Here is a 114,237-nt window from a genome sequence, read left to right as displayed (position 1 = left end):
TTGTTCGAAGTCGTACAACAGGAAAGCAATATCTTGCATTTATGGAAGATAAGACTTGGTTGAATCTATATCAAACTGGACAACTGCCTGTAATAACAGCAAAATATTGCATGATCGCAATTATAAGAATTGATGCTTTTAAAACAAAAAGAAAAACAGAAATAAAAAGAGCTGAAATCTTAAGAGTGATAAGCGTAATTTCAAGTGATGAGGTACAGAATGAGTTATTCTAAACATTTGAAAAGTCTTTTAGCTGCATACGCGTTCGTCATTGTTCCATTTTCACTTATGATTATAATTAAAGCATCTGAAAAAAAATGGCACGATATAATTTTAGCTAGTGACTGGTCGATTGCAAGTTTCATTATATTTGGACAATCTTTAACGTTTTTATCTTCGGCATTGATATCCACATCAAAAAATAAAAAGAGAGAGGGCTGGGAATGGTACATTGCAAAGGTTTTTCTGACAGGTATAGGTCCTAGCCTTGTCTTTTACACATTACTATTAGTAAAACCGTCTATTACTATTGGTATCGGGCAAATAGTTTTATTTATTTACGCATCATATAGGTTCTTTGTCGATGGTTTGGCAGCCAAAAAATTAGAACAAGATAGTTCCCCATGAATTTCAATTAACTATCTTTTTTTAGCCGCTCTAAACACGCCTCTTTCACCCACTTACTAAAATTCCCTTTCCCCGCAACTTTCTCGATCTGTTCCAATAGTTCATCATCGAAACGGATGTTCTTCATCGTGCTTTTGGTGCGGTCAAAATTTGGTTTCTTTTTTTCTTGCATGGTAGGTACCACTTAGGTTAGTTTATCTGCATGTGGTACCTACCACACGGATTTGGAATTCAAGCAACGCCCAGCAGTGTTGGAGCACTAAAGGGCGTCTAACCTCACCAACTATCAAGGAGTTGATTATGGCTGATTCGCATTCTACCCCAGACACCACCGACACCGGAACTGAGCGCACGATAATTGTGGGATATCGTCCAAATGTTCACGACAAAACCACGCCGAACATCATGCTTTCCGGCAAGTGGCTCCGTGCAGCAGGATTTGAAACCGGGCAACAGGTGACGGTGAAAGTCATGGACGGGTGCATTGTTCTGGTGGCGTACAGCGAGCAGGAGCAGAGGTTGCTGGACGAATTAAAGCAGGCGCAGGCGAAGTTGAAAGAGATTGAAGGGGCGTTGGCGATTACGCATTGAGATAAAGCAAAAAGAGCAACTTGTCAGTCTCGCTTACAAGTTCATCGCGCAAAATGTATTCCAGTTCAAGTGACTTAAAACAGGCTTACCGATCATTCAGTTGTTCGACTAAACCGAACAACTGGTCGCAACTTAGTTGCCGATGTCTCTGAATGTTCCCCCTCACCCTAACCCTCTCCCTCAAGGGAGAGGGGACCGATCGAGCCATTTCTTCAGCGATTTCACCGCTGAACAGGCTGAAAGGGCTCGCCGAATGAAATATCTCTGAAAGCTGCTCGCAGTATCGCCATTGCCTTATCAGGCTGGTTGCCAATTTTTGTCATACTTTTCATCGGGGATGCAATGGCCGTCACAGGCAGTCATTGCAATTATAAACCACAGCTTATATCCTTCGTTTTATAAGCTACAGCTTATCATGGACGAACGAATGTGGACGGTACTTCTCGGAAACGTATTTAAGCAATGGCTGCATGAGCAAGATGAAAGACTACAGGAAAAGGTGTTTGCTGACCTGCTCAATCTGCAAAACTACGGACCGCATCTTACCCGCCCATGGGCCGATTCGGTAAAAGGGTCCCGGCATAAGAATATGAAGGAGTTACGTATTCAATATTCAGGCCGTCCGATTCGCGCGTTATTTGCGTTCGATCCCGTCCGCCGGGCGATAGTGCTTTGTGCTGGCGATAAGCGTGGCGATAAACTCTTTTATGAACGACTGATCCGTATCGCGGATGATGAATTTTCAATTCACCTGGCAACCCTGGAGGCAACAAAATGAAGACCTTAAATGAAGTGATTGCTTCTCGCTCACCGGAAAGCCAAAAACGAATCAAAGAAATGGCCGACGAGATGATTCTGGAAACCGGTCTGCAAATGATGCGCGAAGAATTAAAGCTTTCTCAGAAGGCTGTCGCAGAAATAATGGGAATCAGCCAACCCGCAGTCACACAGCTTGAACAACGCGGTAATGAACTGAAAATTGCCACGCTTAAACGCTACATCGAAGCGATGGGTGGAAAACTGAGTCTGGATGTTGAGCTTCCAACCGGAAAGCGTGTGGCGTTTCATATTTAGATTTTTTCGTGCATCAACGCCGCATATTCCTCCCTCACCCTAACCCTCTCCCAAAGGAGAGGGAATCAAACAATCAAACCCTAATCTCCATCACCGCATACACCCCATCTTTCGGCACAATCACCGTCACATTCTCAACCGGAATTCCTGCCGCCAGATGGATATCCTGCAACTGCTGCAACGAGCGCGGGAAGATGTGCGCCCAGCCGATGCAGCGAAGAATGAAGTCGATTTGCGGGCTGGTTGTGAGCATATTCGACACAATCACCGCCCCGCCGGGCTTCACCAGCCGCAGGGCGCGTTGCAGGAAAATCACCGCGTCCACGTCGTTGAAATATTCAAAAATTCCCAGCGCGTCGACCAGTTCAGCCTGATGTTCGCCCAGCTCCAGCACTAAATCGTCGCTGCGGATCAGGGTATGCACCAAATGGCGCTTGAGCAGCGTCAGCTGTTCTCCGACGTTCAACCCCTCCTGTGCCGCCATCGTTTCTGCCCAACGCAGGGCGACGGGGTCGTCGTCCACCAGCGAGAGATGCACTTTCTGCCCGTCCAGCTTCGCGGTGCGCAGGGCCTCCAGCACCGGGATCGCCGCGCCGCTCGCCAGGCTTATCCAGTCGCTTTCAATCTCATTGCGGATGTATTTGTCCACCAACGCGCCCAGCACCTGCGCGCGGGATCGCACGCCGATGGCATCGTTGGCGTGGATAAACCACTGGCGGCTTTCGCTGTCCATCCGCGTACCTTCGGGCAGGCGCTCTTCCAGCGGATTTTGCACCACAAACAGCGCCAGCGCGGAGGGCACCAGCCGCGCACGCCAGGCCGCCATTGCAGGCCGCGTGCGGTATGCCTGGTCGGAATGGAGATGCTGCGGGATCAATCTCGGCAGGCCGTTTCCGCCCTCTTCGAGCAGGGGGGGCAGCAGTTCAGGGTTGGCTTTGATGGCCTGATTGAGGGCATTGATCTCTCGCGTGACATCGTCTTTCATCGGCCATTGGTCGCTAATATCGGGGAACGATGCGCTATAAATCGTCATATCATCCGGTGCATCACCGCGAAAAGATTGCCATTTCATCTCGTCATCCCCCCGTTCGACCCTAAACGGAAGTCTATGCAAACGGGACGGCATTGCCCTACGAAAAATGCACGATATGCCTTAATTTTCTGCTCACCTGTGCCGCTTTGAAAAGGTATACGAAAGGGAGCGTTCAGGATGATGAAAAAGGTTTGGCAGCTGCTGTTGCCATTGCTGTTGACGGGTTGTGCCAGCCTTGTCGGCAGCAGCGAAGAGACGGTGTATATCGACAGCAACCCGGTTGCGTACTATGCGATTATCGACCGCGACGGCAATATGATCGCCACCGGTCAGACGCCGCAATCCGTGGTGCTAAAGAAATCGGACGGCAGCTATTTCGGCAAACGGGAGTACACGCTGACGCTCAAACAGGAGGGCTACTACTCGACGATGATGCCGCTGGAGTACCGCTTCAGCCACTGGTACACCTTTGGCAATATCATCTTCTTCGGCGTGCCGGGCTGGTTCATCGTCGACCCGTTCTCCGGCGGCATGTATACGTTCAAAGAGGAGCGCATCCACACCATCCTGCGCCCCTGCCCGCCGGGACCGTTCAATCACATGTGCTCCTGACAGTCAAAATTCGTAGTATATTGAGAGTCATCTTGTTCAGCAGGCGCACTCCATGTCTTACTCCATCGGCGAATTCGCCCGACTTTGCGGCATCACCGCCACCACGCTGCGGGCGTGGCAGCGCCGCTATGGCTTGCTGAAACCCCTTCGCACCGACGGCGGACATCGTCTTTACAGCGATGCCGACGTGCAGGAAGCGCTGAAAATCCTCGACTGGGTGAAAAAAGGCGTTCCCGTCAGCCAGGTTAAACCGCTGCTGGCACGGCCCGGCGCGCGCCGCACCAATAACTGGCTCACTCTGCAAGAGAGCATGTTACAGCGCCTCAAAGAGGGCAAAATCGAATCTCTGCGTCAGCTGATATACGATTCAGGCCGTGAATCACCACGCCCGGAATTAGTCACCGAAGTATTGCGCCCGCTACGAAGTCAGGTGTCGGCGAATATTCCAGCAATAATGACTCTGCGTGAAATCCTCGACGGAATTATTATTTCCTATACCTCATTTTGCCTCGAAGGGGATAAACGCGCACCGGGCGATAATTATCTGTTAACCGGCTGGCATCTAAACGACCCGTGTGAAATCTGGCTCGAAGCGCTCAAACGCACCGGGCAAGGTCATCGCATTGACGTGCTCCCTATACCGCCTGCTACGCTGGCACCGGAGATTTTCCCGGATCGGAAATGGCTACTTGTCACTACCGGTAAATTAACTGCTGCGCGTAAAAAACAGGTCGAGCAGTGGCAGCAGCAGGTTATTTCTCTGGAAATGATTACCCTGTAATCAATATTCCCTACGCGAGTTATCACGAAAGATTGAATATTTTCCTGCCGCCAGAATGCTAACGTTTCCTGTATTCACCATTAAACAGGAAAACAACATGAATAAATTCTCCGGCCTGCTGCTTTTATCCTCCATCGCCTTTGCACCTTTCGCCTTTAGCGCGCCGATGGGGACCCTGAGCGTGCATATTCTCAACCAGCAAACGGGCACCCCACCGCCAGATGTCACAGTCACACTGGAAAAACAGCAGCAGGGCAACTGGGCCATGCTAGCGAGCGGCAAAACTGACCACGACGGGCGCATTAAGTCGCTGTATCCAGAGGATCAGGATATGCAGCCCGGCGTGTATAAAGTGACCTTTAAAACCGGCGACTACTTCCAGAGCCAGAAAATGGCCACGTTTTTCCCGGAGGTCCCGGTGCTGTTCACCGTCACCAAAACCAACGAAAAACTGCACATCCCACTCCTGCTGAGCCAGTACGGCTACTCCACCTACAAGGGTAGCTGACCCGTCTTGCGCTCCCGCCCCGCTATCGGGAGCGCATTTTTCCGCACAAAAACACTCAATCTATCCATCTGAAATAAATCATAAATAAAAAAAAACTCGAATCAAACTTGGACAAACACGCACGTTTGTGCAAGTTTTAGTTATGGGTTTTACATCAGGATCGTCCACTGCAAGGGTGAAACAATGAGCGCCGTCATCGATCGGTTTATGAGTTACTACGCCGGGCTGGAAAACCAGCCGCCATCGGCGCTGCCTGCGCTCTATCACCCTGAAGCGGTGCTGATTGATCCCTTCGGTGAGCATCGGGGGTTGTTCGCGATCCAGCGCTACTTCACCCATCTGCTGGCCAACGTCGACAAATGCCATTTCTCGATCGATAAGCCGTTCATCGACGGCGACCGTTTCGCCCTCACCTGGACCATGCACTGGTCGCATCCGCGTTTGACAGACGGCGAGACGCTGGCGCTGCCGGGCTGTTCCGTGGTGGAAATTCAGGACGGCACGGTGAAACGTCAGCGGGATTATTACGATGCCGGAGAGATGATTTACGAACACCTGCCCGTCCTCGGCTGGGCGGTGCGCGGTGTGAAAAGGAGGGTGCGCCCATGATGACTGTCCTCATCACCGGCGCCAGCTCAGGGATTGGCGAGGGACTGGCGAAGTCCTGGGCGGATGACGGCTGCCGCGTCATTGCCTGCGGCAGGGATGCTGCCCGCCTTGAGGCCCTGCGCCAGTACAGCCCGCTGATCTCTCTGCGTCAGTTTGACATGACCGACGCGCAGGCCTGTCGCGAGGCGCTGGCCGATTGCCGCGTGGATCTCGCCGTGTTGTGCGCCGGAACCTGCGAATATCTCGATCATGGGGTGATCGACGTCGATCTGATCTCGCGGGTGATGAGCGCCAATTTTGCCGGACCAATAAATTGTCTGGCTGCGTTGCAGAACATACTCGCGCCCGGCAGCCGCGTGGTGCTGGTCAGTTCTATGGCCCACTGGCTGCACTTCCCGCGCGCGGAGGCATACGGCGCGTCCAAAGCGGCGCTGACGTGGTTCGCCAACTGCCTGCGTCTGGACTGGGAGCCAAAAGGCGTGGCCGTGACGGTCGTCTCCCCAGGCTTTGTCGACACGCCCCTGACGCGCAAAAATGATTTCCCGATGCCCGCGAAAGTGAGCGTCGAGCAGGCCGTTGCCGCCATCCGCCAAGGCGTGGCGAAAGGCCGAGCGCACATCGCCTTCCCCAGCGGATTCAGCCTGGTTTTGCGCCTGCTGGCGTCACTGCCTCAGTTTATGCAGAACGCGCTGCTGCGCCGGATGGTGCGCTCATGAACATCGCCATCATCGGCAGCGGCATCGCCGGGCTGACCTGCGCCTGGCGTCTGGCCGGGCATCATCCGGTGACGCTGTTCGAGGCGGCCCCTACCGTCGGCGGCCATACCGCCACGGTCGATGTCACCACGCCGTCGGGGGAGTATTCCATCGACACCGGGTTCATCGTCTATAACGACCGCACCTATCCGCGCTTTATGGGTTTGCTGAGCGAACTGGGCATTCACGGGCAAAAAACGCAGATGAGCTTTTCCGTGCACAACCCGGCAAGCGGGCTGGAGTACAACGGCCACACGCTCTCGACCCTGTTTGCCCAGCGCCGCAATCTGCTGAACCCGACGTTCTGGCGGCTGCTCAGATCGATCGTGCGTTTTAACAAACTGGCGAAGCAGGCGCTGCGCGAGGGCTCCAGCAACAACCACACGTTGCAAACCTTCCTCGATCAGCACCGTTTTAGCCCGTTCTTCGCCCGGCACTACATCCTGCCGATGGGCGCGGCGATCTGGTCCTCGTCGTTGCAGGAGATGCGCCGTTTTCCGCTGGCGCTGTTTTTACGCTTTTTTGAGAATCACGGGCTGCTGGACATCACCCATCGTCCCCAGTGGTACGTGGTGCCCGGCGGATCGCGCGAATATGTCCGCGCCCTCGTCACGCAACTGGGCGATCGCCTGACGCTGCACACGAATGCGCCGGTGCAGAAGGTGATCCGCCATCCCCACCGCGTGGACATTGAGCTTGCCGACGGAACACACAGCTTCGATCAGGTCATTTTCGCCTGTCACTCCGGGCAGGCGCTGGCGCTGCTGAATAACCCAAGCCTTGCGGAAAAACAGATCCTCGGCGACATCGGCTGGCAGCGTAACGAGGTGGTGCTGCACAGCGACCGCCGCTGGCTGCCGGTGCGCGAGCGCGCCTGGGCGAGCTGGAACTATCGCCTGAGCGACCAGGAGCAAAACAGCGCCTGCGTCACCTACAGCATGAATATTTTGCAGGGCCTGCCAGAGGGCGCGCCGCTGTTCTGCGTCACCCTCAATCCGGATGCGCCCATCGACGAGCGCGATGTCTGGCAGCGCTTTGTGTATGAACATCCGCTGTTTAATCCCAAAAGTTGGCGCGCCCAGTCGCGTCGCGCCGAGATCAACGGCCAGCAGCGAAGCTGGTTCTGCGGCGCTTACTGGTACAACGGTTTTCACGAAGATGGCGTGCGCAGCGCGCTCGACGTGGTGGCGGGGATCGCGAGGGCGGGAACATGAACAGTTGCCTCTATCAGGGCGTGCTGCGTCATCGCCGCCTGCTGCCCCGGCCACACCATTTCCGCTACAGCCTGTTTATGGCGTGGCTCGATCTCGACGAACTGGAACGCCTGCCATCAGTGGGTATTCGCCGCAATCGCTTTGCCGCAGCGTCGTTTTACGACCGCGACTATCCGCTGGGCGAGCCGCTCAAAGCGCAGGCTCTCGCCAGGCTGGAGACGCTGACCGGCGAACGCCACGACGGGCGGGTGATGCTCCTGACCCAGCTGCGCTATTTCGGCATCCATTTTAATCCGGTCAATTTTTACTACTGCTTCGACCGCCAGGACGTGCTGCGCTGGGTGCTCGCCGAAGTGCGCAACACGCCGTGGAACGAGCGGCATTACTACGCGGTGAACGGCCAGGAGGCGCGCCCGATGGCGAAAACCTTCCACGTTTCACCGTTTAATCCGATGGATATGGTCTACCACTGGCGCTTCAACTGCCCGGCAAAAACCCTGCACATGCGCATTGAAACGCATCAGGAAACCAAAGTGTTTGATGCCACGCTGATGCTGACCCGTCAGCCGCTGACCCGCTCCGCGCTGCGTTCGCTGCTGTGGCGCATCCCGCTGATGACGCTCAAAACCGTCCTCGCGATTTACTGGCAGGCGCTGCGCCTGTGGCTCAAACGCGTGCCTATTCACAACCATCCTGCCAGCAGGAGTGAACGCTCATGACCGATCCTGTTTATGCACTTGAGCCAGAATGCCCGCGCCACGCACGTCTGGCCCGTTGGCTACTGTTCCGCCTGCTGGGAGATTTGCAACAGGGGTCGCTGACCGTGCGCGAGGGTAACCAAACGTTCCATTTTGGCGATACCAGTGCGGCCCTGCACGCCGAGGTGGACGTCCTCTCCTCGACGCTTTACCGACGCCTGCTGACCGGCGGGAGTCTTGCCGCCGCCGAAGCCTGGATGGACGGTGAATGGGAGACAACTCAGCTCACCACACTACTGCACATTCTGGCCCTCAACGGCAAAACGCTGGGACGGCTGGAGAGCGGATTTCGGCTGCTGGGCAGGCCTGTCGAACGGCTCCGCCACTGGGCGCGGCGCAACCACCGCCAGCAGGCGCGGGAAAACATCGCCGCCCATTACGATCTGGGCAACACCTTTTACGCCCAGTTCCTCGACGAGGAGCTGCTCTACTCCAGCGCCCTGTTTACCTCGCCGGATCAGGATCTGACCGCCGCGCAGCAGGCCAAGATGGCGCGGCTCTGCGAACAGCTGGCGCTGACGCCGGACGATCATCTGCTGGAAATTGGCACCGGCTGGGGCGCGATGGCCGAGTTCGCCGCCCGCCATTACGGCTGCCGGGTGACAACCACCACGCTGTCCTACGAGCAGTTTTGCTGGGCGCAGGAAAGAATTGCCCGCGCCGGGTTGCAGGACAAGGTTCAGGTTTTGCTCTGCGATTACCGCGACTTAACCGGGGAATACGACAAGCTGGTGTCGGTGGAGATGATCGAAGCGGTCGGCAAAACCTTCTTGCCGGAATTCTTTCGCACCTGCCAGGCGCGGCTGCGCCCCGGCGGCAAAATGGCGATTCAGGCGATCACCATTCAGGACCAGCGCTACCGCAGCTACAGCAAAAGCGTCGATTTTATCCAGCGCTACATCTTCCCCGGCGGCTTTTTGCCGAGCATCACGGCGATGAGCGATCTCATGACGCGCCACACGGATTTCGTGGTGCGCAACCTGTTCGACATGGGCCCGGACTACGCGCGCACCCTGACGCACTGGCGCACGCGCTTTCTCCACGCCTGGCAGGATATTGAAAAACTCGGCTTCGATGAACGCTTCCGCCGCATGTGGCTCTACTACCTGGGCTACTGCGAAGCAGGGTTCAACGCCCGCACCATCAGCGTGGTGCAGCTGACGGCAGAGCGCGTATGAACCGCCACGTGCAGGTCTTCGTCCTCGCCATCGCGTTCGATTTTTACTGGACGATGGTGGTTTTCTTTCGCGAACGCGGGGTGATGGTGTGGCTCGCGCTGGCGCTGCTGGCCTGCCTGATGTTGAAACCGATCCAGCGACTGTACGCCATTCTGCTGGCGGTTGCGGGGAGTTCTCTGGATACGCTCTGGTCGCTAACCGGGCTCCTGCGTTTTAACGGCGAAGGGATTTTGCCACTGTGGATGATGGCCCTGTGGCTGATGTTTGCCTGCGTCTGGACCCAGCTCACCACCACTACCGCTCTGCCGCGCTGGCTGCTGGTGCTGATGGGTACCGCAGGTGGCCCGGTGGCCTATTTTCTCGGCGAGCGTCTGGATGCAATCGTCTTTCAGGCCCCGGCCTTCATCGTCCTGAGCTGGATGGCGATGGGATGGCTGGTGCTGATCCTCTTTTTCCACCTGCTGGTCGGGAGGCAACCATGAAACGTTTTCTGGCGGTAAGTCTGGCGGCGCTGATGCTGCTGGCGGGCTGCAGCACAAATATCAGCGAGTATCAGGGCAAAACGCCAAAACTCGATATCTTCCGTTATTTTCAGGGCCAGACCGAAGCCTTCGGCATGGTGCAGGACCGCAGCGGGAAGCAGATCCGTCGCTTCCACGTGGCGTTAAACGGCGAAGTGCAGGCCGACACCCTGACCCTGAGCGAGCAGTTTGTGTATGACGATGGCGAGAAACAGCAGCGCGTGTGGCACATCCGGCGCGTCAGCGCCGATCGCTATGAAGGTCGTGCGGGAGATATCGAGGGCGTGGCGACCGGCCAGGCGGCAGGAAACGCCTTCAACTGGCGCTACAGCATGAACGTCAAAGCCGACGGCAAAACCTGGCTGTTGCACTTCGACGACTGGATGTATTTGCAGGACGACACGCATCTTTTCAATAAAACCGCGATGACGAAGTTTGGTTTCAACGTCGGCACCGTCACGCTTTTCTTCACCCGGAAAGACAGTAAGGGGGCAACACCATGAACACCAAACCCACGCTCGGTATTAGCGGATGTCTGACGGGCTCAGCCGTGCGGTTTGACGGTGGGCATAAACGGATGGGCTTTTTAATGGATGCCCTGGCGCAGTGGGTGACGTTCAAACCCGTCTGCCCGGAAATGGCGATTGGTTTGCCCGTTCCGCGCCCGGCGCTGCGTCTGGTGAAAGCGCCCGACGGCGACATGCGCGTGCGCTTTACCTTCGCGCCGCACGAAGACGTGAGCGATAAAATGGCCGATTTCGCTGCGGGCTATTTGCCGGGGATCGCCGGTTACGACGGCTTTATCGTCTGCGCCAAATCCCCGAGCTGCGGCATGGAACGCGTGCGGATTTACGACGAAGTAGGCAATCCCGGCCAGAAGGAGGGAAGCGGGGCGTTCACTGCCGCGATGCAGGAAAAATACCCGTGGCTGCCGGTGGAGGAAGACGGTCGGCTGCACGACCCGGTCCTGCGCGAGAACTTCATCGCGCGGATTTTTGCCCTGCACGAGCTGAACGCGATCCGCGCCAAAGGCCTGACGCGCCGCGCCCTGCTGGCGTATCACAGCCGCTACAAACTGCAGCTGCTGGCCCATAACCAGGCGGCGTACCGCGAAATCGGCCCGTTCGTGGCGTCGATGCACGAGTGGGACGATCTGGAGGCGTTTTTTGTCGCCTACCGCGACAAGCTGATGGCGATCATGAAGCAGCCCGCCTCACGTAAAAACCACACCAACGTGCTGATGCATATTCAGGGCTATTTCCGCGAACAGCTCAACGCCCGCCAGCGCCTGGAGCTGCGCGAAGTGATACTTAACTACCGCGCCGGACAGCTGCCGATCCTCGCCCCGCTCACGCTGCTCAAGCATTATCTGGCCGAGCATCCTGACAACTATCTTCTGACGCAAAACTACTTCGACCCGTACCCGCAGGATTTGGGGCTGCGGCTGGCGATTACCTGATTTTCAAAACGAGAGACCTTTAGCCCAAAAGGTCCTTACACGCACCCCGTTTTAGACGACAAACCTCACTGTCGTCTTTTTTTTGTTTATTCGAGGGCGAGGCCTGCTTAGCCACGCACTTTACCAGCCCGGCACCGCCCCGCCGTTAAAGATTTTTTCCGCCGCTTTCGCCACTTCCGGCGACTGGTACGACTGAATAAACTCTTTCACATTTTCCGCGTCTTTGTTGTCTTCACGCGTCACTACGATATTCACGTAAGGCGAGTTTTTATCTTCGATAAACACGCCGTCATGCACCGGTGACAGCCCGGTTTGCTGCAAATAGGTGGTGCTGATAATCGCCACGTCCACTTTAGGGTCGTCCAGCACGCGTGGCAGTTGCGCGCCTTCCAGCTCCATGATGTTCAGTTTTTTGGGGTTAGCGGTAATGTCGAGCGCCGTTGGCAGCAGGCCGACGTCCGGTTTAAGCGTAATCAGCTTCTCTTTTTGCAACAGCAACAGCGCGCGCCCGAGGTTGGTCGGATCGTTAGGAATGGCAATGGTTGCGCCATCCTTCAGTTCGGAAACGGCTTTGACCTTGCGCGAATATCCCGCCATCGGGAAAACAAAGGTGTTAGCGACCGCCACTAATTTATAGCCATGCGCTTTGTTATCTTCCGCCAGGAACGGGCGATGCTGGAACACATTTGCATCCAGTTCGCCGTGGTTGGTCGCATCGTTAGGCAGCAGCGAGCCGCTAAAACCGACCAGTTCGACATCCAGACCGTATTTCTCTTTCGCCACTTTTTTGGCGACTTCCGCCACATCCTGTTCAGCGCCGTTAATCACGCCGACTTTAATGTGTTTGGCATCGCTGCCGCCCTGGTCACAGCCCGCCAGCAGCAGGCCCGTAAGAACTAATGCACCAAATCGAGGTAAAGAAAGTTTCACGAGACAGATCCTTTTGATAAACGTTTAAACGACTATATCGACAACGAAGCGGTACGCTAAAAACCGAAAAAGAATCAACCAGAAGGAAAAGTTATATGTGCGTGCTGACGACATTGTAGGCTCGGTAAGCGCAGCGCCACCGGGCGTCAGGCGTTACTGCTCTGCAGTCCAGTCTTCCACGTTCAATCCCTGCACCATAGCGAAGGCGCGATCGTTAGTGACAAACGTAGCACCGCGACTCACCGCATGGGCGGCAAGCAGCTGATCGAGCGCCCCCATAACCTTTCCTTCTTTTTCCATTGAGGCTCGAAGTATGCCGTAGCTTTCCGCTGCTTCACGATCCCAGTTACATACGGTAACCGTATTCAGAAACTCCAGTATTTTTGCGGTTAATGAACTGCTTTGCTTTTTGGCCACGCCGTAAAGCAGTTCCGCTTCAGTGACGCTGGAAATACAAATATCTTCGAGCGCCGTATATGAATATTTATTAAGCACATCTGGATGCTTTCTGACGATATAGCTCACAATATTAGTATCAAGCATATGCCGCATTTCTACATTCCTTCGAAAGGGTCCCTGTCTGCGAACCCTTGATTGCGCTCCTCTTTACTCAGGAATGATTCCGGGACATCCGTTAGCTTTAACAGGTTTAAAAATATATCTCTGTGGTACTCACGATGAGTTTTTACAGATAGCACCACGTTCCCATACTCATCTCTGCGGATGTAGACACTATCCGTATCAAATTCAAAATCTGCGGGTAATCTGACGGCCTGACGGCGGCCCTTTTTGAAGATTTTTACTGTGCGTTCCATTGCCACCTCTGCGGGTTTATTGACCAGGCCAAAGAATGAGCCATCGAGGGACAGGAAGACAAGCATCATGACTCAAATTAGGAAAGCGGCTCGCATCTTATAGTAGGCCCGGTAAGCGCAGCGCCACCGGGCATCAGGGGTTACAGTTTTTTCGCCAGATAATGCCGCTGCATACCTTTGAGGGGAAAATCCTCCAGCGTCATTTGCAGCTGATAGCCCTGCTTTTCATAAAAGGGCCGCGCCTGGAAACTGAACGTATCCACCAGCGCGTGCAGGCACCCTTGCTGTCTGGCCTGTTTTTCGGCGGCGCTCATCAGCTTGCCGCCCAATCCGCAACCCCGCACATCGCTATTCACCCACAAATAGTCGATGTTCAGCCATTCCCCTTTGCGGTTGCCGATCAACCCGCCCGTCATCACGCCATTGTCGTCACGTGCATAAACAGCGATATCGCCACCGACCGTGGAAAAATCAATAAACTGTCGATTATGGGATCTCAGCCCATTCAAAAGCTCTGCTTTATCTTCTTCGGTGATGTTATTAGTGACGCTCAATTGCATTTTGTTCTCCTTATTTTCAGCGCGATTTGACTATCTCACAGCTTTATCTTCATAAAAACTCCTTATTCTCTCCTTTATTTCGTTGTGGAAATATCCTTTCAAGATGTTAATAAAAAAAGCGCTTTCCAATACCTTCCTGAAACGTATAATGACTAAAAATGAGAACGATCATTCTCACTCTCAGCGCGGCGGGAAAACGATGAGCACAAAGCTTGAAGAACGTCAGAAACAGCGGCAGGACGAGATTATCACTGCGGCGCGGCGCTGTTTCCGCGCGAGCGGGTTTCACGGTGCCAGCATGTCGCAAATCGCCAGCGAGGCGAAGCTTAGCGTCGGCCAAATCTACCGCTATTTCAGCAACAAAGACGCCATCATCGAAGAGATGATCCGCCGCATCATCGACTACCGTATCGCGGAGATGGAAGGCAAAACCCAGACCGACCGTATGCCGCAGATCCTCGCCTGGCGCCAGACCCTGAGCGAAGACGACGATGCGCTGATGCTGGAAATGTCCGCCGAAGCCACCCGCAACCCGCTGGTGGCAGGGATGCTGGTCGAAGCCGACGCGCGCATGTTTGCCAACGCCTGCGAGCACCTGAAAAAACAGTGCCCGCACCTGAGCGAAGAACGCATCCGCTGCTGCGTAGAAATTACCGCCGTGATGATGGAAGGCTCCATCTATCGTCGGTTAACCCCACAAAAAGTGTCAGCATCTGAATTAGAGAAAATTTATCGGGAAATACTCAATATGCTTCTCATTGTGAATTAATTAAATCTGAATTAAACATCGGGAAATAGCCATTTCCCGTTTTTTCATTTCCGCGAGTCGCGGAGATGCGGCATCCCTGTGCCTTAAAAAAATTTCATCTCGTTAAGCGATTAACGGGACAGGCATCGTTCACCCTGGAAAAAGTATGAAAATCAGAACAACCCCCATCGCGGCATTATTTCTCCTGACCGGTTGTGATAATGCACAAATATCCGCACCAGCAGGCCCACTCCCGGAAGTGGGGATCGTCACGCTCATGAGCCAGCCCGTTCCGGTGGTCAGTGAGTTAACCGGGCGCACCAGCGCTGCGTTGAGTGCGGAAGTGCGTCCGCAAGTCGGCGGCATCATTCAAAAACGGCTGTTTAACGAAGGCGATACGGTCAAAGCCGGACAGGCGCTGTATCAGATCGATCCGTCCAGCTTTAAGGCCAGCTACGACGAAGCCGCCGCCGCGCTGAAACAGGCCCAGTCGCTGGTGCAGGCCGACTGCCAGAAGGCCCAGCGCTATGCTCAACTGGTGAAGGACGACGGCGTATCGCGTCAGGATGCGGAAGATGCGCAGGCCACCTGTGCGCAGGACAAAGCCAGCGTCGAGTCCAAAAAAGCCGCTCTGGAGAGCGCGCGTATCAGCCTGAACTGGACCACCGTCACCGCGCCGATTAGCGGTCGCATCGGGATATCGTCCGTCACCCCGGGTGCGCTGGTCACCGCTCAGCAGGATACGGCGCTGGCGACCATTCGCGGGTTAGACACTATGTACGTCGATCTCACCCGTTCCAGCGCCGATCTGCTGCGATTACGCAAGCAAACTTTGTCGACTAACAGCGATACCCTGAGCGTGTCACTGATCCTCGAAGACGGCAGTACCTACAGTGAAAAGGGCCGTCTGGCGCTGACGGAAGTCGCTGTGGATGAGTCCACCGGCTCCGTGACCCTGCGCGCGGTGTTCCCCAATCCAAAACAGCAGCTCCTGCCCGGCATGTTCGTTCGCGCCAAAGTGGATGAGGGCATCATGGACGATGCGATTCTGGCGCCGCAGCAGGGCATCACCCGCGACGCCAAAGGCAACGCCACCGCGCTGGTGGTGAACACCAGTAACAAAGTCGAGCAGCGCACGCTGCAAACGGGCGACACCTACGGCGACAAATGGCTGGTGCTGAGCGGGCTGAACGCGGGCGATAAGCTGATCGTCGAGGGCTCAGGGAAAGTGACCACCGGCCAGGAAGTGAAAGCCGAAGCGGTCAAAACCGACGGAGGAGACGCCTGATGTTTTCCCGTTTCTTCGTGCGTCGCCCGGTGTTTGCGTGGGTGATCGCCATTCTGATTATGCTCGCCGGGATGCTGGCGATCCGCACCCTGCCGGTGGCGCAGTATCCGGACGTGGCACCGCCGTCGGTCAAAATCTCCGCCACCTATACGGGCGCGTCCGCCCAGACGCTGGAAAACAGCGTCACTCAGGTGATCGAACAGCAGCTGACCGGCCTGGATAACCTGCTCTATTTCACCTCCACCAGCAGCTCCGACGGCACTGTGAGCATCAACGTTACCTTCGAACAGGGCACTGATCCGGATACCGCTCAGGTGCAGGTGCAGAACAAAGTGCAGCAGGCCGAATCGCGCCTGCCGAGCGAAGTGCAGCAGTCGGGCATTACGGTGGTGAAATCCCAGAGCAACTTCCTGCTGATCATGGGCGTGTACGACAAAACCGACAAAGCCAGCAGCTCGGATATCGCCGACTGGCTGGTGAGTAACGTTCAGGACCCACTGGCGCGCGTCGAAGGCGTGGGCAGTTTGCAGGTGTTTGGCGCGGAGTACGCGATGCGCATCTGGCTCGATCCGGCGAAGCTGGCTTCGTATTCGCTGATGCCGTCCGACGTGCAGAGCGCGATTGAAGCGCAGAACGTGCAGGTCTCTGCCGGGAAAATTGGCGCACTGCCGTCGTCAAATGCGCAGCAGCTGACGGCCACCGTGCGCGCCCAGTCGCGTCTGCAAACCGTCGATCAGTTTAAAAATATCATCATCAAGAGCCAGTCTAACGGCTCGGTGGTGCGCATGAGTGACATCGCGCGCGTCGAGATGGGCAGCGAAGATTACACGGCAACAGCCAAACTGAACGGCCATCCGGCGGCGGGCGTGGCGGTGATGCTCTCGCCAGGGGCCAACGCGCTCAGCACGGCGACGGCGGTGAAAGATAAAATCGCTGAATTTAAGCGCGCGATGCCGGAAGGCTATGACGTTGCCTACCCGAAAGACAGCACCGAGTTCATCAAAATCTCCGTCGAGGATGTGATTCAGACTCTGTTCGAAGCCATCATTCTGGTGGTGGTGGTGATGTATCTGTTCCTGCAAAACGTCCGCGCCACGCTGATCCCCGCCCTGGCGGTGCCAGTGGTGCTGCTCGGCACCTTTGGCGTGCTGGCCCTGTTCGGCTATTCCATCAACACCCTGACGCTGTTCGCGATGGTGCTGGCGATCGGCCTGCTGGTGGATGACGCCATCGTGGTGGTGGAAAACGTCGAGCGCATCATGCGCGACGAAGGGCTGCCCGCCCGCGAAGCGACCGAAAAATCGATGGGCGAGATCTCCGGCGCACTGGTGGCGATTGCCCTGGTACTGTCAGCGGTGTTCCTGCCGATGGCATTTTTCGGCGGCTCGACAGGGGTGATTTACCGCCAGTTCTCCGTGACCATTATCTCGGCGATGATCCTCTCGGTAGTCGTCGCCCTGACCCTCACCCCGGCTCTGTGCGGGACGGTACTGAGCCACACGCCGCCGCACAAGAAAGGCTTTTTCGGTGCGTTTAACCGCTTTTACAGCAAAACGGAAAAGGGCTACCAACACAAAGTCCTGCGGGTGTTACGCCGCTCCGGCAGCGTGATGGCGATCTTCGCGGTCCTGTGCGGCGCGATGACCCTGACGATGTGGAAACTGCCGGGCAGCTTCCTGCCGACGGAAGATCAGGGCGAAATCATGGTGCAGTACACCCTGCCCGCCGGTGCCACCGCCGTGCGCACCGCCGAGGTGAGCCGTCAGGTCACCGACTGGTTCCTCAGCAAAGAGAAAGACAACACCAACGTCATCTTCACCGTCGAAGGCTTTAGCTTCAGCGGCAGCGGCCAGAACGCCGGGATGGCGTTTGTGTCGCTGAAAAACTGGTCCGAGCGTAAGGGGAGCGAAAACACCGCTCAGGCGATCGCCCTGCGCGCCAGCAAAGAGTTGGGCGGCATTCGCGATGCCACCGTGTTCGCCATGACCCCGCCGTCCGTCGACGGTCTTGGTCAGAGCAACGGCTTTACCTTTGAGCTGATGGCGACCGGCAATACGGATCGCGACACCTTGCTGGCAATGCGTAACCAGCTGATTGGCGAAGCGAATAAAAACGCCTCCCTGCAGGCGGTACGTGCCAACGATCTGCCGCAAATGCCGCAGTTACAGGTCGATATCGACAACAACAAAGCCGTCTCGTTGGGCCTCGCCCTGAGCGACGTCACCAGCACCCTCTCCAGCGCCTGGGGCGGAACTTACGTGAACGACTTTATCGATCGCGGTCGCGTCAAAAAAGTCTACATCCAGGGCGATAGCGATTACCGCGCCGCGCCGTCGGATCTCAACAAATGGTTCGTGCGCGGGAGCGACGACAGCATGACGCCGTTCTCCGCCTTCGCTACCACCCGCTGGGAATACGGCCCGGAAAGCCTGGTGCGTTACAACGGCTCGGCGACATACGAGATTCAGGGTGAGAACGCCAGCGGGTCCAGTTCAGGCAGCGCGATGACCACGATGGAACAGCTGGCAAATAAACTCCCGGCGGGTACTACCTGGGCGTGGAGCGGTCTGTCATTGCAGGAAAAACTGGCCAGCGGCCAGGCGATGAGCTTGTACGCCCTGTCGATTCTGGTGGTGTTCTTGTGCCTGGCAGCGCTATACGAGAGCTGGTCGGTGCCGATTTCAGTGATCATGGTTATCCCGCTCGGCGTGCTGGGCGCGGCGCTGGCCGCGACGATGCGTGGTCTGAACAACGACGTCTATTTCCAGGTGGCGCTTCTGACCACCATCGGCCTGTCATCGAAAAACGCCATTCTGATCGTTGAGTTTGCCGAAGCCAAAGTAGCGGAAGGGTACTCCCTTACACGCGCCGCCCTGCGCGCCGCCCAGACCCGTTTGCGCCCGATCATCATGACCTCGCTGGCCTTTATCGCCGGTGTGACGCCGCTGGCGGTCGCCACCGGGGCCGGCGCCAATAGTCGCGTCGCGATCGGCACCGGCATCATCGGCGGAACCCTTGCCGCCACGCTGCTGGCGATTTTCTTTGTTCCCTTATTCTTTGTACTGGTGAAGCGGTTGTTCTCCGGTCAGCACGCAAACCGGAGGTAATCATGTTTCGTGTGTCTGTTTTAGTGTTAGCCCTGATGAGCGCAGGCTGTGTGTCGCTGGACCCCAGCTACCAGCGCCCCGATTCCCCCATCCCGGCGACGCTGCCGGGCAGCCACGGCGAAGCCAGCGCGGTCGTGAGCCAGTGGCAGAATGTGATGAACGACGCCCGGCTGAAAGGGGTGGTGACGATGGCGCTTTCCAGCAACCGCGACGTGCAAAAAGCGATTGCCGATATCGACGCCGCCCGCGCCCTGTATGGTGAAACGCGCTCGTCCCTGTTTCCGACGGTCAATGCCGAACTGAGCCACACCCGCAGCCGCACGCTGGCGAGCGGGGTCGCCACCAGCGACGAGGCCAACGGCGCGGTATCGAGCTTTGAGTTGGATCTGTTTGGCCGCAATCAAAGCCTGTCGCGCGCGGCGCGTGAAACCTGGCTTGCCAGCGAGTTCACCGCCCAGAATACGCGCCTGACGATGATCGGCGAGCTGACCAGCGCATGGCTAACGCTGGCAGCGGATAACAGCAATCTTGCGCTGGCGAAATCCACCCTGGAAAGCGCAGCGAACTCGCTGAAAATCGTCAAACGTCAGCAGGAGGTGGGCGTGGCAGCGGCAACGGACGTCAGCGCGGCGATGGCGGTGTATCAGCAGGCACGGGCCAGCGTGGCGAGTTATCAGACGCTGGTGATGCAGGACAAAAATGCGCTGAATCTGCTGGCGGGCGGCACGGTGCCGGATAATTTACTGCCCGGCACACTGGAAAGCCTGAGCGACAACGCCATCACCCTGATTCCGGCGGGCGTTAGCTCCAGCGCACTGTTGCGCCGCCCGGATATTCAGGAAGCCGAGCACAATCTGCTGAGCGCCAATGCCAGTATCGGCGCGGCACGGGCGAATTTCTTCCCGACGATTTCCCTGACCGCCAGCGCCGGAGTCGGGAGCGACTCCCTGTCGTCCCTGTTCAGCCACGGCCTGAAAGTGTGGTCGTTTGCCCCGTCGATCACCCTGCCTCTGTTCAGCGGCGGTAACAATCTGGCGCAGCTGCGCTATGCCGAAGCGGAGAAAAAGGGGCTGATCGCCACCTACGAAAAAACCATTCAGAGCGCGTTTAAAGATGTCGCTGATGCGCTGGCGCGTCGGGAAACGCTCAATGAGCAGCTGGATGCCCAGCGAGAATACGTGGCGGCGGAACAAAAAACGCTGGATGTGGCCACGCGCAGCTATCAGGCCGGTGCGGGTGATTATCTGACGGTACTGACCGCGCAGCGGTCGCTGTGGTCGGCACAAGAATCGCTGATTGCCCTGCAACAAACCGACTTCACCAACCGCGTCACGCTGTGGCAATCGCTCGGCGGCGGCATTCAATAAATCTTTTTGCCGGGCGCTGATGTCCGGCAAAAACTCCAGCTACGCTTAAAACGTCTCATACCTGTGTCTGCTCAGAATCATACTTTCGGCTTGAATCGCTTTGATGAATGTAACGATATATTTCAAAAGACAATGCGTGTTTTTTTCCGGGGGTTTCTATGAAAGCTGCTCATCTTTTTTGTCTGGTTATCTGTTTGCTTTTCGCCGCCTTCGTCCACGCGAAGGAGACACAGGATCCGGTTAAAACGGAAAAAATCCGCCAGTCGGTGATGAAAGATATCAAGAAAGTGTGTTCACCTCAGGGCAAACAATCCGACAAAGAGTGGCAGGCAATGATCATGTCTTCAGAGGCCAATAAATTGCTGATAAAAAACGCGATACTGGCGACGGAGCGCGATAACCTGGACAACTACTGGGAAGCGGTGGGTAAAGTGGATTGCATGGAAGATTACTGAGCGTGAAGCGAGCTTCACGCTTTTTTATTAGCGTTTGCGCATATCCGGGATAATCAAATCGCCGCGCAACACGTAAGAACCGAGCATCTGCGTTTTTTCATTCAGCCACGCCACAATCCGCGCCGCCATCGCATCCATTGAATATTCGATAGCCGGAATGGTCGGAATCCCCGGAAGATGCAGCGATCCGGCGAGACTAAAGACCATGATGTCTTCCGGCACCGATTTGTTAAACGCCTGCAGCTGCGGGATCACGCGCTGCGCTTCTTGCTCATCCGCCACCAGCAACGCATTGAAATTCAAGGTGGTCGCGTTGTTCAGCAGTTCCTGCAATGCCACGGACGACGAGGTGGCATCCATAAACACCAGATTACGGTTAAATGGCAGGAAGTTTTTCTCCAGCGCGTGTTTGTAGCCAAGCAGTACCTGATCGGCGAATCCGCTGCCTTGCGGCTGAATTAAGGCAATCTGCCGACGGCCCTGGCTGGTGAGATAATTACAGGCGGTTTCGGCAGCAAAGGCGTGGTCAAACTGGATGCTGTTGGGATTATCGGACTCCATGCAGTCCACCAGGATGACGTTTTCCTGATCGATATGCAGCGGGAAACGCGCCCCGATAATCAGGATGTCGTCGCAGAGTCCGCAGGAGAGTTCATCGAGTGCGTTGAGCACTTCACTTTTGGTATTGGCGAAGCGCAGCAGCAGGTGTTTTTGATGCTGGCTGAGCTGTTTTTCCAGCGCGTAAAGATATCCGGTGGTCTGGTTGATATTATCCTGCGCGCAAATCACGCCGATACACCCCGTAGACTGACTCAGCAGCGACTGCGCAATGACGTTGGGCCGATAATTCAGCTCATCCACCGCTTTCAGTACGGCCTCACGGCTGGCTTCCTTCACGCCGCGCGACCCGCTCAACACCCGTGACACCGTGGCTTTGGACACCCCGGCCAGACGTGATACATCGTTGATTGTAGACATCATATTCCCCTGACAGGACTCACGCAGCCCTGTAATTCCCATTACCGCTTCGGCTCACATTATAGCCAATCCGCAGTATATCCGTTTCCGTTTTCTATGGAAACCGATTTTCCGTTTCCACTCCATTTGATGTCCAAAACGCCAAATTTCGTGACCCACATCGTGATAATTAGCCGCGTAACTACTGGATCTTGATGGGTGTCACACTTCTGTCTTTTATAAATGGAAACCGGTTTCCATATGATATCCAATCATCCCCGCAATAACTTTTTACACTTTGAGGATGGTTGTCGATGTTCAAGATTATGCTGTGCTGCTCTGCCGGGATGTCCACCAGCCTGCTGGTGAGGAAAATGGTTGAAGTGGCAGAAGAACGCGGTTTGCCGGTGACGATAGATGCGTACGGTGTTTCCGAATTTGATACGCAGTTTCCGCAATACCAGGTCGTTCTTCTCGGACCGCAAGTGAAATACATGTTAAAGACACTGGCAGACAAGGCTGCTACGCAGGGCATTCCGGTACAAGCCATCGACATGATGGATTACGGGATGCAGCGTGGTGATAAGGTACTGGACTATGCTCTGTCGCTCATCGACGCGGCACACTAAGAAGGTGTTCTCATGAGTTCGTTATATCAATCAATGGTTGCCGTTATTGAGCAGTCCATTACCCCGCTGGCGGCCAAGCTCGGACAGCAAAAGTACGTGATTGCGATCCGTGACGGTTTTACTGCAGCGCTGCCGTTTATGATCATCGGCTCCTTCATGCTGGTGTTCATTTTCCCGCCGTTCTCGGCGGATACCACCAACAGTTTTGCCCGCGGCTGGCTGGATTTCTCCCAGACTTACCGCGAACAGCTGATGCTGCCGTTTAACCTCAGCATGGGCGTGATGACCTTCTTTATCTCGGTGGGTATCGGTGCGAGCCTGGGCCGCCAGTTTAATCTCGATCCGGTGATGTCCGGCCTGCTGGCGTTTATGGCGTTTCTGCTGGTGGCCGCCCCTTATGCCGACGGCAAAATCTCCACCCAATATCTGTCGGGCCAGGGGATTTTCACCGCGCTGATTACCGCCATCTACTCCACCCGCGTTTACGCGTGGCTGAAGGAGAAAAAAGTCACCATTCGCCTGCCGAAAGAAGTGCCGACTGGCGTGGCGCGTTCCTTTGAGATTTTGATTCCGGTGCTAGTGGTGATTGGCACGCTGCATCCGTTGAACCTGTTTATTGAAGCGCAAACCGGGATGATTCTTCCGCAGGCGATTATGCACCTGCTGGAGCCGCTGGTTTCCGCCTCTGACTCCCTGCCGGCGATTCTGCTCTCCGTGCTGCTGTGCCAGATCTTCTGGTTCGCGGGCATCCACGGTTCGCTGATTGTCACCGGCATCATGAACCCGTTCTGGATGGCGAACCTGTCGGCAAACCAGGCGGCCCTGGCCGCTGGCGCGGCGCTCCCACACGTCTATCTGCAAGGTTTTTGGGATCACTACCTGCTGATCGGCGGCGTTGGCTCAACCTTACCGCTGGCCTTCCTGCTGCTGCGTAGCCGCGTGGCGCATCTGCGTACCATCGGCAAGATGGGCGTGGTGCCGAGCTTCTTTAACATCAACGAACCCATTCTGTTCGGCGCGCCGATCATCATGAACCCGATGCTGTTTATCCCGTTTGTGTTCGTGCCGCTGGTAAATGCCTGCCTGGCCTACGCTGCAACCCGACTCGGCTGGCTGGCGCAGGTGGTTTCCCTGACACCGTGGACCACTCCGGCTCCGATTGGCGCGTCATGGGCGGCGAACTGGGCGTTCAGCCCGGTGGTGATGTGCGTGATTTGTATGGTGATGTCGGCAGTCATGTATTTGCCGTTCCTGCGTGCCTATGAGCGCTCGTTAATGAAAACCGAAGAGCAAAAAGCTCAGGCAACCGTCGGTTCTGCTGAAGCTGTACGTTAATAACGTCAAAGAGGACGCATTATGAAATATTCATTTCCCGAACACTTTTGGTGGGGCAGCGCCAGCTCCGCGCTGCAAACCGAAGGGGAAAGCCTGGGCGGCGGCAAAGGATTGACCACCTGGGATCACTGGTTCGCCAATCAGCCAAACCGTTTCCATCAGGGCGTGGGGCCGCAGGATACCTCAACCTTTTATCACAACTGGAAAGCGGACATTCAGCTGCTGAAACAGCTGAACCATAACAGCTTTCGTACCTCGATTAGCTGGGCGCGCCTGATCCCCGACGGTGTCGGTGAAGTGAATCCGCAGGCGGTGGAGTTTTACAATCAGGTGTTCGACGAACTGCTTGAGCAGGGGATTACGCCGTTTATCACCCTGTTCCACTTCGACATGCCGATGGCAATGCAGGAGATCGGCGGCTGGGAAAACCGTGACGTCTTGGCTGCGTACAGCCGCTACGCGCAGATCTGCTTTGAGCTGTTTGGCGATCGCGTCCTGCACTGGTTTACCTTTAACGAGCCGATCGTCCCGGTGGAGGGCGGGTATTTGTATGACTTCCATTATCCGAACGTGGTGGATTTCCGTCGTGCAGCGACCGTGGCGTATCACACCGTGCTGGCCCATGCGCAGGCAGTTCGTGCCTTCCGCGCCGGGCATTATGCGGGTGAGATAGGCATCGTGCTGAACCTGACGCCGTCCTATCCGCGCTCGCAAAATCCGCTGGATGTGAGAGCCGCGCATTATGCAGACCTGATGTTTAACCGCAGCTTCCTCGACCCGGTTCTGCGCGGGGAGTATCCGGCGGATCTGGTGGCGCTCCTGAAGGCCTACGATCAGCTGCCTGCCTGTCAGCCCGAAGACAGTGCGCTGATTGCCGAAGGGACCATCGACCTGCTGGGCATCAACTACTATCAGCCGCGTCGCGTGAAGTGTCGTGACAGCGCGGTGAATCCTCAGGCGCCGTTTATGCCGGAGTGGTTCTTCGATAACTATGAAATGCCAGGCCGCAAAATGAATCCGTACCGTGGCTGGGAAATCTACGAGCCGGGTATTTACGATATTCTGGTTAATCTGCGAGAAAATTACGGCAACCCGCGCTGTTTTATTTCTGAAAACGGCATGGGCGTCGAAAACGAGCAGCGTTTTATTGAAAACGGCCAAATTCACGATCAATACCGTATCGATTTTATTTCCGAGCACCTTAAATGGGTCCACAAAGGCATTAGCGAAGGCGCAAATTGTCTTGGCTACCATATGTGGACATTTATCGATAACTGGTCATGGTGTAATGCGTATAAAAACCGCTACGGATTTATCCAGCTTGATTTAAATACGCAACAGCGCACCATTAAGAAAAGCGGGGAGTGGTTCGCCGCCACCTCGTTAAATAACAGCTTTGATAAAGAGTAATGAATGATGATTGCATTAGAAGACGCCGTAATGGAAATTATCGTCAACGCCGGTCAGTCGCGCAGTCTGTGCTTTGAAGCACTGCACGCTGCGCGGCAGGGCAACCTCGACGAAGCCAAAAGCCTGCTGCGCGAAGCCGATGGCTACGCGCGCCAGGCGCACCATATGCAAACTAAACTCATCGAACAGGACGCGGGCGAAGCCCGCCAGCCGATGACCTTAATTATGGTGCACGCCCAGGATCATTTAATGAATTCACTGTTAGCCCGTGAATTGTCCGAAGAGATTATTCATCTCTACCAGAGATAATTAAGGGAGATATTATTACGTTAAAGTAAACCCTCTGTACCACTAAAAATATAAATCAACTTGTTCTGATGATAGCGACATATTCTGTCAGATCGGAGCTGGGTGGTTATTGTCTGAATAAAATTTAAATAACTATTGAGATAACCATGAACATGATTAAAAAACTTCCATTAACAATGGCGGTCGTCGCCGCGCTTTGCCCAATTTCTGTCCTCGCACAAGATTTTACGCAGGAGCAAATTGACGCCATTGTGGCCAAAGCGGTGGATAAAGCCCTGGCAGATCGTCAGGCAAAAATGGACGCCGCGGTGGCGAAAAAAGTGGATGTGGTCACCGAACCACAGAGCGCCGCGCAGTCTCCGGATCTGGCCATTCCGTTTGGCATTAAATTTACCGGTTATGCCCGCTACGGCGCGCACTTCCAGGCCGCCGATCAGAAATACGTCGCGGTCGATGGGTCCTATAACGGCGGCTCGGCAATTGGTCGTCTGGGTAACGAAGGCAACGGCGGGGAATTCCAGCTCTCCAAAGCTTTCAAGGGCGAGAACGGCGCCATCTGGGACGTCAACGTAATGATCGACCACTGGGGCGACGAAGTTAACCTGAAAAAAGCCTACGCCGGGGTGACCAACATTATGTCATCCAACCCGAACGCCTATTTCTGGGCCGGACGCGACTTCCACCAGCGTCCACAGCAGGGCATCAACGACTACTTCTGGATGAACCACGACGGCCAGGGTGCGGGGGTGAAAAACTTCGACATCGGCGGCGTGCAATTTGATGTGGCGACCGTCGCGGCGGTTGAATCCTGTAACCCAGAAGTGGAAAACGACGGCTCTAACCCGTCGCGCATCTCCTGTACCGGCGGCTCCGGCACCGGCGATAAGGGCAACTACGCGGCGACCTCTAAAATCCACGGCATGAAAGTTGGTCCGCTGGATCTGGAAATCTACGCCAACTACGGCTTTGATTCGAAAGCCATCGAAAGCGATGATCGTCTGAATGCCTGGCAGGGCGGCGTGGTCCTGAGCCACACCAACGACAGCGGTGTGAACAAAGTTATCGCCCGCTACTCGGATAACTCAGACAACAGTGTGTTCAACAAAACCGAAGATCTGACCACGGTTTACGCCAGCTTCGAAGGGTTGCATAAGTTCACCCAGCAGACGCAGGTGGAGTACATCCTCGCCTTCCATGACTATGACAACAGCCGCGACAGCACCGACAACCGCAAAAACTACAACGCGATTGTGCGTCCGATGCACTGGTGGAACGACGTTCACTCGACCTGGCTGGAAGCGGGCTGGCAGCATGTTGACTATGACAACGGCGGCGATAACAAAGGCTGGAAGCTGACCCTGTCGCAGAACATGTCTATCGCGATGGGCCCGGAATTCCGTCCGATGCTGCGCTTCTACGTGACCGGCGGCAAAGTGGATAACCAACGTACTGCACGCGTGAATGGCACCGACGACCAGACGCTCGACGATTTCAACGTTGGAGCGATGTGGGAAGCCTGGTTCTAAAACCGTGCTGTCATTTGCCGGGTGGCGCTGCGCTTACCCTGCCTACTATTTTCGTAGGCCCGTGCAAGCGCAGCGCCGCCGGGCAATGCTCCCATGATATGCTAGAAAAAAAAACGAGCATGCAGGGGAGAACATGGGTTCCACAAAAAGAGGGATGCTGAATGTCCTGATCGCCGCCGTGTTATGGGGCAGTTCAGGCGTTTGCGCGCAGTACATCATGGAGAAGAGTCAGATTTCCTCGCCTTATCTGACCATGATCCGTCTGCTGTTTACCGGCGTGATTTTACTGACGCTCTCGTTCGTCCACGGCGACAAGATTTTCTCGGTCATCAAACATCGCAAAGATGCCATCAGCCTGCTAATTTTCTCGCTGGTGGGCGCGCTTACAGTGCAGCTCACCTTCCTGCTGACGATTGAAAAATCCAACGCCGCCACCGCGACGGTCCTGCAATTTCTCTCCCCGACCATTATCGTGGCCTGGTTCGCGCTGGCGCGAAAAAAACGGCCTGGGATGTTTGTCCTCGCGGCGATTCTGACATCGCTGATTGGTACGTTTTTACTGGTGACGCACGGCGATCCAACGTCGCTGTCGATCTCTCCGGAGGCTTTATTCTTCGGTATCGCCTCGGCCTTCGCCGCCGCGTTTTACACCACCTATCCGTCGACGCTGATCGCCCGCTACGGCACACTGCCGATTGTCGGCTGGAGTATGTTGATTGCAGGACTGATGCTGACGCCGTTCTATGCCGGGCGCGGCACCACCTTCGTGATTGACGGCAGCCTGCTGCTGGCCTTTTTCTATCTGGTGGTGATTGGCACCGCACTGACATTCAGCTTGTATCTGAAGGGCGCGCAGATGATTGGTGGACCGAAGGCGAGCATTCTAAGCTGCGCCGAACCGCTGAGCAGCGCCTTGCTGTCGGTGCTGCTGCTGGGCGTGGCGTTTACCCTGCCGGACTGGCTGGGGACACTGCTGATTGTCTCGTCGGTAGTACTGATTTCGATGGATTCACGCAGACGCGTTCAGGCTCACTGAGACTTCACTTTCCCCGCCACCAGCAAGGCAGTCAACAGCATCAGCGTGCCGGATAAGACCAGCGGCGACAGCAGCCCCAGATTATCCAGCGCGTAGCCACCGATCGCCGCCCCGCAGGTGTTCGCCAGCTGAATCACCGCCACCTGAATGGACCCCGCTTTTTCCGCCTGATCGGCCAGAGAGCGGGTGATCCACGTTGACCAGCCTACTGGCACCAGCGCAAACGCAAAGCCCCAGATAATCGCAATCGTCGACGCCACCCACTTATCGCTGCCCCAGAAAATCAACACAGCGGCACTTACGGCCAGCACCAGCGGTGCACCCGCGAGCGCAATCTTGAGCGAACGTTTCAGGAACTGCGCCGAGAGCGATGTGCCGACAAAACTGGCAATCCCGAAACTCAGCAGCACCAACGTCAGGCCATCCACGTCAAAACCGGCCATAGTCATAAACACCGGACGAATGTAGGTGAAGAAGGCGAACTGGCCCGCAAACGCCATAAAGATAGCGGTCATCCCCGCCATTACGCCGGGGCGTTTGAGCAGGCTAAACATGTTCTGTTTATGATGCGCCGCTTCCCCCGGCAGGGACGGCAGCGCTTTCCACACCCAGAAAATACACAGAATGCCCATGATCGCTGCGCCATTGAAAACGTTGCGCCAGCCAATAATCCCGCCCAAAAAACTGCCCAGCGGCGCGGCGATCACCAGCGCAATCGACACCGCTCCAAAGATCACCGACAGCGCTTTCGGCACTTTGCGCGCAGGCACCAGACGCATAGTCAGCGAGGCCGACATCGCCCAGAATCCACCTAACCCCAGCCCCAGACAGGCGCGACCCAGCAGCAATAGCGTGAAGTTATTGGCAAAAGAGACCAGTACGCAGGAGAGGGTGAGCAGCACCGCGAACAGGATCACCACCTTGCGGCGGTCAATGGTCCCGATAATCTGGGTGATAAACAGGCTGGAGAACATGGCGACAAACGCCGTGACGGTGACGGACTGGCCCGCCACGCCTTCGGAAATCCCCAGATCCTGGGCCATTGGCGTCAGCAGACTCACCGGCAGAAACTCCACGGTAATCAGGCAGGCGACGCAAAACGCCACGGCGAAAACTGCCGACCAGTTTGGTCGCAGCACCTCACTGGTGTGAGTCGTGGGCGTGGAGTGGATCTGTTCTGTCATGGCGTCACCTGAGGATAAAAACGTGCGGGAAAGTCGCGCAGTTTATCATCAAAAGTGTGACGAATTTAACGTTTTGACAACTTTTGTGGGTTTTTGTGCCCGGTGGCGCTGCGCTTACCGGGCCTACAGGACTTGTAGGCCGGTGCAAGCGTAGCGCCGCCCGGCAGAAAGCCGCAGCGAAATAACTCAGTGCAAAAAGAACACGCCCCCTTCCGGCAGGAACAACTGGTTATAGCGCAGCTGGAAGGCGTTGAACTCCTGCGGGTCCGGCTCCATCTCACGCATAAAACCCAGCGTCAGGCGGATCTGCGCGTCGGTGATGGGGGCCGCCAGGCGCGCTTTGCGCAAAATCCGGTGCCAGGCGTGCAGGTTCTCTTCGCTGCCATCGACGATGCAGACCTGCCAGATGAGCAGCACCTGCGCTGCGTTTTGCAGATGGGCCTCGTCCGGTCGCTCCAGATAGCGGATAAACTCATTGCCTGCGGTTTTGCCAAACTGGTCAATCATCGACTCCAGCGGCACCGGCGTAATCCCTAAGCGTTCGCTCAGTCGCTTGATCGCGCGGCGCGAATCGGACGTCAGAATGCGAAACCCGACAACAAACACCACAACCAGGGTGGCCAGCATTATCCAGACCATGCGCTCTCCTTAATGTAAGCCGCTCATGATATCGGGAAACGCGTGGGGCTGACAGGAACAGACATAAAAAAGCCCGGCTCAAAGCCGGGCAAAAAGTTACCTGCACAATCAATCAAGCAGCTTTCAATTTCTGAATTCGTTTTTCACGACGGATTTTGCGCTCTTCCATCACTGCGACCATCGCCATCAGGCAGATACAGGCGATAGCGGCGGCGTCCAGCGCGGCGAAGGTGCCCGCCCAGCCGGTCAGGCCGAAGACTGGCGTGCCGTCGGCGATCATCCCGAGACCCAGTTTGGCGAAGCTGTCACCGATCAGATAGGCGAAGGTGCCTTTGATCCCATCGGCAGCGCCGATCGCTTTTTTCGGCACAAATCCAACCGCCGCAACACCGATCAGCAGCTGTGGGCCAAACACCAGGAAACCAAGTGCGAACAGGGACGCGAGGTAAATGTACTGATTGCTGGCGTGCTGATACACCCCTAACGTCGCGATGATCAGCGCCAGCGCCACGCAGGCCACTAGCGCACGACGTCCATTCGCCAGATCCGAGAGCCAGCCCCACAGCAGCGTGCCGACCAGCGCACCGACTTCAAACAGGGTAAAGCCCTGAATCGCCACCTCTTTGGAGAGTTTCAGCTCCTGGAAGGCATACACGGTGGACCACTGGTCGATACCGATACGCACCACGTACAGGAAGATATTGGAGAAGCACAGCAGCCAGATGACTTTGTTTTTCAGCACGTACTCAACAAAGATCTGCCATTTGGTCATCGACTCGTCTTCGGCCTCTTTGTCCTCTTCGCTCAGCTCTTCGCCAAACAGCTCTTCCGCTTTGCCCAGACCGTAGGATTCCGGGGAGTCGCTGCCGTAGCGCAGGCCGATAAAGCCGACAATCAGGGCGATAATCGACGGGAAGATAAACATGCCGATGACGTGACCGTCGAACAGGAAGTTGGCGCCGAACAGCGCCACGCCTGCCGCACCCGCCCCGCCGAGGTTGTGGGAAATGTTCCACATACCGAGGTAGGTTCCGCGCTTGCGGCGCGGCGTCCATTTGGTGATCGTCGAGTAGCTGCACGACCCGCCGGTACTCTGGAAGAAACCGCTCAGGGCGTAGAAAGCGATCATCATAAACAGGCTGACGGAGCCCGCGCCCATGCTGGCGCTAAAGCCGAGCATACAGATGGCGGAGAGGATCAGCATAAACGGCAGGAACTGCTTGGTGTTTTTACCGTCGGCGTAATAGGAGACCAGGGTTTTGCCAACACCGTAAGTGATCGAGAAACCGAGGCCAATCATCCCCAGCTGCGTCATGCTCAGCCCGTAGGTGGAGATCATGTCGTTCTGGGCGATGTTGAAGTTTTTGCGGATCAGGTACATGGTCAGGTAGCCGATGAAGACCACCAGGTAGGACTGCATGAACGGCTTGAACCACATTTTGCGCCGCATCTCGAGCGGCAGATCCAGGGTCGGCTTGCGCACCTGGTTGAGAAAGGCCAGCATCAAAAACTCCTGATATGAATACCTGCGAATGGCAGGCATTGTAAAAATCAGCAGTCGCGTTGGCCTGAGACAGCGTCCAGGCGAAACCGAGAAAATTTCCTAGTTTTGCCCCACTCGGGGCAAAAAGGTGAGGCGTATCACGCTTCGTGAGTCTCGCGCGGAGCCTGAGCGTTCAAAAACGGCAGCAACAGCAGGGCAGAAATCCCCGCCGCGATGGCGATCACTGCGAAAAAACCGCTCCAGTGCCAGATGTCGATCACTCGCGCCAGCGGCCAGCCGGAAAGGGACGCGCCGAGATAGGCAAACAGGCCGACAAACCCGGTCGCCGCACCCGCGGCCTCTTTGTGCGAACACTCCGCCGCCGCCATGCCGATTAGCATCTGCGGGCCGAAGACGAAGAATCCGGTGGTGAAAAAGCACGCCGCCTGCATCACGTAGCTGGCGAATGGCATCAGCCACAGCGAGCCGACGGAGAGTAAAATCCCGGCGGCAAAAATTAGGTTCATCGGGCCGCGGTTGCCATTAAACAGTTTGTCCGATCCCCAGCCCGCCACCAGCGCGCCGATAAATCCGCCCAGCTCAAACATCGTCACCGCCGAGTTGGCGGTCACCAGATCGACGCCCAGCGTCTCGGACATGTACAGATTGCCCCAGTCGTTGATCGCCGCGCGCACCACGTAGACCAGCACGTAGCACAGAGAAAGCAGCCAGATATACGGGTTCAGGAGCACGTATTTGGTGAGGATCTCCTTGCGCGTCAGGCCCGCGCCCTCCTGTTGCTGGGCGATCTCCATCTCGTCATGACGCCAGTCGCCAACCGGCGGCAGGCCGACGGTTTCAGGCCGGTCGCGCAGGCGCCAGCACAGGAACAGCCCGGCGAAAATCGCCAGCGTTCCGGCAATCATCATCCCGGCGCGCCAGCCGTAGTGCAGCGCTGCCGCACCCACCACGATAGGGATCAGCGCCCCGCCGACGTTATGGGCGGTGTTCCAGATCGCCCACCAACCGCCGCGCTCGTTGCGGGAGTACCAGGCGGTGAGCAGACGCGCGCAGACGGGCGCGCCCCAGCCCTGGAAAAAGGCGTTCAGCGCCCACAGCAGAGCGAAGGCCCACAGCGAGGTGGAAAAACCAAACAGGATATTCACCACCCCGGTGGTGATCAGCCCTAATCCCATGAAATACCGGGCGTTGGAGCGGTCGCTGACGATCCCGGAGAAAAATTTCGACAGGCCGTAGGTGATGTAAAACAGCGTCGCCAGCAGGCCGATGTCTGTGCGCGTCATTACACCGCTGGCGAGAATTTCCGGCGCGGCGGCGTTGAAACTTTTACGGGTGAAGTAGAACAGGGCGTAACCCAGCCAGATGGTGGTCAGGATATGGCGTCGCCAGTAGCGGTAGCGCGCATCGATCTCCTGTTTGTCGCCAATCGGTGCGGCGCTGGCGGGCGTTTTCAGAAAGGTAAACATCGTCGGTCCTTACGAGTAACGCAGCGGCAAATTCACGCTGACGCGAGTGCCGTGGGTGCAGGAGATCGTCAGCGTTCCGCCGAGCGCTGTGACGCGCTCACGCATTCCCGCCAGGCCAAAACCCTGCTGGCCAGAGCCGGGCGGCAGGCCGCAGCCGTCATCTTCAAGAACCAGCATCAGGCGGTCGTCCTGCTGCCAGCCCTGAAGCGTTACTGCGCTGGCGCTGGCGTGTTTGACGATATTGTTCAGCCCCTCCTGGCAGACGCGGAACAGGGTCACGCGCTGGCTTTCGCTTAGCCCCGATTCGTCAATCGCCCAGTCGATGTGGCTGACGATGCCCCTTCCTTCCAGCTCCATCTCGCGCATCAGAGAACGCACCGCCTGCTCAAGGGAGAGATCGTCCAGCTGGCGCGGGCGCAGTCGACCCAGCAGACGACGCACGGAATCATACACGCCGAGCGAGAGCTGTTCGATATGCGCCCCGCCCTGGCGGACGCCGATATTTTCCGGGGCCAGCCGCTGAACAATCCCCGCCTGAGTGCGAATGGCGGTGATGGTTTGGCCGATATCGTCGTGCAGTTCGCGCGCCACTTCCTGGCGCACGCTCTCTTCGGTTTCCAGTAACCGCTCCGCCAGACGGCGGTTGCGGGCCAGCTCGTTTTGCAGGGACTGGTTCAACTCACGCAGGCGCTGAATCCCCGCACCCAGCAGCAGCCCGGTCAGGCTTTGCGCCAGCAGCGAGAGGAGTAAATCGACGGGATGATCGTGCCACGTCTGGCTGGCAATCAGGGCGATGGCGTTCATCAGGGTGGCGATCAGCGCCCCCTGCCAGCCGTAGTGCCAGGCCAGGGCGATAATCGGCAGCGCCAGGCAGAACGGCGTAAAACGGGAGAGTTCCGCCGGCAGGCCCAGCTGTAACCACAGGCTGACCACGAACAGTAGCAGATACCAGATGAGGTGCCGCGCGCGCCAGTTCACCGGCTGGGAGACCAGCGCCGGGCCGAGCGGTTGCCAGACGGTGCTGGTGAGATAGTGCCAGATAACCAGGCAGGTCGGGGCCAGCGTCAGCCCGCCGGTGAGGGTCAGCAGCAGGGCCGTGAGAGTGTCGGGTTTGCCGATCCACGGCAGAGACTGCAACAGCGCAGCGGCGATCAGCGCCCCGCCCTGACGCAGCAGCGTGCGCCAGTCGCGCTGATGGCGATAGCGGGAAATCAGCGCCACCGGGAGCAGCGTTAGCACGCCCCCGATCATCAATAATGGGAGATGCGCCAGCGCCACTTCCTGCGCCAGCCACACCAGCATGATCCACTCGGCGCCGAGCAAAACGGGCCAGTAGCCGCGCGGACATTGCAGCATCAGCCCCAGACGCAGGCCAAACGGAAACAGCAGCACCGCCAGCTCCGGGCGCTCGACCAGATGCAGGCTGATGCTCCACAGGCAAAACCAGGCGGCGGAGAAGATAAAAAAGCTGGCGACCACAGAGACCAGCCGCGAGAAGTAAGGACTCATTGCCAGCCGTCAAACATGCGGCGGGCCAGCTCGACGTCATTGCTGACGCCGAGTTTTTCCATAAGATTGGCGCGATGGACATGAACGGTTTTCGGTGACAGGCCCAGCTCGACGGCGATCTCTTTTACCGCCATCCCCTGCGCCAGTTTTTCCGCCACCTGTCGTTCGCGTTTGGTTAGCGGGTCCTGGCGTCCGGCGGCGAGCTTGATAGCGATATCGGGGGTGAGATAGCACCCGCCCGTGGCAACGGTGCGCACGGCAGATATCAGCTCGTCCGGACTGCAGCGTTTAGAGAGAAACCCGCGCGCCCCGGCGTTGAGCGCCTGTTCGACCAGCGCCGGGCTGTCGTGCACCGAGAGCATGATCGTCGCCATCCCTTTCGGCAGCTGGCTGAGCAGCTCAAGCCCGGAGAGGTCCGGCATCGAGATATCGCAAATGCACACCTGCACCCCGCGCCCCGGCAGTCCGGCCAGTGCCTCGCGGCCTGAACCGAATTCAGCCACGACCTGAAAGTCCGCCTCCAGGCTCAGCAACTGGGCAAAACCGGAGCGGACGATAAGATGGTCGTCGATAAGGGCGATGGTGGTCATGTGGGTGTCCTGATGCCTGAAACGCCTGATGGCGCTGCGCTTGTCAGGCCGACAACGGCAATGTCCAGCGCAGTGCTTTACGGCAAAGCCGCTTACCTTAACGATAAGCGCGTTGCCGTTCAAGCCTTGAGCGATTTACTCAAAAAACACCGCAATTTTATTAAACATGGTCGGATCGGACTGGTTGCGCACCACTTTGGTAACGTCTTCCAGTTTGTCGATTTGCGCCATCATCTGCTCGAGGCGCTGGTCGTCGTTCACCAGTAGCCAGATGCGGCTCTGATCGCTGCCCTGAATCGGCAGACACAGAATGCCTTCGACGTTGAACGCGCGGCGTGCGAACAGGCCACAGACGTGGGTCATGACGCCAGGGTGGTTGCGGACGGTGAGTTCGAGAATGACGTTATCGTATTGTTTTTGCATGGCTTATTCTCCCACCATCTCAGTATTGGCCGCACCCGGCGGGACCATTGGATACACTTTTTGTTCTGGGTCGATACGCACGTGAATCAGCGCCGGGCCAGGACGGGAAATCGCCGCCTGCAGGGCGGCCTGCGCGTCCTCTTCGGCGTTCAGATCGCAGGTGTGCAGGCCAAAACCGGCGGCAATCTGCATAAAGTTGATCGTCCCCGGATAGGTCGCGGCGAACACGCCCTGCTTGTAGAACAGGCTCTGCTGCTGATGCACCAGGCCCAGCGCTTCGTTGTTCATCAGGATGATTTTCACGTCGAGCTGGTTTTCCGCCGCCGTCGCCATCTCCTGAATATTCATCATCAGGCTGCCGTCACCGGAGAAGCAAATCACCTTGCGATCCGGGTTCGCCAGCGCCGCACCCACGGCGGCAGGCAGGCCGAAGCCCATCGTCCCCAGGCCGCCGGAGGTCAGCCACTGGCGCGGACGGTTCAGCGGATAGGCCTGGGCGGTCCACATCTGATGCTGGCCGACGTCGGTGGTGATAATGGCGCTGTCATCCACGCAGGAGGCGACGGCGTTAATCAGGCCGTAATGGCTCAGTGGGTCACCTTCGGTTGGGATGGCGCTCGGGAACTCCTGTTGCAGTTGAGAAACCAGGGAGCGCCATTCGGCGTGGTCGGTAGCGTGGGTTTGCGGAATCAGTTGAGCCAACACTTCGCTCACATCGCCCTGAATCGCCACGTGCGGCTGTTTGATTTTACCCAGCTCGGCGCGGTCGATATCGACGTGAATGATTTTCGCGTTCGGGCAGAACTGCTCGGTTTTGCCAATCGCCCGGTCATCAAAACGTGCGCCAAGAACGATCAGTAAATCAGACTCTTGCAGAATAAAGTTGGTGCTGCGCGCGCCGTGCATCCCCAGCATGCCCAATGAGAGCGGGTGTGCTTTCGGCAGCATACCCAGCGCCATCAAGGTCATTGTGGTCGGCAGATTCGCTTTTTCGGCAAACTCACGCACCTGTTCAGAGGCGTTAATCGCCCCGCCGCCCAGATAGAGCACCGGGCGAATCGCTGCGTTGATCATCGCGGCGGCATCTTGCACGCTTTGGGCGCTGAATGCTGGCGCGGGAGCGCGGTCACCCGGCTCCGGGAACGTCTCGATGTCGATTTCAGCGGTTTGCACGTCCTTAGGAATGTCTATCCACACCGGGCCTGGGCGACCGGATTGCGCAATGCGGAACGCATCGGCGATCACCTGAGGTAACTCGGCGATATCGCGAACTAAATAGTTGTGCTTGGTGATGGGGATAGAGATGCCGTAGGTGTCGACTTCCTGAAACGCATCGGTGCCAATCATCGACGAAGGAACCTGGCCGGTAATGCAAATCAGCGGAATGGAGTCGAGGCGTGCGTCGGCAATCGCGGTGACCAGGTTGGTAGCGCCCGGTCCGCTACAGGCCATACAGACGGCGGGTTTGCCCTGAGTTCGCGCCATGCCCTGGGCGATAAATCCGGCCCCCTGCTCGTGGCGCGCCAGAACGTGGCGGATCTGCGTGCTTTGACTTAACGCGTCATACAGCGGCAGTACCGTACCGCCCGGAATACCCGAAACAATGGTAATACCCTGACGTTCCAGTAAATGAACGATTAATTGCGCGCCGGTAAAACGCGTCTTGCCAGATGTTGTGCCCGAACTTGCCATGCTCCAGTCCTTTTGTTCTGAGCCGACTTTCCGGGAGGCTTAAACTAAAAACCCCGCCGGTTTGCGCCGGCGGGGTTTTGGATTCGTGTGTTGATCCAGTCCCTACGGCGCGTTGCCGACGACCACCACCACACGTACGACGACCACTGCGGCAGGTTGCGCAGTTTTTAGTAGGGTCGACGCCATCATGGAAGTTGTCATTGAGGACCTGTGTTTAGAATCATTGATAGAATTTATACAAACACAGGTTTCAGATCCTGACAATGGAAATATTTTCATCCACCTGAATTTGCGTCAGGGATCACGTTTCGTTTGTCGAGTGATGAAAACAAAAAACCCCGCCGGAGCGAGGTTTTTTTTCAGGGTTTGCGGTTGGTTTCCGCGAACACACTGTGTTACGTCAACGCAAGAAGTATACGCGATCGGCCACGAACGCGCAATTTTAGGCTTCTTTTTTGATGAATCTGAGTATGGATCAGCCCGTCGGATTTGTCGATAAAATACTGTTCATGCATCCAGTATTTATCTATACTGATTTTGTTCGCAGTGAGTTACGGGGGCCGCAAGCAGTACACCGGCGCAACGAAGTCCTGGCTGAAACGGGTGGTGCCGTCAGTGCCTTAACCCCCAAATGAGCACACTGTGTTACGTCAACAAAGGTGCTGGCAACAGGCGGCGGAGAGGTACGCCAGCATCGTGCTCCTTCTGCCAGAAGGAGGCGCGTATGGGCGTCGTGGATACGATCATTCTTATCCTGAAACTCATTGTTGCAGTACTGCAACTGCTTGATGCTGTCCTGAAATACCTGCGGTAAATCGGGTTCAAGTCGCACCAGAGAGGGGCGGGCAACCGCCCCTCTTTAACATCTGCACAGTGGCAACATAAGTTGCCGAGATCGTTTACAAATCCTGCCTGTTTTCGTTCAACCATTCACCTCAGAGATGCTTAATTTGTCATCTCTTTGTGGTAGATTCCTCGCGCATTTATGGTAATGCGCAGTCACTTATTCTTTATTTATCTCTTTTTGCAAAAGTATTCAGCGACATGAAAAAGCAAAGGAACGTTAATTTACTGTTGATGCTGGTGTTACTGGTGGCCGTCGGTCAGATGGCGCAGACCATTTATATCCCGGCGATTGCAGACATGGCGAAGGAGCTCAGCGTCCGCGAAGGCGCGGTGCAGAGCGTGATGGCCGCCTATTTGCTGACTTACGGCGTCTCGCAGCTGTTCTACGGTCCGCTGTCTGACCGCGTCGGACGCCGCCCGGTTATCCTGGTCGGTATGACGATTTTCATGATCGCCACGGTGATTGCGATGACTACCCACAACCTGACAATTCTGATTGCTGCCAGCGCCTTGCAGGGCATGGGGACCGGCGTCGGCGGGGTGATGGCGCGAACGTTGCCGCGCGATTTGTACGAAGGCTCGCAGCTTCGCCATGCCAACAGCCTGCTGAATATGGGTATTCTGGTCAGCCCGCTGCTGGCTCCGCTGATTGGCGGGGTGCTGGACAGCATCTGGTCGTGGCGCGCCTGTTACGCTTTCCTGCTGGTGCTGTGCATTATCGTCACCTTCAGCATGGCGCGCTGGATGCCGGAAACGCGCCCGACGGGTGCACCGCGCACGAAGCTTATCGCCAACTACAAAACGCTGTTCGGCAACGGGGCATTCACCTGTTATCTGCTGATGCTGATTGGCGGTCTGGCGGGGATTGCGGTGTTTGAAGCCTGTTCTGGCGTGTTACTCGGCGCGGGCCTGGGGCTGAGCAGCATGGTGGTGAGTATTCTGTTTATTCTGCCTATCCCTGCGGCGTTCTTCGGCGCGTGGTTTGCCGGTCGCCCAAACAAACGTTTTTCCACCCTGATGTGGCAGTCGGTGATGAGCTGCCTGCTGGCTGGCGTGATGATGTGGGTTCCGGGGCTGCTCGGCGTGATGACCGTCTGGACGCTGCTGATCCCGGCTGCACTGTTCTTCTTCGGCGCGGGGATGCTCTTCCCGCTGGCGACCAGCGGCGCGATGGAGCCATTCCCGTTCCTCGCAGGCACTGCGGGCGCACTGGTCGGTGGGCTGCAAAACATCGGTTCCGGCGCGCTGGCCTGGCTCTCCGCCATGATGCCGCAAACCGGTCAGGCTAGCCTTGGCCTGCTGATGACCCTGATGGGGCTGCTGATTTTGCTGTGCTGGCTGCCGCTGGCGTCGCGTGAGCCGCATCACGAGCAGACGATTTAATCACATGATGGCCCGGCTTCTCGTCGGGCTTTTCGCACACCGGGGCGAGCATGGCCTGTAGCAACGGCTCTGGCCCCGCTCGCCACGCCCCTTCTTCCCCGTCGTAAAACTGGAAATCTGCGTTAATCGCGTACGGGATTTTGGCTTTTTGCAGCTCGCAGGCCATAAAACTGGCGAATGCCATCTGCGGTGCCGTCGGCGTCACGCGGCTGGATTCTCCCACGCCCCAGCCGCCAACCCAGCTCACGTGTCCGGTTTTTTGCTGCCAGCGCAGGGCGGTATTGATCCGGCTGCGAATCGCCGATTTCTCGGCGGCGGTGCCTGACGTCCACGGGTATTTACCGTTGTTCTTGAGCGGTCCCCACGGGAAGATGTGCCACTCGGCCAGGACATAGTTTTGGCTATGAGCAGGTAGCCTGAGGCTGGCGAGATCTTCCGGGGCTGCGCGCAGGCGCGGGGCGACGAAAATCATGCGATCGGCATCGATGGCGTGAATCGCTTTGATCGTTTTATCGTAGACGCGGTTGAGGGACGCGATGTTGTGATTCAGCTTGTCCGCCGGCTCGTAGATCAGGTCAAACCCGAGCAGCGGCGAGCTTTTCTCAAAGTAGTGCGCCACAGCAATCCACCAGTTCACCACCTCTTTTTCGTTATCCGCTTTCGGGTCGTTTTTGTACTCATCCGCCTGATAGGCAATGACCGGGATCACGCCGTACTGGTCGCAGGCTTCCACCAGTTTGCGCAGGTGAATCAGCCGCGCTTCGGTAGGCTCACCGGCCACGCGAATCCGCACATGGGTAAAGCCCTTGGCCTTAAAATCACGCACTTCCAGCGGGTCGAACTCACGAATGCCCCGCTCGGTGCGCGCCCAGTCCACGTCGATACCCACGCCGAGTTGCTGCGCGTAGCGCGCAGCCGTCAGCGGAGGCTCAGCGGCAAACACCCAGCCAGAGGAGAAAATCAGCGCAGCGGCGATCAAAGGCTTTAACACGGTTAACCTTGCGAAAAATCGAAAGCAATAGGCTGTATTTAGCACGCTTTTCGCCGTTTGGTGTAGAGGCGAAGCGTAATAATTCTTCATCCCACCTGACTTTTTAGCCAGGCGATAAAGGCATCAATTTTGGGCCACTGCCTGCCGGAGAGGGTCGAGACGTAGTAGTGCTGATGGCATTTCAGGGTTTTATCGCCGAACGGCGCGATCAATTCCCCACGCTCAAGGCGTTTTTGCACCAGCCGTTTACGCCCCATCGCCACGCCAACGTGATTCATTGCCGCGATAACCGCTAAATCCGAACGATCGAAACCAATACCCGACGATGGCGGCAGATTCACCGCAAAGTGCTGCGCCCAGCCAAACCATTCGTCGGTACCAGAGTCATTGCTCCACGCCTGTCGGTCATGCAACAACGTGCAATGACGGAGATTATCGGGGTTTTTTATCAGCTCATGCTCGCGCGCGTATTCCGGGGTGCAGACCGGCAGGATCGCCTCGTCCATCAGGAAGTGGTGAGAAAGCTGAGTGGGCGGCGTATCGTCGAAATAGAGCGCCAGATCGATACCCGTTCGCTGCATATTCGGATAATCGTTGCCTGTCAGAATGGTCAGGGAGATCGACGGATAGCGGCGGGTGAAATCCCCGAGCATGGGAACCAGCCAGCATTGGGCGATAGACGGGCGCGAATAGACGGTCAGCGTGCCGGAGAGCGCCTGATTTTTGATGTCGAGGATCTCCTGATTCAGGGTATCCAGCGACGATTTCAGCGCCCAGAACACGCGTTTTCCCTCCGGCGTCAGTTCCACCTTGCGGTGCGAGCGGACGAACAGCTGAATGCCCAGCTCCTCTTCCAGCAGGTTAATGCGATGGCTGACGGCGCTCGGGCTGAGCGACAACTCTTCCGCCGCCAGCGCGAAGGACTCGTGCCGGGCTGCCACTTCAAAGGTGTACATTTTCGACAGCTGCCAGCCGTTCAGCAGGCGATTTCCGACCTCGTTCTCATCGTTCATGGCGACTTTTTTCTCTCTCCAGACTCATTTCACTGCGCCCAGAATACCGCTTCTGGATGAATTTATGTGAACCAACCCCGTAATAAGTGCGCTTTTTAGAACGACGTCACTCACTTGATCCAATCTGGCTCACCTGAACGGCAATTTATATCGTTTGTCAGCCGATGCCGTTTTTTCGTCCAATAGCCGCAGATAACTTAAGGGTGAGGTGAGATATGGGATCTCAGATGTGGGTTGTGGCGACGCTGCTGGCAAGCATCGTGTTGATTGTATTAACCATCGTAAAACTGAAGTTTCACCCGTTTCTGGCGCTGCTGCTGGCGAGCTTTTTTGTCGGCGCGATGATGGGCATGAGCCCGCTGGATATGGTCAACGCCATTGAGAGCGGCATCGGCGGCACGCTGGGATTCCTCGCAGCGGTGATTGGCCTGGGCACCATTCTCGGCAAAATGATGGAAGTGTCCGGCGCGGCGGAGCGCATCGGCCTGACGCTCCAGCGCTGCCGCTGGCTCTCCGCCGACGTGATTATGGTGCTGGTTGGGCTGATCTGCGGTATCACGCTGTTTGTCGAAGTGGGCGTGGTATTGCTGATCCCGCTGGCGTTTTCGATTGCCAAAAAGACCCAAACCTCGCTGCTTAAACTGGCGATCCCGCTGTGTACCGCGCTGATGGCAGTGCACTGCGTGGTGCCTCCGCACCCGGCGGCGCTGTTTGTGACCAACAAACTGGGCGCGGACGTGGGGACGGTGATTGTTTACGGTCTGATGGTCGGGCTGATGGCGTCCCTGGTGGGCGGCCCTCTGTTCCTGAAACTGCTCGGCGACCGCCTGCCGTTCAAGCCGGTTCCGGCGGAGTTTTCTGACCTGAAAGTGCGCGAAGAACACACGCTGCCGACGCTGGGTGCCACGCTGTTTACCGTTCTACTGCCGATTGGCCTGATGCTGGTAAAAACCATCGCCGAGCTGAACATGGCCAAAACTGGCTCGCTGTACACGCTGCTGGAATTTATCGGCAACCCGATCACCGCCATGTTTATCGCCGTGTTTGTGGCCTATTACCTGCTCGGGATTCGCCAGCATATCGGCATGAGCGCCCTACTGAAGCACACGGAAACCGGCTTTGGTTCAATTGCCAACATCCTGCTGATCATCGGTGCGGGCGGGGCGTTTAACGCCATCCTCAAAACCAGCGGGCTGGCCGATACCCTGGCGCTGATTTTATCGAATATGCACATGCACCCGATTCTGCTGGCGTGGCTAGTGGCGTTGATTCTGCATGCGGCGGTCGGTTCCGCCACCGTGGCGATGATGGGGGCGACGGCGATTGTGGCCCCGATGCTGCCGCTCTATCCCAATGTTAGCCCGGAGATTATCGCCATTGCCATCGGTTCCGGCGCTATTGGCTGCACGATCGTGACGGATTCTCTGTTCTGGCTAGTGAAGCAATACTGCGGCGCGACCCTGAATGAGACTTTCAAATACTATACAACGGCGACATTTATCGCCTCGGTACTTGCACTTGGCTGCACGTTCCTGCTTTCTTTCATTATCTAAGCGCGAAGAGACGTACTATGGAAAACGCAAACATCACCACCTTAACCGCCCAATTTCCTCTGGTAGAGGATCTGATGGCGCTGAAAGAGACCACCTGGTTTAACCCGCGCACCACCTCGCTTGCCGAAGGGTTGCCGTACGTCGGGCTGACGCAGGCGGATGTGAAGGATGCCCACGCTCGCCTGGCGCGTTTTGCGCCTTACCTGGCGAAAGCGTTCCCGGAAACCGCCGCTAAAAACGGCATTATCGAGTCCGACGTGGTGTCTATTCCTGCCATGCAGAGCCGACTGGCGAAGGAATTTACGACGCCGATTAACGGCACATTGCTGCTGAAAAAAGACAGTCATCTGCCAATTTCTGGCTCCATCAAAGCGCGCGGCGGGATCTATGAAGTGCTGACCCACGCCGAACAACTGGCGCTGGAAGCGGGCATGCTGTCGCTCACCGACGATTACAGCGTTCTGCTGGAGCCGCGCTTCAAGGACTTTTTCAGCCAGTACAGCATCGCCGTTGGCTCGACGGGCAACCTCGGGATGTCGATTGGCATCATGAGCGCCCGCGTTGGCTTTAAGGTGACGGTGCATATGTCGGCCGATGCCCGCGAGTGGAAAAAGGCCAAACTGCGCAGCCACGGCGTTGAAGTGGTGGAGTACGAGCAGGATTACGGCGTGGCGGTGGAGCAAGGGCGCAAGGCCGCCGAGAGCGATCCGAACTGCTTCTTTATCGACGACGAAAACTCCCGCACGCTCTTTTTAGGTTATGCCGTTGCAGGTGAGCGCCTGAAAGCGCAGTTTGCCGAGCAGGGGCGCGTGGTGGATGCGGATCATCCGCTGTATGTTTATCTTCCGTGCGGCGTGGGCGGTGGCCCTGGCGGCGTGGCGTTTGGCTTGAAACTGGCCTTTGGCGATAACGTTCACTGTTTCTTCGCCGAGCCGACCCATTCGCCGTGCATGTTGCTGGGGGTATATACCGGTTTGCACGATGAGATTGCGGTGCAGGATCTGGGGATCGATAACGTCACGGCGGCGGACGGTCTGGCGGTAGGGCGTGCGTCCGGGTTTGTCGGCCGCGCGATGGAACGCCTGCTGGACGGGTTCTATACCCTGTCCGATCAGAGCATGTACGACATGCTGGGCTGGCTGGCGCAGGAGGAGAGCATCCGTCTTGAGCCGTCGGCGCTGGCGGGCATGGCCGGGCCGGTGCGCGTGCCTGTTTCCGCCAATGCGACCCACCTCGTCTGGGCAACCGGCGGCGGAATGGTGCCGGAAGAGGAGATGGCGAAATATCTGGCGAAGGGCCGCGCGTCACTTCTGTCTTAAAAGGGCCATTAACTCTTCCGCTGGGCGGTTCTGTTTCATCAAATCGCGCATCACTTTCATAAAGGGTGCGCTGTAGTCATAAAATGCCAGATATCCCTGACACAACTCATCGTCATTGGCCGCCGTGCACAGGCGGCGGCCAGGGCAAGTCTGGCATTTCACCAGCGCTTTCTTCTGGCACATCTCTTTCCCGCACCAGCCATTCAGCGTGTCGTCAAAGAGGCGAACTGAAATCTGCCCGATATCTTCCCGAACCCACATCGCAAAAATTTGCGTTAAAAACTGGCCCCAAATCTCAGGCATAACCGGCTTTTCGCCCGCGGTCTGGGGTAAAAAATGGAGGTTTTTACTTCCGCTCTGACGTAACGCCTGATAAACCCTCCCTGGCTCACGCGCGTTGCAGCTATCCACCGCAACCACACGGATACTTTCGTGGCATCCTGTCATTGACGACCCTAAAAATTCAGAATTTGCTGTAGGTGCGTTACAGCAAACAGTAATGCGAGGGAGAGTACTGCGAGAGAGATCAAGAATTTGTCACGCACCGCTTTCGGCTGCACGAAATCATTGCGATTCACGTCCATTAAATTGCGGCTGCGGGTGTAGCGCCAGAGAATGGTCGCCACCAGCGCCAGCACCACCAGCGAGATCCAGAACGGCAGACCGGTGCGGTGCCAGTTGTGTTTAATCGCCAGCGCAATCAACGCGCCGTAGCCGAGCAGCGTGCGCAGCCAGGCCAGCGACGTGCGTTCAGGCTGCAGGCCGGGGTCGGCTTCACGCCGCGCTTTGCGACTATCCGCCATAGAACACCAGCACCATCACCACGCCTGCTACCGTCAGTAAAATCACGCTGATCGCCAGCAGCCCGCGCGTGTAGGGCAGATCCTGCTTGAGGCGCATCGCCTTTTCATTGCGCAGCCAGCGCAGATAACCGTAGATCGCCAGCACACCGGCGAACAGACACAGCAGCAGCGCCAGCACTTCGCGAATCAGAGGAGTGGCAAAATCCGGGGCGAGTTGGTCCAGCCCGACGCCCGCGGCGAGAAAGCCCAGCGCGGTGCGAATCCATGCCAGAAATGTGCGTTCATTGGCGAGAGAAAACCGATAGTCCGGTGCTTCGCCCAGCTGGGAAATTTTCATGAAGGCTCCTTGTCATTCCGCAAGCAGGCTTCAGCATAGCGTAAATTGACCGGCATCTGGGATGCCGGTCGGCGGGATTAATGCAATTCAGGCCAGTAGTCTTTGTTGGCCTCAATCAGATCGTCGAGGATGGCTTTGGCAACCGAAGCGCTCGGCACGGTTTTAGACAGCGTAATCGCCTGCCAGAGTTTGGTGTAGGAGCGCTCTTCCCATGCGTCGACCACCAGTTTTTCCACCGCAACCTGCTGTCCCATCAGCCCTTTCTGGAAGTGCGGAATGTCGCCAACGGTCAGTGGTTCAGGGCCGTTTTTGCCGACCAGGCACGGGATTTCGACCATCGCATCAGAATCGAAGTTATGGATAGCGCCGTTGTTTGGCACAATCAGCAGCATCCGCTCCTGGGTGTTGAAGGCGATGGCGGTCGCCAGATCGACGATGTACGACGCATGTTCGTCGATCTCCAGCTCACCGGCGGAAGATTTCCCGGCTTCGATGATCGCACGACAAGAGCTAAAGACGTGCTTCTCACGGTGATCCATCACTTCGTTGGCGCGGGTGCGTTCCGGGTTGGAGTGCGCCACCACGTAGTCCGGGAAGAAGTAATATTTCAGGTAGGTATTCGGCATGGTGTCCGGGTCGAGCGCCTGCACGTCTTTTGCCTTCGCGAAGGTGTCGTTCCAGCTGGCTTCAGTGTGTACATCGTCAGAGGGCGGCACATAGCCGTGTTTCGCTACGTATTCGCGTAGTTTCGGCATCAAATCGTTCCCGTTCAGATCTTCAATCGACGTCCACCAGCCGAAGTGGTTCAGGCCGTAGTAGCGCACGCGCATCTCTTTGCGATCTTTCAGGCCAACAATCTGCGCCATCCGTCCTTCAATGCCGATGGGCATATCGCAGATGTTGAGGATTTTGGCCTGCGGACGCAGACGGCGCGTCGCTTCAGCGACGATCGCCGCCGGGTTGGAGTAGTTGAGCATCCACGCGTTCGGGGAGTATTTCTCCATGTAATCCACCAGCTCCAGCACGCCGCCAATAGAGCGCATGCCGTAGGAGATCCCGCCCGGTCCGCAGGTTTCCTGGCCCAGTACGCCGTGACGCAGTGGGATTTTTTCATCTTTTTCGCGCATCGGGTATTTGCCGACGCGGATATGCGCCATCACAAAGTCCACGTCCGTAAACGCCGCTTTAGGGTCAGTGGTGTAGCTGAAGTCGATGTCCGGGGCCTGCTCCTGAAGGATGATTTTGCACGCCTCGGCGATGGTTTCCTGACGTGCACCGTCATTGTCATAGAACTTGAGAGCGCGCAGCGGGAAGCGATCGCGATTCGCCAGTAACATCAGGACGATACCCGGAGTGAAAGTACTGCCGCCGCCTGCGATAACAACTGAGAATTTTTTCATGATACAGCCTCTGTCAGGGTAGATGATGGGGTCAAAGAAGGAGTGTTCATCAGGGATTCAAGCTGGTCGCGCACCTGTGGCACGTGCAGCCCGACAATCACCTGAATCCCGTTGCCGCGACGCACCACGCCGTGGGCGCCAAGGGCTTTGAAAACGTCGTCACTTTGCGTTTTGCTCATGTCGATCAGAGCGATACGCAGTCGGGTGGCGCAGTTGTTGATGCTTTCGATATTGCCTGCCCCGCCGAGCGCCTGCAGATAGCCTTCCGCCTGGCCCGAGCTGGTATTGGCGGCGACGGTGGTTTGCCCGCGCGCGGCCTGGTAATCGGCTTTGCTGTAGAGTTTGATTTCACTCTCTTCGCGACCCGGCGTTTTCAGGTTGAAGCGTTCGATCAGCGTCTTAAAGACCAGGAAGTAAAGTCCGGTGAAGCACACGCCGATGCCAATCTGGGTGAACATCATCGAGGCATGGTTGTGGAACATCGGGATCCAGTTTTGCGGCAGGAACTGGTCGAGCAGACCGCCGCCCATGTTGCCGACCACGCCGAAGATGTACATCACGGTCGCCATCGTTGCCGCCAGCACCGCGTGAACGGCGAACAGCAGCGGGGAGATAAACAGGAAGGTAAATTCCAGCGGTTCGGTGATCCCCACCAGCATCGCGGTGAGGGTGGCCGGGATCAGCAGGCCCGCCACTTTGACGCGGTTTTCCGGCGACGCGGTGTACCACAGCGCCAGCGCAATCCCGACGGAGCCGAACACTTTCGAGTTACCGTGCAGGGCAAAACCGCCTTCCGGGAACAGGGTTTTCAGCGGCAGGGTGCTCTGGCTGAACTCTTGTAAATGCTGCGCCCAGTAAACCTGGATGCCGCCTTCCACCGCCGCCGGGCCGAAAATAAACGGACCGTAGACGAAGTGATGCAGGCCGGTTGGGATCAGAATGCGTTCCAGGAAGGTATAAACCCACACGCCCAGCGCCCCGGCAGAGCGTAAAAACGCCTGCAACGACTCGATGCCCATCTGCACTTTTGGCCAGCCGAGCAGGGTCAGCCAGGCGCACGGAATCATCACGAAGAAGGCGATGATCACCACGAACGAGGTGCCCTGGAAGATGCCCAGGAAGACCGGCAGCTGTTTATCGAAATAGCGGTTGTGGATGGCCGTCACCAGCCCGGAAATCACAATCGCACCGATGATGCTGGTGTCGAGGGTTTTGATCCCGGCAATCATCGCCAGCCCGCTGCCCGCCGTCGGTTCAGCCATGAAGTTCACGCCAAAGAACTGACCCCAGGTCATGCCCATCGCGTTAATAAAGTAGTTCCAGGTCAGGAAGCTAATCAGCACCGCCAGACAGGCTCGGCCCTGCGCCTGTTTTGCCAGACCAATCGGTAAACCGACGGCGAAAATCAGCGGCATATTACGAAAGACCGCCCAGCCGCCCTCTTCAATAATGTGGACGATTTGCGCGAACAGATGATCGGGTGCGGTTAAGGCTTCGCCCACAAAAAGCGGATTGCGCAGCATGATGGCGATTCCGACCACCATGCCCGCGAAAGGGAACAACAGCACCGGGGTAAACATGGCGCCGCCAAAACGTTGTATTTGACTGAGCATCTTTAAATCCTCATGTAACAACCTGTAGGGGGTTTGGCCTTATTGGTTTTGTGCTGGCCTGAACTGAGGATAAGAAGTTACTCATCGGCTAACACCGCGTCCCGCTGCGTTCCGTGATCGCATTCATGGTTTTAATTTGCTCACTGAGGTCTACTTTCAGTTCAAAATATGGACATGTTAAGACGCGATGCCCGCATGAATCAGTGCAGAGAGGTCTACAGGTGATCTACAAATCCATAGCCGACAGATTACGTCTGCGGCTCAATTCATCTGATTACAACGTCGGTAGCCCGCTGCCCGGCGAAAAAGCGCTGGCGCAGGAGTTTGGCGTGGCGCGAATGACCGTTCGCAAGGCCATCGATTTGCTGGTCGGCTGGGGGCTGGTGGTGCGCCGTCACGGCAGCGGCACCTTTGTGGCGCGCAAAGACGTGCACCACGAAACCACCAATCTGACCGGGCTGGTGGAGGTGCTGCGCCAGCAGGGAAAAGAGGTCCAGAGCAAGGTGTTGCAGTTTGAAGTGATGCCTGCCCCGCCCGCTATCGCCAGCCAGCTGCGCATCCAGATTGATGAGCGGATCTACTTTTCGCGCCGGGTGCGTTACGTTGAAGGAAAGCCGCTGATGCTGGAGGACAGCTTTATGCCCGTGAAGCTGTTTCGCAACCTGTCGCTGGCGCATCTTGAGGGGTCGAAGTTTGACTACATCGAGAAGGAGTGCGGGATCACCATCAGCGGGAATTACGAGAGCCTGACGCCGGTGCTGGCGGACCGCCAGATGGCGAGTTTGATGAACTTACCGGAACAGACGCCGCTGCTGCGCATAACCTCCCTTTCCTACAACGACAGCGGCGAGTTCCTTAATTATTCGGTGATGTTCCGAAACACCAGCGATTATCAGGTGGACTACCATCTGCGGCGCATCCACCCGGACGAACTTTTAGCCTATCCCCCAGAACAGCACGGCCAGTAGCTGCGGGGTGATAATGCGCAGGAACATCACCAGCGGATAGACGGTGGCATAAGAGAGCGCCGCCGCGCCGCTGGTGGCGTGCAGGTTATTGGCGAAAGCCAGCGCGGGCGGATCGGTCATCGACCCGGCCAGCATCCCGCACAGCGTCAGGTAGTTCATCTTCGCCAACATCCGCGCCAGAATCCCGACCGTCAACAGCGGAACCGCCGTGATGACAATCCCGTAGCCAATCCAGCTGATTCCCTCGCCCTGCGTCAGGGTGTGGATAAAATCGCCGCCGGATTTTAGCCCCACCACCGACAGAAACAGCACAATCCCCAGCTCGCGGAGGGCCAGATTCGCGCTCGGCGGCATGAACCAGTACAGTTTCCCGATGCAGCCGATACGCCCCAGAATCAGCGCCATAATCAGCGGACCGCCCGCCAGACCGAGTTTCAACGCTACCGGGAAGCCGGGCACATACAGCGGAATCGAGCCAAGCAGCACGCCGAGCCCAATGCCGATAAACACCGGCAGCATCTGCACCTGCTGCAATTTCTGCTGCGCGTTGCCGACCATATCGGCGACGGCATCGATGGAGGACGGGCGACCCACCAGATTGAGGATATCGCCGAACTGCAGGCTGGCATCCGGGCTGGCGACCAGTTCGATGCCCGCGCGATTGAGGCGTGATATCACCACGTCATAGCGCTCTTTTACCTGCAGATCGCGGATTTTTTTGCCTAAAACCTGCTCGTTGGTGACCACCACGCGCTCGACGCGCATGTCGGTTCCGCGCGTCGAGAGCGAAGTGTCGACCTCCTGACCGATCACCAGCTGAGCGCTGTGCAGATCGCCGGGCTGCCCCACCAGATGCAGTAAATCGCCGAGCTGAATCACCGTGCCAGGCGACGGTACCATCAGCATCTCGTCGCGTTTCAGGCGCGAACAGATGATATTAACGCTGTTCAGGATCGGCACATCCTGAATCGCCATATGGTTGAGATTGGGGTTTTCGACGCGAATGTTGATAGTTTTAATCAGCATGTGGCCGTTGGTAATCGTGGATTCATGCTTTTTCGCCTCGTCATCGACGTTGATGCGAAACAGCACGCGCACCAGCCACATGGTCAGCAGAATGCCGCAAATTCCGAACGGGTAGGCCATCGCGTAGCTCATCCCCATCTGATCCACCGCGCCAGGGGCAATGCCCAGATCGCGCAGGATTTGCTGCCCAGCTCCCAGCGCTGGCGTGTTGGTGACTGCGCCGGAGAAAATCCCCAGTACCACCGGAAGCGGAATTTCGAAGAGTTTGTGCAAAATGGCGGTGACGAGACCGCCCATTACTACAATGCCGAGGGCAAAGAGATTCAGGCGCAGGCCGGAGACACGAAGGGAGGCGAAAAACCCAGGGCCAACCTGAATGCCGATGGTGTAGACGAAGAGGATCAGGCCGAATTCCTGAATGAAGTGCAGCATTTCCGCGCTGAGCGTCAGCCCAAGCTGATCGGCGAAATGGCCGACAAAAATGCCGCCAAACAGCACCCCGCCAATGCCAAATCCGACACCGCGGATTTTAATATTGCCAATCCACAGCCCAACCACCGCAACCAGGGCCAACACGCTAACCGTTAACGCGATATCACTCATGACCTTTTCCCTGCGCATATCCTTAGTGATTGAGTGGATTCTCGCAGAGGTTGCGGGGAATGTATGGGTGATGGCGCACAAAAAAGCCCCGCCGAAGCGGGGCTGAGTCGTTTGTTTTGCCCGCTTGCGCGGGCCCAGGGGAGGTGCGGTCTGGTGCCCTCACCCCGGCCCTCTCCCACAGGGAGAGGGAGAAGAGCAACACAACGTATTAGCTATTCAACGCCGGACGCTCGCTGATCGCGATTTTCTGCGGGGCCAGCGCTTCCGGAACGTTACGCGTCAGATCGATATGCAACAGCCCGTTGGTAAAGGTCGCACCGGAAACTTCCATATGGTCGGCCAGGGTAAAGCTCAGGCTAAATGGCTGAGTGACCAGGCCCTGATGCAGCCACTGTGTCTCGGTTTGCGGTTTTTCTGGCGTGCCTTTTACAGTAAGGCGCGTACCTTCGAGCTGGATATCGAGATCCTCCTGACGGAACCCGGCCAGCGCCAGCGTGATGCGATAGTGGTTGTCATCGCTTTTTTCGATGTTGTACGGCGGAAAACTTTGTTGTTCAGCGGTGCTTTGCAGAGCGTTAGCCAGTTTGTCAAAGCCAATCCACTGACGCAGCAGAGGGGATAAGTCGTAGTTACGCATGGTTATTCTCCTTCTAAGAAGCGAGTTAAGCGCAGTTATTTTGTGCGCAGTTGTTCCTGCAAATCCTGATGGATTCGCATCTGCTCCCATTACGGCAAGCAAGTTCTGGATGGGCCGCATAAGCGACCCGCTTAATTAGTTGATTTCGATACGGCGCGGTTTTTTCTCTTCTGGAATCACGCGTTCCAGATCGATAAACAGCAGGCCGTTAACCAGGTTCGCACCGTGAACGTGGATGTTCTCGGCTAACTGGAATTTGCGCTCGAAGTTGCGCTCCGCGATACCCTGATAAAGGTAGGTACGCTCTTTCTGCTCTGCGGTATGCGCCCCTTTCACCACCAGCAGGTTGTCCTGCGCGGTGATTTCCAGTTCGCTTTCGGCGAAACCGGCGACGGCAATCGCGATGCGGTAGTGGTTTTCGTCTACCAGCTCAACGTTGTATGGAGGGTAACCGTTACCCTGGCTTTGGTTATTTTCTATATGGTTGAACAGGCGATCGAAACCAATGGCTGAACGGTACAGCGGGGAAAAATCGAAATTACGCATAAATCAAAGCTCCTGAAATCAGCGAGTAATATTTGCCTTCCACCATGGACAGGCCATTGAGCCACCAAACACCCATCAGGCGTGTTCGTTCTTCGGCTACAAACATAAAATGGGTCTGCTTTCGGTCTTTTCAAGAGCTTAAATGCGAGATTTTTTTGCACTTTGCTGACACTCGCATAGACTGGGACTACAGCACAAAGGGTTAAATTGCGATGGCTGCCACAGTGCGGCGCTTTCCAACTATTCTTTTCGCACATGGCCCGATATAAAACGATATTGCAGTTATGTCGCGCCATTAACATTGATTAACAGATGATGAAAAATGTTCTGATAAAGCTGACCGCGTGCAGCATAGTGGTTTTACTTTGCGGGTGTTCGAGCGTGATGTCTCACACCGGCGGTAAAGAAGGAACATATCCGGGCACGCGCGCCAGCGCGAATATGATTTCGGATGATGATACGAACTGGGGCACCAAATCCCTGGCGATTCTGGACCTGCCGTTTACGGCCGTACTGGATACGCTATTAGTCCCCTGGGATCTGTTCCGCACCGATAGCTCGGTGCGTTCACGCGTGGAAAAAAGCGAGAAGCAGAATATGGCGACCAATTCTGTTATCCCGCCCGCCGCAATGCCTGCCCCCTGATTACCTCCCGGTTTCTGTCACCCAAAGCTGACGGAAACCGGCGGTCTCTTCCATCCACGCAACCCAATGCCCATTCGGTGAGAAAACAACCGCATCGCCTGATGGCGGATTGCCGTGATCGGACGTCAGAAACGTTACCTCTCCGCTTCGCGCATCGCAGCAGGCAACGCGATTATCCAGCACAAATCCGAGCGCATCGCCCAACGGATGCCAGTTAAACGCCGACTGAATATCGCTCTGGTTGTGCGTTAGCTGGCGCGGCTCACCGCCTTCAGGCGCGATCAGCCACAGCTGAACAATGCCGTTTTCATCGCGCATCAGAAACGCGATTTCGCTGCCCTGAGAATTGCTGCGCACCCAGTGGCGCGGCACGCTCACCAGGCCTGGATAACGATTGCCGTGAGTAAAGGTTAAACGGCGCTGCATAACGCCAGCAGGCGGCGCGGGCAAGGTTTCCGCTGTGCCTTCCAGCGGCGCGTCGCCTGCGCGTTTCCAGCCAGCCTCATCTTTAGGCAAATCAACGATAAACAGTTCCGGCACTTTTTCGCCGCGTTCAGACAAGGTGTCGCCGATAAAGGCCAGCCGGTTATTCCCCACCCAGCCCTCTTCATAGGCGCGATTGATCTCATCACTGCCTGGCTTTGGCGTTGGCGTCGTACGGCTAACCAGTACGCTCCAGAATGCACCTGCATATTCACGCGGATGATTTCCCTGCGGTTGCACTGGGCCAAACGGTGTAGCGACGCCGACGTTACGCAAATCCAGCGCTGCATCGCGCTCGTGCAGAACGTGATCGTTATAGGTAAAGCTGACGAACGTCCCGTCAGGACTAAAGACGTGAACGTGGCTTCCGCCGCGCAGCGCGCCGGGGGTATAAGGCGCGGTGATATCCATCGCATCGAGATTTTTCACCTGGCCGTTTTGCGCTATCACTCCGCGACGGTGGTGAAAGTCATACTGCCAGTTCGCATCCGGGTTTTCCGGGCCATGAATAAAGACGTATTGGTCATCCGAGGGATGAACGGTCACCACGCCGACGTGCGCACCCTTTTCAGCGCGATAGATCACCTCGGTTTCGCCCGTTTTCACGTTAACCCGTTCGATAGTTTCACCGGTAAAAGACGCGCCGGATGGTCGCACGTCAAACGCCAGCCAGTGGCTGTCAGGCGTCCAGGTGTTGATGTTGGTAAGCTGATGATTGCGGGGAGCGAAGGTGATTTGTTTCATGAAGAGACCCTGATGCGCGGTTATCGCATCAGGGTAAAGCATCGTGAAGATTTAGCCTACACGTTTAACATCGCCGACCAGCAGGATGTAAGAGAGGGCGCCAATCAGGGTGATAACGGAGATGTAAGTCAGAGCAGGCGCAAATCCGTGTGCCTGAGCCAGATAACCAATCACCAGCGGAACGGTGATGCCGCCTAAACCGCCGGCAAAGTTAAAGACACCGCCGGTCAGGCCAATCAGGCGCATCGGTGCCAGCGAAGAAACCAGCGACCAGGTGATCGACGCAAAACCGTTACCGAAGAAGGCAACTGCCATCAGCACCGTGATCCACACAGGGTCATTGGTGTAGTTCGCACCCATGATGCAGGTGGAGATCAACAGGCCAAAGATGATCGGCAGCTTGCGCGAGAAACCAATTGAGAAACCTTTGCGCACTAATCTGTCGGCAATCCAGCCCGAGAGCAGCACGCCGACGAACGCCGCCAGGAATGGCACCGTGGTCATGAAACCGGCTTTCAGCGCGGTGATGCCTTTTTCCTGGGTCAGATAGTTCGGGAACCAGGTCAGGAAGAACCACAGCGTGGAGGCAATAGCGAACTGACCCAGGTAAACGCCCACCAGCTTGCGGTGGAAAACCAGCTTCCAGTCGGCTTTGGTCAGCGGCGCGCGTACCTTGTTTTCGACCTGCGCATCGCCGTCCACCAGCCCGCCGCCCTGCTCGATGTAATCCAGTTCCGCCTGAGTGATACCCTTGGTTTTGCGCGGAGCCTGATAAACTTTATGCCAGATCAGCGCCCAGATAATGCCGATCCCACCGGTGATGATAAATACCCAGTGCCAGCTCAACATCTCCTGGATCCAGATTAGCAGCGGCGTCAGGAACGCCAGACCGACGAACTGCCCCGAAGTGTAGAACCCCACCGCCGACGCACGTTCTTGCTCCGGGAACCAGCTAGTAACCATGCGGTTGTTGGTCGGGAAGGCGGGTGCCTCAAAGATACCGGTAATAGCGCGCAGGCCAATCAGCGACAGCAGACCGGTAGCAAAACCCTGGAGCAGCGTCGCGACGGACCAGCCAAAAATGGCAATGAAATAGGTGGTGCGAGAACCTAAGCGGTCGAGCACACGACCGCCGGGGATCTGGCAAAGGGTGTACATCCAGGCAAACGCCGAGAAGATATAGCCCATTTCCGTTTTCGAAATGCCAAACTCTGCCTGAATATGCGCGGAAGCCACGGCCAGGTTGGCGCGGTCAACGTAGCAAATCACCACAGTAATAAAAATCATCAGCAGCGTCAGGTAACGACGACGGCCTGTTTTTGCGGTAGTCACAGAAATATCCATTAATCTGTCTCCAGATTTTGGGCATAGCGATACACGTCACCATGCCCTGTAAGTTACAGAGGGTTATGTTTTTTGTTTACGATTTTTTGCCCGGTGGCGCTGCGCTTACCGGGCCTACAAGGTCTTAAACCGTAGGCCGGATAAGCGCAGCTCCATCCGGCGAATTACCACTCGGCGACAGAACCGTCCTCGTATCGCCACAGCGGGTTGCGCCAGTCCGGAGCCTGTTTGCTCATTTCGATAACTTTGGCTTCGTCGATTTCAACGCCCAGCCCCGGCTTCATCAGCGGTTTGAAGTGGCCGCCTTCCATGTTGAAGTCTTCTTTGTTCTTCACAAAGTCGAGCAGTTCTGCGCCCTTGTTGTAGTGAATGCCCATGCTCTGCTCCTGCAACACCGCGTTGCGTGAAACAAAGTCGATGTGCAGACAGGCGGCCAGCGCAATCGGTCCGAGCGGACAGTGCGGTGCCAGCGCCACGTCGTAGGCTTCAGCCATACCGGCGATTTTGTAGCATTCGGTGATGCCCCCGGCGTGGGACAGATCCGGCTGCAGAATCGCCAGGCCGCCCGCTTCCAGCACCCGTTTGAATTCGAAGCGCGAGAACATGCGTTCACCCGCCGCGATTGGAATATGAGTTTGTGCCGCCAGCTTCGGATAGTACTCCGCCTGCTCCGCCAGCACCGGCTCTTCAATAAACAGCGGGCGGTACGGCTCCAGCTCTTTAATCAGCACTTTCGCCATCGGCGCACTCACGCGACCGTGGAAATCGAGGCCAAACTCAATCTCATTGCCGAAGGCTTCGCGGATTTGCGCCACGGTATTCACGGCGTTATCCACCGCACGGGAGTTATCAATCACCCCCATTTCTTCGCAGCCGTTAAGCTTGAAGGTATCAAAGCCGATTTTGCGCAGGGTTTTGATGCCGTCGATCACCTCAGCCGGACGGTCACCCCCGACCCAGCTGTAGGCTTTGATTTTGTCGCGCACCAGGCCGCCCATCAGCTGCCACACCGGTGCATTCAGCACTTTGCCTTTGATATCCCACAGCGCCTGGTCGATACCGGCGATGGCACTCATCAGGATCGGGCCGCCGCGATAGAAACTGCCGCGATACATCACCTGCCACAGGTCGTTGATACGTGCCGGGTCCTGACCAATCAGGAGTTCGCTCAGCTCATGGACTGCCGCTTCTACGGTACGCGCGCGACCTTCAATCACCGGCTCGCCCCAGCCAACGATGCCTTCGTCGGTCTCGATTTTCAAAAACATCCAGCGCGGAGGTAAGCGGTAGGTCGTGATATTGGTAATTTTCATTTCACCGCCTCCCGGTACGCTTTAACAAAGGCGGCGGCCTGCTCGGCGGTTCGCTCAACGGACTGCCCGGCGCGATAGAGATCGCTGCCCAGACCCGCTCCGGCGCAACCGGCATTGAGCCACTGCACCATGTTTTCTGGCGTTACGCCCCCCACGGCAAAGACCGGAACGTCCCCCGGAAGTACCGCTTTTAAGGCTTTGATATAGTCCGGGCCGAAGGCCGACGACGGGAAAATTTTCAGCGCCTGAGCGCCTGCATCCAGGGCGGTAAAAGCTTCTGTCGCCGTCGCGCAGCCTGGGCAAACGGTCATGCCGTAGCTCACCGCGCGGCGGATAACGTCCGGCTGAATATTGGGCGTGACGATCAGTTTGCAGCCCATTTTGGCGAGCTGATCAACTTGCTCTGGTTTTAAGACCGTGCCTGCGCCAATCAGCGCTTTATCGCCAAACGCGTCGACGACCGCCGGGATGCTTTTTTCCCACTGCGGCGAATTGAGCGGGATTTCCACCGCGTCAAAACCGGCGTCGATGACCGCGCCGACGTGCGCGAGGGCTTCGTCCGGCGTGATGCCGCGCAAAATCGCGATGAGAGGGAGTTTAGTTTGCCACTGCATGAGCGATGCTCCTTATACCTGCCTGAAATGCCACGTCGCCTTCAATCACTGCCGCTTCACGACCAAAGGCGCGGAACGCCTGTTGGTAGCGAGCGGCTAAGGATGAACCCGCGACAAGGGTGATGGCCTGCTGCCCGGCGAACTTTTCGCCCAGGGTGGCGACTTCAGCGCCAATCAGCAGACCGGAGAGAAATTCGCTGACCTGTTCACGCGGGAGATTTCCCAGCACGTGTGAAGCGCGAACTTCAAAAAGTTGTGGCAGAACGGCAGGTGAAGCGAGACCGCGTTCGAGCCCGGTAGCAAAGGCCTCAGGAGAGGTTTCCTGTTCTGGCAGACCCGCGCCCACCAGCGAATGACGCAGCAGCAGGTGGTGCAATTCACCCGTCATCACGGTACGAAAGTCGTGGATTTGCTGCGTGTCGGCCTGCACCCATTTGCAGTGCGTTCCGGGCATGACATAGACAGAAGAAGGAGAAAGGGTGCGCGCGCCAAGCAGCTGTGTCTCTTCGCCACGCATCACGTTGTGGTTATCGTCGCGGGAGACACACAGCCCTGGAATAATCCAGATATTGTCGCCAACGGACGTTAACTGCTGACCAATGGCGTCGAAATGAGCAGGAACCGGCAAGTACGGAGCCATTTTCCAGCCCACGTTACTGCCGACCATTCCTGCCATCACCACCGGAGTGGTGCCTTCGCGCCAGTTTTCTGTGACTTCTGCTAACACCGCCTGCGGGGATTTGCCGTTCAGGCGTGTGACGCCTGCTTCGGACTGCCTGCTTTCCAGGCATCTGTCGCCTTCATACAGCCAGGCGCGTAGATTGGTTGAACCCCAGTCAATGGCGATGTAGCGAGATGTCATGTGATTTCCTTTAACCTTCGTGTCGAGCTGGCGATCATGTGGAGCGCCGCCTGCTCTGCCGCATTGCTGTCCTGATGCCGTATCGCATCGAACAGCGCTTTATGTTCCTGGAACGTCTGGGGCATGTTGGCCTCATCACCCATCCAGGTTCGTTCAAATACTGCGCGCTGTAGCGAGCTGATTGCCACGCTAAGCTGCTGTAAAACTGGGTTATGTACCGACTCCAGCACCGCCTCGTGGTAGCGAATATCCGCTTCGTTAAAGGCGTCTCGATCCTGGTTGTTGGCGATCATGTCGTTGAGCGCCGCTTCAATCTGCGCCAGGTCACCCGATGTCGCTCGTTCCGCTGCCCAGCGGGCAATGGCCGGTTCCACCAGGTTACGCACCTCGCTCATCGCCCCGATGAGGCGCGGGTCGTAGTCGTTTTCCAGCACCCATTGCAGAACGTCAGTATCCAGATAGTTCCACTGGTTACGCGGTGCCACAAAAGCCCCGCGATAACGCTTCATTTCGATCAGCCGTTTCGCCATCAGTGAGCGAAACACTTCGCGGATGATGTTGCGCGAGGTTTCAAACTCCTCGCACAGCTCTGCCTCGGCGGGCAGCGGCGAACCCGGTACGTATTTTCCGCTGACAATCTGATTGCCCAGCGTGATGACGATGCGGTCGGTTTTATTGAGAGTCATGGAGAGTCCTGATTTCGTTTTATCCATCACTACTTTACCGCGACCGCTGAGTTTCGCCTCACTTTTGCAGTACAAACGTGAAGCCTTTCGTCAATTCCATGAGCGCATCGTAGTACAATCATACTGTGTTGTACTACAATCCAGATCACAAAAAGAACAACCCAACGATCGACAGACAAAAAAAAGCCCCGGTGGATAGCCGGGGCTGATAGATGAGCAGTGATTAATTGAGCACGAACTTCTCGATCGCGTACGCCACGCCATCTTCAAGGTTGGATTTGGTGACGAAGTTAGCCACCTCTTTCACGGACGGGATCGCGTTTTCCATCGCCACACCCATGCCTGCGTATTCGATCATCGCGATGTCATTTTCCTGATCGCCTAAGGTCATTACCTCTTCCGGCTTGATACCCAGCGTATCGGCCAGCGATTTTACGCCGGTGCCTTTATTGACGCGTTTGTCGAGGATTTCGAGGAAGTACGGCGCGCTTTTCAGCACGGTGTATTTCTCTTTCACTTCAGCCGGAATGCGGGCAATAGCCTGGTCCAGAATCGCGGGCTCGTCGATCATCATCACTTTCAGGAACTGCGTCGCCGGGTCCATGTTTTCCGGCTCGCAGAACACCAGCGGAATGGTCGCCACGAAGGATTCATGCACCGTGTAGTAGCTGATATCGCGGTTGGCGGTGTAGAGCGTGTTGCGATCGAGCGCGTGGAAGTGAGAACCGACTTCGCGGGACAGTTTTTCGAGATACAGGTAATCGTCATAGCTCAACGCCGTTTGCGCGACCGTGCTGCCGTCGCTGGCGTTCTGCACTAGCGCACCGTTGTAGGTGATGCAGTAATCGCCCGGCTGTTCCATGTGCAGCTCTTTCAGGTAGCTGTGAACTCCGGCATACGGACGACCCGTGGTCAGCACGACGTTCACGCCTTTGGCGCGAGCGGCGGCAATCGCGTTCTTAACGGCAGGAGAGATAGTGTGGTCTGGCAGCAGCAGCGTGCCGTCCATATCGATTGCAATGAGTTTGATGGCCATGAGATCCCCGATTTAAATGAGTCTGTCCTCATGCTAACGCGATTTAGCACAGAAAACAGTAAAAGAGTCGTGGATAAAGGGGGATGGGGTTAAGAGGGGGATTCCTCTTTTGCAGGCAAAGAAAAGCCCGGTGGCGCTAAGCTTACCGGGCCTACGGGTTCTGTAGCCCCGGTAAGCTTAGCGCCACCGGGGAACACAGACGACACCTGCAATTAAATGTCGATATTCGCTGCTTTCAATGCGTTCTCTTCGATGAAGGCGCGGCGCGGTTCAACGGCGTCGCCCATCAGGGTCGTGAACAGCTGGTCAGCAGCAATCGCATCTTTCACGGTGACGCGCAGCATACGGCGGCTTTCCGGGTCCATCGTCGTTTCCCACAGCTGATCCGGGTTCATTTCGCCCAGACCTTTATAACGCTGAATGGAGAGGCCACGACGGGACTCTTTCACCAGCCAGTCCAGCGCCTGCTCGAAGCTGGCAACTGGCTGACGGCGTTCGCCACGTTCGATGAACGCGTCTTCTTCGATCAGACCGCGCAGTTTCTCGCCCAGGGTGCACAGACGACGGTATTCACCGCCGGTCACAAACTCGTGATCCAGCGGATAGTCGGTGTCTACGCCGTGAGTACGCACACGGATAATCGGCTCAAACAGATGCTGCTCAGCGTTCTCGCGAACGTCGAACTGCCACATGCTGCCGTGCTGCTCGCTTTCGTTCAGCTCGGTCACCAGTGCGTTCACCCAACGGGTTACAGTCTGCTCATCGCTCAGATCAGCTTCAGCCAGCGTCGGCTGATAAACCAGCTCTTTCAGCAGCGTGCGCGGGAAGCGACGCTCCATACGGCCAATCATTTTCTGCGTTGCGTTGTACTCAGAGACCAGTTTTTCCAGTGGCTCACCCGCCACAGCCGGAGCGTGGGCATTGGCATGCAGGGTCGCGCCATCCAGAGCGATAGAAATCTGGTACTGATCCATCGCTTCGTCGTCTTTAATGTACTGTTCCTGCTTGCCTTTCTTCACTTTGTACAGCGGTGGCTGTGCAATGTAGATATGGCCGCGTTCAACGATTTCTGGCATCTGACGGTAGAAGAAGGTCAGCAGCAGAGTACGGATGTGTGAACCATCGACGTCCGCATCGGTCATGATGATGATGCTGTGATAGCGCAGTTTGTCCGGGTTGTACTCGTCGCGACCGATACCGCAACCGAGCGCAGTGATAAGCGTCGCCACTTCCTGAGAAGAGAGCATCTTGTCGAAGCGCGCTTTCTCAACGTTAAGGATTTTACCTTTCAGTGGCAGAATCGCCTGGTTCTTACGGTTACGGCCCTGCTTGGCAGATCCGCCCGCAGAGTCCCCTTCCACCAGGTACAGTTCAGAGCGAGCCGGATCGCGTTCCTGGCAGTCCGCCAGTTTGCCTGGCAGACCAGCCAGATCCAGCGCACCTTTACGACGGGTCATTTCACGGGCTTTACGCGCCGCTTCGCGAGCACGTGCCGCATCGATAATTTTGCCGACGACGATTTTCGCGTCTGACGGGTTTTCCAACAGGTATTCGCTCAGCAGTTCGTTCATCTGCTGCTCAACTGCTGTTTTCACCTCGGAAGAGACCAGTTTGTCTTTGGTCTGAGAGGAGAATTTCGGGTCCGGTACTTTCACGGAAACCACAGCAATCAGGCCTTCACGGGCATCGTCACCGGTGGCGCTGACTTTCGCTTTTTTGCTGTAGCCTTCTTTATCCATGTAGGCGTTCAGGGTACGGGTCATCGCCGTACGGAAGCCGACCAGGTGGGTACCACCATCACGCTGTGGAATGTTGTTGGTGAAGCAGTAGATGTTTTCCTGGAAACCATCGTTCCATTGCAGCGCGACTTCAACACCGATACCGTCTTTTTCGGTGGAGAAGTAGAAGATATTCGGGTGGATCGGGGTTTTGTTTTTGTTGAGGTACTCAACAAACGCTTTGATGCCACCTTCGTAGTGGAAATGATCTTCTTTACCGTCGCGCTTGTCGCGCAGGCGGATGGATACACCAGAGTTCAGGAACGACAGCTCGCGCAGGCGTTTCGCCAGAATGTCGTATTCGAATTCAACCACGTTAGAGAACGTTTCGTGGCTCGGCCAGAAACGCACGGTGGTCCCGGTCTTTTCAGTTTCGCCAGTCACAGCCAGCGGGGCCTGAGGCACGCCGTGAGTGTAAATCTGGTTATGAATTTTGCCTTCGCGATAGATGACCAGCTCCAGCTTCTGCGACAGGGCGTTCACCACAGAAACACCTACGCCGTGCAGGCCGCCGGACACTTTATAAGAGTTATCATCGAATTTACCGCCTGCGTGCAGGACGGTCATGATCACTTCCGCAGCGGAGACACCCTCTTCCGGGTGAATGCCGGTCGGAATACCACGGCCATCATCCTGTACGGAAACGGAGTTATCGCCGTGGATGGTGACGATAATATCTTTACAGTGACCCGCGAGCGCTTCGTCAATAGCGTTATCCACGACCTCGAATACCATGTGGTGCAGACCGGTGCCGTCATCGGTATCGCCGATATACATACCTGGGCGCTTACGCACCGCATCCAGCCCTTTCAGGACTTTGATACTGGAGGAGTCATAAGAATTCGACATCAACGTTTCTCGCTCATTTAAACTTGGGTTAATCCGTTATTTTACCCTTTTCCACGGTGAACATCTTCGAATTTTTGTCCGACATGTCCATCACGTGCTCAGCGCTAATGGCGCTGACGAAAACCTGCGACTGCGTGGCTTTTAAGCGGCTGGCAAGCAGCGCGCGCCGCGCGTCGTCGAGTTCCGAGGCAAAATCATCTAGTAGATACAGGCAACGTCGCCCACTCTCGCGAGTTAAAAATTCACCCTGTGCCAGGCGCAGGGCGCACATCAGCAGCTTAAGCTGCCCGCGCGACAGAGTATCTTCCACCGGCGCACCGTCGGCACGAATGCGGAAATCCGCTTTGTGCGGGCCGTGCGCGGTGTAGGTCAACATGCGATCGCGCTCGAAGCTTCTCTCCAGCACGTCGGCATATTCCGTCTCTTTCTCCCAGCCGCGCTGAAAAGAGAAGGTCAGAGAAAACTCAGGCAAAAACTGTTTGCAGGTATCCGCCATATCTGCGGCGATACCGGCGCTGTATTCGGCACGCCAGCGGCTGATTTGTTCCGCAAGCGGAATCAATTCCATATCCCACGGACGCAACTGGGCATAGCGAGTCACCTGACGCAGCGCGGCGTTGCGCTGTTTGAGCAGCCGTTTCAGGTTGCTCCATGCGGTAAAGAAGCCCGCTTCGTTGTGAAAGCATCCCCAGTCGAGGAAGGCTCTGCGGTATTTGGGGCCGCCGTTGAGCAGCGTAAACCCCTCCGGCGTAATCAGCTGCATCGGCATCAACAGCGCCAGTTCAGCCACTTTATGGCCGTCGGTGCCGTCGATGCGCACTTTGCTGTCGCCCAGCTTGTCTTTCGTCAGGCCAATCGAGGTTTCACGCTCGCTGCCCTGAAGCCGACCGTGCAGGACAAAAGCATCTTGTTCGTGGCGGATAACGCGACCAATCTGCAGGCTACGAAACGCGCGGCCGTGGCCGAGCGTGTAGATGGCTTCCAGGACGCTGGTTTTGCCGCTGCCGTTAGCGCCAACCAGGAAATTAAAGCCGGGGGAGAGAGCGAGATCCGCGCTTTCAATATTGCGAAAGTCGCGGATCAGCAAGCGGGTGAGCGACATTACAGTCTCATTGGCATGACAACATAAGCCGCGCTTTGGCTGGCAGCATCTTCAATCTGTACGCTGGAAACGGAATCGGTCAGCAGAATGCGTACGTTTTCGCATTTCAGTGCATTGAGCACGTCCAGCACGTAGCTAACGTTAAAGCCGATTTCCATTTCAGTACCGGCGTAGGTGACGTCCAGAATTTCTTCTGCCTCTTCCTGCTCCGGGTTATTGGCGGTGATTTTGATCTGATTTTCACTCACGTACAGACGCACGCCACGGAACTTCTCGTTAGAGAGGATCGCTGCACGGGCAAATGCCTGCTTGAGGATATCGCAGCCCGCTTCCAGCGTTTTGTCCGGGTTCTTCGGCAATACGCGACGATAATCCGGGAAACGACCATCAACCAGCTTCGAGGTGAAGATAAAATCACCCACGTGAGCGCGAATGTTGTTGCTGCCGATCTGCACGCGCAGCGGGTTTTCACCACCGTCGAGCATTCGCATCAATTCAATCACGCCTTTACGCGGTACGATCACCGAATGGTTTGGCAGCGTCACGCCAATCGGCATGGAACAGACGGCCAGACGGTGGCCGTCTGTCGCCACGGTACGCAGCTCTTCACCTTCGGTTTCGAACAGCATGCCGTTTAAGTAATAGCGAACGTCCTGATGCGCCATCGAAAACTGGGTGGCTTCAATCAGGCGTTTCATCGTCGCCTGCGGCAGGGTGAATTCAACTTCACTCTGCCAGTCGTCCAGGTTCGGGAAGTCGGCAGCAGGCAGCGTTGAGAGCGAGAAACGGCTGCGCCCAGAACGCACCAGAATACGGTCGCCTTCCAGCTGAACAGCTATTTCTGCGCCTTCCGGCAGCCCACGACAAATATCAAAGAACTTCCGCGCCGGAACCGTGGTTGCCCCCGCATCATGCGGTTGCGAAAGTGTCACGCGCGCGACCATTTCCATTTCGAGGTCTGTTCCGGTCAGCGACAGCGTACCGTCAGCAACCTGAAGCAGCAGGTTTCCAAGAATAGGCAGTGTCGGGCGGCCACCTAATGGGCCACTCACCTGTTGCAGCGGTTTTAATAAATGTTCACGTTCAACGGTAAATTTCATAGCATCACGATGATAATGTTCTGATTAAATTGGAGAAATCTTCTTTTATGTCGTGGCTTTCTTCACGTAACTGCTCAATCTTACGACAAGCGTGCAGCACGGTCGTATGGTCACGGCCACCAAACGCATCACCGATTTCCGGCAGACTGTGGTTGGTTAATTCCTTCGCCAGCGCCATCGCCATCTGACGCGGCCTCGCTACTGAGCGGGAACGACGTTTAGACAACAAATCAGCCACTTTGATTTTGTAGTACTCAGCCACGGTCTTCTGAATATTGTCGATCGTGACCAATTTTTCCTGCAGCGCCAGCAAATCGCGCAGCGCTTCACGCACAAAATCGATGGTAATCGCCCGGCCAGTAAAGTTGGCGTTGGCAATCACACGGTTCAGTGCGCCTTCGAGTTCACGCACGTTTGAGCGTAGACGCTTGGCGATAAAGAACGCTACTTCACCCGGCAGGCGAATGTCGTTCTCATCGGCTTTCTTCATCAGGATCGCGACGCGGGTTTCCAGCTCCGGTGGCTCGATCGCTACGGTCAGACCCCAGCCGAAGCGAGATTTCAAACGATCCTCAACACCATTGATCTCTTTCGGGTAACGATCCGAGGTCAAAATGATCTGTTGATTACCTTCCAGAAGGGCGTTGAAGGTGTGGAAAAATTCTTCCTGGGATCGTTCTTTATTAGCAAAGAACTGGATGTCATCGATCAGCAGCGCATCAACGGAACGGTAGTAGCGTTTAAACTCTTCGATCGCGTTGTTTTGCAGGGCTTTTACCATGTCCTGAACGAAGCGCTCGGAGTGCATATACACCACTTTCGCATTGGGCTTGCGTGCCACAATGCCGTTACCCACCGCGTGCAACAGGTGAGTTTTACCCAGACCGGTGCCGCCATACAGAAACAGCGGATTGTAGGCTCCACCTGGGTTATCAGCCACCTGGCGGGCCGCAGCACGGGCCAGCTGGTTTGATTTACCTTCAACGAAGTTATCGAAGGTGTGTTTGACGTTTACGTTAGAGCGATAGGTCGGTTCAGCCGGAGCCGGAACGTTGTCCCAGCCAGAACGAGCGGGCTGAATAATACGCGGTGTCGGGACGTGAATCTGGGCCGGAGCCGCCACGTTTACCGTCTCTCTGACGGTTTGCGTAACCGGTTTGGTACCGACTTCAAAACGCAGCTGCGGGGCATCAGTGCCGCAGAAATCATTAAGCAATCCATTGATATTATTTAGGTATTTATCCCTTACCCAATCGAGCACGAAACGGTTTGGCGCATACAAAGCCAGCGTGTTATCGCTCAGTTCCGCCTGCAAGGGGCGGATCCACATACTGAATTCTGTGGCTGGTAACTCATCCTGCAATCGGGCAAGACACTGCTGCCAAAGCGAAAGTGACACGGCGGACTCCACTCGAACAATAAAAGAAAGATACTGAATATTCGTGATTGTTGGCACACGTCGACAAGACCCTGTGCAAAGGGTGACGTGCGAATTGCTATCTGCAATTTTATCTGACCAGACCCCTTTGGATCCCGATCAGGACCGCGGATCATAGCCTAAACTGCGTCAGAGATCTTCTGTTTCTCACAGATTCTTCCCGATTTATCCACAGGAAGATCCGAAACCGGGTAAGTGTAATCGATCCTGAAGGGAGTGCCCCACGATTTAGCCCGCATATTGGAAAAATTAATGAGCACAGACAATTTTTTGCTTAAATGATCTAATGAAGATCCTGGACGATCCTTGCGCTTTGGTTGGGAGGTCGTATAATCCTCCCCCCTGCGCGTGACGCTCGACTTCCGCGCAGAACGCTGCTCATTTTCCACGCAAAAACGTGCGGAAATACGCGGGAAATAAGGAAAGAGAATTGACTCCGGAGTGTACAATTATTACAATCCGGCCTCTTTAATCACCCTCGCTGAGGCGTTAGTCGTTCGATAATCGTTCGGGTATACGCGCAAGTCAGTGAATTTATTCAAGTTTAGGTAGAAATCGCCATGAAACGCACTTTTCAACCGTCTGTACTGAAGCGCAACCGTTCTCACGGCTTCCGTGCTCGTATGGCTAATAAAAATGGTCGTCAGGTTCTGGCACGTCGTCGTGCTAAAGGCCGTTCTCGTCTGACCGTTTCCAAGTAATAAAGCTAACCCCTGGTGGTTAAGCTAGCATTTCCCAGGGAGTTACGTTTGTTAACTCCCACTCATTTCACTTTCGTCTTCCAGCAGCCACAACGGGCTGGCACGCCGCAAATCACCATCCTCGGCCGCCAAAATTCGCTGGGGCATCCCCGCATCGGTCTAACTGTCGCCAAGAAAAACGTTAAGCGTGCGCATGAACGCAATCGGATTAAACGTCTGACGCGTGAAAGCTTCCGTTTACGTCAACATGAACTGCCTTCAATGGATTTCGTGGTGGTGGCTAAAAAAGGGGTTGCCGACCTCGATAACCGTGCTCTCTCGGAAGCGTTGGAAAAACTATGGCGCCGCCATTGTCGCCTGGCTCAAGGGTCCTGATAGCCTGTATTCGGGTCTATCAGCGCCTGATCAGTCCGCTGCTCGGGCCGCATTGTCGTTTCACTCCAACCTGTTCCAGCTACGGAATTGAGGCATTGCGCAGGTTTGGAATGATAAAAGGCAGTTGGTTGACGGTGAAACGCGTATTAAAATGCCACCCTTTACACCCTGGTGGTGACGACCCCGTCCCACCCGGACCATTTGATACCAGAGAACACTAACGATGGATTCGCAACGCAATCTTTTAGTCATCGCTTTGTTGTTCGTGTCTTTCATGATCTGGCAGGCATGGGAGCAGGATAAAAATCCTCAACCCCAGCCGCAACAGACCACGCAGACAACGACCACCGCAGCGGGTAGCGCCGCCGACCAGGGCGTACCGGCCAGTGGCCAAGGGAAGCAGATTACGGTGAAAACCGATGTGCTGGAGCTGACTATCAACACCCGTGGTGGCGATATTGAGCAAGCACTGCTGCTGACTTACCCGAAAGAGCTGAAGTCAAACGAGCCGTTCCAGTTACTGGAAACGACGCCTGAGTTCCTGTATCAGGCTCAGAGCGGCCTGACCGGTCGTGATGGCCCGGATAACCCGGCTAATGGCGCTCGCCCACTGTATAACGTCGAGAGTGACACCTTTGTACTGGCTGATGGCCAGAACGAACTCGCGATCCCGATGACTTACACTGACTCTGCGGGCAACACCTTCACCAAAACCTTCACCCTGAAACGCGGTGAGTATGCGGTGAATGTGGGCTACAACGTACAGAACGCCGGTGAGAAACCACTGGAAGTTTCAACGTTTGGCCAGCTGAAGCAGTCCATCAATCTGCCGACGCATCGCGACACCGGAAGCAGCAACTTTGCGCTGCACACCTTCCGTGGCGCGGCGTACTCCACGCCAGATGCTAAGTACGAAAAATACAAATTCGATACCATCGCGGATAACGAAAACCTGAACGTCAGTGCTAAAGGCGGTTGGGTTGCGATGTTGCAACAGTATTTCGCAACAGCGTGGGTGCCGAATAATAACGGTACCAACAACTTCTATACCGCGAATCTGGGTAATGGCATTGCCGCCATCGGCTATAAATCCCAGCCGGTTCTGGTACAGCCTGGTCAAAACGCTCAGCTAGCCAGCACCCTGTGGGTCGGTCCTGAAATTCAGGACAAAATGGCTGCTGTGGCACCGCACCTGGATCTGACCGTAGATTACGGTTGGTTGTGGTTCATCTCTCAGCCGCTGTTCAAGCTGCTGAAGTTTATCCACAGCTTCCTGGGTAACTGGGGCTTCTCTATCATCGTTATCACCTTCATCGTTCGTGGCATCATGTACCCGCTGACCAAAGCGCAGTACACCTCCATGGCGAAGATGCGTATGCTGCAGCCAAAAATTGCAGCGATGCGTGAGCGTCTGGGCGATGATAAACAGCGTCAGAGCCAGGAAATGATGGCCCTGTATAAAGCAGAGAAAGTGAACCCACTGGGTGGTTGCTTCCCACTGCTGATTCAGATGCCAATCTTCCTTGCGCTGTACTACATGCTGATGGGTTCCGTTGAGCTGCGCCATGCGCCATTCGCTCTGTGGATCCATGACTTGTCTGCACAGGACCCGTACTACATCCTGCCGATCCTGATGGGCGTGACGATGTTCTTCATTCAGAAGATGTCTCCGACCACCGTGACCGACCCGATGCAGCAGAAGATCATGACCTTCATGCCGGTCATCTTCACCGTGTTCTTCCTGTGGTTCCCGTCAGGTCTGGTGCTGTACTATATCGTCAGCAACCTGGTGACCATCATCCAGCAGCAGCTGATCTACCGTGGTCTGGAAAAACGTGGCCTGCATAGCCGCGAAAAGAAAAAATCCTGATTCGGTTGAAGCCGGGTAAGCGAAGCGCCACCCGGCGGAAGGAACAGTAAAAAAAGGGCGGTCATCTGACCGCCTTTTTACATTTTAAAAAGAGACATTCCATGAGCCATAACGACACTATCGTCGCCCAGGCAACCCCACCGGGACGCGGTGGTGTAGGCATTCTGCGTATCTCCGGCCTCAAGGCGCGCGAGGTGGCAGAAGCCGTGCTGGGCAAACTGCCAAAACCGCGCTACGCCGACTATCTGCCGTTTAAAGATGCAGACGGCACCGCGCTGGATCAGGGCATCGCGCTCTGGTTCCCTGGCCCGAACTCCTTTACCGGCGAAGACGTGCTTGAACTACAGGGCCACGGCGGCCCGGTTATTCTTGATCTGCTGTTAAAACGTATTTTAACCTTGCCGGGGCTGCGCATTGCGAAGCCGGGCGAGTTCTCCGAGCGTGCATTCCTCAACGACAAGCTCGACCTGGCGCAAGCTGAAGCCATCGCCGACCTGATCGATGCCAGCTCCGAACAGGCGGCGCGATCCGCCCTGAACTCACTGCAGGGTGCATTTTCCGCGCGCGTGAATCATCTTGTGGAAGCACTCACTCACCTGCGCATCTACGTCGAAGCGGCTATCGACTTCCCTGATGAAGAGATCGACTTCCTCTCTGATGGCAAAATCGAAGCGCAGCTCAACAGCGTGATGTCCGATCTCGACGCCGTGCGCGCCGAAGCGCGCCAGGGTAGCCTGCTGCGCGAAGGGATGAAGGTAGTTATCGCCGGTCGTCCAAACGCCGGGAAATCGAGTCTGCTGAACGCCCTCGCAGGCCGCGAAGCGGCGATCGTGACCGATATCGCCGGGACTACCCGCGACGTGCTGCGTGAACACATTCACATCGACGGAATGCCGCTGCACATCATCGACACCGCCGGTCTACGCGACGCCAGCGACGAAGTCGAACGCATCGGTATCGAACGCGCGTGGCAGGAGATCGAGCAGGCCGACCGCGTGCTGTTTATGGTCGACGGCACCACCACCGACGCGGTCGATCCCGCAGAAATCTGGCCGGACTTTATCGCTCGTCTGCCCGCTAAACTGCCGATCACTGTGGTGCGTAACAAAGCCGATAAAACAGGCGAAACGCTGGGCCTGAGCGATGTGAACGGTCACTCACTCATCCGTCTGTCGGCACGTACCGGCGAAGGCGTGGATGACCTGCGTAACCATCTCAAACAGAGCATGGGCTTTGATACGAGCATGGAAGGCGGCTTCCTGGCACGCCGTCGCCATCTGCAGGCGCTGGAACAGGCCGCGAATCACCTCGATCAGGGCAAAGCGCAGCTGCTTGGTGCCTGGGCCGGTGAATTACTGGCGGAGGAACTGCGTTTGGCGCAGCAAAGCCTGAGCGAAATCACCGGCGAATTTACCTCCGACGATTTGCTGGGCCGCATTTTCTCGAGCTTCTGTATCGGGAAATAACTCCGCTTCTACCGAATAGTGATTTCCTCACAGGAAATCACTATTGTCCAAATGGCAACTCGCTTCTTCCCCATTCTCCCTCTATGCTTCCAGCCTGCATTCATGGGGGGTTTATGGCGCGTTTTCTGTTCTGTAGTTTTGCACTGGTTCTGCTTTATCCATCGGGCATTGATATGTATCTGGTCGGTTTGCCGCACATCGCGCGCGATCTGAATGCCAGCGAGGCACAGCTACACATTGCGTTTTCCGCTTATCTGGCGGGTATGGCATCGTCGATGGTGTTTGCCGGTAAAGTGGCTGACAAAGCCGGAAGACAGCCGGTGGCGATTACCGGTGCAGTGATCTTCGCCCTGGCCTCTGTGCTGTGTTCTATGGCGCAGGACAGTACGCTGTTCCTGACAGGACGCTTCATCCAGGGCATTGGCGCGGGTGGCTGTTACGTGGTGGCGTTTGCCATTCTGCGCGATACCCTCAGCGCTCAGCGCCGCGCAAAAGTGCTCTCCATGCTCAACGGCATCACTTGTATCATCCCGGTGCTGGCTCCGGTGATCGGTTATCTGATTATGCTCAAACTGCCGTGGCAGAGCCTGTTCTGGACGATGGCGGCGATGGGCCTGTTGGTCTTTATCCTTTCCATCACCGTGCTAAAAGAGACACATCCTGGCTCGCATAATGCAGGCAATACCGCGACAATTCAGCCCACAGAAAAGCTCCTGAACCGCTTTTTTATCAGCCGTCTGCTGATTACCACACTGAGCGTGGTCGTCATTCTTACCTATGTAAACGTTTCCCCAGTCTTATTGATGGAAACGATGGGTTTTGATCGCGGGGAGTACTCTACGGTGATGGCGTTGACCGCAATGGTGAGCATGGCGGTGTCGTTCTCAACGCCGTTTGCCCTGAACGTTTTCAGCCAGCGCACGCTAATGATGACCTCGCAAATCCTGTTCCTGATTGCTGGCATAGTGCTGGCGACAGCGAGTTCGCACGCCATAATGCTGGCGGGTATCACCCTGATTTGCGCGGGATTCTCGGTAGGTTTTGGCGTGGCGATGAGCCAGGCCCTGGGGCCGTTCTCACTGCGCGCCGGTGTCGCCAGCTCGGCGCTAGGCATTGCTCAGGTATGTGGCTCGTCTCTGTGGATTTGGCTGGCGGCGGTGATCGGTCTTAATGCGCTGAATATGCTGATCGGGATACTGATTGGCTGTAGCATGGTCTGCATCCTGTTAATCATGGCGATACAGCCCGCAGCGCACTATGAAGAAGCCCATCAGCAGCCTCGACCTTAACCTGTTACTGTGCCTGCAGCTGTTGCTGCAGGAACGCAGCGTCACCAAAGCCGCAAAACGCATGAACGTCACGCCGTCAGCGGTGAGTAAATCGCTGGCGAAACTGCGCGACTGGTTTGACGATCCGCTGTTTGTGAAAACGCCGCTGGGCCTGCTGCCGACACCGCTGACGGTGAGCCTTGAGCAAGATCTGACGGACTGGATGCAAATCGGCAATCAGATCCTCGACAAGCCCCATCACGATTCGCCGAGCGGACTGAAATTCGAAATGGCAGCGGAAACACCGCTAATGCTGATCCGTTTTAATGCCCTGCTTGAGCAGGTGAATCAGCGCTACCCGCAGGCGACCGTGCGGATGCGGCACTGGGATTACGACTCGCTGGATGCCATTACACGCGGCGAGGTCGATCTCGGCTTTACCGGGCGTGAAACGCATCCGCGCTCGCGCGAATTGCTAAAGCTTCTGCCGTGGTTTATCGACCACGAAATCCTGTTCAGCGACAGACCTTGCGTCTATCTGCGCGAGGATCATCCGGCGCTCCAGGAAGAGTGGAATCTCGACACCTTTTTGCGCTATCCCCACATCAGCATCTTCTGGGAACGCAGCGACACATGGGCGCTGGACGAGGTGCTAAGAGAGATGGGCCGCGAGCGCAACATTGCCCTGAGCCTGCCAGGCTTTGAGCAGTCGATGTTTATGGCGGCGCAGCCTGGCCATAACTATATCGCCACCGCGCCTCACTATTGCCATCACTATAATCAGCTCCACCAGCGCAAGCTGGTCAGTCGTCCGATTCCGATTGACGAAGCGCTCGCCGAAAAACTCAATGTTCCCTTTACGCTGATCTGGCATAAACGGAACAGCCACAACCCGAAAATTATCTGGCTGAAAGAGACGATTAAGGCGTTGTACTGCGATTCTCTGCGTCAGAGATCCGATTTTTCCCTCTAAAAATGTAAAGTTCGGTCCCCAGGCTTCTCATAACGGGATTTACCGATTAAAACAGATGCGAAGTTAAGCGATAATCATGTAACCGTTTAACCTGTCACTGACCATTATCATGGAGCGAAAAATGGCAACGCATTTTGCAAGAGGACTTCTGACCGAAGGACGCCTGGTGTCAGTCAGACTCTCCTCATCCTGTCACAAAGAAGCACACAAGCTCCCGGAGCACCGACGCTCGCGATTTCTGGCTTCACGGGCGTTACTCGCTGAGCTGTTATTCATGCTGTACGGCACGAGCGAGCTTCCGGAGATGATCACCCAGCCCGAAGGCCGCCCGGTTTTTGCCGATCCTGAACTGCCGCGTTTTTCCATCGCCTATACGGGGAATATCGTTGGCGTGGCACTCACAACCGAAGGCGATTGCGGACTGGATATGGAACTCCAGCGCGCCACTCGCGGCTTCCACGGACCCAACGCCCACGACGCTTATCCGTTATCGAGCAATGAAAATCTGTGGGTGCGTAATCAAAACGATCCCAACGAAGCTAAAGCTCAGCTCATTACCCTACGTCAAAGTATTCAAAAGCTCTCAGGCTGCGCGGTGGACGATGCCAGACTGTTACAGCTATTGCCCGGCTCAGGCCGCCTGCGGGCGACCAAAGCGGCGCGCGTTGAAGCCCTCAGCGACGCCGAAGACGTGCTTATTTGGTCGATTGCCGTCACGCCCGCCATTGAACGCCTGAAAATCTGGGAATTTGACAGCCGCGACGGATGGCGTAGCCTTCCTGATGTTCCCGCGCGTGCTAACGAACCCGCCGCACGTCTGATGAGATTAACCAGTTTACCGGCAGAAAAAGCTCTTACCTTTAACTGACCCGCTCATGGGCCATCATGATGAAAAAGGAGTAATCATGTCTGATACGTTGAAAGTTGTTACGTTACTGGGAAGCCTGCGCAAAGGTTCATTTAACGGGATGGTTGCCCGCACGCTGCCAAAACTGGCCCCCGCTGGAATGGCTGTCTCCGCGCTGCCATCAATTGGTGATATTCCGCTGTACGACGCCGATGTTCAGCAGGAACAGGGTTTTCCGCAAAGCGTGGAAGCGCTTGCAGAGCAGATTCGTCAGGCCGATGGCGTCGTGATTGTCACGCCTGAATATAACTACTCGGTACCGGGTGGGCTGAAGAATGCGATCGACTGGCTTTCCCGCTTGCCGGAGCAGCCACTTTCCGGCAAGCCGGTGCTAATTCAGACAAGTTCGATGGGCGCAATTGGTGGCGCACGCTGCCAGTATCATCTGCGTCAGATTCTGGTGTTCCTGGATGCGATGGTGATGAACAAGCCGGAGTTTATGGGCGGCGTGATTCAGAACAAAGTTGATACGCAGACGGGTGAAGTGGTAGATCAAAGCACGCTGGATCATCTGACCGGTCAGTTGACCGCGTTTAGCGAGTATATTCAGCGGGTTAAAGCCTAATAAAAAGCCCGGTGGCGCTAACGCTTACCGGGCCTACACTCTTCTGTAGGTCAGGTAAGCGAAGCGCCACCTGACACCACAAACCGCACCTTAGTGTGCGTCGATAAACACAATCTTCAGCACGAACAGCAGCGCCACCACGATAACGCATGGGCTCAGTTCGCGGAAACGACCGGTACCGATTTTCATCACACAGTAGGAGATAAAGCCCAGGGCGATACCTTCGGTGATCGAGAAGCTAAACGGCATCATCACGGCAGTCACAAACGCCGGAACTGCTTCAGTTAAATCTTCCCACTTCACACGCGACAGGCTCGACGTCATCAGCACGCCGACGTAGATCAGTGCGCCTGCGGCGGCGTACGGTGGAACCATCCCCGCCAGCGGAGAGAGGAAAATCACCAGCAAGAACAGCAGGCCAACGACGACAGCAGTCAGGCCGGTACGGCCACCGACGGAGACGCCGGAAGAGGACTCGATGTACGCCGTAACAGAAGAGGTGCCGATGAAAGACCCGGCTACCGAGGAAATACTGTCCACATACAGCGCCTGCTTCATGCGCGGGAATTTACCTTTCTCATCCGCCAGACCCGCTTTATCGGTCACGCCGATAAGGGTACCTGAGGAGTCGAACAGGTTTACCAGCATGAAGGAGAAAATCACACCCGCCAGGCCGAGGTTAAAGGAGCCAGCCAGATCAACATGGCCAATTACGGTGGTCACACTCGGTGGTGCAGAGACAATGCCGTTGTAATGCACGTCGCCAAGCATCCAGCCCAAAAGGGTGGTCACAATAATAGACACCAGAACTGCAGCGTGAATATTACGCGAGGCCAGAATCGCAATGATAAAGAAGCCCAGCACGCCCAGCAGTACGCTGTGAGAGGTCAGATTACCGATGCTCACCAGGGTATCCTGGTTAGGGACGATGACACCGGCGTTTTTCAGACCCATCATGCCGATGAACAGACCGATACCGCTGGTGATACCCACGCGCAGGCTCACCGGGATATTGGCAATCATCCAGTAACGCACGCGGAAAATGGTCAGCAGCAGCAGGCCGACAGCGCCCCAGAAGATAGCGCCCATTCCCACTTGCCACGGCAGGCCCATCGCCTGCACAACCACGAAGGCGAAGAAGGCGTTCAGACCCATTGCCGGTGCCAGAGCAACCGGAAGGTTGGCGAACACGCCCATCAGGATGCTGCCGAGAGCGGCGATCAGACAGGTGGTCACGAAGACGGCGCTGGTATCCATGCCAGCAACGCCCAGAATTTGCGGGTTAACAAAAACGATATAAACCATCGTCAGGAAGGTGGTAAATCCGGCGATCACTTCGGTGCGTGCCGTTGTGCCGTGCTCGCGCAGTTTAAACACGCGCTCAAGCAGACCCTGACCAGATGTCTGGGTAGTGTGTTGTTGGCTCATCATCAGTTTCCGAACAAGGAGGGAAAAATCCGTCGCTATCCTATACCAAAATGCGACAATAGGCGCGTTTGCGAGATACTTTTTTTCATTGATTTTGCTTATACGGCAACGATTGCGTCTCGCAAAACTGCATTACGTAAACGTTAAACTTGTTAAAAGGGAAAGGCATGTCCGGAATTGAAGCGGTATTTTTCGACTGCGACGGTACGCTGGTCGACAGTGAGGTCATTTGTTCCCGCGCGTATGTCAGCATGTTCCAGGAATTTGGCATTACGCTCGATCTCGAAGAGACATTTAAACGCTTCAAGGGCGTCAAACTGTACGAGATCATCGACATTATCAACGCTGAGCACGGCGTCAGTCTGGCGAAAGCCGACTTAGAACCGGTTTACCGCGCCGAGGTCGCACGCCTTTTCGACTCGGAACTGGAAGTGATTGCCGGAGCGAATGCGCTGCTCGATGCAATGACGGTGCCGATGTGCGTGGTGTCTAACGGCCCGGTCAGCAAAATGCAGCACTCTCTCGGCAAGCTTGAAATGTTGCACCATTTCCCGGAAAAACTGTTCAGCGGCTACGATATCCAGCGCTGGAAGCCCGATCCGGCCCTGATGTTCCACGCCGCAAAAGCGATGAACGTGAACGTTGAGAACTGCATTCTGGTGGATGATTCCAGCGCAGGCGCGCAGTCAGGGATTGATGCGGGGATGGAGGTGTTTTACTTCTGCGCCGATCCGCATAACAAGCCGATTAGCCATCCGAAAGTGACAACCTTTACCGATCTGGCGCAGTTGCCGGAGCTGTGGAAGGCGCGCGGGTGGGATATTACGCGTTAATGAAAAAAGCCGGATGGCGCTAGCGCTTATCCGGCCTACAAGTCCCGTAGGGCGGGTAAGCGAAGCGCCACCCGCCAAAAAGATCACTCTTTCGGGTCTTTACCCGCCAGCAGCTTATCCAGCTCATCCCCGCCCACGTGACGGAAATCTTGTCCTTTCACGAAGTAGAAGATGTATTCACAAATGTTCTGGCAGCGGTCGCCGATACGCTCGATAGAACGCGCGCAGAACAGCGCGGTCAGCACGCTTGGAATGGTGCGTGGATCTTCCATCATGTACGTCATCAGCTGACGCACGATGCCTTCATATTCCTGGTCGACCTTCTTGTCTTCACGGTAAATACGTACCGCTTCATCCAGATCCATACGCGCGAACGCATCCAGCACATCATGCAGCATCTGCACCGTATGACGGCCCAGGGATTCCAGGCTGACCAGCAGCGGCTGGTGCTGGTGGGAGAATTTCTCCAGCGCGGTGCGGCAGATTTTATCCGCCACGTCGCCAATACGTTCCAGCTCAGCGATGGTTTTGATGATCGCCATCACCAGACGCAGGTCGCTCGCCGTCGGCTGACGTTTAGCGATGATGCGCACGCAGGCTTCGTCGATCGCCACTTCCATCATGTTGACGTTTTTGTCGCCTTCGACAACGCGCTTCGCCAGCTCGCTGTCCTGGTTGTGCATGGCGGTGATCGCATCAGAAAGCTGCTGCTCGACCATGCCACCCATCGTCATCACCTGGGTGCGGATACTTTCCAGCTCTGCGTTGAACTGGCCGGAAATGTGTTTGTTAAGATTGAGATTGTCCATGATTCACTCCAAATCAACCGTAGCGGCCAGTAATATAATCTTCGGTTTGTTTCTTCGCGGGCCTGGTGAACAGAGCATCTGTGTCACTAAACTCAATCAACTCGCCCAGGTACATAAACGCCGTATGGTCGGAACAACGCGCAGCCTGCTGCATGTTGTGGGTCACGATCACCACGGTGTAATCCTGTTTCAGCTCGGTGATCAGCTCTTCGATACGACCGGTGGAGATCGGGTCGAGGGCCGAGCACGGCTCATCCAGCAGCAACACTTCCGGGCGAATGGCGATACCGCGCGCAATGCACAGACGCTGCTGCTGACCACCGGAGAGAGAGTATCCGCTCTGGTGCAGTTTATCTTTGGTTTCGTTCCATAATGCGGCCTTGGTCAAGGCCCACTGCACGCGCTCATCCATATCAGCACGCGAGAGCTTTTCGAACAGACGTACGCCAAAGGCGATGTTGTCGTAGATCGACATCGGGAACGGCGTCGGTTTCTGGAACACCATCCCCACTTTGGCACGCAGCAGGGCGATGTCCTGGGTATTGGTCAGAATATTGTCGCCATCCAGCAGAATTTCGCCTTCCGCGCGCTGCTCAGGATACAGTTCAAACATCTTGTTAAAGGTGCGCAGCAGGGTGGATTTCCCACAGCCTGATGGACCGATAAATGCCGTGACCTGGTTTTTGGCGATATCCAGGTTGATGTTTTTCAGGGCATGGAATTTACCGTAGTAGAAGTTCAAATCACGAACCTTAATCTTACCCGGTGCAGTATCAACCATACTCATTGACTCATTTCCTCATTCGGCGCCGCGTTATGCCGCGCCGTCAAAATTAACCGTGTTTCTGCTTCGCGAAAATGACGCGCGCCAGAATGTTCAGCAACAGTACGCAAAGGGTAATAATCAGCACCCCGGCCCAGGCCAGCTGCTGCCACTCCGCGAACGGGCTCATCGCAAATTTAAAGATGGTGACCGGCAGGTTAGCGATCGGCTGCATCATGTCCGTGCTCCAGAACTGGTTGGAGAGCGCGGTGAACAGCAGCGGCGCGGTTTCACCCGCGATACGAGCAATCGCCAGCAGGATACCGGTCATGATCCCCGACACCGACGCTTTCAGGGTGATCGCCGAAATCATCTTCCATTTCGGTGTCCCCAGCGCATAAGCCGCTTCACGCAGGCTGTCCGGCACCAGTTTAAGCATGTTCTCGGTGGTACGAATCACGATAGGCACCTGCAGCAGCGCCAGCGCAATCACGCCCGCCCAGCCGGAGAAGTGTTCCATCTGTGCGACCACGATGGTGTAAACGAACAAACCGACCACGATAGACGGCGCAGAAAGCAGGATATCGTTGATGAAACGAATCACTTCTGCGACCCAGGATTTACGGCCATATTCCGCCAGATAAATCCCCGCCATGATGCCGAGCGGCGTACCGACAGCGGTCGCCCACAGGATCAGTAATCCGCTACCCGCCAGGGCGTTCGCAAGACCACCACCAGCGGTATTCGGCGGCGGAGTCATTTCGGTGAACAGCGCAATCGACATACCGTCGATGCCGCGCGTCACGGTAGAGAACAAAATCCACACCAGCCAGAACAGACCAAACGCCATAGTCGCCATCGACAGCGTCAGCGCCAGACGGTTTTTCATACGGCGACGCGCCTGCATTTTGCGACGAGATTCAGCCAGTTGAGCGGTGGATTGCATTTCGAGCGTTGTCATTAGCGTGCCCCCTCACTTTTTGCGAGGCGCATAATCATAAACTTAGAGATCGCCAGAACAATGAAGGTGATAACAAACAGGATCAGACCCAGCTCCATCAGCGCCGCCACGTGCAGCCCTGATTCCGCTTCAGCGAACTCATTCGCCAGCGCAGAGGTGATGCTGTTGCCAGGCATGTACAGCGAGACGCTGTCGAGCTGGTAAGTGTTACCGATGATAAAGGTCACGGCCATAGTTTCACCCAGCGCGCGACCTAAGCCGAGCATTACACCGCCAATCACACCATTTTTGGTGAACGGCAGAACGATACGCCAGATAACTTCCCAGGTGGTGCAGCCGATGCCGTAGGCCGACTCTTTCATCATCACCGGAGTTTGTTCGAACACATCGCGCATAACCGCCGCAATGTACGGAATAATCATGATAGCGAGGATAACGCCTGCGGCCAGGATACCAATCCCGAACGCCGGGCCGGAGAACAGCGCGCCCACAAACGGGATATTGGAAAGAATGTTCCCCACCGGTTCCTGGAAGTAAGTCGCAAACAGTGGCGCAAAGATGAATAAGCCCCACATGCCGTAAACGATACTTGGGATTGCCGCCAGCAGTTCAATCGCGATACCCAGAGGGCGCTTCAGCCAGTTAGGTGCCAGCTCTGTCAGGAACAGGGCGATACCAAAGCTTACCGGAACCGCGATCAGCAGGGCGATGAACGAGGTCATCAGCGTGCCGTAGATCGGCACCAGCGCACCGTAGATGTCGTTTGGCGCGTCCCACTCTTTGGTCCACAGGAAGGCAAAACCGAATTTCTGGATGCTCGGCCAGGAGGAGAAAATCAGTGAAACGATAATGCCGCCCAGCAGCAATAGCACAATCAGCGCAGCCAGTCTTACCAGCGCGCTGAAAATTTTGTCACCATGTTTCCCCGGAGGGCTAAAAGCAGGCTTGGTTGCAGCCATAAATCACTCTTCTATTTTGAGACGTTTTACGATTATGCCCGGTGGCGCTTACGCTTACCGGGCCTACAGATTAAACCGTAGGGCGGGTAAGCGTAGCGCCACCCGCCATCTTCGTTAAATATATCCTGTTAGTACAGCGCTTTACCGCTGCTGTCTTTCACGTTGGTTTTCCATGCAGCACGAATCTGCTCAACCACGCTGTCCGGCAGGCTGGCGTAATCCAGGTCATTAGCCTGTTTGCCGCCGTTTTTGTACGCCCAGTCAAAGAACTTTAGCACTTCAGCGCCCTGCTCAGGTTTCTTCTGATCTTTGTGGACCAGGATGAAGGTGGTAGACGTGATTGGCCACGCGCCGTCACCTTTCTGGTTAGTCAGATCCTGTGCGAAGGTTTTGCTCCAGTCTGCGCCTTTGGCAGCATTCGCAAAGTTCTCTTCAGTCGGGCTAACCGGTTTGCCATCGGCAGAGATCAGCTTGGTGTAAGCCAGGTTGTTCTGCTTAGCGTAAGCGTACTCTACGTAGCCGATTGAGCCAGGCAGACGCTGTACGAACGCGGCGATACCGTCGTTACCTTTACCGCCCAGACCAGTCGGCCAGTTCACGGTAGAGCCCGAACCGATTTTGGATTTCCACTCTTCGTTCACTTTCGCCAGGTAGCTGGTGAAGACGAAGGAGGTACCGGAACCGTCAGCGCGACGAACCACGGCGATGTTCTGCGAAGGCAGTTTGACACCAGGGTTCAGTTTGGTGATGGCTTCGTCATCCCATTTTTTGATTTTGCCGAGATAGATATCACCCAGGGTTTTGCCATCCAGCACCAGTTCGCCAGATTTCAGGCCAGGGATATTCACGGCCAGCACAACACCACCGATAACGGTTGGGAACTGGAACAGACCTTCCTGCGCCAGTTTGTCATCAGACAATGGAGCGTCTGATGCGCCGAAATCGACGGTGTTCGCGGTAATTTGTTTCACGCCACCGGAGGAGCCGATACCCTGATAGTTAACCTTGTTACCGGTTTCTTTCTGGTAAGTATCAGCCCATTTGGCATACACCGGCGCAGGGAATGTTGCACCAGCACCAGTCAGGCTTGCTTCTGCGAATACAGAGAAAGCGCTCAGAGATAAGGTCGCGGCGACAACAGTTGCGACAGTGGTACGCATAACTTTCATAATGTCTCCTGCAAGATTTCGTAAATCATTGTTTGAGTGGCTACGATGAGCAAAGTAGGACAAACAGGTGACAGATAAATGTACGAATTATGACAGTTTTATGACACTGAAAGTTTGATTTAAGAATTGGCAAAATTATCATTAACAATCATCGTGTTAGACGACTATATGACAGTGCGATTTCAGAAAAATTTTATTTCTATGACACTAAAAAAGTAGCTGAAGATGACAGATTGTCATAAATAAAAAAAACGGGAGGGGGTGAAAAAAGCTCCACCCGAAGGTGGAGCCTGAAGGGATTATTCTACGGTAACGGATTTCGCCAGGTTACGTGGCTGATCGACGTCGGTGCCTTTGATCAGCGCGACGTGATACGCCAGCAGCTGCAGCGGAACGGTGTAGAAGATTGGGGCAATAACTTCTTCGACGTGCGGCATCTCGATGATGTGCATGTTGTCGTTGCTGACAAACCCGGCATCCTGATCGGCGAAGACGTACAGCTGGCCGCCACGGGCGCGGACTTCTTCGATGTTCGATTTCAGTTTTTCCAGCAGTTCGTTGTTAGGCGCCACAACAATCACCGGCATGTCGGCATCAATCAGCGCCAGCGGGCCGTGTTTCAGCTCGCCAGCAGCGTAGGCTTCCGCATGGATGTAAGAGATCTCTTTCAGCTTCAGTGCACCTTCCAGCGCAATAGGGTACTGATCGCCACGGCCAAGGAACAAGGCATGATGTTTGTCAGAGAAATCTTCAGCCAGGGCTTCGATGCGTTTGTCCTGCGACAGCATCTGCTCGATACGGCTCGGCAGCGCCTGCAGCCCGTGAACGATATCGTGCTCAATAGAGGCATCCTGGCCTTTCAGACGCGCCAGTTTCGCCACCAGCATCAACAGCACGGTCAGCTGAGTGGTGAACGCTTTGGTCGACGCCACGCCGATTTCGGTGCCGGCTTTGGTCATCAGCGCCAGATCGGATTCACGCACCAGCGAAGAGCCTGGGACGTTGCAGATCGCCAGAGAACCGAGATAGCCCAGCTCTTTTGACAGACGCAGCGCCGCCAGGGTATCCGCCGTTTCGCCGGACTGAGAAAGGGTGATCATCAGGCTGTTACGGCGCACGGCAGATTTGCGATAGCGGAATTCCGAGGCGATTTCGACATCGCACGGCACGCCCGCCAGCGCTTCAAACCAGTAGCGCGAAACCATACCGGAGTTATAAGAGGTGCCGCAGGCCACGATCTGGATATGCTCGACGTTCGCCAGCATTTCGTTGGCGTTGTCACCCAGCTCGCTCAGATCCACTTCACCGTGGTTAATACGCCCGGTCAATGTGTTCTTTATCGCGTTCGGCTGCTCGTAGATCTCTTTCTGCATGTAATGACGGTACGCGCCTTTGTCGCCCGCATCGTACTGCAGATTGGATTCGATCTCCTGACGCTTGACCAGCGCGCCGGAATTATCAAACACCGTCACGCTGCGACGGGTCACTTCCGCGATGTCACCCTCTTCGAGGAAAATAAAGCGACGCGTCACCGGCAGCAGAGCCAGCTGATCGGAAGCAATGAAGTTCTCGCCCATACCCATGCCGATAACCATCGGGCTGCCGGAACGTGCCGCCAGCAGGGTGCTTGGATCGCGAGAATCCATGATTACCGTACCGTACGCGCCACGCAGCTGAGGAATGGCGCGCAACACGGCTTCGCGCAGCGTACCGCCCTGCTCAAGCTCCCAGTGAACCAGGTGCGCGATAACTTCGGTGTCAGTTTCGGAGACAAAGGTATAGCCACGCGCTTTCAACTCTTCGCGCAGCGGTTCGTGGTTTTCGATAATGCCGTTATGCACCACCACAATGTGTTCAGACACATGCGGGTGCGCGTTGCCTTCTGAAGGTTCGCCGTGCGTCGCCCAGCGGGTGTGCGCGATGCCTGTTCCGCCATGCAGCGGCGTTTCTTCCGCCGCTTGCGCCAGCATTTGCACTTTACCGAGACGACGCAGACGAGTCATATGACCTTCTGCATCCACCACTGCCAGACCGGCAGAGTCGTAGCCACGGTATTCCAGACGACGTAAACCTTCGAGAAGGATTTCAGCAATATCACGCTGCGCAACTGCGCCAACAATTCCACACATAGTTAGATTTCCTGAGAATGGCGTTATGCCATGCGTTGTCGCTGACCTGTATTACTCTTCGTCCTTCACGCTGTGACTGCGTTGGCTGCACGTGCTCGCCATGGTCACTTACTTAAGTGAGCTCCCATGGACTCTCACGTTTGCCGCCTTGTCACAACGCGAAATCCTTTGAGTATGCCTTTTTAGGGCGCCCCGAGCCTTGTAGAGAGTGGGGTTATAGTTATGGTTACTGCCAGTGGGGGGAGATATATCTTTATCTCCTCACCCGAGTTAGCCTGATGGCGGCTATGCCTTATCAGGCCTACTTAATCGTAGGGCGGGTAAGCGAAGCGCCACCCGCCTTGTTGTTACTTTTTCTTCACCGGACGCTGCCAGCCTTGCTTGTGCACCTGCGGTACGCGGCTGAGCACCAGCTCATTATCCGCCACATCGCGCGTAACGGTCGTTCCGGCGGCGATGGTCACGCCTTTACCGATCGTGACCGGAGCCACCAGCTGCGTATCGGAACCGACAAACACATCGTCACCGATGATGGTTTTAAACTTGTTCGCGCCATCGTAGTTACAGGTGATCGTACCCGCACCGATATTCACGTTGTCGCCAATTTCCGCATCGCCCAGATAGCTCAGATGACCCGCTTTGGAGCCTTTACCCAGACGCGCTTTTTTCATTTCAACAAAGTTGCCAACGTGCGCGCCTTCCAGCAACTCAGCGCCTGGACGCAGACGCGCGAACGGGCCGATGGTGCAGGCCGCTTCCAGGTGCGCATCTTCCACCACGCTGTACGGGCTGATTTCGCAGTCATCGCCAATCACGCTGTTTTTGATAACACAGCCAGTGCCGATTTTGACGCGATTCCCAAGCGTGACCTGACCTTCAATAATAACGTTAGTGTCGATTTCCACATCGTGCCCGTGAATCAGCGTCCCACGCAGATCAAACCGCGCCGGATCGCGAAGCATGACGCCCGCCAGCAGCAGTTTTTCAGCCTGCTCAGCCTGGTAAACACGTTCCAGACGGGAGAGTTGCAGGCGGTTGTTCACGCCCTCAACTTCGCTCAGACGCTCGGGATGAACGGCGACGATCTCATTCCCTTCGTGGTGCGCCAGGGCAATGATATCGGTGATGTAGTATTCACCCTGTGCATTGTTATTGTTCAGTTTTGCCAGCCAACGCTTCATGTCCGCGCCGTTGGCGATCAGGATACCGGTATTGATTTCCTGAATCTGGCGCTGTTCGTCAGAGGCATCTTTGTGCTCAACAATGCCGGTCACTTTGCCGTTTTCACGCGTGATGCGGCCATAGCCGGTTGGATCGTCGAGTTTTACGGTCAGTAAGCCGATGCCACCCTGCGGTTTGGCTTCACGCAGGCGAGTCAGCGTTTCTACCGCGATCAGCGGGACATCGCCGTAGAGCATCAGAATGTCTTCGTCATCCGCAAAGAACGGCGCGGCCTGCTGCATCGCATGGCCCGTTCCCAGCTGTTCTGCCTGAAGGACCCAGTTGAGTTTGTCATCATGCAGGGTTTGCTTGAGCAGATCGCCGCCGTGGCCATACACCAGATGGACCTTGCTTGCGCCAAGTTCCCCAGCAGCATCAATGACATGCTGCACCATTGGCTTTCCTGCCAGTGTGTGAAGCACCTTAGGAAGATCGGAATACATGCGCGTACCTTTGCCAGCGGCAAGGATGACCACGCTCATCGTATTATTTAACATACGCGTCCTGACTGTAATTTGAGTGAGAAGTAAAACCCTTTGACGTTGAAAATTCTACATATTTTGCGTCATAAAATGGAACGCTGGTAAAACGTTCAACATCCGGCGATATTCGCTATTTGAGGATAGTTTTGCGGTCAGAGTAAATCACTTTTTCTCTGGAAAATAGCTTTCTTAAGGCAAGTCGCGAGGGTTCACAACAGGTTAGCGATTTTTTCGCCTCAAGAATAAAGATCCGTACAAAGCAAAACAGTGTTTTAATTATTCAATATTGTGACACCTAAAAAAGAAACACTGTTTCATCTTGATGATAATGGCGCTCAATTATCAATCAGGAGAATAAGATGAATTATAAAATACCTCTGGCCCTAATGATGTGTAGCTCCTTTGCTGTTTCTGCTGCCGGGCAGCACGTCTGGAAAGCAATTGCCTTTGGGCAATCAACCGATCTTAACTTTTCGTCTAACGTGTTGCCGGAAAAAATAGGCGTCAACGACGTCACCATTGACGGCAAAAAGCTGACGCCGCAGGACGTGGCCGATCTCTCAAAACCCATCACCATTGAAAGTCGTGGCGGCAAGATCGCCAATTCTCACGACGGGTTAACCTTTTTCTATACCGAACTGCCGACTCGCGAGAATTTCGAATTGTTGGCCACCGTCAAAGTTGAGCAGTTTGGCCCGGAGAATGGCGCAAAACCCGCCGCGCAGGAAGGGGCCGGACTTCTGGTACGCGATGTCATTGGCGTGCCGCGCCAGCAGCCGCTAAAAGAGGGTTATGAAGAGTTTCCAGCGGTCTCAAACCTGGTAATGAATGCCATTATGACGCAGGATAAAAAGGACCATCAGCGAGTCAAAATGCAGGCGGTCACCCGCGAAGGGATTTCCCAACCCTGGGGTAACGCGGGCGCGGCAATCAAAAAGCAGAGCTATAAAGAAGAGATCGACCTGGGCAAAACGCCGGAATTTCGCCTGAAGCTGCAACGCACCAACGACGGCTTTATCACCGCCTGGTCTCCCGTAGGAAGTGACGAGTGGATCAGCCAAAGCGTACCGCGTGCGGACTTGATCTCGGTGCAGGATAAAGAACACTATTACGTCGGATTTTTCGCCTCGCGTAATGCCAAAATCACCGTAACGGACGCCTCGCTGACCACCTCGGTCGCAGAAACTTCGGCCTCGAAACCCTGGCAGGCAAAAGCGCTACCGGTTGTCGTACAGCTAACTTCCGCCAGCAAAAGCACCTCTGATAAGTACCTTGTTCAGGCCCGAGCGAATAACGATGGCGTGTTTAGTGTGCGCCAGAACGAAGTGGTGATCGGTAATGATAAAGCAGTCAAAGCCGGGGAAATGTATTCCTTGCCAACCACGCTGACAGAAAATAATACCTTTAACCTGAGCTTTACCCCCGCGCAGGGCGAGGCGATTCAGCAGCAATTTACCGTTGATAAAGTGAATGAATTTACAGAAATGACAATTCACGCCGCGCCTGATGGAAAAGCCGACGGAAAAGGCACGCTCGCCTCGCCGCTGGATTTAGCCACAGCAATTGACCTGCTCGCACCGGGCGGGACTATCGTCCTTAAAGCCGGGGATTATCCGCGCAGCGAAATTCCACTGTCTGCCAGCGGCAACGCCGATCGGCGCAAAATATTGCAGGCAGACGGCAAGGCCGTGATTCACGGTCTGCTGGTGGATGCCAGCTACTGGGATATCAAGGGCGTGGATATTACCGACAAAAGCCTGCGCATACAGGGCAGCCATAACCTGATTGAAAATGTCACCGCATACCGTAACGACGATACGGGCATTCAAATATCGTCCCCGGATAACGTGGGCCGCGCGCTGTGGGCAAGCAATAACCGGGTGATTAACTCTGAATCCTACGCCAATGAAGATCCCGGCAAAATCAATGCCGATGGTTTTGCAGTGAAGATGCGTGTCGGGGAGGGCAATCGTCTGGAAAATTGCTATTCGCACGACAACATCGACGACGGTTTTGATCTGTTTAATAAGATAGAAGATGGCGCAAACGGCGTTGTGGTGATCGAGAATTCAATCGCCCGCAATAACACCAGCAACGGCTTTAAACTGGGCGGAGAAGGGCAGCCGGTGGCGCATGAGGTGCGTAACAGCAAAGCGGAAGGGAATCATCTGGATGGATTTACCGACAACTTCAATCCCGGCAAGCTGGTGGTGACGAACAATGTGGCGTTGGACAATCAACGCTTTAACTTTATCTTTCGTCCGAGCCCGTATGGCGACGCTTCAACGCAAGGTGTGTTCAGCGGGAATAAATCCATACGCACGCAGCGCGGTCGCTATGATGATGCTGTGGTCGGGAATATTGATGAGACGAACTATTTTATCGCGGACGGGAAGAGCGTGAATAACAGCGGGGAAGAGCTGCCAGATGGCGCTTCGCTTATCACACAACGGTAAGCGTGGCGCCACTCGGCATACAGCAGATTACAGGTTGAACGTACCGAAAGAGACGTTCATGTTGCTGAAGAGAGCGATGACTTTATTGATCAGTTTCATGTTGGTATCCCAATTTTGCTGGAGTTAATTATGTGACACACATCACAAAAAGAAGTCTACTCCTCAATTTTTAACCGATCAATATTTTTGTGACGAAAATCACAAAATATTAAAACACCTTTTCAGTTCCATAAAATCTGAAACGCAGCCATAAAAAAAGCCAGTCTGGAATCCAGACTGGCTTTTGTGCTTTTCAAGCCGGTGTTACATCGCTTTTTTGGTTAACTCGATAACGCGAAGTTTCGCGATCGCTTTAGCCAGCTCAGCTGAGGCCTGTGCGTAATCCACGTCGCCATGAGAGCTCTTAATGTGCTCTTCTGCTTTACGCTTCGCTTCCAGAGCTCGTGCTTCGTCGAGATCCTGTCCACGAATAGCGGTATCAGCAAGAACGGTCACACTACCAGGCTGCACTTCAAGAATGCCGCCGGACAGATAGATAAACTCTTCATGACCGAACTGTTTTACGATGCGGATCATACCAGGCTTAATGGCGGTGAGCAGCGGGGCGTGCCCTGGGAAAATACCCAGTTCACCTTCACTGCCCGTTACCTGGATTTTCTCGACCAGACCAGAGAACATTTGTTGCTCTGCGCTGACGACGTCCAGGTGGTAAGTCATTGCCATATCACCCTCCGATTAAGGCGTTAAAGTTTTTTGGCTTTCTCGACAGCTTCATCGATGGTGCCAACCATATAGAACGCCTGCTCTGGCAGGTGATCGTATTCGCCTTCCATGATGCCTTTAAAGCCACGGATGGTATCTTTCAGCGATACGAATTTACCCGGAGAACCGGTAAAGACTTCTGCAACGAAGAACGGCTGGGACAGGAAGCGCTGGATCTTACGCGCACGTGCTACCACCAGTTTGTCTTCTTCAGACAGTTCGTCCATACCCAGGATCGCGATGATGTCTTTCAGTTCCTGGTAACGCTGCAGGATGGACTGAACGCCACGCGCGGTGTCGTAGTGTTCCTGACCAACAACCAGTGGATCCAGCTGACGGCTGGTAGAGTCCAGCGGGTCAACGGCCGGGTAGATACCCAGAGACGCGATCTGACGGCTCAGTACCACGGTTGCATCTAAGTGAGCAAAGGTGGTGGCTGGAGATGGGTCAGTCAAGTCATCCGCAGGTACGTATACCGCCTGAACGGAGGTGATAGAACCGGTTTTGGTAGAAGTGATACGTTCCTGCAGAACGCCCATCTCTTCCGCCAGAGTCGGCTGATAACCTACCGCTGATGGCATACGGCCCAGCAGTGCAGATACTTCAGTACCGGCCAGGGTGTAACGGTAGATGTTATCAACGAACAGCAGTACGTCACGACCTTCGTCACGGAACTTCTCAGCCATAGTCAGGCCGGTCAGTGCCACACGCAGACGGTTTCCTGGTGGTTCGTTCATCTGGCCGTAAACCAGGGATACTTTATCCAGAACGTTGGAGTCGGTCATTTCGTGGTAGAAGTCGTTACCCTCACGAGTACGCTCACCCACACCAGCAAACACGGAGTAACCGGAGTGCTCGATCGCGATGTTACGGATCAGCTCCATCATGTTTACGGTTTTACCCACACCCGCACCACCGAACAGACCGACTTTACCGCCTTTTGCAAACGGGCAGATCAGATCCATTACTTTGATACCGGTTTCCAGCAGTTCCTGAGAGCTTGACAGCTCTTCATAGGAAGGCGCTTCGCGGTGAATCGCCCAACGCTCTTCTTCGCCGATGTCGCCTTTCATGTCGATCGGCTGACCGAGCACGTTCATGATACGACCCAGCGTTGCTTTACCAACCGGGACTTCGATCGGATGCTCGAGGTCTTTAACTTCCAGACCACGACGCAGACCGTCGGAAGAACCCATGGCGATAGTACGCACGATACCACCACCGAGCTGCTGCTGAACTTCCAGCACCAGGCTCTCATTACCATTCTGAACCTCAAGAGCATCGTACACGCGCGGTACGGCATCCTGAGGGAATTCGACGTCAACCACGGCGCCGATTACCTGGACAATTTTTCCAGTAGCCATCTTGAATCCTCTACGAATTAACCTGGTTATACCGCGGATGCACCACCGACGATTTCGGTGAGTTCCTGAGTAATGCTGGCCTGACGAGCTTTGTTGTATACCAACTGCAGCTCTTTAATCAGGCTGCCGCCATTGTCGGTCGCGGCTTTCATCGCCACCATACGTGCGGCCTGCTCGCTGGCCAGGTTTTCTACTACGCCCTGATAAACCTGAGATTCAACGTAACGACGCAGCAGGGTATCCAGCAGCGGTTTCGGATCAGGTTCATACAGGTAATCCCAGGCTTTATGTTTTAACTCTTCATCTTCTGATGCCGGCAATGGCAGCAGCTGAGTGAGGGTCGGAACCTGAGACATCGTATTAATAAATTTGTTGCTGACCACATACAGTCTGTCCAGACGGCCTTCATCATAGGCCTGCAACATCACTTTAACCGGGCCGATCAGTTCGGACAGGGACGGGTTATCACCCATGCCGGTCACCTGAGCGACAATGTTGCCACCCACTGAATTAAAGAAAGAAACGCCCTTGGAGCCGATCATCGCGATATCGCTCTGAACGCCTTTGTCGGACCAGACTTTCATTTCAGCCAGCAGCTTTTTGAACAGGTTAATGTTCAAGCCACCGCACAGACCACGGTCGGTAGACACCACCAGGTAGCCCACGCGTTTAACGTCGCGTTCTTCCAGGTAAGGATGTTTGTATTCCAGATTACCGTTCGCAAGGTGACCAATCACTTTGCGCATGGTATCTGCATAAGGACGGCTGGCCGCCATGCGCTCCTGCGATTTACGCATTTTGGAAGCGGCGACCATTTCCATCGCTTTAGTGATCTTTTGCGTGTTCTGGACGCTTGCGATCTTACTACGTATCTCTTTTGCGCCGGCCATGAGCTTCTCCTCAATGCCTTGCGGCCTGTCCTAAGACAAGCCGCCGGACGTTACCAGGACTGGGTTGCTTTGAAGGAATCGAGGATAGCTTTCAGCTTGCCTTCGATTTCGTCGTTATAGCCACCGGACTGGTTAATCTCTTGCATCAGCGGAGCGTGATCACGGTCAACGTAAGCCAGCAATGCGGCTTCGAAGCTACCGATTTTCGCCAGTTCCACATCTTCGAGGTAACCGCGTTCAGCCGCGAACAGCACCAGGCCCTGTTGTGCAACAGACATTGGGGCATACTGTTTCTGTTTCAGCAGCTCGGTCACTTTCTGACCATGGCTTAACTGCTTACGGGTCGCTTCATCCAGATCGGAAGCGAACTGAGAGAACGCAGCCAGTTCACGATACTGTGCCAGAGCGGTACGAATACCACCGGACAGTTTCTTGATGATCTTAGTCTGAGCAGCACCACCCACACGGGATACGGAGATCCCTGGGTTAACCGCAGGACGAATACCGGAGTTGAACAGGTTGGTTTCGAGGAAGATCTGACCATCGGTAATGGAAATTACGTTAGTCGGAACGAACGCAGAAACGTCACCCGCCTGAGTTTCGATAATCGGCAGCGCAGTCAGGGAACCGGTTTTACCTTTAACTTCACCATTGGTGAACTTCTCAACGTACTCAGCGTTAACGCGGGATGCGCGCTCCAGCAGACGGGAGTGGAGGTAAAATACGTCGCCCGGGAAAGCTTCACGTCCTGGTGGACGACGGAGCAGCAGGGAAACCTGACGGTAAGCAACGGCCTGTTTAGACAGGTCATCGTACACGATCAGTGCATCTTCACCGCGGTCACGGAAGTATTCGCCCATTGCGCAACCGGCATATGGCGCCAGGTATTGCAGTGCAGCGGATTCAGAAGCGGTAGCCACCACAACAATGGTGTTTGCCAGTGCGCCGTGCTCTTCCAGTTTACGAACCACGTTAGAAATGGTGGACGCTTTCTGGCCGATAGCCACGTACACACATTTGATACCGGAGTCGCGCTGGTTGATGATCGCATCGATTGCCATCGCGGTTTTACCGGTCTGACGGTCACCGATGATCAGTTCACGCTGGCCACGACCGATTGGGATCATGGCATCAACGGATTTATAACCAGTCTGAACTGGCTGATCAACGGACTGACGTTCGATAACGCCTGGTGCGATAACTTCGATTGGCGAGAAGCCATCGTTATCAACCGGGCCTTTACCGTCGATTGGTGCACCCAGGGTGTTCACCACGCGACCCAGCAGGCCACGGCCAACTGGAACTTCCAGAATACGACCGGTACATTTGACTTTCATGCCTTCGGCAAGGTCAGCGTACGGGCCCATAACTACAGCACCTACGGAGTCGCGCTCCAGGTTCAGTGCGATAGCGTAACGGTTTCCCGGCAGGGAAATCATTTCACCCTGCATACAATCGGCCAGGCCGTGGATGCGGATAACACCGTCACTTACAGAAACAATAGTACCTTCGTTGTGAGCTTCACTCACAACACTGAACTGAGCAATGCGCTGCTTGATCAGTTCGCTGATTTCGGTGGAATTCAGTTGCATGCTCCAGTCCCCTTAAGACTGCAAGACGTCTGCAAGGCGTTCAAGACGGCCGCGTACGCTGCCATCAATGACCATATCACCCGCTCGGATGATTACGCCTGCCATTACAGACTTATCGATTTTGCAATTCAGCTTAACTTTGCGTGACAGACGTTTTTCCATCGCGGCGGTGATTTTCGCAAGCTGTTCTTCACTCAGTTCATTCGCAGAGGTTACTTCAACTTCGGCGGTAGCTTCACTGAGAGCACGTAAGTGCTGGAACTGCTCGAGAACATCCGGGAGCACTCGCAGACGACCGTTTTCAGCCATGACCTTAATCAGGTTCTGGCCGTTGTCATCCAGTTGCTCACCACAAATGGCGATAAACGATGCAGCAAGGGTTTCGGGTGCTAGTGCACCGGAAAGCATCTCAGCCACTTGCTCGTTTTTCGTTACCTCAGCGGCAAACGCCAGCATATCCTGCCAGCGATCGACATTTTGGTGTTCGACGGCAAAGTCAAAAGCTGCTTTGGCGTAGGGGCGAGCTACCGTAACAAATTCAGACATCAGCCCCTCCCTCCTTACAGTTCAGCGACAAGTTTGTCCACGATGTCGCTATTAGCAGCTTCATCCACGGAACGTTCGATGATCTTCTCGGCGCCAGCAACAGCCAGAATCGCAACCTGCTTACGCAGTTCTTCACGAGCACGTTTACGCTCAGCATCAATTTCAGCCTGCGCTTGTGCAACGATCTTGGTACGTTCCTGTTCTGCTTCAGCTTTGGCTTCGTCCAGGATCTGAGCACGGCGTTTGTTAGCCTGTTCAATGATTACCTGAGCTTCACCTTTCGCTTTTTTCAGCTGGTCTGTCGCGTTGGCCTGTGCAAGGTCCAAATCTTTCTTAGCGCGCTCTGCGGAAGCCAGACCGTCAGCAATTTCTTTCTGACGTTTCTCGATGGCTGCCATTAAAGGCGGCCATACATACTTCATGCAGAACCAGACAAAGAGAATAAACGCGATGGCCTGGCCGAGGATTGTTGCGTTCATGTTCACAGCACAATACCTCTTTAATTTCTGTGGCTTGGGTTTTTAAAAACGACTTACGCGACAGCAAACATCACGTACAGACCCAGACCTACAGCGATCATCGGGATTGCATCCACCAGACCCATAACGATAAAGAACTGAGTACGCAGCAGAGGAATCAGATCCGGTTGACGCGCTGCGCCTTCCAGGAATTTGCCCCCGAGGATGCCGATACCGATCGCAGCACCGATAGCCGCCAGACCCATCATCACAGCGGCAGCCATGTACAGCAGATCCATATTCAGGTTTTCCATGACAGTCTCCAGTTTGTTTCAATAAAAACGTAGTAGTGGTGGTAAAAAAATCAGTGCTCTTCAGACGCCATCGACAGATAGACGATCGTCAGAACCATGAAGATAAAGGCTTGCAGCGTAATGATCAGGATGTGGAAAATGGCCCATGGCACATTCAGAATCCACTGTGACCACCACGGCAGAAGACCCGCGATCAGAATGAAAATCAGCTCACCCGCATACATGTTGCCGAACAGTCGCAGACCGAGAGAAACCGGTTTGGACAGCAGGCTTACGCCTTCCAGGATCAAGTTGACCGGAATGAACGCCCAGTGGTTGAACGGCTGCAAGGTAAGCTCTTTCACGAAGCCGCTTACGCCTTTCATTTTGATGCTGTAGAAAAGAATCAGGATGAATACGCCCAGCGCCATCGACAGGGTGATATTCACGTCAGCAGACGGAACCACACGCAGTGCAGGCAGGCCGAGAACATGCTCACCGATGTACGGCAGCAGGTCGATAGGCAGAAGGTCCATCAGGTTCATCAGGAAGACCCAGACGAAGACAGTCAGTGCCAACGGAGCAATCAGCTTGCTCTTACCGTGGTACATGTCTTTGACGCTGCCATTAACGAAGCCGATGACCAATTCGATAGCCGTCTGGAATTTCCCTGGAACACCGCTGGTCGCCTTTTTAGCAACGCTACGGAACATGGCCAGGAACAACAGACCCAACACCACCGAGAAGAACATGGAGTCAATGTTGAGCGTCCAGAAGGTGGCCGGGGCGTTATGCGGATCCACCAGCGAGAATGTACGCAGGTCCATCTGAAGGTTCGTCAGATGGTGACCTATGTAATCCTGCGGCGTCATATTTTCTGAAGCCATGATGCCTTTTACCCTTTGTTGTTGATTACAGCTGGCGCCAGAACTTGTACCACCAGCACCAAAACCCACGTCGCGATCAGCGGCAAAAATACCACTTTGAAAACAGCCAGCGCCACCACCAGAAAGGTAAAGGTCAGCAACACCTTACACACTTCACCAAGAGCGAAGGACCAGGCCACGCGGCCTTTGGCAGGTGTATGCGCCTGATGACGCCAGGCAAAAATCATAAACAACATGTTTGGCAAAACCACTGCCAAACCTCCACAAACTGCGGAGATGCCCCAGAAGGGGTCTTTGAGGCAGAACAGCAGTCCACTTGCTATCACAGCCAGAAACTGAATGAACAGAAGCTTACGAGCAACGTTTCGACTCAAGAGCGACACTGACATCACGTTTTTACTCCTGCTCCCTTCGAGGTATGTCGCGTGTCGTATAAAACGTTCTTTAAGGCTCAGAGTCAAGCATCAAAAAGCGGTCAAATTATACGGTGCGCCCCCGTGAATTCAAACATTAAGTAGCGAAAAGGTGAATAAATGTTTAAATAATTTTCCCCAGCGCTCTTTTTTAACTTTTCGCCAAACATTGAACAGTTTGGCTAAACTGCAAACAGCGCGGAAACGTTGAATACAAAGCGTGCACAAGATCACAAAATAAGCATTTACGATAAGGTCATATTTATCAAATCAATAAATCGGTTTATTTCATCTTTATGATATTAAAGATAAATGACAGTAACTATTTTCAAAACAGTCCTGTACACAACAAAAACCACTCATTGACATTTTTAATAAAACTTTAACAACACTTCTCGTTACTGAATTCGACTTTTAGCAGGCTGATATTTTCAGTGTTGACTATCTTTTGGCTTAACCATAGAAATCAGGTTAACTTCAGGAAAACCCACTGTAACAACATGGTTAAAATCAATTCAGAGAAACACCTTTCATAACGCTGATTTTTAACACTCCGGGATCAGCACGAATTACACATTTTTTATTATATTTTTAAAAATTGTTTGGCTTAATTATCACCAAATGCCGTTCGCCATCGAGTTGCGGTACCCGCAGCTTAACAATGGATTCGACGGTATATCCATCAGGGAGTTGGGCGATTTCATCATCAGGAACCAGGCCTTTGAGCGCATAAAAACGCCCCTCTTGCGCGGGCAAATGCTTACACCAACTGACCATATCGTTGAGCGAGGCAAACGCGCGGCTAATGACCCCGTCGAACGGCGGCTCTGACGGGAACTCTTCTACCCTGCTCTGGACCGGCTCAATGTTATTGAGCTTCAATTCATGCTGTACCTGACGCAGGAAGCGAACACGTTTCCCCAGACTGTCCAGCAGCGTGAACTGGCACTCAGGCCGCACGATGGACAATGGAATACCCGGTAAACCAGGGCCGGTACCCACATCAATGAAACGCTCACCCTGCAGGTGAGGTGCAACCACAATACTGTCGAGAATATGGCGAATCAGCATCTCGTTGGGATCGCGTACTGACGTGAGGTTGTACGCCTTATTCCATTTGTTCAGCATATCGACATAGGCCACCAGCTGATTTTTCTGGTGATCGGTGAGCGAAATACCTGCTTCATCCAGCAGACGAGAGAGTTTGTTGAGCACGGTGAATACCTGTTGAAGGACTGACTGGCGGGTGGCGCTGCGCTTACCCGCCCTACGGAATTAGGTAGGCCCGGTAAGCGTAGCGCCATCGGGCAATTTTTCAAGGAATTAAGCGCTGCGGCGCAGCATACCTTGTTTCTTCAGCCACACCAGCAGTATAGAAATCGCGGCGGGCGTCACACCTGAGATGCGCGATGCCTGACCAATCGACACAGGTTTATGATCGTTCAGCTTGGCGATCACTTCGTTGGACAGCCCCGTCACCTGACGGTAATCCAACACCGCGGGCAGCAGCGTGTTCTCGTTACGCTGTTGTCTTTCGATTTCATCCTGCTGACGCGCAATATAACCTTCGTATTTGACCTGGATTTCGACCTGCTCGGCCGCTTCGGCGTCGTCCAGACCTGGCGCGAACGGTGTCATCTGCACCAGCTTCTCATAGGTCATTTCCGGGCGGCGCAGCAGATCTTCCCCGCTGGCTTCTCGTGAGAGTGGCGCAGTCAAGTGAGCGTTCACTTCGGCTACGGATTCAGTCAGAGGATTCACCCAGGACGTTTTCAGACGCTGGCGTTCGCTTTCGATACGCTCCAGCTTCTGGTTGAAACGCGCCCAGCGTTCGTCGTCGACCAGACCCAGCTCGCGGCCCATTTCAGTCAGACGCAAATCGGCGTTGTCTTCACGCAGCATCAGACGATATTCCGCCCGTGAGGTGAACATCCGGTACGGTTCTTTGGTACCGAGAGTGCTGAGATCGTCAACCAACACGCCCAGATAGGCCTGATCGCGACGTGGTGCCCAACCCTCTTTTTCCGCCGAGAAGCGCGCAGCGTTAAGACCTGCAAGCAGACCCTGAGCAGCGGCCTCTTCGTATCCGGTGGTGCCGTTGATTTGTCCGGCAAAGAACAGACCCTGGATAAATTTGCTTTCCAGCGTCGGTTTCAAATCGCGTGGATCGAAGAAATCGTACTCAATAGCGTAGCCAGGACGAACGATTTTTGCGTTCTCCATGCCCTGCATTGAGCGAACAATTTGCATCTGTACATCGAACGGCAGGCTGGTGGAGATGCCGTTCGGGTAAATTTCGTTGGAGGTAAGACCTTCCGGCTCCAGGAAGATCTGGTGCTGGTTACGATCGGCAAAGCGCATGACTTTGTCTTCGATCGACGGACAATAGCGCGGCCCGATCCCTTCGATCACACCTGCATACATTGGGCTTCGATCGAGGTTATTACGGATCACATCATGGGTTTTTTCATTGGTGTGCGTGATGTAACACGGCACCTGCTGAGGATGCTGAGAAGCAGAACCCATGAACGAGAAGACGGGCATCGGGTTGTCGCCGTGCTGTTCAGCCAGCACGCTAAAATCGATGGTACGAGCGTCGATACGCGGAGGCGTACCGGTTTTCAGACGGCTGACGCGCAGCGGCAGTTCACGCAGACGGCGAGACAGCGAAATGGATGGCGGATCGCCTGCACGGCCACCGCTGTAGTTATCCAGGCCGATGTGAATTTTGCCATCGAGGAACGTCCCGACCGTCAGTACAACGGATTTAGCGCGGAACTTCAGGCCCATCTGGGTAACGGCACCCACGACACGATCATTCTCAACGATAAGATCTTCAACCGCCTGCTGGAAGATCATCAGGTTCGGTTGGTTTTCCAGTGCGGTACGCACAGCCTGGCGGTAAAGCACGCGGTCTGCCTGAGCCCGAGTGGCTCGTACAGCGGGGCCTTTGCTGGCGTTTAGTATCCTAAACTGAATACCGGCCTGATCGATCGCTTTCGCCATCAAGCCGCCTAAAGCATCGACTTCTTTTACCAGGTGTCCTTTCCCAATGCCGCCAATCGCCGGATTACAGGACATTTGTCCCAGCGTGTCGATATTGTGTGTCAAAAGCAGAGTCTGTTGACCCATACGCGCTGCGGCCATTGCTGCCTCAGTGCCTGCATGACCCCCGCCAATGATGATGACGTCAAAAGGATCCTGATAAAACATGCTTTCCTGCCTTGCGTAAAGCGGTTTGAAAATGGATTTAAGCCCGGGCCGTGGATTCTACTCAAGTTTAGTCTTTCAAGAAAGCATTGGGATCTTGGCTATTAAAAAGAAGATCTTCTTATTTAGAGATCTGTTTTACTATGATCTCTTATTAGGATCGCCATCTTCTGTGGATAAGCGGGATCTCGTAAGAAAGATCATAAGGTTAGAAAGGATCGTTTGCTGTGAATGATCGGTGATCCTGCCGCGTATAAGCTGGGGTTAGATCCGGTACTTATACACAGCTCAAAAACCGAGCAAGAGTTATACGTTGGATAACTACCGCTTAATCCAAGCTTTTAACCAGACTTATCCACATCTGATCGCGTGATCTTTAATCGTTATTGAGTAAATTTTTCCATTCACCCAGCCATTCTTCTGCTGGATCCTCTGGAATATCGTGATCGAGGATGTTGATCTTCAGCGTTTGGCCGATCTGTTTTGCCCCACAGGATGCGATCGCGGCTTCTACTTTCTCTACCGCACCGCAAAATGTGTCGTATTCACGACTACCAATCCCAATCGCGCCAAAACGCACGGCTGACAGGTCTGGAAGCTGTTCGAGAAGCTCATCATAGAGAGGCTGCAGGTTATCCGGGATATCACCGGCACCGTGCGTGGAGGTGATCAGCAGCCAGATCCCATCAGACGGGAGATCTTCCAGTAACGGACCATGCAGTGTCTCGGTTGAGAATCCGGCGTCTTCAAGCTTTTCCGCCAGGTGTTCTGCAACATATTCCGCGCCGCCAAGAGTACTGCCACTGATAAGAGTAATATCTGCCATGATCGCTCGCTCATATAAAGAGGGGAACATCATACGCTGTGAGCGAGCTGGGATCTACCTGTGGAAAATGTGGTAATTAAATTGCCCCGCTAAGGGCGAATGGTACGCATGATAGGGTTCTGCAGGGAGATCAGCGTCTCGGTGGACTGAATTTCATCAATTGTTTGGATCTTGTTGATAAGTACCTGCTGGAGGGCGTCGATCGACCGGCACATTACCTTAATAAAGATGCTGTAGTGCCCGGTGGTGTAATAGGCTTCAGTGACTTCTTCCAGGCTTTCGAGGCGGGCTAGTGCGGAGGGGTAATCTTTTGCGCTTTTCAGAATAATGCCAATAAAGCAGCACACGTCATACCCAAGTTGTTTTGGACTGACGTCGATCCGCGCCCCGGTAATAATCCCCGCCTGTTTCATTTTCTCTACGCGAACGTGAATTGTGCCTGGGCTAACGCCGAATTGTTTGGCCAGTTCCGCATAGGCGGTACGGGCATTGGCCATTAACGCTTCCAGGATGCCGCGATCCAGATTGTCGATCTGATAATTTTCCATAGGTTTTTCTTATGATGATTGAGTAATCCTTCTATTTTAGCGCCTTATTTTAGCGAATCAAAAGTGAAGCTGGCTTTTTGTTGTTTGATTATTGAATTGAGTGCCGTTTTTGTTGCTTAATCAATATCAACAGGACGCAGGAGTATAAAAATGAAAACCGCTTACATCGCAAAACAACGCCAGATCAGTTTCGTTAAATCCCATTTCTCACGTCAGCTCGAAGAGAAGCTTGGCCTGATTGAAGTCCAGGCTCCGATTCTTAGCCGTGTCGGCGATGGGACGCAGGACAACCTGTCTGGTTGCGAAAAAGCGGTACAGGTAAAAGTGAAAACCTTGCCAGACGCTCAGTTCGAAGTGGTTCATTCACTCGCGAAATGGAAGCGTCAGACACTGGGACAACACGACTTCAGCGCGGGCGAAGGGCTCTACACGCACATGAAAGCCCTTCGCCCCGATGAAGACCGCCTGACGGCCATTCACTCCGTTTACGTTGACCAGTGGGACTGGGAACGTGTTATGGGTGATGGTGAACGCCACCTGGGTACGCTGAAATCTACCGTAGAAGCGATCTACGCGGGGATCAAAGCGACCGAAGCGGCGGTGAGTGAAGAGTTCGGTCTGGCACCGTTCCTGCCAGACGCGATCCATTTTGTTCATAGTCAGGATCTGCTGAGCCGTTTCCCGGATCTCGATGCCAAAGGCCGTGAGCGCGCAATCGCTAAAGAGCTGGGCGCCGTCTTCCTGATCGGTATCGGTGGCAAGCTGTCTGACGGTCAACGCCACGACGTCCGTGCCCCAGACTATGATGACTGGAGTACCCGCGATGAGCGTGAACTGGCTGGTCTGAACGGCGATATTTTAGTGTGGAACCCGATTCTGGAAGATGCGTTCGAGCTTTCTTCAATGGGCATTCGGGTGGACGCCGACGCGCTGAAGCGCCAGCTGGCGACAACGGGGGATGAAGATCGCCTGAAGCTCGAATGGCACCAGGCCCTGCTGCGCGGCGAAATGCCGCAAACTATCGGTGGAGGTATCGGCCAGTCGCGTCTGACAATGTTGTTGCTGCAACTTTCCCATATCGGACAAGTACAATGTGGCGTGTGGCCGCAGCAGGTTCGTGAAAGCGTCGGTTCCTTGCTGTAATCCTAACGCCGCCAACGTCTGACCAGGCGGCTACGCAACCCGGTATCAAAGCGCCAGATATGATCGAAGATGCGCATGATGCCGGGTTTTCCATGTTGTGACATGGCGACAGCGTGAAAACGATGCTGTTGATCCCGCTGTAACGATTTCACCTTCGCGACCACGTCATCCGGCAGCCGCTGGGCAATAAAATCGGAAATCACCACCGCATCCGCGTCATACCAGTCTCCGCCCTGCATGCGTTCTGCGATGGCGCGAAAACAGCTGGCGATGTCGGTGCCGCCACGAAAACGCTGGCTCAAAAAGCGGATCGCCTGCTCAATACCTTGCTCTCCCGTCAGCTCGTATCCCACCACTTCACTGGAAAACAACATAATAAAGCAGCGGCGCCGATCGGCGAGGGCCACGCGCATTAGCGCCAGGCAAAATGCTTTGGCGCATTGTTCGTTAAAACCGCCCATCGACCCGGAAGTATCGACGCAGACGATAAATGGCCCACGCGGCTGCTCGTCAAAATCCTGATGAACGACCGGGCGCTGACTGATTTTCTCGCGCCAGGACTCACCGTGCAGGCGATAGGTCAGGAGCTGTTTCTCCACCAGCCTACGGTAGAATTCATATTCCAGCTCGGTGATGCCCAGCGTCGCCAGCTCCGTCGGCAGAAGGCGCAGGATATCATCGCTCTGCTGCAGGCCGTCGACCTGTTCCGGCACCGTCGCCGGTTCGCGCACCAGGGTGCGGAAGGTCTCCATCGGCGCATCTTTCTTCGGCACTGACTTTGCTTCCCGCGAACGGCCAAGTTGTTCAGCGATCTGCATCAGCTCGGGTTGTTGTGCCAGAAAATCGCCATATTTAACGATCAGCTGATAGTCGCCGCGCCGGATCTGCCCGGCGCTCATATCCCAAAGACGCCCGGCTGAGTTTTCGTTTTCCACCAGCACCTGCTCCAGCTGGCCGCTTAGGGTCATCCGCTCCTGAACTTCACTGAGCAACTGTTCGCGTTCTTCTTCCAGAAGCTGCTGATTGAGCGAAGTAGTCTGTACCACCAGGCTCAGTCGCCATCGCTGTAAAAAGAGCGTATGCAGCGCGGGTGTAAAGCTGGCGTTGTCCGTGACCAACTGATGAGCCTGGGCTGCATAAGGAGAATGCACTTTATCGAGTAGTGTCAGGATCTGCGGGAGCTGGATGATGAATTGTGCGGTCGAGAGCCGTTGGCTTTGCTGATAACACACCACTTCTTCAGTCAGTTCCGGCGGGACTTCGGTCTCTTTTAGCCGGCGGCGAAGATTATCCCGCCAGCGCGGAAGATCGTCAGTGACAGCCTTTTTTATACGGGGAAACTTTTCAAAGAATGCTGCCAGCTGAGGCGAGGCGAGCAAGGTGAGCAGGATCTCCTCGATCATCCCCTCCTCTCCGACTGCCAGCATCACATTGAGCGTATCCAGAGTTAGCATTGACGCGCCTGTTTGATCTGCGCGCTGACATCCTGCAGGCTGGCTTCGATACGACCTAACCAGTCGCTATGAATAAAGAGACATTTTTGTTGTTCGCTGAAGCGCGTGTGCTGCTGGTGCCATTCAGTATCGAGTGCTTCGAGCTGCTGTTTTATCTCTTCCGGAACATTCTCCGAGGCATTCCCAGGCAACGCGAGACGAGAGCCTTGTAAACTCACATCGCGGATTACCAGATGCAAGCTGGTATCCACTTCCAGATTCAGTACCTGGGCAAAGCCAATACCGTTTAGCTTTCCGCGGATTTCGCCGTTTTTGTCCAGCCACTGTGACAGCGCGTCGCGCTCAATGGTGATATGCACCACCTGCATATCGTGGAGTTTTAACGGTTGCTGGAGCAAGAGTGTCAGCGAGGTTTCCGTCAGTTCGGTGGGTAACTCGTAGTGAGGTTTACGCGAAAACATCCCGCCGAGTCGGCTGACCTTCAGCGCCGTTTTATCACTTTGCTGCTGCTGAAGCTGAATGCGTCGCTGAGTAATAGCGCCCAACTGGGTGAGCATCGCCTGCTGCCCCCACGCGTGCCCGGTCATCAAAACGTCCAGCTGTTGCTGCATCAAATGCATACCTTCGCCGTCGTGCCACAGACAATCTTTTAACAGGATAAGATCGATAGGGGCGACAGCATCCCGTCCACTGAATAATGCGCTGGCCTGCAACAGACGAATGGCTTTTTTCCAGCGACGATCCGAGACATAAGGCGCAGCAGGTAATACATCCAGCTGCTGGCGCAGCATGAAGATCAGCTCAAAAACGGCGTCGGGAAGTTTCACCTTACCGATATCCTGCTGCCACTGTTGATACTCTTCGTCTGTCACCTGTAGCGACGGCGCAACCGGATTTTCATTCTCATCCTGCTGGCTTATCAATAAAGAGCGGAAGTTCGACTTGTCCTGCACTTTATCCAGCCACAGGCGAATTAGCATTCGGTCATACAGCGCTTCGAGGCTGCTGTCGGCTTCAGGAAGTTCGTTGGATGCGGCCACCAGCAGACGCATCGGGATTTTTTCCTCGAACGCGCCGTTACGAAAACGGCGTTCGTTGATAGCGGTAAGCAGGGTGTTCAGTATCGCCGGGCCAGCTTTCCAAATCTCATCCAGAAAAACGATTTCAGCTTCGGGTAGATAGCCCGCCGTTAAGCGCTGATAACGCCCCTCATCTTTCAGGGCCTGAATCGAGAGCGGGCCAAACACCTCTTCCGGGGTGGAAAAACGGGTCATCAGATATTCAAAGGCGCGCGCGTTCTGGAAAGCAAATTTAAGTCGGCGAGCAATCAGGCTTTTAGCAATGCCGGGTGGACCGAGCAGGAACACACTTTCACCGCTGAGCGCTGCCAACAAACAGAGCCTAATCGCGTGGCTGCGTTCGAAAAGGCCTTTCTCCAGCGCACCGCTGAGGCGGGAAATTCTTTCTGCTAATAAATGTGAGTGAGCCATAATTGTGTTGCATCCTTTCGGCGTCGTCGCAGCTAATTGATGCGAGTATAGACGTTTCAGCATGGGCTGGTAATAGACTGAAGTGCGGCACTATTTTCTTTGCGCTACATTAATGTGGTTGCATTTAGGGGTACGATCTTGCGATTAATCGTGCATACTGTGCGCCTTTTTGTGGGCCAAGGGACTAAGCACACATTTGTTATACAACGAAAAGACTAGTCTATGAGCACTGATAATAAGCAATCATTACGCGCTATAACGCTTGCGGCCATTGGGGTTGTGTACGGTGATATCGGTACCAGCCCGCTCTATACGCTTCGCGAATGTCTATCCGGTCAGTTTGGTTTTGGTGTTGAACGTGACGCCGTTTTTGGCTTTTTGTCACTTATATTTTGGCTGCTGATCCTGGTCGTCTCGGTTAAATATCTCTCTTTCGTCATGCGTGCAGATAACGCCGGTGAAGGTGGGATCCTGACGCTCATGTCCCTTGCCGGGCGCAATACCTCGGCAAAAATGACCTCGTTCCTGGTGATTATCGGCCTGATTGGCGGCAGCTTCTTCTATGGAGAAGTGGTTATCACCCCGGCGATTTCGGTCCTCTCAGCGATAGAGGGGCTGGAGATTATCGCGCCGCAGCTGGATACCTGGGTGGTGCCGCTCGCCATTATTGTGCTGACATTGCTGTTCGCGATTCAGAAGCACGGTACGGGGCTGGTGGGTAAGCTGTTTGCGCCGATTATGCTGGCCTGGTTCCTGATCCTGGCGGCGCTCGGGCTGCGCGGTATTCTTTCCAACCCGGAAGTGCTGCAGGCGCTGAACCCAATGTGGGCGGTACACTTCTTCCTCGAATACAAAACCGTGTCGTTTGTCGCGCTCGGCGCTGTCGTGCTGTCGATTACCGGTGTGGAAGCGCTGTACGCAGATATGGGCCACTTCGGTAAGCTGCCGATTCGTCTGGCCTGGTTCTCCGTGGTGCTGCCGTCTCTGGCACTGAACTACTTTGGCCAGGGCGCGCTGCTGCTCAAACATCCTGAAGCGATCAAGAACCCGTTCTTCCTGCTGGCCCCTGACTGGGCGCTGGTCCCGATGCTGATCCTCGCGACCCTGGCGACGGTGATTGCCTCACAGGCGGTAATTTCCGGCGTCTTCTCCCTGACGCGCCAGGCGGTTCGTCTGGGCTATCTGTCGCCGATGCGTATTATTCACACCTCGGAGATGGAATCCGGGCAGATCTACATTCCGTTCATTAACTGGCTGCTCTACTTTGCCGTGGTGATCGTGATTGTCAGCTTCGAGCACTCCAGCAACCTGGCGGCGGCGTACGGTATCGCCGTGACGGGCACGATGGTGCTGACCTCGATTCTCTCCACGACGGTGGCGTACCGGAACTGGCACTGGAACAAGTTCCTGGTGGCGCTGATTCTGGTCGGTTTCCTGTGTATCGATGTGCCGCTGTTCTCCGCAAACCTCGACAAAATCGTCTCCGGTGGCTGGCTGCCGCTGACCCTGGGTCTGGTGATGTTCCTGGTGATGACCACCTGGAAGAGCGAGCGCTTCCGCTTGCTGCGCCGTATGCATGAGCACGGTAACTCTCTTGAAGCGATGATCGCCTCGCTGGAAAAATCCCCGCCGGTACGCGTGCCGGGCACCGCGGTGTATATGTCGCGTGCGTTGAACGTTATCCCGTTTGCGTTGATGCACAACCTCAAGCACAACAAAGTGCTGCACGAGCGCGTGATTCTGCTGACGCTGCGCACCGAAGATGCGCCTTATGTGCATAACGTTCGCCGCGTACAGATCGAGCAGCTTTCGCCGACCTTCTGGCGCGTGGTGGCGAGCTACGGCTGGCGCGAAACGCCAAACGTGGAAGAGGTATTCCACCGCTGTGGTCTTGAGGGGCTGAGCTGTCGAATGATGGAAACCTCGTTCTTTATGTCGCACGAGTCACTGATCGTCGGCAAACGTCCGTGGTATCTGCGTCTGCGCGGCAAGCTGTATCTCATTCTGCAACGTAACGCCCTGCGCGCGCCCGACCAGTTCGAAATCCCGCCTAACCGCGTGATTGAGCTAGGGACGCAGGTCGAGATTTAACATCCGCAATACCTTCCAAAAATGCCGGGTGGCGCTTCGCTTACCCGGCCTACTTTACCCGTAGGCCCGCGCAAGCGTAGCGCCGCAGGGCAATTCTGTTGCTCCCCATTTCACTTAGCGAAACGTTTCGACGTTGATCACAATTCTGTTACGTCATGATGGTTTTCTGAACACCGTTGAGATTAAACTTAATTCAGCGAAACGTTTCGCTAGTGGAGCAAGAAAATGAAGAAAGGTACGGTACTCAATTCTGAAATCTCGTCGGTTATTTCCCGTCTTGGGCATACCGATACGCTGGTGGTTTGCGATGCAGGCTTACCGGTTCCGCGCAGCACAACCCGTATTGATATGGCATTAACACAGGGCGTGCCCTCGTTTATGCAGGTACTGAACGTGGTGACGGCGGAGATGCAGGTTGAGACGGCCATTCTCGCGACGGAAATCAAACAACATAATCCGCAGCTCCACGAAACGTTGCTTAGCCACATCGAGCAACTGCAACAACACCAGGGAAACACCATAGAAATTCGTTACACAACGCACGAACAATTCAAACAACAAACCGCAGACAGTCAGGCGGTGATTCGCAGCGGGGAATGCTCCCCGTATGCGAATATCATTCTCTGTGCTGGCGTCACCTTCTGAGGCCATCATGGACGCATTATTGCAACTCAAAGGGATCGATAAATCGTTCCCGGGCGTAAAAGCCCTCTCCGGCGCGGCGTTAAACGTTTACTCCGGGCGCGTCATGGCGCTGGTGGGTGAAAACGGCGCGGGCAAATCCACGATGATGAAAGTGCTGACCGGCATTTACGCCCGTGACGCCGGTTCGCTGCTGTGGCTGGGGAAAGAAACCACCTTTAACGGGCCGAAATCCTCTCAGGAAGCCGGGATCGGCATCATCCATCAGGAACTGAATCTGATCCCGCAGCTCACCATTGCGGAAAACATCTTCCTCGGCCGCGAGTTCGTTAACCGCTTCGGCAAAATCGACTGGAAAAAGATGTATGCCGAAGCCGACATTCTGCTGGCGAAGCTGAACCTGCGCTTCAAAAGCGACCGTCTGGTGGGCGACCTGTCTATCGGCGACCAGCAGATGGTCGAAATCGCCAAGGTGCTGAGCTTCGAGTCAAAAGTTATCGTCATGGATGAACCGACCGATGCATTGACTGATACCGAAACCGAATCTTTATTCCGCGTTATTCGTGAGCTAAAAGCCCAGGGGCGCGGAATTGTCTATATCTCCCACCGCATGAAAGAGATCTTCGAAATTTGTGATGACGTGACGGTATTCCGCGACGGCCAGTTTATTGCCGAACGCGAAGTGTCGTCTCTGACCGAAGATTCGCTGATCGAGATGATGGTGGGACGCAAGCTCGAAGAACAATATCCCCGTCTCGACAAAGCACCGGGTGCTGTTCGCCTGAAGGTCGACAACCTGTGTGGGCCGGGCGTGCATGACGTCTCTTTCACTCTGCATCAGGGCGAAATTCTGGGCGTAGCGGGGTTGATGGGCGCGGGTCGTACCGAGCTGATGAAAGTGCTGTATGGCGCACTGCCGCGTGCCAGCGGGTACGTCACTCTCGACGGTCATGAAGTGGTCACCCGTTCTCCGCAGGATGGGCTGGCAAACGGCATCGTTTATATCTCCGAAGACCGTAAGCGCGACGGCTTAGTACTCGGGATGTCGGTGAAAGAGAATATGTCCCTGACGGCGCTGCGCTACTTCAGCCGCAGCGGCGGTAGCTTAAAGCACAAAGACGAACAGCAGGCGGTGAGTGATTTTATCCGCCTGTTTAACGTGAAAACCCCGTCGATGGAACAGGCGATTGGCCTGCTCTCTGGCGGTAATCAGCAGAAAGTGGCGATTGCCCGCGGCCTGATGACGCGTCCGAAAGTGCTGATCCTCGACGAGCCAACCCGTGGCGTAGACGTCGGCGCAAAGAAAGAGATTTATCAGCTGATTAACCAGTTCAAGGCTGACGGTCTGAGCATCATTCTGGTCTCTTCCGAGATGCCAGAAGTATTAGGCATGAGCGATCGCATTATGGTTATGCATGAAGGGCATCTCGGCGGTGAATTCACTCGCGAGCAGGCCACCCAGGAAGTTCTGATGGCTGCCGCTGTGGGCAAGCTTAATCGCGTGAATCAGGAGTAAGAAGATGACTACCCAGGCTGTTGCTGGTCGCCGCTATTTCACTAAAGCGTGGCTGCTGGAACAAAAATCGCTGATCGCCCTGCTGGTGCTGATCGCGATTGTGTCGACCATGAGCCCGAACTTTTTTACCGTTAATAACCTGTTCAATATTCTTCAGCAGACATCCGTTAACGCCATTATGGCCGTAGGCATGACGCTGGTGATTTTGACGTCGGGAATCGACCTGTCCGTCGGTTCTCTGCTGGCGCTCACCGGCGCGGTGGCGGCCTCGATTGTAGGGATTGAGGTCAACGCGCTGGTGGCGATTGCGGCGGCGCTGGCGTTAGGTGCGGCTGTCGGTGCGGTCACCGGAATGATTGTGGCAAAAGGCCGCGTGCAGGCGTTCATCGCCACGCTGGTGATGATGCTGCTGCTGCGCGGTGTGACGATGGTCTACACCAACGGCAGCCCCGTCAATACCGGCTTTACCGACAACGCCGATCTGTTTGGCTGGTTTGGTATCGGTCGTCCGCTGGGTATTCCTACGCCGGTGTGGATTATGGGGATCGTCTTCCTGGCGGCGTGGTACATGCTGCACCACACCCGTCTGGGCCGCTATATCTATGCCCTGGGCGGTAACGAAGCGGCGACGCGTCTTTCCGGCATCAGCGTCAATAAAGTCAAAATTATCGTCTATTCCCTGTGCGGCCTGTTGGCGTCGCTGGCGGGCATCATCGAAGTGGCGCGTCTCTCTTCTGCGCAGCCGACGGCGGGTACGGGATATGAGCTGGATGCGATTGCCGCGGTGGTGTTGGGCGGTACCAGCCTGGCGGGCGGCAAAGGTCGCATTGTTGGGACATTGATCGGCGCACTTATCCTTGGCTTCCTGAATAATGGTTTGAATTTATTAGGTGTTTCTTCCTATTACCAGATGATCGTTAAAGCAGTGGTGATTTTGCTGGCGGTTCTGGTAGACAACAAAAAACAGTAACTGACGACACTACAGGACATCTTGAATATGAACATGAAAAAACTGGCTACCCTGGTTTCTGCTGTGGCGCTGAGCGCTACCGTGAGTGCGAACGCAATGGCGAAAGACACCATCGCGCTGGTCATCTCTACGCTGAACAACCCGTTCTTCGTCTCACTGAAGGATGGCGCGCAGAAAGAAGCTGACAAACTGGGCTATAACCTGGTGGTTCTGGACTCCCAGAACAACCCGGCGAAAGAGTTGGCCAACGTTCAGGACTTAACCGTTCGTGGCACCAAAATCCTGCTGATCAACCCAACCGATTCTGACGCGGTAGGTAACGCCGTGAAGATGGCAAACCAGGCGAAAATCCCTGTGATTACCCTGGACCGCGTGGCAACCAAAGGCGAAGTGGTTAGCCACATTGCATCTGATAACGTGCTGGGCGGCAAAATCGCTGGTGACTACATCGCCAAGAAAGCCGGTGAAGGCGCCAAAGTTATCGAACTGCAAGGTATCGCAGGGACCTCCGCAGCGCGTGAGCGTGGCGAAGGGTTCCAGCAGGCTGTTGCCGCGCACAAATTTAATGTCCTGGCCAGCCAGCCTGCTGACTTTGACCGTACTAAAGGCCTGAACGTCATGCAGAACCTGCTGACCGCGCATCCTGAAGTACAGGCCGTATTCGCGCAGAACGACGAAATGGCACTGGGCGCGCTGCGTGCTCTGCAAACTGCCGGTAAATCTGATGTGATGGTCGTTGGTTTTGACGGTACGCCAGACGGTGAGAAAGCGGTAAACGATGGCAAACTGGCGGCGACTATCGCTCAGTTGCCAGAGCAGATTGGCGCGACGGGCGTTCAGACTGCGGATAAAGTGCTGAAGGGCGAGAAAGTCCAGGCTAAATATCCGGTTGACCTGAAGCTGGTCGTCAAGCAGTAATAGGCGATTCAGGCCGTCATTGATGGTCTGATGGACTACAAATAAAGAAAAGTGTGGCATACGCCACCGGGTCAAACCGGTGGCTTCTTTACTGGACACCTCAAACATGAAAACCGCAGTCAATCTCGTCGTCCTTGGCAGTATCAATGCCGATCACATTCTTAACCTTGACTCTTTCCCGACGCCTGGCGAAACCGTCACTGGCAATCAGTATCAGGTGGCTTTCGGTGGCAAAGGCGCAAACCAGGCGGTAGCAGCCGGGCGCAGCGGGGCGAACATCGCGTTTATTGCCTGTACGGGTGATGACGACACCGGCGAGCGTGTGCGTAAACAGCTGGAAAGCGACAATATTAATATTGCGCCGGTCAGCGTTGTGGCAGGTGAATCAACCGGCGTGGCGCTGATTTTCGTCAACGCACAAGGTGAGAATGTTATCGGTATTCATGCGGGAGCTAATGCGGCGCTGACGACCGAGCGGGTAGAAGAACAGCGTGGGCTGATTGCCAGCGCAGAAGCACTGCTGATGCAGCTCGAGTCGCCGGTGGAAAGCGTGCTGGCGGCCGCGAAAATTGCACATGAAAATCATACCACTGTCGTACTTAACCCTGCTCCAGCGCGTCTATTATCAGACGAGTTGCTGGCGCTGGTGGACATCATCACCCCGAACGAAACGGAAGCTGAAAAGCTGACGGGCATTCGCGTGGAAAATGATGACGACGCGGCGCGTGCCGCTCAGGCACTGCACAATAAAGGCATCGGAACGGTCATCATTACGCTGGGCAGTCGCGGCGTATGGGCCAGCGTCAACGGTGAAGGCCGCCGCGTTCCCGGCTTTAAGGTCAAAGCGATTGATACCATTGCAGCGGGAGACACCTTTAACGGTGCGCTGGTTACGGCTCTGCTGGAAGGCAGTACGCTGGACAACGCCATTCGCTTTGCTCACGCTGCCGCTGCGATTGCGGTGACGCGTAAAGGGGCACAGCCTTCGGTTCCGTGGCGCAAAGAGATTGATGAATTTTTGAGTCAGCAGAGGTAACGTTTGGCCACAATGAAAGATGTCGCCCGTATGGCGGGCGTTTCTACCTCGACGGTTTCCCACGTCATTAATAACGATCGCTTTGTCAGCGAGGCCATTCGGGAAAAAGTCGAAGCTGCCGTCAAAGACCTCAACTATGCTCCTTCGGCGCTCGCGCGCAGTCTCAAACTTAATCAGACCCACACCATCGGTATGCTGATCACAGCCAGTACCAATCCTTTCTATTCTGAGCTGGTGCGCGGCGTGGAACGCAGCTGTTTTGAACGCGGTTACAGCCTGGTGTTATGTAACACCGAAGGTGACGAACAGCGCATGAACCGTAATCTGGAAACCCTGATGCAAAAGCGCGTCGACGGATTGCTGCTGCTGTGTACCGAAACGCACCAGCCCTCAAAAGAGATCATGCAGCGCTATCCTTCGGTTCCGACGGTGATGATGGACTGGGCACCCTTCGACGGGACCAGCGATCTGATTCAGGATAACTCGCTGCTGGGCGGCGATATGGCGACGCAATATCTGATCGATAAAGACTACACCCGCATCGCCTGCATTACCGGGCCGCTGGATAAAACCCCGGCGCGTTTGCGTCTCGAAGGGTACCTTGCGGCCATGGACCGCGCGGGCCTGCCGGTTCCGGACGGGTATCGCATTACCGGTGATTTTGAATTTAACGGCGGTTTTGAAGCGATGCAAAAACTGCTGTCGCAGGACGTGCGACCGCAGGCGGTATTTATCGGCAACGATGCGATGGCTTTTGGCGCGTATCAGGCGCTGTATCAGGCGGGATTACGCGTTCCTCAGGATATGGCGGTGATTGGTTACGATGATATCGAATTGGCTCAGTATATGACGCCGCCGCTGACCACAATTCATCAGCCGAAAGACGAGCTGGGCGAGCTGGCGATCGATGTATTGATTCATCGGATGGCGCAGCCCGCACTTTCACAGCAGCGGTTGCAGCTTACTCCTGTTCTGATGGAACGCGGTTCTGTTTCGCAGGGTGGCGATCTTTAATCAGATTGCGACCGTCTTTTGGCTTCAGCAGCATAAACACCAGCGCCGAGACCACCGTCAGGACGCCCATCGTAATAAAGGTGTAGTGGAACTGCTCCACCGTGTTCGTCCCTTCCATCCCTTCATAGACGCGCAGCACCGCTGCGCTCACCGCGACCCCAAGACTTATCGACAGCTGTTGCGTTACGGCCAGCACGCTGTTGCCGCCGCTGGCGTTTTCGTCCGTCAGATCCGCAAGGCTGATGGTGTTCATCGAGGTGAACTGGATCGACATCGCCATCCCTAAGATAAAGAGCGGGAGCAGCAGCATCCACGCCGGGAAGGCGGCGGACTGAAGCGAGAACTGCGCAATCATCAGCCCGATAAACACCGTGACGCCCACCAGTGTTTTACGATAACCCAGTCTGCGCAGGATCTGCGTCACCATCGATTTCGCCAGAATGGACCCGACGGCGGTCGGCGCCATCATGCATCCGGCAATGAGCGCCGGATAACCAAACCCGACCTGCAGCATCAATGGCATCAAAAACGGCACGCAGCCGGTGCCCAGGCGCGAAGCGATATTTCCGGCAATGCCCACCGAGAAGGTTCGGGTTTTGAACAACAGCAATGAAATGAGGGGCGTCGGGTGTCGGCGCGCGTGACGTATATAAAGAAGGAAAAGCAAGATACCGCTCAGGATGATGGAAAGCGCGATCCAGGTGGCCACGATTTTTTCGCCAAATAACTCCATGCCTGTAGAGAACAGCACCAGGCTCAGGCCGAACAGGAAAAAACCGCCCATATCAAAGCTGCGCTTCGGCGTGGTGAAGTTCGGCATGTATTTGCGGGCGTAGCAAAGACCGGCCACGCCAATCGGAATGTTAATCAGGAATATCCAGTGCCAGCTCGCCCAGGTCACCAGTACGCCGCCGAGAACGGGGCCGAGGATCGGGCCAACCAGGCCGGGCATGGTGACAAAGTTCAGTACCGGAAGCAGTTCGCTGCGCGGGTAGGCGCGTAATAACGCCAGGCGTGCGACCGGCATCATCATCGCTCCACCGATGCCCTGCAGGATGCGGAAGACAACCAGCTCGGATAAAGAGGTCGAAAGCGCACAGGCCAGCGAGCCGAGGGTAAAGAGCGTGACGGCGAGCATAAAGATCCGGCGCGTGCCGAATCGGTCCGCCAGCCAGCCGCTCACCGGGATCAGCATCGCGACGGTCAGCGTATAGCTGATGATGGCGGATTGCATCGCCAGTGGATAACGGTTGAGACTTTCAGCAATGGCCGGGAGGGCCGTGTTAAGAATGGTGGCATCCAGCGCCTGCATAAAGAAAGCCATTGCCGCAATCCATGGCAATCCCGCCATGCTGCGTGCTTTTTTCTCAGTCATTGATTGTCCAGTTGTTGGTGTGGCGTCGCTAATAAAACCTGGCAGGCGAGTAAAGCGCGTTGGCCGTCGCTATCCTGAATGGCATCAACAATGGCCTGGTGCTGATCCAGCTTCACCACGTCATTCTGAGTAATAGAAGCAAAGTAAGTGTGGTACACCGAGTGGAACAGGGAGGCAAAGGAGGTCAGGAAGGGGTTTCCACTCATCGCGTAGATCTGCTCATGCCAGGCCATATCCACTTCAATCCAGCGCTGGCGGTTGAAATGCTGCTTCAGGAAGGTCATTTCGTCCATCAGCGTATTGAGCTGGGCTTTCTGTTCAGCACTGCTTTGCAGGGCGGCTAGTAAACAGGCCTGCGGTTCCAGGCTGCTGCGCATAATAAGGAAGTGCTCAACGACCTGATGGAAATTCTCTTCAGTCATCCACCAGGAGAGTAGCTCCTGATCGAGGAAGTTCCAGTTGCTCTGGGGCATCACGCGTGTCCCGATACGTGGGCGCGGGAGGACCATGCCTTTCGCGGTTAACGTCTTCACCGCTTCGCGAACGGCAGTGCGGCTCACACCAAACTGCTCTCCCAGTTCCATTTCACCTGGTAGAATGCTTCCTGGCGTATATTTTCCGGCCAGAATGCGTTGAGCCAGTTTCTCTGCCAGCACATAAGAGAGGTTTTTTTGGGCTGCCAGCTGTTGCGCGCTTAAGGGCATCGCTCTTATTCCTTAATGGTTCATGCTATTAAGTATGCCATCTGGCGTGTGATTGTGGCTGCAATAACAGCAAATAGAACAATTTATGGCTTGCCATAAGGCGTATTGGTGAAAAAAAACGCGGTTAGAAAATTTTATTAAGATTCCTCTTGTCACCTCAGAATAACTCCCTATAATGCGCCTCCACTGACACGGAACAACGGCACACAAGCCGCCGGGACAGAAGGGGTTCAGCGATGAACGCCGACAGAGAAAAGCGAAATTAAACGCTTGACTCTGAATGAGGAAAACGTATTATACGGGACCTCGCAACGGTGAGCGAAAGCCGCGTTGCACTGCTCTTTAACAATTTATCAGACAATCTGTGTGGGCACTCAAAGTGACATGGATTCTAAACGTCGAAAGACGCTAAATGAATACCAAAGTCTCTGAGTGAACATACGTAATTCATTACGAAGTTTAATTCACGAGCATCAAACTTAAATTGAAGAGTTTGATCATGGCTCAGATTGAACGCTGGCGGCAGGCC

114 protein-coding genes, 1 pseudogene and 1 other annotated feature (1 of these 116 only partly in view) are annotated in these 114,237 nt (G+C 55.3%); of the genes and pseudogenes, 53 read left to right on the top strand and 62 right to left on the bottom strand.

Going from position 1 to position 114,237, the window contains the following annotated elements:
- A protein-coding gene (locus tag C3708_RS14540) for a hypothetical protein (RefSeq protein ID WP_133159916.1) crosses the window boundary here: on the top strand, positions 1-233 show its final stretch. 607 nt of this gene lie to the left of the window's left edge; only the last 233 of its 840 coding nucleotides appear in the window; its start codon lies beyond the left edge, outside the window; the stop codon is at positions 231-233.
- On the top strand, positions 220-627 hold the full coding sequence (locus C3708_RS23620) for a hypothetical protein (protein ID WP_133159915.1): 408 nt from the start codon (positions 220-222) through the stop codon (positions 625-627). Before C3708_RS14540 ends, C3708_RS23620 begins: the two co-directional genes overlap by 14 nt.
- 7 nt (positions 628-634) lie before the next feature.
- On the opposite strand, the gene C3708_RS14530 is transcribed toward C3708_RS23620, so the two are convergent.
- Positions 635-799, bottom strand: a complete 165-nt coding sequence (locus C3708_RS14530) for a YlcI/YnfO family protein (RefSeq protein ID WP_103950254.1) — start codon at positions 797-799, stop codon at positions 635-637.
- A gap of 128 nt (positions 800-927) precedes the next feature.
- Between C3708_RS14530 and C3708_RS14525 the strand changes: the two genes are divergently transcribed.
- The 3 genes from C3708_RS14525 (at position 928) to C3708_RS14515 (ending at position 2,292) form a co-directional block, all read left to right on the top strand.
- Positions 928-1,218, top strand: coding sequence for a SymE family type I addiction module toxin (locus C3708_RS14525; RefSeq protein ID WP_103950253.1), 291 nt, complete (start codon positions 928-930; stop codon positions 1,216-1,218).
- A gap of 427 nt (positions 1,219-1,645) precedes the next feature.
- Complete coding sequence (locus tag C3708_RS14520; RefSeq protein WP_103950293.1) at positions 1,646-1,996, top strand: type II toxin-antitoxin system RelE/ParE family toxin; 351 nt, start codon at positions 1,646-1,648, stop codon at positions 1,994-1,996.
- On the top strand, positions 1,993-2,292 hold the full coding sequence (locus C3708_RS14515; RefSeq protein WP_103950252.1) for a helix-turn-helix domain-containing protein: 300 nt from the start codon (positions 1,993-1,995) through the stop codon (positions 2,290-2,292). The genes C3708_RS14520 and C3708_RS14515 overlap by 4 nt, the downstream gene beginning before the upstream one ends.
- Before the next feature lie 73 nt (positions 2,293-2,365).
- Here the strand turns inward: C3708_RS14515 and C3708_RS14510 are convergent, their stop codons facing one another.
- On the bottom strand, positions 2,366-3,364 hold the full coding sequence (locus C3708_RS14510; protein WP_103950251.1) for a class I SAM-dependent methyltransferase: 999 nt from the start codon (positions 3,362-3,364) through the stop codon (positions 2,366-2,368).
- A gap of 138 nt (positions 3,365-3,502) precedes the next feature.
- Between C3708_RS14510 and C3708_RS14505 the strand changes: the two genes are divergently transcribed.
- The 11 genes from C3708_RS14505 to C3708_RS14455 all read left to right on the top strand — a co-directional run bounded on the left by C3708_RS14505 (position 3,503) and on the right by C3708_RS14455 (position 11,720).
- Positions 3,503-3,937 (top strand): hypothetical protein, encoded by a 435-nt coding sequence (locus C3708_RS14505; RefSeq protein ID WP_103950250.1) that lies wholly within the window; start codon positions 3,503-3,505, stop codon positions 3,935-3,937.
- Between the two features lie 52 nt (positions 3,938-3,989).
- Positions 3,990-4,718: a MerR family transcriptional regulator gene (locus tag C3708_RS14500; protein ID WP_095280087.1), complete on the top strand. Its 729-nt coding sequence runs from the start codon at positions 3,990-3,992 to the stop codon at positions 4,716-4,718.
- Between the two features lie 97 nt (positions 4,719-4,815).
- Positions 4,816-5,226 carry a hydroxyisourate hydrolase gene (gene uraH / locus C3708_RS14495; RefSeq protein ID WP_103950249.1) on the top strand — a complete coding sequence of 137 codons (411 nt, stop codon included), beginning with the start codon at positions 4,816-4,818 and terminating at the stop codon, positions 5,224-5,226.
- A 183-nt stretch (positions 5,227-5,409) separates the two neighbouring features.
- A complete protein-coding gene (locus tag C3708_RS14490) occupies positions 5,410-5,835 on the top strand; it encodes a nuclear transport factor 2 family protein (protein WP_103950248.1) in 426 nt (141 codons plus the stop codon).
- A complete protein-coding gene (locus C3708_RS14485) occupies positions 5,832-6,551 on the top strand; it encodes an SDR family NAD(P)-dependent oxidoreductase (RefSeq protein WP_103950247.1) in 720 nt (239 codons plus the stop codon). Before C3708_RS14490 ends, C3708_RS14485 begins: the two co-directional genes overlap by 4 nt.
- Positions 6,548-7,804, top strand: a complete 1,257-nt coding sequence (locus C3708_RS14480; protein ID WP_103950246.1) for an NAD(P)/FAD-dependent oxidoreductase — start codon at positions 6,548-6,550, stop codon at positions 7,802-7,804. Before C3708_RS14485 ends, C3708_RS14480 begins: the two co-directional genes overlap by 4 nt.
- Entirely contained in the window at positions 7,801-8,523 is a 723-nt protein-coding gene (locus tag C3708_RS14475; protein WP_103950245.1) for a DUF1365 domain-containing protein, read from the top strand. The genes C3708_RS14480 and C3708_RS14475 overlap by 4 nt, the downstream gene beginning before the upstream one ends.
- Positions 8,520-9,740 carry a cyclopropane-fatty-acyl-phospholipid synthase family protein gene (locus C3708_RS14470; RefSeq protein WP_103950244.1) on the top strand — a complete coding sequence of 407 codons (1,221 nt, stop codon included), beginning with the start codon at positions 8,520-8,522 and terminating at the stop codon, positions 9,738-9,740. The genes C3708_RS14475 and C3708_RS14470 overlap by 4 nt, the downstream gene beginning before the upstream one ends.
- Positions 9,737-10,222 carry a DUF2878 domain-containing protein gene (locus C3708_RS14465; RefSeq protein ID WP_103950243.1) on the top strand — a complete coding sequence of 162 codons (486 nt, stop codon included), beginning with the start codon at positions 9,737-9,739 and terminating at the stop codon, positions 10,220-10,222. The genes C3708_RS14470 and C3708_RS14465 overlap by 4 nt, the downstream gene beginning before the upstream one ends.
- On the top strand, positions 10,219-10,764 hold the full coding sequence (locus tag C3708_RS14460; protein ID WP_095280073.1) for a DUF3833 domain-containing protein: 546 nt from the start codon (positions 10,219-10,221) through the stop codon (positions 10,762-10,764). Before C3708_RS14465 ends, C3708_RS14460 begins: the two co-directional genes overlap by 4 nt.
- Positions 10,761-11,720: a DUF523 and DUF1722 domain-containing protein gene (locus C3708_RS14455; RefSeq protein ID WP_103947815.1), complete on the top strand. Its 960-nt coding sequence runs from the start codon at positions 10,761-10,763 to the stop codon at positions 11,718-11,720. Before C3708_RS14460 ends, C3708_RS14455 begins: the two co-directional genes overlap by 4 nt.
- A gap of 120 nt (positions 11,721-11,840) precedes the next feature.
- Here the strand turns inward: C3708_RS14455 and nlpA are convergent, their stop codons facing one another.
- From nlpA to C3708_RS14435, 4 genes are all read right to left on the bottom strand, one after another.
- Positions 11,841-12,650 carry a lipoprotein NlpA gene (gene nlpA, locus C3708_RS14450; protein WP_103950242.1) on the bottom strand — a complete coding sequence of 270 codons (810 nt, stop codon included), beginning with the start codon at positions 12,648-12,650 and terminating at the stop codon, positions 11,841-11,843.
- Between the two features lie 153 nt (positions 12,651-12,803).
- Positions 12,804-13,202: a type II toxin-antitoxin system VapC family toxin gene (locus C3708_RS14445; protein ID WP_103950241.1), complete on the bottom strand. Its 399-nt coding sequence runs from the start codon at positions 13,200-13,202 to the stop codon at positions 12,804-12,806.
- Between the two features lie 2 nt (positions 13,203-13,204).
- Positions 13,205-13,534 carry an AbrB/MazE/SpoVT family DNA-binding domain-containing protein gene (locus C3708_RS14440; protein WP_331251906.1) on the bottom strand — a complete coding sequence of 110 codons (330 nt, stop codon included), beginning with the start codon at positions 13,532-13,534 and terminating at the stop codon, positions 13,205-13,207.
- A 71-nt stretch (positions 13,535-13,605) separates the two neighbouring features.
- A complete protein-coding gene (locus tag C3708_RS14435; RefSeq protein WP_095280064.1) occupies positions 13,606-14,025 on the bottom strand; it encodes a GNAT family N-acetyltransferase in 420 nt (139 codons plus the stop codon).
- Between the two features lie 199 nt (positions 14,026-14,224).
- Between C3708_RS14435 and C3708_RS14430 the strand changes: the two genes are divergently transcribed.
- From C3708_RS14430 to C3708_RS14410, 5 genes are all read left to right on the top strand, one after another.
- A complete protein-coding gene (locus C3708_RS14430; protein ID WP_095284136.1) occupies positions 14,225-14,794 on the top strand; it encodes a TetR/AcrR family transcriptional regulator in 570 nt (189 codons plus the stop codon).
- Between the two features lie 145 nt (positions 14,795-14,939).
- Entirely contained in the window at positions 14,940-16,061 is a 1,122-nt protein-coding gene (locus C3708_RS14425; RefSeq protein ID WP_103950240.1) for an efflux RND transporter periplasmic adaptor subunit, read from the top strand.
- Positions 16,061-19,168: an efflux RND transporter permease subunit gene (locus C3708_RS14420; protein ID WP_103972661.1), complete on the top strand. Its 3,108-nt coding sequence runs from the start codon at positions 16,061-16,063 to the stop codon at positions 19,166-19,168. The genes C3708_RS14425 and C3708_RS14420 overlap by 1 nt, the downstream gene beginning before the upstream one ends.
- 2 nt (positions 19,169-19,170) lie before the next feature.
- The gene (locus C3708_RS14415) at positions 19,171-20,535 is read left to right on the top strand and encodes an efflux transporter outer membrane subunit (protein WP_103950143.1); all 1,365 of its coding nucleotides are present in this window, start codon (positions 19,171-19,173) and stop codon (positions 20,533-20,535) included.
- A gap of 158 nt (positions 20,536-20,693) precedes the next feature.
- On the top strand, positions 20,694-20,990 hold the full coding sequence (locus tag C3708_RS14410) for a YicS family protein (RefSeq protein ID WP_095280057.1): 297 nt from the start codon (positions 20,694-20,696) through the stop codon (positions 20,988-20,990).
- A 27-nt stretch (positions 20,991-21,017) separates the two neighbouring features.
- Here C3708_RS14410 and C3708_RS14405 read toward each other — a convergent pair whose 3' ends face one another.
- Entirely contained in the window at positions 21,018-21,968 is a 951-nt protein-coding gene (locus tag C3708_RS14405; protein WP_103950144.1) for a LacI family DNA-binding transcriptional regulator, read from the bottom strand.
- A gap of 293 nt (positions 21,969-22,261) precedes the next feature.
- On the opposite strand from C3708_RS14405, the gene C3708_RS14400 reads away from it, so the two are divergent.
- The 6 genes from C3708_RS14400 (at position 22,262) to C3708_RS14375 (ending at position 28,192) form a co-directional block, all read left to right on the top strand.
- On the top strand, positions 22,262-22,576 hold the full coding sequence (locus tag C3708_RS14400; RefSeq protein ID WP_095280054.1) for a PTS sugar transporter subunit IIB: 315 nt from the start codon (positions 22,262-22,264) through the stop codon (positions 22,574-22,576).
- A gap of 12 nt (positions 22,577-22,588) precedes the next feature.
- On the top strand, positions 22,589-23,911 hold the full coding sequence (locus C3708_RS14395; RefSeq protein WP_095280052.1) for a PTS sugar transporter subunit IIC: 1,323 nt from the start codon (positions 22,589-22,591) through the stop codon (positions 23,909-23,911).
- Between the two features lie 21 nt (positions 23,912-23,932).
- Positions 23,933-25,321 (top strand): glycoside hydrolase family 1 protein, encoded by a 1,389-nt coding sequence (locus C3708_RS14390; protein WP_103950145.1) that lies wholly within the window; start codon positions 23,933-23,935, stop codon positions 25,319-25,321.
- Positions 25,322-25,327: 6 nt separating this feature from the next.
- Positions 25,328-25,630, top strand: a complete 303-nt coding sequence (locus C3708_RS14385; RefSeq protein WP_142503674.1) for a PTS lactose/cellobiose transporter subunit IIA — start codon at positions 25,328-25,330, stop codon at positions 25,628-25,630.
- Between the two features lie 146 nt (positions 25,631-25,776).
- A complete protein-coding gene (locus C3708_RS14380; RefSeq protein ID WP_103950146.1) occupies positions 25,777-27,156 on the top strand; it encodes a carbohydrate porin in 1,380 nt (459 codons plus the stop codon).
- Positions 27,157-27,289: 133 nt separating this feature from the next.
- Entirely contained in the window at positions 27,290-28,192 is a 903-nt protein-coding gene (locus C3708_RS14375; RefSeq protein WP_103947823.1) for an EamA family transporter, read from the top strand.
- Here C3708_RS14375 and nepI read toward each other — a convergent pair.
- The 9 genes from nepI to ivbL all read right to left on the bottom strand — a co-directional run bounded on the left by nepI (position 28,186) and on the right by ivbL (position 37,400).
- Positions 28,186-29,376 carry a purine ribonucleoside efflux pump NepI gene (gene nepI, locus C3708_RS14370; RefSeq protein WP_103950147.1) on the bottom strand — a complete coding sequence of 397 codons (1,191 nt, stop codon included), beginning with the start codon at positions 29,374-29,376 and terminating at the stop codon, positions 28,186-28,188. The two genes, C3708_RS14375 and nepI, sit on opposite strands and share 7 nt — an antisense overlap.
- A gap of 186 nt (positions 29,377-29,562) precedes the next feature.
- Positions 29,563-30,015, bottom strand: coding sequence for a DUF1198 domain-containing protein (locus C3708_RS14365; protein WP_103950148.1), 453 nt, complete (start codon positions 30,013-30,015; stop codon positions 29,563-29,565).
- A gap of 112 nt (positions 30,016-30,127) precedes the next feature.
- Positions 30,128-31,519 carry a hexose-6-phosphate:phosphate antiporter gene (uhpT, locus tag C3708_RS14360; RefSeq protein WP_103947827.1) on the bottom strand — a complete coding sequence of 464 codons (1,392 nt, stop codon included), beginning with the start codon at positions 31,517-31,519 and terminating at the stop codon, positions 30,128-30,130.
- Between the two features lie 137 nt (positions 31,520-31,656).
- Positions 31,657-32,985 (bottom strand): MFS transporter, encoded by a 1,329-nt coding sequence (locus tag C3708_RS14355; RefSeq protein ID WP_103950149.1) that lies wholly within the window; start codon positions 32,983-32,985, stop codon positions 31,657-31,659.
- 9 nt (positions 32,986-32,994) lie between these two features.
- The gene (gene uhpB, locus C3708_RS14350) at positions 32,995-34,494 is read right to left on the bottom strand and encodes a signal transduction histidine-protein kinase/phosphatase UhpB (RefSeq protein ID WP_103950150.1); all 1,500 of its coding nucleotides are present in this window, start codon (positions 34,492-34,494) and stop codon (positions 32,995-32,997) included.
- On the bottom strand, positions 34,491-35,084 hold the full coding sequence (uhpA, locus tag C3708_RS14345; protein ID WP_095280027.1) for a transcriptional regulator UhpA: 594 nt from the start codon (positions 35,082-35,084) through the stop codon (positions 34,491-34,493). The genes uhpB and uhpA overlap by 4 nt, the downstream gene beginning before the upstream one ends.
- Before the next feature lie 135 nt (positions 35,085-35,219).
- Positions 35,220-35,507: an acetolactate synthase small subunit gene (gene ilvN, locus C3708_RS14340; RefSeq protein WP_095280025.1), complete on the bottom strand. Its 288-nt coding sequence runs from the start codon at positions 35,505-35,507 to the stop codon at positions 35,220-35,222.
- 3 nt (positions 35,508-35,510) lie between these two features.
- Positions 35,511-37,199, bottom strand: a complete 1,689-nt coding sequence (gene ilvB, locus C3708_RS14335) for an acetolactate synthase large subunit (protein ID WP_103950151.1) — start codon at positions 37,197-37,199, stop codon at positions 35,511-35,513.
- 102 nt (positions 37,200-37,301) lie between these two features.
- On the bottom strand, positions 37,302-37,400 hold the full coding sequence (gene ivbL / locus C3708_RS14330; RefSeq protein ID WP_100778255.1) for an ilvB operon leader peptide IvbL: 99 nt from the start codon (positions 37,398-37,400) through the stop codon (positions 37,302-37,304).
- A 269-nt stretch (positions 37,401-37,669) separates the two neighbouring features.
- Here ivbL and C3708_RS23730 point away from each other — a divergent pair, with 269 nt between their 5' ends.
- From C3708_RS23730 to emrD, 3 genes are all read left to right on the top strand, one after another.
- Entirely contained in the window at positions 37,670-37,834 is a 165-nt protein-coding gene (locus C3708_RS23730; RefSeq protein WP_158251369.1) for a hypothetical protein, read from the top strand.
- Positions 37,835-37,923: 89 nt separating this feature from the next.
- Positions 37,924-38,013 carry a type I toxin-antitoxin system toxin TisB gene (gene tisB, locus C3708_RS14325; protein WP_095280019.1) on the top strand — a complete coding sequence of 30 codons (90 nt, stop codon included), beginning with the start codon at positions 37,924-37,926 and terminating at the stop codon, positions 38,011-38,013.
- A gap of 230 nt (positions 38,014-38,243) precedes the next feature.
- Complete coding sequence (emrD, locus tag C3708_RS14320) at positions 38,244-39,428, top strand: multidrug efflux MFS transporter EmrD (RefSeq protein ID WP_095284134.1); 1,185 nt, start codon at positions 38,244-38,246, stop codon at positions 39,426-39,428.
- Here emrD and C3708_RS14315 read toward each other — a convergent pair.
- Both C3708_RS14315 and dsdC read right to left on the bottom strand, forming a co-directional pair.
- On the bottom strand, positions 39,331-40,419 hold the full coding sequence (locus C3708_RS14315; RefSeq protein ID WP_103950152.1) for a cellulase family glycosylhydrolase: 1,089 nt from the start codon (positions 40,417-40,419) through the stop codon (positions 39,331-39,333). The genes emrD and C3708_RS14315 overlap by 98 nt on opposite strands.
- A gap of 86 nt (positions 40,420-40,505) precedes the next feature.
- The gene (dsdC, locus tag C3708_RS14310; RefSeq protein WP_103950153.1) at positions 40,506-41,432 is read right to left on the bottom strand and encodes a DNA-binding transcriptional regulator DsdC; all 927 of its coding nucleotides are present in this window, start codon (positions 41,430-41,432) and stop codon (positions 40,506-40,508) included.
- Between the two features lie 215 nt (positions 41,433-41,647).
- On the opposite strand from dsdC, the gene dsdX reads away from it, so the two are divergent.
- A complete protein-coding gene (dsdX, locus tag C3708_RS14305) occupies positions 41,648-42,985 on the top strand; it encodes a D-serine transporter DsdX (RefSeq protein WP_103947833.1) in 1,338 nt (445 codons plus the stop codon).
- A 17-nt stretch (positions 42,986-43,002) separates the two neighbouring features.
- Positions 43,003-44,304 (top strand): D-serine ammonia-lyase, encoded by a 1,302-nt coding sequence (dsdA, locus tag C3708_RS14300; protein WP_103950154.1) that lies wholly within the window; start codon positions 43,003-43,005, stop codon positions 44,302-44,304.
- Here dsdA and C3708_RS14295 read toward each other — a convergent pair.
- From C3708_RS14295 to C3708_RS14275, 5 genes are all read right to left on the bottom strand, one after another.
- On the bottom strand, positions 44,290-44,607 hold the full coding sequence (locus tag C3708_RS14295; RefSeq protein ID WP_217450063.1) for a regulator: 318 nt from the start codon (positions 44,605-44,607) through the stop codon (positions 44,290-44,292). The genes dsdA and C3708_RS14295 overlap by 15 nt on opposite strands.
- Positions 44,608-44,759: 152 nt before the next feature.
- Positions 44,760-45,107, bottom strand: a complete 348-nt coding sequence (locus C3708_RS14290) for a DUF202 domain-containing protein (protein ID WP_095280009.1) — start codon at positions 45,105-45,107, stop codon at positions 44,760-44,762.
- Positions 45,097-45,444, bottom strand: coding sequence for a YidH family protein (locus C3708_RS14285; protein WP_103950155.1), 348 nt, complete (start codon positions 45,442-45,444; stop codon positions 45,097-45,099). The genes C3708_RS14290 and C3708_RS14285 overlap by 11 nt, the downstream gene beginning before the upstream one ends.
- A 77-nt stretch (positions 45,445-45,521) precedes the next feature.
- Positions 45,522-46,844: a 6-phospho-alpha-glucosidase gene (locus tag C3708_RS14280; protein ID WP_103950156.1), complete on the bottom strand. Its 1,323-nt coding sequence runs from the start codon at positions 46,842-46,844 to the stop codon at positions 45,522-45,524.
- On the bottom strand, positions 46,841-48,457 hold the full coding sequence (locus C3708_RS14275) for an alpha-glucoside-specific PTS transporter subunit IIBC (RefSeq protein ID WP_103950157.1): 1,617 nt from the start codon (positions 48,455-48,457) through the stop codon (positions 46,841-46,843). Before C3708_RS14275 ends, C3708_RS14280 begins: the two co-directional genes overlap by 4 nt.
- A 221-nt stretch (positions 48,458-48,678) precedes the next feature.
- Here C3708_RS14275 and C3708_RS14270 point away from each other — a divergent pair, with 221 nt between their 5' ends.
- Positions 48,679-49,425 (top strand): GntR family transcriptional regulator, encoded by a 747-nt coding sequence (locus tag C3708_RS14270; RefSeq protein WP_103950158.1) that lies wholly within the window; start codon positions 48,679-48,681, stop codon positions 49,423-49,425.
- On the opposite strand, the gene C3708_RS14265 is transcribed toward C3708_RS14270, so the two are convergent.
- From C3708_RS14265 to ibpA, 3 genes are all read right to left on the bottom strand, one after another.
- The gene (locus tag C3708_RS14265; RefSeq protein ID WP_095279999.1) at positions 49,393-51,054 is read right to left on the bottom strand and encodes a putative transporter; all 1,662 of its coding nucleotides are present in this window, start codon (positions 51,052-51,054) and stop codon (positions 49,393-49,395) included. The genes C3708_RS14270 and C3708_RS14265 overlap by 33 nt on opposite strands.
- A 208-nt stretch (positions 51,055-51,262) precedes the next feature.
- A complete protein-coding gene (gene ibpB, locus C3708_RS14260; protein ID WP_103947839.1) occupies positions 51,263-51,691 on the bottom strand; it encodes a small heat shock chaperone IbpB in 429 nt (142 codons plus the stop codon).
- 135 nt (positions 51,692-51,826) lie between these two features.
- Entirely contained in the window at positions 51,827-52,237 is a 411-nt protein-coding gene (ibpA, locus tag C3708_RS14255; protein ID WP_103947840.1) for a small heat shock chaperone IbpA, read from the bottom strand.
- Positions 52,231-52,303, bottom strand: a sequence feature (ROSE (Repression Of Heat Shock gene Expression) occurs in the 5'-region of heat shock genes and acts as an RNA thermometer to modulate expression.). Its footprint overlaps the gene before it by 7 nt.
- Positions 52,304-52,549: 246 nt before the next feature.
- Between ibpA and C3708_RS14250 the strand changes: the two genes are divergently transcribed.
- Positions 52,550-52,882, top strand: a complete 333-nt coding sequence (locus tag C3708_RS14250) for a YceK/YidQ family lipoprotein (protein WP_095279993.1) — start codon at positions 52,550-52,552, stop codon at positions 52,880-52,882.
- Here the strand turns inward: C3708_RS14250 and C3708_RS14245 are convergent, their stop codons facing one another.
- From C3708_RS14245 to dnaA, 11 genes and pseudogenes are all read right to left on the bottom strand, one after another.
- Entirely contained in the window at positions 52,883-54,109 is a 1,227-nt protein-coding gene (locus C3708_RS14245; protein WP_199184159.1) for a DUF3748 domain-containing protein, read from the bottom strand. It lies immediately after the preceding gene.
- 51 nt (positions 54,110-54,160) lie between these two features.
- A pseudogene (locus tag C3708_RS14240) lies at positions 54,161-55,496 on the bottom strand (MFS transporter).
- A 121-nt stretch (positions 55,497-55,617) separates the two neighbouring features.
- Positions 55,618-56,766, bottom strand: coding sequence for a galactonate dehydratase (gene dgoD, locus C3708_RS14235; RefSeq protein WP_103950161.1), 1,149 nt, complete (start codon positions 56,764-56,766; stop codon positions 55,618-55,620).
- Positions 56,763-57,380, bottom strand: coding sequence for a 2-dehydro-3-deoxy-6-phosphogalactonate aldolase (locus tag C3708_RS14230; RefSeq protein ID WP_103950162.1), 618 nt, complete (start codon positions 57,378-57,380; stop codon positions 56,763-56,765). The genes dgoD and C3708_RS14230 overlap by 4 nt, the downstream gene beginning before the upstream one ends.
- Positions 57,364-58,242, bottom strand: coding sequence for a 2-dehydro-3-deoxygalactonokinase (locus C3708_RS14225; RefSeq protein ID WP_103950163.1), 879 nt, complete (start codon positions 58,240-58,242; stop codon positions 57,364-57,366). The genes C3708_RS14230 and C3708_RS14225 overlap by 17 nt, the downstream gene beginning before the upstream one ends.
- Positions 58,239-58,928 carry a D-galactonate utilization transcriptional regulator DgoR gene (gene dgoR, locus C3708_RS14220; RefSeq protein ID WP_103950174.1) on the bottom strand — a complete coding sequence of 230 codons (690 nt, stop codon included), beginning with the start codon at positions 58,926-58,928 and terminating at the stop codon, positions 58,239-58,241. The genes C3708_RS14225 and dgoR overlap by 4 nt, the downstream gene beginning before the upstream one ends.
- Before the next feature lie 223 nt (positions 58,929-59,151).
- Positions 59,152-59,964, bottom strand: a complete 813-nt coding sequence (gene yidA / locus C3708_RS14215; protein ID WP_095279986.1) for a sugar-phosphatase — start codon at positions 59,962-59,964, stop codon at positions 59,152-59,154.
- Between the two features lie 212 nt (positions 59,965-60,176).
- On the bottom strand, positions 60,177-62,591 hold the full coding sequence (gene gyrB, locus C3708_RS14210; protein ID WP_095279985.1) for a DNA topoisomerase (ATP-hydrolyzing) subunit B: 2,415 nt from the start codon (positions 62,589-62,591) through the stop codon (positions 60,177-60,179).
- Between the two features lie 28 nt (positions 62,592-62,619).
- On the bottom strand, positions 62,620-63,693 hold the full coding sequence (gene recF, locus C3708_RS14205; protein WP_095279984.1) for a DNA replication/repair protein RecF: 1,074 nt from the start codon (positions 63,691-63,693) through the stop codon (positions 62,620-62,622).
- A complete protein-coding gene (gene dnaN / locus C3708_RS14200) occupies positions 63,693-64,793 on the bottom strand; it encodes a DNA polymerase III subunit beta (RefSeq protein WP_095279983.1) in 1,101 nt (366 codons plus the stop codon). The genes recF and dnaN overlap by 1 nt, the downstream gene beginning before the upstream one ends.
- Before the next feature lie 4 nt (positions 64,794-64,797).
- The gene (gene dnaA / locus C3708_RS14195; RefSeq protein ID WP_100778280.1) at positions 64,798-66,192 is read right to left on the bottom strand and encodes a chromosomal replication initiator protein DnaA; all 1,395 of its coding nucleotides are present in this window, start codon (positions 66,190-66,192) and stop codon (positions 64,798-64,800) included.
- A 599-nt stretch (positions 66,193-66,791) separates the two neighbouring features.
- On the opposite strand from dnaA, the gene rpmH reads away from it, so the two are divergent.
- The 9 genes from rpmH (at position 66,792) to C3708_RS14145 (ending at position 74,356) form a co-directional block, all read left to right on the top strand.
- Positions 66,792-66,932: a 50S ribosomal protein L34 gene (gene rpmH / locus C3708_RS14185; protein WP_003023858.1), complete on the top strand. Its 141-nt coding sequence runs from the start codon at positions 66,792-66,794 to the stop codon at positions 66,930-66,932.
- Positions 66,933-66,947: 15 nt separating this feature from the next.
- Positions 66,948-67,307: a ribonuclease P protein component gene (gene rnpA / locus C3708_RS14180; RefSeq protein ID WP_095284128.1), complete on the top strand. Its 360-nt coding sequence runs from the start codon at positions 66,948-66,950 to the stop codon at positions 67,305-67,307.
- Positions 67,271-67,528, top strand: a complete 258-nt coding sequence (gene yidD / locus C3708_RS14175; RefSeq protein ID WP_095284126.1) for a membrane protein insertion efficiency factor YidD — start codon at positions 67,271-67,273, stop codon at positions 67,526-67,528. Before rnpA ends, yidD begins: the two co-directional genes overlap by 37 nt.
- A 2-nt stretch (positions 67,529-67,530) precedes the next feature.
- On the top strand, positions 67,531-69,177 hold the full coding sequence (gene yidC / locus C3708_RS14170) for a membrane protein insertase YidC (RefSeq protein ID WP_095284124.1): 1,647 nt from the start codon (positions 67,531-67,533) through the stop codon (positions 69,175-69,177).
- Between the two features lie 101 nt (positions 69,178-69,278).
- Entirely contained in the window at positions 69,279-70,643 is a 1,365-nt protein-coding gene (mnmE, locus tag C3708_RS14165; protein ID WP_095284122.1) for a tRNA uridine-5-carboxymethylaminomethyl(34) synthesis GTPase MnmE, read from the top strand.
- 113 nt (positions 70,644-70,756) lie between these two features.
- On the top strand, positions 70,757-71,932 hold the full coding sequence (locus C3708_RS14160) for an MFS transporter (RefSeq protein ID WP_103950164.1): 1,176 nt from the start codon (positions 70,757-70,759) through the stop codon (positions 71,930-71,932).
- Complete coding sequence (gene yidZ, locus C3708_RS14155; RefSeq protein WP_103947847.1) at positions 71,901-72,884, top strand: HTH-type transcriptional regulator YidZ; 984 nt, start codon at positions 71,901-71,903, stop codon at positions 72,882-72,884. The genes C3708_RS14160 and yidZ overlap by 32 nt, the downstream gene beginning before the upstream one ends.
- Positions 72,885-73,005: 121 nt before the next feature.
- Positions 73,006-73,752 (top strand): 4'-phosphopantetheinyl transferase superfamily protein, encoded by a 747-nt coding sequence (locus C3708_RS14150; protein WP_103947848.1) that lies wholly within the window; start codon positions 73,006-73,008, stop codon positions 73,750-73,752.
- A 37-nt stretch (positions 73,753-73,789) separates the two neighbouring features.
- The gene (locus C3708_RS14145; RefSeq protein WP_103950165.1) at positions 73,790-74,356 is read left to right on the top strand and encodes an NADPH-dependent FMN reductase; all 567 of its coding nucleotides are present in this window, start codon (positions 73,790-73,792) and stop codon (positions 74,354-74,356) included.
- A 90-nt stretch (positions 74,357-74,446) separates the two neighbouring features.
- Here C3708_RS14145 and adeP read toward each other — a convergent pair whose 3' ends face one another.
- Positions 74,447-75,784: an adenine permease AdeP gene (gene adeP / locus C3708_RS14140; RefSeq protein ID WP_146052597.1), complete on the bottom strand. Its 1,338-nt coding sequence runs from the start codon at positions 75,782-75,784 to the stop codon at positions 74,447-74,449.
- Between the two features lie 167 nt (positions 75,785-75,951).
- On the opposite strand from adeP, the gene yieH reads away from it, so the two are divergent.
- Positions 75,952-76,617: a 6-phosphogluconate phosphatase gene (gene yieH, locus C3708_RS14135; protein ID WP_103950166.1), complete on the top strand. Its 666-nt coding sequence runs from the start codon at positions 75,952-75,954 to the stop codon at positions 76,615-76,617.
- A gap of 83 nt (positions 76,618-76,700) precedes the next feature.
- On the opposite strand, the gene phoU is transcribed toward yieH, so the two are convergent.
- The 7 genes from phoU to glmU form a co-directional block, all read right to left on the bottom strand.
- A complete protein-coding gene (gene phoU, locus C3708_RS14130; RefSeq protein ID WP_095284109.1) occupies positions 76,701-77,426 on the bottom strand; it encodes a phosphate signaling complex protein PhoU in 726 nt (241 codons plus the stop codon).
- 13 nt (positions 77,427-77,439) lie between these two features.
- Positions 77,440-78,213: a phosphate ABC transporter ATP-binding protein PstB gene (gene pstB, locus C3708_RS14125; RefSeq protein WP_095284108.1), complete on the bottom strand. Its 774-nt coding sequence runs from the start codon at positions 78,211-78,213 to the stop codon at positions 77,440-77,442.
- Positions 78,214-78,259: 46 nt separating this feature from the next.
- On the bottom strand, positions 78,260-79,150 hold the full coding sequence (pstA, locus tag C3708_RS14120; RefSeq protein WP_095284106.1) for a phosphate ABC transporter permease PstA: 891 nt from the start codon (positions 79,148-79,150) through the stop codon (positions 78,260-78,262).
- Complete coding sequence (pstC, locus tag C3708_RS14115; protein WP_095284105.1) at positions 79,150-80,109, bottom strand: phosphate ABC transporter permease PstC; 960 nt, start codon at positions 80,107-80,109, stop codon at positions 79,150-79,152. Before pstC ends, pstA begins: the two co-directional genes overlap by 1 nt.
- A gap of 128 nt (positions 80,110-80,237) precedes the next feature.
- Complete coding sequence (pstS, locus tag C3708_RS14110) at positions 80,238-81,278, bottom strand: phosphate ABC transporter substrate-binding protein PstS (RefSeq protein WP_095284103.1); 1,041 nt, start codon at positions 81,276-81,278, stop codon at positions 80,238-80,240.
- Positions 81,279-81,577: 299 nt separating this feature from the next.
- Positions 81,578-83,407 carry a glutamine--fructose-6-phosphate transaminase (isomerizing) gene (glmS, locus tag C3708_RS14105; RefSeq protein WP_103950167.1) on the bottom strand — a complete coding sequence of 610 codons (1,830 nt, stop codon included), beginning with the start codon at positions 83,405-83,407 and terminating at the stop codon, positions 81,578-81,580.
- 347 nt (positions 83,408-83,754) lie between these two features.
- Complete coding sequence (glmU, locus tag C3708_RS14100) at positions 83,755-85,125, bottom strand: bifunctional UDP-N-acetylglucosamine diphosphorylase/glucosamine-1-phosphate N-acetyltransferase GlmU (RefSeq protein ID WP_103950168.1); 1,371 nt, start codon at positions 85,123-85,125, stop codon at positions 83,755-83,757.
- 344 nt (positions 85,126-85,469) lie between these two features.
- Here glmU and C3708_RS14095 point away from each other — a divergent pair, with 344 nt between their 5' ends.
- Positions 85,470-87,566 (top strand): right-handed parallel beta-helix repeat-containing protein, encoded by a 2,097-nt coding sequence (locus tag C3708_RS14095; protein ID WP_103950169.1) that lies wholly within the window; start codon positions 85,470-85,472, stop codon positions 87,564-87,566.
- A 303-nt stretch (positions 87,567-87,869) separates the two neighbouring features.
- Here the strand turns inward: C3708_RS14095 and C3708_RS14090 are convergent, their stop codons facing one another.
- The 13 genes from C3708_RS14090 to asnC all read right to left on the bottom strand — a co-directional run bounded on the left by C3708_RS14090 (position 87,870) and on the right by asnC (position 99,355).
- Entirely contained in the window at positions 87,870-88,289 is a 420-nt protein-coding gene (locus C3708_RS14090) for a F0F1 ATP synthase subunit epsilon (protein ID WP_003023809.1), read from the bottom strand.
- Positions 88,290-88,309: 20 nt separating this feature from the next.
- Entirely contained in the window at positions 88,310-89,692 is a 1,383-nt protein-coding gene (gene atpD / locus C3708_RS14085; RefSeq protein ID WP_095284097.1) for a F0F1 ATP synthase subunit beta, read from the bottom strand.
- A 26-nt stretch (positions 89,693-89,718) separates the two neighbouring features.
- A complete protein-coding gene (gene atpG, locus C3708_RS14080; RefSeq protein ID WP_095284095.1) occupies positions 89,719-90,582 on the bottom strand; it encodes a F0F1 ATP synthase subunit gamma in 864 nt (287 codons plus the stop codon).
- Between the two features lie 50 nt (positions 90,583-90,632).
- A complete protein-coding gene (gene atpA, locus C3708_RS14075) occupies positions 90,633-92,174 on the bottom strand; it encodes a F0F1 ATP synthase subunit alpha (protein ID WP_095284094.1) in 1,542 nt (513 codons plus the stop codon).
- A 12-nt stretch (positions 92,175-92,186) separates the two neighbouring features.
- Positions 92,187-92,720 carry a F0F1 ATP synthase subunit delta gene (gene atpH / locus C3708_RS14070; RefSeq protein WP_095284092.1) on the bottom strand — a complete coding sequence of 178 codons (534 nt, stop codon included), beginning with the start codon at positions 92,718-92,720 and terminating at the stop codon, positions 92,187-92,189.
- Positions 92,721-92,734: 14 nt separating this feature from the next.
- Complete coding sequence (atpF, locus tag C3708_RS14065; protein WP_095284091.1) at positions 92,735-93,205, bottom strand: F0F1 ATP synthase subunit B; 471 nt, start codon at positions 93,203-93,205, stop codon at positions 92,735-92,737.
- A 47-nt stretch (positions 93,206-93,252) separates the two neighbouring features.
- A complete protein-coding gene (atpE, locus tag C3708_RS14060; protein ID WP_000429386.1) occupies positions 93,253-93,492 on the bottom strand; it encodes a F0F1 ATP synthase subunit C in 240 nt (79 codons plus the stop codon).
- Positions 93,493-93,542: 50 nt separating this feature from the next.
- Positions 93,543-94,358, bottom strand: coding sequence for a F0F1 ATP synthase subunit A (gene atpB, locus C3708_RS14055; RefSeq protein WP_095284090.1), 816 nt, complete (start codon positions 94,356-94,358; stop codon positions 93,543-93,545).
- Between the two features lie 8 nt (positions 94,359-94,366).
- Positions 94,367-94,747 carry a F0F1 ATP synthase subunit I gene (atpI, locus tag C3708_RS14050; protein WP_095284089.1) on the bottom strand — a complete coding sequence of 127 codons (381 nt, stop codon included), beginning with the start codon at positions 94,745-94,747 and terminating at the stop codon, positions 94,367-94,369.
- A gap of 615 nt (positions 94,748-95,362) precedes the next feature.
- On the bottom strand, positions 95,363-95,986 hold the full coding sequence (rsmG, locus tag C3708_RS14045; protein WP_095284088.1) for a 16S rRNA (guanine(527)-N(7))-methyltransferase RsmG: 624 nt from the start codon (positions 95,984-95,986) through the stop codon (positions 95,363-95,365).
- A 108-nt stretch (positions 95,987-96,094) separates the two neighbouring features.
- A complete protein-coding gene (gene mnmG, locus C3708_RS14040; RefSeq protein WP_103947857.1) occupies positions 96,095-97,984 on the bottom strand; it encodes a tRNA uridine-5-carboxymethylaminomethyl(34) synthesis enzyme MnmG in 1,890 nt (629 codons plus the stop codon).
- A gap of 373 nt (positions 97,985-98,357) precedes the next feature.
- On the bottom strand, positions 98,358-98,807 hold the full coding sequence (gene mioC, locus C3708_RS14035; protein ID WP_095284085.1) for an FMN-binding protein MioC: 450 nt from the start codon (positions 98,805-98,807) through the stop codon (positions 98,358-98,360).
- Between the two features lie 89 nt (positions 98,808-98,896).
- Positions 98,897-99,355, bottom strand: coding sequence for a transcriptional regulator AsnC (asnC, locus tag C3708_RS14030; RefSeq protein WP_041689565.1), 459 nt, complete (start codon positions 99,353-99,355; stop codon positions 98,897-98,899).
- Positions 99,356-99,505: 150 nt separating this feature from the next.
- On the opposite strand from asnC, the gene asnA reads away from it, so the two are divergent.
- Entirely contained in the window at positions 99,506-100,498 is a 993-nt protein-coding gene (asnA, locus tag C3708_RS14025) for an aspartate--ammonia ligase (RefSeq protein ID WP_095284083.1), read from the top strand.
- Between the two features lie 2 nt (positions 100,499-100,500).
- Here asnA and viaA read toward each other — a convergent pair whose 3' ends face one another.
- Together viaA and ravA are read right to left on the bottom strand one after the other, a co-directional pair.
- On the bottom strand, positions 100,501-101,952 hold the full coding sequence (gene viaA / locus C3708_RS14020) for an ATPase RavA stimulator ViaA (protein ID WP_095284081.1): 1,452 nt from the start codon (positions 101,950-101,952) through the stop codon (positions 100,501-100,503).
- Positions 101,946-103,442 (bottom strand): ATPase RavA, encoded by a 1,497-nt coding sequence (gene ravA, locus C3708_RS14015; protein WP_095284079.1) that lies wholly within the window; start codon positions 103,440-103,442, stop codon positions 101,946-101,948. Before ravA ends, viaA begins: the two co-directional genes overlap by 7 nt.
- A gap of 222 nt (positions 103,443-103,664) precedes the next feature.
- Here ravA and kup point away from each other — a divergent pair, with 222 nt between their 5' ends.
- From kup to rbsR, 7 genes are all read left to right on the top strand, one after another.
- Entirely contained in the window at positions 103,665-105,533 is a 1,869-nt protein-coding gene (gene kup / locus C3708_RS14010) for a low affinity potassium transporter Kup (RefSeq protein ID WP_095284078.1), read from the top strand.
- A 225-nt stretch (positions 105,534-105,758) separates the two neighbouring features.
- Positions 105,759-106,178, top strand: coding sequence for a D-ribose pyranase (gene rbsD / locus C3708_RS14005; protein ID WP_095284076.1), 420 nt, complete (start codon positions 105,759-105,761; stop codon positions 106,176-106,178).
- Between the two features lie 7 nt (positions 106,179-106,185).
- Positions 106,186-107,691: a ribose ABC transporter ATP-binding protein RbsA gene (rbsA, locus tag C3708_RS14000; RefSeq protein ID WP_103947861.1), complete on the top strand. Its 1,506-nt coding sequence runs from the start codon at positions 106,186-106,188 to the stop codon at positions 107,689-107,691.
- A gap of 4 nt (positions 107,692-107,695) precedes the next feature.
- Positions 107,696-108,661, top strand: a complete 966-nt coding sequence (gene rbsC / locus C3708_RS13995) for a ribose ABC transporter permease (RefSeq protein ID WP_095284073.1) — start codon at positions 107,696-107,698, stop codon at positions 108,659-108,661.
- 27 nt (positions 108,662-108,688) lie between these two features.
- On the top strand, positions 108,689-109,579 hold the full coding sequence (rbsB, locus tag C3708_RS13990; protein WP_095284071.1) for a ribose ABC transporter substrate-binding protein RbsB: 891 nt from the start codon (positions 108,689-108,691) through the stop codon (positions 109,577-109,579).
- A gap of 106 nt (positions 109,580-109,685) precedes the next feature.
- Positions 109,686-110,615, top strand: a complete 930-nt coding sequence (gene rbsK / locus C3708_RS13985; protein WP_103947862.1) for a ribokinase — start codon at positions 109,686-109,688, stop codon at positions 110,613-110,615.
- Between the two features lie 3 nt (positions 110,616-110,618).
- Positions 110,619-111,629 (top strand): ribose operon transcriptional repressor RbsR, encoded by a 1,011-nt coding sequence (gene rbsR / locus C3708_RS13980; RefSeq protein ID WP_103947863.1) that lies wholly within the window; start codon positions 110,619-110,621, stop codon positions 111,627-111,629.
- Here rbsR and mdtD read toward each other — a convergent pair.
- Positions 111,577-113,004 carry a multidrug transporter subunit MdtD gene (mdtD, locus tag C3708_RS13975; RefSeq protein WP_103950170.1) on the bottom strand — a complete coding sequence of 476 codons (1,428 nt, stop codon included), beginning with the start codon at positions 113,002-113,004 and terminating at the stop codon, positions 111,577-111,579. The genes rbsR and mdtD overlap by 53 nt on opposite strands.
- Positions 113,001-113,708: a FadR/GntR family transcriptional regulator gene (locus C3708_RS13970; RefSeq protein ID WP_103950171.1), complete on the bottom strand. Its 708-nt coding sequence runs from the start codon at positions 113,706-113,708 to the stop codon at positions 113,001-113,003. The genes mdtD and C3708_RS13970 overlap by 4 nt, the downstream gene beginning before the upstream one ends.
- Positions 113,709-114,237: the final 529 nt, after the last annotated feature.

It is taken from the genome of Lelliottia sp. 7254-16 (assembly GCF_002922995.1).
Classification (GTDB): domain Bacteria; phylum Pseudomonadota; class Gammaproteobacteria; order Enterobacterales; family Enterobacteriaceae; genus Enterobacter; species Enterobacter jeotgali.
Note: the sequence above shows the minus strand (reverse complement) of the source record. Positions and strands in the feature narration are given on the sequence as shown.

Bases quoted from the DNA above. Each gene is read 5' to 3' on its own strand.
- uhpA (WP_095280027.1), bottom strand. From the start codon at position 35,084: ATGACCACCATCGCCCTTATCGACGACCATCTTATCGTCCGCTCCGGT.
- C3708_RS14475 (WP_103950245.1), top strand. From the start codon at position 7,801: ATGAACAGTTGCCTCTATCAGGGCGTGCTGCGTCATCGCCGCCTGCTG.
- C3708_RS14505 (WP_103950250.1), top strand. From the start codon at position 3,503: ATGATGAAAAAGGTTTGGCAGCTGCTGTTGCCATTGCTGTTGACGGGT.
- C3708_RS14515 (WP_103950252.1), top strand. From the start codon at position 1,993: ATGAAGACCTTAAATGAAGTGATTGCTTCTCGCTCACCGGAAAGCCAA.
- C3708_RS14435 (WP_095280064.1), bottom strand. From the start codon at position 14,025: ATGCAATTGAGCGTCACTAATAACATCACCGAAGAAGATAAAGCAGAG.
- dsdX (WP_103947833.1), top strand. From the start codon at position 41,648: ATGGGATCTCAGATGTGGGTTGTGGCGACGCTGCTGGCAAGCATCGTG.
- asnA (WP_095284083.1), top strand. From the start codon at position 99,506: ATGAAAACCGCTTACATCGCAAAACAACGCCAGATCAGTTTCGTTAAA.
- C3708_RS14470 (WP_103950244.1), top strand. From the start codon at position 8,520: ATGACCGATCCTGTTTATGCACTTGAGCCAGAATGCCCGCGCCACGCA.
- C3708_RS14410 (WP_095280057.1), top strand. From the start codon at position 20,694: ATGAAAGCTGCTCATCTTTTTTGTCTGGTTATCTGTTTGCTTTTCGCC.
- C3708_RS14150 (WP_103947848.1), top strand. From the start codon at position 73,006: ATGGCAACGCATTTTGCAAGAGGACTTCTGACCGAAGGACGCCTGGTG.
- C3708_RS14280 (WP_103950156.1), bottom strand. From the start codon at position 46,844: ATGAAAAAATTCTCAGTTGTTATCGCAGGCGGCGGCAGTACTTTCACT.
- rbsK (WP_103947862.1), top strand. From the start codon at position 109,686: ATGAAAACCGCAGTCAATCTCGTCGTCCTTGGCAGTATCAATGCCGAT.
- pstC (WP_095284105.1), bottom strand. From the start codon at position 80,109: ATGGCTGCAACCAAGCCTGCTTTTAGCCCTCCGGGGAAACATGGTGAC.
- C3708_RS14415 (WP_103950143.1), top strand. From the start codon at position 19,171: ATGTTTCGTGTGTCTGTTTTAGTGTTAGCCCTGATGAGCGCAGGCTGT.
- kup (WP_095284078.1), top strand. From the start codon at position 103,665: ATGAGCACTGATAATAAGCAATCATTACGCGCTATAACGCTTGCGGCC.
- rbsD (WP_095284076.1), top strand. From the start codon at position 105,759: ATGAAGAAAGGTACGGTACTCAATTCTGAAATCTCGTCGGTTATTTCC.
- atpE (WP_000429386.1), bottom strand. From the start codon at position 93,492: ATGGAAAACCTGAATATGGATCTGCTGTACATGGCTGCCGCTGTGATG.
- C3708_RS14365 (WP_103950148.1), bottom strand. From the start codon at position 30,015: ATGGTCTGGATAATGCTGGCCACCCTGGTTGTGGTGTTTGTTGTCGGG.
- C3708_RS14405 (WP_103950144.1), bottom strand. From the start codon at position 21,968: ATGTCTACAATCAACGATGTATCACGTCTGGCCGGGGTGTCCAAAGCC.
- C3708_RS14445 (WP_103950241.1), bottom strand. From the start codon at position 13,202: ATGCGGCATATGCTTGATACTAATATTGTGAGCTATATCGTCAGAAAG.
- yidD (WP_095284126.1), top strand. From the start codon at position 67,271: ATGGCGCCGCCATTGTCGCCTGGCTCAAGGGTCCTGATAGCCTGTATT.
- C3708_RS14400 (WP_095280054.1), top strand. From the start codon at position 22,262: ATGTTCAAGATTATGCTGTGCTGCTCTGCCGGGATGTCCACCAGCCTG.
- yieH (WP_103950166.1), top strand. From the start codon at position 75,952: ATGTCCGGAATTGAAGCGGTATTTTTCGACTGCGACGGTACGCTGGTC.
- mioC (WP_095284085.1), bottom strand. From the start codon at position 98,807: ATGGCAGATATTACTCTTATCAGTGGCAGTACTCTTGGCGGCGCGGAA.
- yidC (WP_095284124.1), top strand. From the start codon at position 67,531: ATGGATTCGCAACGCAATCTTTTAGTCATCGCTTTGTTGTTCGTGTCT.
- C3708_RS14530 (WP_103950254.1), bottom strand. From the start codon at position 799: ATGCAAGAAAAAAAGAAACCAAATTTTGACCGCACCAAAAGCACGATG.
- C3708_RS23620 (WP_133159915.1), top strand. From the start codon at position 220: ATGAGTTATTCTAAACATTTGAAAAGTCTTTTAGCTGCATACGCGTTC.
- mdtD (WP_103950170.1), bottom strand. From the start codon at position 113,004: ATGACTGAGAAAAAAGCACGCAGCATGGCGGGATTGCCATGGATTGCG.
- C3708_RS14290 (WP_095280009.1), bottom strand. From the start codon at position 45,107: ATGGCGGATAGTCGCAAAGCGCGGCGTGAAGCCGACCCCGGCCTGCAG.
- rbsC (WP_095284073.1), top strand. From the start codon at position 107,696: ATGACTACCCAGGCTGTTGCTGGTCGCCGCTATTTCACTAAAGCGTGG.
- glmU (WP_103950168.1), bottom strand. From the start codon at position 85,125: ATGTTAAATAATACGATGAGCGTGGTCATCCTTGCCGCTGGCAAAGGT.
- uraH (WP_103950249.1), top strand. From the start codon at position 4,816: ATGAATAAATTCTCCGGCCTGCTGCTTTTATCCTCCATCGCCTTTGCA.
- phoU (WP_095284109.1), bottom strand. From the start codon at position 77,426: ATGGACAATCTCAATCTTAACAAACACATTTCCGGCCAGTTCAACGCA.
- atpH (WP_095284092.1), bottom strand. From the start codon at position 92,720: ATGTCTGAATTTGTTACGGTAGCTCGCCCCTACGCCAAAGCAGCTTTT.
- glmS (WP_103950167.1), bottom strand. From the start codon at position 83,407: ATGTGTGGAATTGTTGGCGCAGTTGCGCAGCGTGATATTGCTGAAATC.
- yidA (WP_095279986.1), bottom strand. From the start codon at position 59,964: ATGGCCATCAAACTCATTGCAATCGATATGGACGGCACGCTGCTGCTG.
- C3708_RS14095 (WP_103950169.1), top strand. From the start codon at position 85,470: ATGAATTATAAAATACCTCTGGCCCTAATGATGTGTAGCTCCTTTGCT.
- C3708_RS14380 (WP_103950146.1), top strand. From the start codon at position 25,777: ATGAACATGATTAAAAAACTTCCATTAACAATGGCGGTCGTCGCCGCG.
- C3708_RS14245 (WP_199184159.1), bottom strand. From the start codon at position 54,109: ATGAAACAAATCACCTTCGCTCCCCGCAATCATCAGCTTACCAACATC.
- uhpB (WP_103950150.1), bottom strand. From the start codon at position 34,494: ATGAGTCCTTACTTCTCGCGGCTGGTCTCTGTGGTCGCCAGCTTTTTT.
- pstS (WP_095284103.1), bottom strand. From the start codon at position 81,278: ATGAAAGTTATGCGTACCACTGTCGCAACTGTTGTCGCCGCGACCTTA.
- atpI (WP_095284089.1), bottom strand. From the start codon at position 94,747: ATGTCAGTGTCGCTCTTGAGTCGAAACGTTGCTCGTAAGCTTCTGTTC.
- C3708_RS14375 (WP_103947823.1), top strand. From the start codon at position 27,290: ATGGGTTCCACAAAAAGAGGGATGCTGAATGTCCTGATCGCCGCCGTG.
- ilvN (WP_095280025.1), bottom strand. From the start codon at position 35,507: ATGCAAAAACAATACGATAACGTCATTCTCGAACTCACCGTCCGCAAC.
- dgoD (WP_103950161.1), bottom strand. From the start codon at position 56,766: ATGAAAATTACCAATATCACGACCTACCGCTTACCTCCGCGCTGGATG.
- C3708_RS14455 (WP_103947815.1), top strand. From the start codon at position 10,761: ATGAACACCAAACCCACGCTCGGTATTAGCGGATGTCTGACGGGCTCA.
- C3708_RS14090 (WP_003023809.1), bottom strand. From the start codon at position 88,289: ATGGCAATGACTTACCACCTGGACGTCGTCAGCGCAGAGCAACAAATG.
- dnaN (WP_095279983.1), bottom strand. From the start codon at position 64,793: ATGAAATTTACCGTTGAACGTGAACATTTATTAAAACCGCTGCAACAG.
- pstA (WP_095284106.1), bottom strand. From the start codon at position 79,150: ATGACAACGCTCGAAATGCAATCCACCGCTCAACTGGCTGAATCTCGT.
- C3708_RS14230 (WP_103950162.1), bottom strand. From the start codon at position 57,380: ATGCAGTGGCAAACTAAACTCCCTCTCATCGCGATTTTGCGCGGCATC.
- C3708_RS14295 (WP_217450063.1), bottom strand. From the start codon at position 44,607: ATGCCTGAGATTTGGGGCCAGTTTTTAACGCAAATTTTTGCGATGTGG.
- asnC (WP_041689565.1), bottom strand. From the start codon at position 99,355: ATGGAAAATTATCAGATCGACAATCTGGATCGCGGCATCCTGGAAGCG.
- C3708_RS14510 (WP_103950251.1), bottom strand. From the start codon at position 3,364: ATGAAATGGCAATCTTTTCGCGGTGATGCACCGGATGATATGACGATT.
- C3708_RS14275 (WP_103950157.1), bottom strand. From the start codon at position 48,457: ATGCTCAGTCAAATACAACGTTTTGGCGGCGCCATGTTTACCCCGGTG.
- ibpA (WP_103947840.1), bottom strand. From the start codon at position 52,237: ATGCGTAATTTCGATTTTTCCCCGCTGTACCGTTCAGCCATTGGTTTC.
- C3708_RS14500 (WP_095280087.1), top strand. From the start codon at position 3,990: ATGTCTTACTCCATCGGCGAATTCGCCCGACTTTGCGGCATCACCGCC.
- C3708_RS14225 (WP_103950163.1), bottom strand. From the start codon at position 58,242: ATGACATCTCGCTACATCGCCATTGACTGGGGTTCAACCAATCTACGC.
- C3708_RS14490 (WP_103950248.1), top strand. From the start codon at position 5,410: ATGAGCGCCGTCATCGATCGGTTTATGAGTTACTACGCCGGGCTGGAA.
- emrD (WP_095284134.1), top strand. From the start codon at position 38,244: ATGAAAAAGCAAAGGAACGTTAATTTACTGTTGATGCTGGTGTTACTG.
- rbsA (WP_103947861.1), top strand. From the start codon at position 106,186: ATGGACGCATTATTGCAACTCAAAGGGATCGATAAATCGTTCCCGGGC.
- C3708_RS13970 (WP_103950171.1), bottom strand. From the start codon at position 113,708: ATGCCCTTAAGCGCGCAACAGCTGGCAGCCCAAAAAAACCTCTCTTAT.
- C3708_RS14390 (WP_103950145.1), top strand. From the start codon at position 23,933: ATGAAATATTCATTTCCCGAACACTTTTGGTGGGGCAGCGCCAGCTCC.
- atpD (WP_095284097.1), bottom strand. From the start codon at position 89,692: ATGGCTACTGGAAAAATTGTCCAGGTAATCGGCGCCGTGGTTGACGTC.
- C3708_RS14395 (WP_095280052.1), top strand. From the start codon at position 22,589: ATGAGTTCGTTATATCAATCAATGGTTGCCGTTATTGAGCAGTCCATT.
- C3708_RS14355 (WP_103950149.1), bottom strand. From the start codon at position 32,985: ATGTTTACCTTTCTGAAAACGCCCGCCAGCGCCGCACCGATTGGCGAC.
- C3708_RS14525 (WP_103950253.1), top strand. From the start codon at position 928: ATGGCTGATTCGCATTCTACCCCAGACACCACCGACACCGGAACTGAG.
- adeP (WP_146052597.1), bottom strand. From the start codon at position 75,784: ATGAGCCAACAACACACTACCCAGACATCTGGTCAGGGTCTGCTTGAG.
- C3708_RS14285 (WP_103950155.1), bottom strand. From the start codon at position 45,444: ATGAAAATTTCCCAGCTGGGCGAAGCACCGGACTATCGGTTTTCTCTC.
- rpmH (WP_003023858.1), top strand. From the start codon at position 66,792: ATGAAACGCACTTTTCAACCGTCTGTACTGAAGCGCAACCGTTCTCAC.
- ilvB (WP_103950151.1), bottom strand. From the start codon at position 37,199: ATGGCAAGTTCGGGCACAACATCTGGCAAGACGCGTTTTACCGGCGCG.
- ivbL (WP_100778255.1), bottom strand. From the start codon at position 37,400: ATGACAACTTCCATGATGGCGTCGACCCTACTAAAAACTGCGCAACCT.
- atpB (WP_095284090.1), bottom strand. From the start codon at position 94,358: ATGGCTTCAGAAAATATGACGCCGCAGGATTACATAGGTCACCATCTG.
- C3708_RS14485 (WP_103950247.1), top strand. From the start codon at position 5,832: ATGATGACTGTCCTCATCACCGGCGCCAGCTCAGGGATTGGCGAGGGA.
- uhpT (WP_103947827.1), bottom strand. From the start codon at position 31,519: ATGCTGGCCTTTCTCAACCAGGTGCGCAAGCCGACCCTGGATCTGCCG.
- ibpB (WP_103947839.1), bottom strand. From the start codon at position 51,691: ATGCGTAACTACGACTTATCCCCTCTGCTGCGTCAGTGGATTGGCTTT.
- C3708_RS14430 (WP_095284136.1), top strand. From the start codon at position 14,225: ATGAGCACAAAGCTTGAAGAACGTCAGAAACAGCGGCAGGACGAGATT.
- C3708_RS14265 (WP_095279999.1), bottom strand. From the start codon at position 51,054: ATGAGTGATATCGCGTTAACGGTTAGCGTGTTGGCCCTGGTTGCGGTG.
- C3708_RS14250 (WP_095279993.1), top strand. From the start codon at position 52,550: ATGATGAAAAATGTTCTGATAAAGCTGACCGCGTGCAGCATAGTGGTT.
- mnmE (WP_095284122.1), top strand. From the start codon at position 69,279: ATGAGCCATAACGACACTATCGTCGCCCAGGCAACCCCACCGGGACGC.
- nepI (WP_103950147.1), bottom strand. From the start codon at position 29,376: ATGACAGAACAGATCCACTCCACGCCCACGACTCACACCAGTGAGGTG.
- dgoR (WP_103950174.1), bottom strand. From the start codon at position 58,928: ATGACTCTCAATAAAACCGACCGCATCGTCATCACGCTGGGCAATCAG.
- C3708_RS14420 (WP_103972661.1), top strand. From the start codon at position 16,061: ATGTTTTCCCGTTTCTTCGTGCGTCGCCCGGTGTTTGCGTGGGTGATC.
- dsdA (WP_103950154.1), top strand. From the start codon at position 43,003: ATGGAAAACGCAAACATCACCACCTTAACCGCCCAATTTCCTCTGGTA.
- yidZ (WP_103947847.1), top strand. From the start codon at position 71,901: ATGAAGAAGCCCATCAGCAGCCTCGACCTTAACCTGTTACTGTGCCTG.
- atpA (WP_095284094.1), bottom strand. From the start codon at position 92,174: ATGCAACTGAATTCCACCGAAATCAGCGAACTGATCAAGCAGCGCATT.
- tisB (WP_095280019.1), top strand. From the start codon at position 37,924: ATGGGCGTCGTGGATACGATCATTCTTATCCTGAAACTCATTGTTGCA.
- C3708_RS14160 (WP_103950164.1), top strand. From the start codon at position 70,757: ATGGCGCGTTTTCTGTTCTGTAGTTTTGCACTGGTTCTGCTTTATCCA.
- recF (WP_095279984.1), bottom strand. From the start codon at position 63,693: ATGTCGCTCACCCGCTTGCTGATCCGCGACTTTCGCAATATTGAAAGC.
- C3708_RS14145 (WP_103950165.1), top strand. From the start codon at position 73,790: ATGTCTGATACGTTGAAAGTTGTTACGTTACTGGGAAGCCTGCGCAAA.
- rbsB (WP_095284071.1), top strand. From the start codon at position 108,689: ATGAACATGAAAAAACTGGCTACCCTGGTTTCTGCTGTGGCGCTGAGC.
- C3708_RS14480 (WP_103950246.1), top strand. From the start codon at position 6,548: ATGAACATCGCCATCATCGGCAGCGGCATCGCCGGGCTGACCTGCGCC.
- mnmG (WP_103947857.1), bottom strand. From the start codon at position 97,984: ATGTTTTATCAGGATCCTTTTGACGTCATCATCATTGGCGGGGGTCAT.
- C3708_RS14425 (WP_103950240.1), top strand. From the start codon at position 14,940: ATGAAAATCAGAACAACCCCCATCGCGGCATTATTTCTCCTGACCGGT.
- C3708_RS14440 (WP_331251906.1), bottom strand. From the start codon at position 13,534: ATGATGCTTGTCTTCCTGTCCCTCGATGGCTCATTCTTTGGCCTGGTC.
- C3708_RS14385 (WP_142503674.1), top strand. From the start codon at position 25,328: ATGATTGCATTAGAAGACGCCGTAATGGAAATTATCGTCAACGCCGGT.
- gyrB (WP_095279985.1), bottom strand. From the start codon at position 62,591: ATGTCGAATTCTTATGACTCCTCCAGTATCAAAGTCCTGAAAGGGCTG.
- dsdC (WP_103950153.1), bottom strand. From the start codon at position 41,432: ATGAACGATGAGAACGAGGTCGGAAATCGCCTGCTGAACGGCTGGCAG.
- C3708_RS14465 (WP_103950243.1), top strand. From the start codon at position 9,737: ATGAACCGCCACGTGCAGGTCTTCGTCCTCGCCATCGCGTTCGATTTT.
- atpG (WP_095284095.1), bottom strand. From the start codon at position 90,582: ATGGCCGGCGCAAAAGAGATACGTAGTAAGATCGCAAGCGTCCAGAAC.
- C3708_RS14520 (WP_103950293.1), top strand. From the start codon at position 1,646: ATGTGGACGGTACTTCTCGGAAACGTATTTAAGCAATGGCTGCATGAG.
- ravA (WP_095284079.1), bottom strand. From the start codon at position 103,442: ATGGCTCACTCACATTTATTAGCAGAAAGAATTTCCCGCCTCAGCGGT.
- C3708_RS14460 (WP_095280073.1), top strand. From the start codon at position 10,219: ATGAAACGTTTTCTGGCGGTAAGTCTGGCGGCGCTGATGCTGCTGGCG.
- C3708_RS23730 (WP_158251369.1), top strand. From the start codon at position 37,670: ATGGATCAGCCCGTCGGATTTGTCGATAAAATACTGTTCATGCATCCA.
- viaA (WP_095284081.1), bottom strand. From the start codon at position 101,952: ATGCTAACTCTGGATACGCTCAATGTGATGCTGGCAGTCGGAGAGGAG.
- pstB (WP_095284108.1), bottom strand. From the start codon at position 78,213: ATGAGTATGGTTGATACTGCACCGGGTAAGATTAAGGTTCGTGATTTG.